The organism is Aerococcus sp. NPDC058936 (assembly GCF_042741995.1).
GTDB lineage: Bacteria > Bacillota > Bacilli > Lactobacillales > Aerococcaceae > Aerococcus.
Genome location: NZ_JBHYKZ010000001.1, coordinates 217255 through 317588 on the forward strand (window position 1 = coordinate 217255; position 100334 = coordinate 317588).

90 protein-coding genes, 2 tRNA genes, 2 pseudogenes and 1 riboswitch (1 of these 95 running past the window's edge) are annotated in these 100334 nt (G+C 38.6%); of the genes and pseudogenes, 68 read left to right on the forward strand and 26 right to left on the reverse strand.

What is annotated here, in order from left to right; all coding sequences use genetic code 11:
- Positions 1–66: the final stretch of an exonuclease domain-containing protein gene (locus ACFW0C_RS01020; protein WP_378104582.1), read on the forward strand. The gene continues 879 nt to the left of window position 1, outside the view; the window shows 66 of its 945 coding nt (coding positions 880–945); its start codon lies off the left edge, out of view; the stop codon is at positions 64–66.
- Positions 67–130: 64 nt separating this feature from the next.
- On the opposite strand, the gene ACFW0C_RS01025 is transcribed toward ACFW0C_RS01020, so the two are convergent.
- The gene (locus ACFW0C_RS01025; RefSeq protein ID WP_378104584.1) at positions 131–682 is read right to left on the reverse strand and encodes a hypothetical protein; all 552 of its coding nucleotides are present in this window, start codon (positions 680–682) and stop codon (positions 131–133) included.
- Positions 683–823: 141 nt separating this feature from the next.
- Here ACFW0C_RS01025 and tsaA point away from each other — a divergent pair, with 141 nt between their 5' ends.
- The 7 genes and pseudogenes from tsaA (at position 824) to ACFW0C_RS01060 (ending at position 8245) form a co-directional block, all read left to right on the forward strand.
- On the forward strand, positions 824–1507 hold the full coding sequence (tsaA, locus tag ACFW0C_RS01030; RefSeq protein WP_378104586.1) for a tRNA (N6-threonylcarbamoyladenosine(37)-N6)-methyltransferase TrmO: 684 nt from the start codon (positions 824–826) through the stop codon (positions 1505–1507).
- A 10-nt stretch (positions 1508–1517) separates the two neighbouring features.
- Positions 1518–2411: a fumarylacetoacetate hydrolase family protein gene (locus ACFW0C_RS01035; RefSeq protein ID WP_378104588.1), complete on the forward strand. Its 894-nt coding sequence runs from the start codon at positions 1518–1520 to the stop codon at positions 2409–2411.
- 146 nt (positions 2412–2557) lie between these two features.
- Complete coding sequence (locus ACFW0C_RS01040) at positions 2558–3100, forward strand: LemA family protein (protein WP_378104591.1); 543 nt, start codon at positions 2558–2560, stop codon at positions 3098–3100.
- Entirely contained in the window at positions 3094–4911 is a 1818-nt protein-coding gene (locus tag ACFW0C_RS01045; protein WP_378104592.1) for a DUF2207 family protein, read from the forward strand. Before ACFW0C_RS01040 ends, ACFW0C_RS01045 begins: the two co-directional genes overlap by 7 nt.
- Before the next feature lie 665 nt (positions 4912–5576).
- A pseudogene (locus ACFW0C_RS01050) lies at positions 5577–6320 on the forward strand (GGDEF domain-containing protein).
- 150 nt (positions 6321–6470) lie between these two features.
- Entirely contained in the window at positions 6471–7352 is an 882-nt protein-coding gene (locus ACFW0C_RS01055; protein WP_378104594.1) for a DUF368 domain-containing protein, read from the forward strand.
- Between the two features lie 119 nt (positions 7353–7471).
- Positions 7472–8245 (forward strand): CHAD domain-containing protein, encoded by a 774-nt coding sequence (locus tag ACFW0C_RS01060; RefSeq protein WP_378104595.1) that lies wholly within the window; start codon positions 7472–7474, stop codon positions 8243–8245.
- 248 nt (positions 8246–8493) lie between these two features.
- Here the strand turns inward: ACFW0C_RS01060 and ACFW0C_RS01065 are convergent, their stop codons facing one another.
- Together ACFW0C_RS01065 and ACFW0C_RS01070 are read right to left on the reverse strand one after the other, a co-directional pair.
- Positions 8494–9252: an amino acid ABC transporter ATP-binding protein gene (locus ACFW0C_RS01065; protein ID WP_378104596.1), complete on the reverse strand. Its 759-nt coding sequence runs from the start codon at positions 9250–9252 to the stop codon at positions 8494–8496.
- A 12-nt stretch (positions 9253–9264) separates the two neighbouring features.
- Positions 9265–10932, reverse strand: a complete 1668-nt coding sequence (locus tag ACFW0C_RS01070) for an ABC transporter permease subunit (protein WP_378104598.1) — start codon at positions 10930–10932, stop codon at positions 9265–9267.
- Positions 10933–11035: 103 nt separating this feature from the next.
- A riboswitch (Lysine riboswitch) is annotated at positions 11036–11199 on the reverse strand.
- Positions 11200–11461: 262 nt separating this feature from the next.
- Between ACFW0C_RS01070 and ACFW0C_RS01075 the strand changes: the two genes are divergently transcribed.
- From ACFW0C_RS01075 to trxA, 4 genes are all read left to right on the forward strand, one after another.
- Positions 11462–12025: a cell division protein ZapA gene (locus ACFW0C_RS01075; protein ID WP_271735261.1), complete on the forward strand. Its 564-nt coding sequence runs from the start codon at positions 11462–11464 to the stop codon at positions 12023–12025.
- Between the two features lie 39 nt (positions 12026–12064).
- Positions 12065–12622, forward strand: coding sequence for a CvpA family protein (locus ACFW0C_RS01080; protein WP_378104600.1), 558 nt, complete (start codon positions 12065–12067; stop codon positions 12620–12622).
- A gap of 134 nt (positions 12623–12756) precedes the next feature.
- Complete coding sequence (locus tag ACFW0C_RS01085; protein WP_378104602.1) at positions 12757–15141, forward strand: endonuclease MutS2; 2385 nt, start codon at positions 12757–12759, stop codon at positions 15139–15141.
- Positions 15142–15222: 81 nt separating this feature from the next.
- The gene (gene trxA / locus ACFW0C_RS01090) at positions 15223–15534 is read left to right on the forward strand and encodes a thioredoxin (RefSeq protein ID WP_326132925.1); all 312 of its coding nucleotides are present in this window, start codon (positions 15223–15225) and stop codon (positions 15532–15534) included.
- Positions 15535–15656: 122 nt separating this feature from the next.
- Here trxA and mgsA read toward each other — a convergent pair whose 3' ends face one another.
- A complete protein-coding gene (gene mgsA / locus ACFW0C_RS01095; RefSeq protein ID WP_378104604.1) occupies positions 15657–16121 on the reverse strand; it encodes a methylglyoxal synthase in 465 nt (154 codons plus the stop codon).
- Positions 16122–16306: 185 nt separating this feature from the next.
- Between mgsA and racE the strand changes: the two genes are divergently transcribed.
- Genes racE through ACFW0C_RS01110 form a run of 3 tightly spaced genes read left to right on the forward strand, consistent with a single transcriptional unit; the run spans position 16307 to position 18249 of the window.
- Positions 16307–17143 (forward strand): glutamate racemase, encoded by an 837-nt coding sequence (gene racE, locus ACFW0C_RS01100; RefSeq protein WP_378104605.1) that lies wholly within the window; start codon positions 16307–16309, stop codon positions 17141–17143.
- A 7-nt stretch (positions 17144–17150) separates the two neighbouring features.
- Entirely contained in the window at positions 17151–17777 is a 627-nt protein-coding gene (locus tag ACFW0C_RS01105; RefSeq protein WP_378104607.1) for an XTP/dITP diphosphatase, read from the forward strand.
- Positions 17755–18249: a YfcE family phosphodiesterase gene (locus tag ACFW0C_RS01110; RefSeq protein ID WP_378104608.1), complete on the forward strand. Its 495-nt coding sequence runs from the start codon at positions 17755–17757 to the stop codon at positions 18247–18249. The genes ACFW0C_RS01105 and ACFW0C_RS01110 overlap by 23 nt, the downstream gene beginning before the upstream one ends.
- Before the next feature lie 74 nt (positions 18250–18323).
- Here ACFW0C_RS01110 and ACFW0C_RS01115 read toward each other — a convergent pair whose 3' ends face one another.
- Positions 18324–19217, reverse strand: coding sequence for a mechanosensitive ion channel family protein (locus ACFW0C_RS01115; protein ID WP_378104610.1), 894 nt, complete (start codon positions 19215–19217; stop codon positions 18324–18326).
- A gap of 196 nt (positions 19218–19413) precedes the next feature.
- Between ACFW0C_RS01115 and ACFW0C_RS01120 the strand changes: the two genes are divergently transcribed.
- From ACFW0C_RS01120 to ACFW0C_RS01150, 7 genes are all read left to right on the forward strand, one after another.
- The gene (locus tag ACFW0C_RS01120) at positions 19414–19956 is read left to right on the forward strand and encodes a DUF948 domain-containing protein (protein WP_378104612.1); all 543 of its coding nucleotides are present in this window, start codon (positions 19414–19416) and stop codon (positions 19954–19956) included.
- Between the two features lie 36 nt (positions 19957–19992).
- On the forward strand, positions 19993–20490 hold the full coding sequence (locus tag ACFW0C_RS01125; protein WP_378104613.1) for a YtxH domain-containing protein: 498 nt from the start codon (positions 19993–19995) through the stop codon (positions 20488–20490).
- Between the two features lie 282 nt (positions 20491–20772).
- A complete protein-coding gene (gene ccpA, locus ACFW0C_RS01130) occupies positions 20773–21774 on the forward strand; it encodes a catabolite control protein A (protein ID WP_326132928.1) in 1002 nt (333 codons plus the stop codon).
- A gap of 221 nt (positions 21775–21995) precedes the next feature.
- Positions 21996–23360 carry a CapA family protein gene (locus ACFW0C_RS01135; protein ID WP_378104615.1) on the forward strand — a complete coding sequence of 455 codons (1365 nt, stop codon included), beginning with the start codon at positions 21996–21998 and terminating at the stop codon, positions 23358–23360.
- Between the two features lie 300 nt (positions 23361–23660).
- Positions 23661–23924, forward strand: a complete 264-nt coding sequence (locus ACFW0C_RS01140; RefSeq protein ID WP_016896993.1) for an ACT domain-containing protein — start codon at positions 23661–23663, stop codon at positions 23922–23924.
- A gap of 21 nt (positions 23925–23945) precedes the next feature.
- Complete coding sequence (locus tag ACFW0C_RS01145) at positions 23946–25304, forward strand: PFL family protein (protein ID WP_003142421.1); 1359 nt, start codon at positions 23946–23948, stop codon at positions 25302–25304.
- Between the two features lie 123 nt (positions 25305–25427).
- Positions 25428–26258, forward strand: a complete 831-nt coding sequence (locus ACFW0C_RS01150; RefSeq protein WP_378104617.1) for an aldo/keto reductase — start codon at positions 25428–25430, stop codon at positions 26256–26258.
- Between the two features lie 350 nt (positions 26259–26608).
- On the opposite strand, the gene ACFW0C_RS01155 is transcribed toward ACFW0C_RS01150, so the two are convergent.
- Positions 26609–27430 (reverse strand): aminotransferase class IV, encoded by an 822-nt coding sequence (locus tag ACFW0C_RS01155; RefSeq protein ID WP_378104619.1) that lies wholly within the window; start codon positions 27428–27430, stop codon positions 26609–26611.
- Positions 27431–27812: 382 nt separating this feature from the next.
- Between ACFW0C_RS01155 and ACFW0C_RS01160 the strand changes: the two are divergent.
- Positions 27813–28094, forward strand: a pseudogene (locus tag ACFW0C_RS01160) (alcohol dehydrogenase catalytic domain-containing protein); the annotation flags it as partial.
- 150 nt (positions 28095–28244) lie between these two features.
- Here the strand turns inward: ACFW0C_RS01160 and ACFW0C_RS01165 are convergent.
- Complete coding sequence (locus ACFW0C_RS01165) at positions 28245–30776, reverse strand: transglycosylase domain-containing protein (protein ID WP_378104622.1); 2532 nt, start codon at positions 30774–30776, stop codon at positions 28245–28247.
- Positions 30777–31005: 229 nt separating this feature from the next.
- On the opposite strand from ACFW0C_RS01165, the gene ACFW0C_RS01170 reads away from it, so the two are divergent.
- Complete coding sequence (locus ACFW0C_RS01170; RefSeq protein ID WP_378104624.1) at positions 31006–31911, forward strand: diacylglycerol/lipid kinase family protein; 906 nt, start codon at positions 31006–31008, stop codon at positions 31909–31911.
- 72 nt (positions 31912–31983) lie between these two features.
- Positions 31984–32715 carry a YebC/PmpR family DNA-binding transcriptional regulator gene (locus ACFW0C_RS01175; protein WP_059134071.1) on the forward strand — a complete coding sequence of 244 codons (732 nt, stop codon included), beginning with the start codon at positions 31984–31986 and terminating at the stop codon, positions 32713–32715.
- Positions 32716–32843: 128 nt separating this feature from the next.
- Here the strand turns inward: ACFW0C_RS01175 and ACFW0C_RS01180 are convergent, their stop codons facing one another.
- Genes ACFW0C_RS01180 through ACFW0C_RS01220 form a run of 9 tightly spaced genes read right to left on the reverse strand, consistent with a single transcriptional unit; the run spans position 32844 to position 41360 of the window.
- Positions 32844–33464 carry a V-type ATP synthase subunit D gene (locus tag ACFW0C_RS01180; protein WP_290490965.1) on the reverse strand — a complete coding sequence of 207 codons (621 nt, stop codon included), beginning with the start codon at positions 33462–33464 and terminating at the stop codon, positions 32844–32846.
- Between the two features lie 14 nt (positions 33465–33478).
- On the reverse strand, positions 33479–34900 hold the full coding sequence (locus ACFW0C_RS01185; RefSeq protein WP_378104627.1) for a V-type ATP synthase subunit B: 1422 nt from the start codon (positions 34898–34900) through the stop codon (positions 33479–33481).
- 12 nt (positions 34901–34912) lie between these two features.
- Entirely contained in the window at positions 34913–36679 is a 1767-nt protein-coding gene (locus ACFW0C_RS01190; protein WP_378104629.1) for a V-type ATP synthase subunit A, read from the reverse strand.
- A 1-nt stretch (position 36680) separates the two neighbouring features.
- On the reverse strand, positions 36681–37268 hold the full coding sequence (locus ACFW0C_RS01195; protein WP_378104630.1) for a V-type ATP synthase subunit E: 588 nt from the start codon (positions 37266–37268) through the stop codon (positions 36681–36683).
- A gap of 17 nt (positions 37269–37285) precedes the next feature.
- Positions 37286–37591, reverse strand: a complete 306-nt coding sequence (locus ACFW0C_RS01200; protein ID WP_016897006.1) for a V-type ATP synthase subunit F — start codon at positions 37589–37591, stop codon at positions 37286–37288.
- Positions 37591–38046 (reverse strand): ATP synthase subunit C, encoded by a 456-nt coding sequence (locus tag ACFW0C_RS01205; protein WP_378104632.1) that lies wholly within the window; start codon positions 38044–38046, stop codon positions 37591–37593. The genes ACFW0C_RS01200 and ACFW0C_RS01205 overlap by 1 nt, the downstream gene beginning before the upstream one ends.
- Positions 38047–38060: 14 nt before the next feature.
- On the reverse strand, positions 38061–40004 hold the full coding sequence (locus ACFW0C_RS01210; RefSeq protein ID WP_378104633.1) for a V-type ATP synthase subunit I: 1944 nt from the start codon (positions 40002–40004) through the stop codon (positions 38061–38063).
- Positions 40001–41044: a V0D/AC39 family V-type ATPase subunit gene (locus tag ACFW0C_RS01215; RefSeq protein ID WP_378104634.1), complete on the reverse strand. Its 1044-nt coding sequence runs from the start codon at positions 41042–41044 to the stop codon at positions 40001–40003. Before ACFW0C_RS01215 ends, ACFW0C_RS01210 begins: the two co-directional genes overlap by 4 nt.
- A complete protein-coding gene (locus tag ACFW0C_RS01220; RefSeq protein WP_378104637.1) occupies positions 41031–41360 on the reverse strand; it encodes a hypothetical protein in 330 nt (109 codons plus the stop codon). The genes ACFW0C_RS01215 and ACFW0C_RS01220 overlap by 14 nt, the downstream gene beginning before the upstream one ends.
- Positions 41361–41584: 224 nt before the next feature.
- Between ACFW0C_RS01220 and comGA the strand changes: the two genes are divergently transcribed.
- From comGA to ACFW0C_RS01340, 24 genes are all read left to right on the forward strand, one after another.
- On the forward strand, positions 41585–42604 hold the full coding sequence (gene comGA / locus ACFW0C_RS01225) for a competence type IV pilus ATPase ComGA (RefSeq protein WP_378104731.1): 1020 nt from the start codon (positions 41585–41587) through the stop codon (positions 42602–42604).
- Positions 42543–43622: a competence type IV pilus assembly protein ComGB gene (comGB, locus tag ACFW0C_RS01230; RefSeq protein ID WP_378104639.1), complete on the forward strand. Its 1080-nt coding sequence runs from the start codon at positions 42543–42545 to the stop codon at positions 43620–43622. Before comGA ends, comGB begins: the two co-directional genes overlap by 62 nt.
- Positions 43623–43634: 12 nt before the next feature.
- On the forward strand, positions 43635–43952 hold the full coding sequence (comGC, locus tag ACFW0C_RS01235) for a competence type IV pilus major pilin ComGC (protein WP_378104641.1): 318 nt from the start codon (positions 43635–43637) through the stop codon (positions 43950–43952).
- A 39-nt stretch (positions 43953–43991) separates the two neighbouring features.
- Complete coding sequence (locus ACFW0C_RS01240) at positions 43992–44441, forward strand: prepilin-type cleavage/methylation domain-containing protein (RefSeq protein ID WP_378104642.1); 450 nt, start codon at positions 43992–43994, stop codon at positions 44439–44441.
- Positions 44407–44727 (forward strand): type II secretion system protein, encoded by a 321-nt coding sequence (locus tag ACFW0C_RS01245; RefSeq protein WP_378104644.1) that lies wholly within the window; start codon positions 44407–44409, stop codon positions 44725–44727. The genes ACFW0C_RS01240 and ACFW0C_RS01245 overlap by 35 nt, the downstream gene beginning before the upstream one ends.
- Before the next feature lie 52 nt (positions 44728–44779).
- On the forward strand, positions 44780–45220 hold the full coding sequence (locus ACFW0C_RS01250) for a hypothetical protein (RefSeq protein WP_378104645.1): 441 nt from the start codon (positions 44780–44782) through the stop codon (positions 45218–45220).
- Positions 45221–45222: 2 nt separating this feature from the next.
- Positions 45223–45846: a hypothetical protein gene (locus tag ACFW0C_RS01255; protein WP_378104647.1), complete on the forward strand. Its 624-nt coding sequence runs from the start codon at positions 45223–45225 to the stop codon at positions 45844–45846.
- A gap of 157 nt (positions 45847–46003) precedes the next feature.
- Complete coding sequence (locus ACFW0C_RS01260) at positions 46004–47083, forward strand: M24 family metallopeptidase (RefSeq protein ID WP_378104649.1); 1080 nt, start codon at positions 46004–46006, stop codon at positions 47081–47083.
- A gap of 98 nt (positions 47084–47181) precedes the next feature.
- On the forward strand, positions 47182–47742 hold the full coding sequence (efp, locus tag ACFW0C_RS01265; protein ID WP_290490981.1) for an elongation factor P: 561 nt from the start codon (positions 47182–47184) through the stop codon (positions 47740–47742).
- A gap of 23 nt (positions 47743–47765) precedes the next feature.
- Positions 47766–48140, forward strand: a complete 375-nt coding sequence (locus ACFW0C_RS01270; protein ID WP_290490982.1) for an Asp23/Gls24 family envelope stress response protein — start codon at positions 47766–47768, stop codon at positions 48138–48140.
- 21 nt (positions 48141–48161) lie between these two features.
- The gene (gene nusB / locus ACFW0C_RS01275) at positions 48162–48803 is read left to right on the forward strand and encodes a transcription antitermination factor NusB (RefSeq protein ID WP_378104651.1); all 642 of its coding nucleotides are present in this window, start codon (positions 48162–48164) and stop codon (positions 48801–48803) included.
- A gap of 161 nt (positions 48804–48964) precedes the next feature.
- Entirely contained in the window at positions 48965–49816 is an 852-nt protein-coding gene (locus ACFW0C_RS01280) for a bifunctional 5,10-methylenetetrahydrofolate dehydrogenase/5,10-methenyltetrahydrofolate cyclohydrolase (RefSeq protein WP_378104652.1), read from the forward strand.
- Positions 49809–51170 (forward strand): exodeoxyribonuclease VII large subunit, encoded by a 1362-nt coding sequence (xseA, locus tag ACFW0C_RS01285; protein WP_378104655.1) that lies wholly within the window; start codon positions 49809–49811, stop codon positions 51168–51170. Before ACFW0C_RS01280 ends, xseA begins: the two co-directional genes overlap by 8 nt.
- Positions 51171–51416 carry an exodeoxyribonuclease VII small subunit gene (locus ACFW0C_RS01290; protein WP_378104657.1) on the forward strand — a complete coding sequence of 82 codons (246 nt, stop codon included), beginning with the start codon at positions 51171–51173 and terminating at the stop codon, positions 51414–51416.
- On the forward strand, positions 51416–52309 hold the full coding sequence (locus tag ACFW0C_RS01295) for a polyprenyl synthetase family protein (RefSeq protein WP_378104659.1): 894 nt from the start codon (positions 51416–51418) through the stop codon (positions 52307–52309). The genes ACFW0C_RS01290 and ACFW0C_RS01295 overlap by 1 nt, the downstream gene beginning before the upstream one ends.
- Positions 52310–52329: 20 nt before the next feature.
- Positions 52330–53145, forward strand: a complete 816-nt coding sequence (locus ACFW0C_RS01300; protein ID WP_378104660.1) for a TlyA family RNA methyltransferase — start codon at positions 52330–52332, stop codon at positions 53143–53145.
- 39 nt (positions 53146–53184) lie between these two features.
- Positions 53185–54879, forward strand: a complete 1695-nt coding sequence (gene recN, locus ACFW0C_RS01305; RefSeq protein ID WP_378104663.1) for a DNA repair protein RecN — start codon at positions 53185–53187, stop codon at positions 54877–54879.
- Between the two features lie 19 nt (positions 54880–54898).
- Positions 54899–55849 carry a tRNA (adenosine(37)-N6)-dimethylallyltransferase MiaA gene (miaA, locus tag ACFW0C_RS01310; protein WP_378104664.1) on the forward strand — a complete coding sequence of 317 codons (951 nt, stop codon included), beginning with the start codon at positions 54899–54901 and terminating at the stop codon, positions 55847–55849.
- A gap of 39 nt (positions 55850–55888) precedes the next feature.
- On the forward strand, positions 55889–57121 hold the full coding sequence (hflX, locus tag ACFW0C_RS01315; RefSeq protein ID WP_378104665.1) for a GTPase HflX: 1233 nt from the start codon (positions 55889–55891) through the stop codon (positions 57119–57121).
- 69 nt (positions 57122–57190) lie between these two features.
- Positions 57191–57264 (forward strand) — tRNA-Arg (locus ACFW0C_RS01320).
- Positions 57265–58303: 1039 nt separating this feature from the next.
- Positions 58304–59032: a hypothetical protein gene (locus tag ACFW0C_RS01325; protein ID WP_378104667.1), complete on the forward strand. Its 729-nt coding sequence runs from the start codon at positions 58304–58306 to the stop codon at positions 59030–59032.
- Positions 59033–59203: 171 nt separating this feature from the next.
- Positions 59204–60184, forward strand: coding sequence for a YihY/virulence factor BrkB family protein (locus ACFW0C_RS01330; protein ID WP_378104668.1), 981 nt, complete (start codon positions 59204–59206; stop codon positions 60182–60184).
- Positions 60185–60198: 14 nt separating this feature from the next.
- Positions 60199–61488 carry an FtsW/RodA/SpoVE family cell cycle protein gene (locus tag ACFW0C_RS01335; protein WP_378104669.1) on the forward strand — a complete coding sequence of 430 codons (1290 nt, stop codon included), beginning with the start codon at positions 60199–60201 and terminating at the stop codon, positions 61486–61488.
- A 28-nt stretch (positions 61489–61516) separates the two neighbouring features.
- Positions 61517–61876: a glycine cleavage system protein H gene (locus tag ACFW0C_RS01340; RefSeq protein ID WP_378104672.1), complete on the forward strand. Its 360-nt coding sequence runs from the start codon at positions 61517–61519 to the stop codon at positions 61874–61876.
- Positions 61877–61957: 81 nt separating this feature from the next.
- Here ACFW0C_RS01340 and ACFW0C_RS01345 read toward each other — a convergent pair whose 3' ends face one another.
- A complete protein-coding gene (locus tag ACFW0C_RS01345) occupies positions 61958–62494 on the reverse strand; it encodes a TetR/AcrR family transcriptional regulator (protein ID WP_378104674.1) in 537 nt (178 codons plus the stop codon).
- A 162-nt stretch (positions 62495–62656) separates the two neighbouring features.
- Here ACFW0C_RS01345 and ACFW0C_RS01350 point away from each other — a divergent pair, with 162 nt between their 5' ends.
- Both ACFW0C_RS01350 and ACFW0C_RS01355 read left to right on the forward strand, forming a co-directional pair.
- Positions 62657–64993: an ATP-binding cassette domain-containing protein gene (locus ACFW0C_RS01350; protein WP_378104675.1), complete on the forward strand. Its 2337-nt coding sequence runs from the start codon at positions 62657–62659 to the stop codon at positions 64991–64993.
- Positions 64994–65380: 387 nt separating this feature from the next.
- The gene (locus tag ACFW0C_RS01355; protein WP_378104677.1) at positions 65381–68056 is read left to right on the forward strand and encodes an HAD-IC family P-type ATPase; all 2676 of its coding nucleotides are present in this window, start codon (positions 65381–65383) and stop codon (positions 68054–68056) included.
- Positions 68057–68200: 144 nt separating this feature from the next.
- Here ACFW0C_RS01355 and ACFW0C_RS01360 read toward each other — a convergent pair whose 3' ends face one another.
- Together ACFW0C_RS01360 and ACFW0C_RS01365 are read right to left on the reverse strand one after the other, a co-directional pair.
- Positions 68201–68386, reverse strand: a complete 186-nt coding sequence (locus tag ACFW0C_RS01360; RefSeq protein WP_378104680.1) for a hypothetical protein — start codon at positions 68384–68386, stop codon at positions 68201–68203.
- A gap of 210 nt (positions 68387–68596) precedes the next feature.
- A complete protein-coding gene (locus ACFW0C_RS01365) occupies positions 68597–69358 on the reverse strand; it encodes a gamma-glutamyl-gamma-aminobutyrate hydrolase family protein (protein WP_378104682.1) in 762 nt (253 codons plus the stop codon).
- A gap of 200 nt (positions 69359–69558) precedes the next feature.
- Here ACFW0C_RS01365 and ACFW0C_RS01370 point away from each other — a divergent pair, with 200 nt between their 5' ends.
- The 3 genes from ACFW0C_RS01370 to ACFW0C_RS01380 all read left to right on the forward strand — a co-directional run bounded on the left by ACFW0C_RS01370 (position 69559) and on the right by ACFW0C_RS01380 (position 74370).
- On the forward strand, positions 69559–70635 hold the full coding sequence (locus ACFW0C_RS01370) for an iron-containing alcohol dehydrogenase family protein (protein ID WP_378104683.1): 1077 nt from the start codon (positions 69559–69561) through the stop codon (positions 70633–70635).
- A gap of 407 nt (positions 70636–71042) precedes the next feature.
- Positions 71043–72743, forward strand: a complete 1701-nt coding sequence (argS, locus tag ACFW0C_RS01375; protein ID WP_378104685.1) for an arginine--tRNA ligase — start codon at positions 71043–71045, stop codon at positions 72741–72743.
- A 328-nt stretch (positions 72744–73071) separates the two neighbouring features.
- Positions 73072–74370, forward strand: a complete 1299-nt coding sequence (locus ACFW0C_RS01380) for a uracil-xanthine permease family protein (protein ID WP_378104686.1) — start codon at positions 73072–73074, stop codon at positions 74368–74370.
- 87 nt (positions 74371–74457) lie between these two features.
- Here ACFW0C_RS01380 and ACFW0C_RS01385 read toward each other — a convergent pair whose 3' ends face one another.
- On the reverse strand, positions 74458–75462 hold the full coding sequence (locus tag ACFW0C_RS01385; protein WP_378104687.1) for an O-antigen ligase family protein: 1005 nt from the start codon (positions 75460–75462) through the stop codon (positions 74458–74460).
- Positions 75463–75874: 412 nt separating this feature from the next.
- Here ACFW0C_RS01385 and ACFW0C_RS01390 point away from each other — a divergent pair, with 412 nt between their 5' ends.
- Both ACFW0C_RS01390 and gorA read left to right on the forward strand, forming a co-directional pair.
- Positions 75875–76582 carry a dihydrolipoamide dehydrogenase gene (locus ACFW0C_RS01390; RefSeq protein ID WP_378104689.1) on the forward strand — a complete coding sequence of 236 codons (708 nt, stop codon included), beginning with the start codon at positions 75875–75877 and terminating at the stop codon, positions 76580–76582.
- Positions 76561–77913 (forward strand): glutathione-disulfide reductase, encoded by a 1353-nt coding sequence (gene gorA / locus ACFW0C_RS01395; protein WP_378104692.1) that lies wholly within the window; start codon positions 76561–76563, stop codon positions 77911–77913. Before ACFW0C_RS01390 ends, gorA begins: the two co-directional genes overlap by 22 nt.
- A gap of 94 nt (positions 77914–78007) precedes the next feature.
- On the opposite strand, the gene ACFW0C_RS01400 is transcribed toward gorA, so the two are convergent.
- The 3 genes from ACFW0C_RS01400 to ACFW0C_RS01410 all read right to left on the reverse strand — a co-directional run bounded on the left by ACFW0C_RS01400 (position 78008) and on the right by ACFW0C_RS01410 (position 82556).
- Positions 78008–78355, reverse strand: coding sequence for a hypothetical protein (locus tag ACFW0C_RS01400; RefSeq protein ID WP_338191591.1), 348 nt, complete (start codon positions 78353–78355; stop codon positions 78008–78010).
- The gene (locus ACFW0C_RS01405) at positions 78333–79646 is read right to left on the reverse strand and encodes a DUF1576 domain-containing protein (RefSeq protein ID WP_378104694.1); all 1314 of its coding nucleotides are present in this window, start codon (positions 79644–79646) and stop codon (positions 78333–78335) included. Before ACFW0C_RS01405 ends, ACFW0C_RS01400 begins: the two co-directional genes overlap by 23 nt.
- A gap of 204 nt (positions 79647–79850) precedes the next feature.
- Positions 79851–82556 (reverse strand): cation-translocating P-type ATPase, encoded by a 2706-nt coding sequence (locus ACFW0C_RS01410; protein WP_378104696.1) that lies wholly within the window; start codon positions 82554–82556, stop codon positions 79851–79853.
- Positions 82557–82906: 350 nt separating this feature from the next.
- On the opposite strand from ACFW0C_RS01410, the gene ACFW0C_RS01415 reads away from it, so the two are divergent.
- The 3 genes from ACFW0C_RS01415 (at position 82907) to ACFW0C_RS01425 (ending at position 87337) form a co-directional block, all read left to right on the forward strand.
- Entirely contained in the window at positions 82907–85054 is a 2148-nt protein-coding gene (locus ACFW0C_RS01415) for a Tex family protein (RefSeq protein WP_338191559.1), read from the forward strand.
- Between the two features lie 351 nt (positions 85055–85405).
- Positions 85406–86617 carry an ABC transporter substrate-binding protein gene (locus tag ACFW0C_RS01420; RefSeq protein WP_378104697.1) on the forward strand — a complete coding sequence of 404 codons (1212 nt, stop codon included), beginning with the start codon at positions 85406–85408 and terminating at the stop codon, positions 86615–86617.
- Between the two features lie 84 nt (positions 86618–86701).
- Positions 86702–87337 carry a CBS domain-containing protein gene (locus tag ACFW0C_RS01425; RefSeq protein ID WP_338191557.1) on the forward strand — a complete coding sequence of 212 codons (636 nt, stop codon included), beginning with the start codon at positions 86702–86704 and terminating at the stop codon, positions 87335–87337.
- Between the two features lie 176 nt (positions 87338–87513).
- Here the strand turns inward: ACFW0C_RS01425 and ACFW0C_RS01430 are convergent.
- Together ACFW0C_RS01430 and ACFW0C_RS01435 are read right to left on the reverse strand one after the other, a co-directional pair.
- Positions 87514–87596: transfer RNA gene (locus ACFW0C_RS01430), tRNA-Leu, on the reverse strand.
- A gap of 32 nt (positions 87597–87628) precedes the next feature.
- Positions 87629–88612 (reverse strand): hypothetical protein, encoded by a 984-nt coding sequence (locus ACFW0C_RS01435; RefSeq protein ID WP_378104698.1) that lies wholly within the window; start codon positions 88610–88612, stop codon positions 87629–87631.
- A gap of 145 nt (positions 88613–88757) precedes the next feature.
- Here ACFW0C_RS01435 and ACFW0C_RS01440 point away from each other — a divergent pair, with 145 nt between their 5' ends.
- The 8 genes from ACFW0C_RS01440 (at position 88758) to ACFW0C_RS01475 (ending at position 98591) form a co-directional block, all read left to right on the forward strand.
- Positions 88758–89045: a hypothetical protein gene (locus tag ACFW0C_RS01440; RefSeq protein ID WP_378104700.1), complete on the forward strand. Its 288-nt coding sequence runs from the start codon at positions 88758–88760 to the stop codon at positions 89043–89045.
- A 107-nt stretch (positions 89046–89152) separates the two neighbouring features.
- Positions 89153–89527 (forward strand): VOC family protein, encoded by a 375-nt coding sequence (locus ACFW0C_RS01445; protein ID WP_378104734.1) that lies wholly within the window; start codon positions 89153–89155, stop codon positions 89525–89527.
- A 341-nt stretch (positions 89528–89868) separates the two neighbouring features.
- Positions 89869–91155 (forward strand): alkaline phosphatase family protein, encoded by a 1287-nt coding sequence (locus ACFW0C_RS01450; protein WP_378104702.1) that lies wholly within the window; start codon positions 89869–89871, stop codon positions 91153–91155.
- A gap of 97 nt (positions 91156–91252) precedes the next feature.
- Entirely contained in the window at positions 91253–93148 is a 1896-nt protein-coding gene (glgB, locus tag ACFW0C_RS01455) for a 1,4-alpha-glucan branching protein GlgB (RefSeq protein WP_378104736.1), read from the forward strand.
- A 104-nt stretch (positions 93149–93252) separates the two neighbouring features.
- Entirely contained in the window at positions 93253–94380 is a 1128-nt protein-coding gene (locus tag ACFW0C_RS01460; RefSeq protein WP_378104705.1) for a glucose-1-phosphate adenylyltransferase, read from the forward strand.
- 1 nt (position 94381) lies between these two features.
- Entirely contained in the window at positions 94382–95581 is a 1200-nt protein-coding gene (gene glgD, locus ACFW0C_RS01465; RefSeq protein WP_378104707.1) for a glucose-1-phosphate adenylyltransferase subunit GlgD, read from the forward strand.
- Between the two features lie 34 nt (positions 95582–95615).
- A complete protein-coding gene (gene glgA / locus ACFW0C_RS01470) occupies positions 95616–97052 on the forward strand; it encodes a glycogen synthase GlgA (RefSeq protein ID WP_378104709.1) in 1437 nt (478 codons plus the stop codon).
- A 183-nt stretch (positions 97053–97235) separates the two neighbouring features.
- Positions 97236–98591, forward strand: coding sequence for an aspartate kinase (locus ACFW0C_RS01475; protein WP_378104711.1), 1356 nt, complete (start codon positions 97236–97238; stop codon positions 98589–98591).
- 65 nt (positions 98592–98656) lie between these two features.
- Here ACFW0C_RS01475 and ACFW0C_RS01480 read toward each other — a convergent pair whose 3' ends face one another.
- Positions 98657–99487, reverse strand: a complete 831-nt coding sequence (locus tag ACFW0C_RS01480; protein ID WP_378104714.1) for an undecaprenyl-diphosphate phosphatase — start codon at positions 99485–99487, stop codon at positions 98657–98659.
- A 205-nt stretch (positions 99488–99692) separates the two neighbouring features.
- On the opposite strand from ACFW0C_RS01480, the gene ACFW0C_RS01485 reads away from it, so the two are divergent.
- On the forward strand, positions 99693–100217 hold the full coding sequence (locus tag ACFW0C_RS01485; RefSeq protein ID WP_378104716.1) for a PTS glucose transporter subunit IIA: 525 nt from the start codon (positions 99693–99695) through the stop codon (positions 100215–100217).
- Positions 100218–100334 lie beyond the last annotated feature (117 nt).

Genomic DNA, 100334 nt, shown 5'->3' on the forward strand with positions numbered 1-100334 from the left:
AACCGTGGTGAAAAAATTAAAATTATTTCAGAGAAAATCTTCAAACAACTCTTAGAAATGGAGTAGGGCTAACGAAATGAGGATGCAAAAAGAGCTGTGACATCATGGTCACAGCTCTTGATATACAAGCTTAGCCTTTAGGTCCATGACGCTGAATAATATCATCGTATTTTTCAACCAGTTCGTGACCTCGTTCAGTTGTTTGATAAGCAATCATTGGCATTTGCGGCGCTAAATCTTCTTCACTGATTTGATCTTGCACATATTTTACCAATTCATCTTTTTTCATGGAAGAATAGCCTGATTGACCAGCCTTTTTAAGGATCTTTTTCAAAGTCCCTGCGTTCACCAAGTATAGAGTTTCCTTGGCTGACATTTGGTAAGCTAGACCTTCTTCAATAAAACGGTCTAAGTCCTTTAAGGCATGAATCCCGTAAATATACTCAAAATAACGTGGAATAGCTGATTCAGTTGAAAAAGTTCCTAAGTCAAGACGCCATAATAAAATGATGTGTCCCGGCAACAAACCTTCTTCTGTGCGTGCCATATTTCGTTTAGGAACCAAGTGTTCTTTTTGAACATCTAATTTATCCATAAAAGTATCGAAATCACGGTCTGGATTGATATAGGGCATTTCAGCGTAATCTTGATAAAGTTTTTTTATCGTATCTAAGTTTGCCATAAAATCTCCTCTTGTCATGTATGTCTTTTCTCTTAGTATAATTTGTGGCGGAAATTTGCACAAGAGTATTGAGGAAAGTGCCATCTGGTATTGTAATCAGTTAAAATAAAGTAGAAATAAGAAAGCGCAAGGAGGTTGCAAATGGAAGTAGCACCTATAGGTTGGATAGAAACGGCTTTTGTTGAAAAATTCGGTATTCCTAGACAAAGTATGGTTGTGCCACAAGTAAAGGGCATGATTCAATTTTATCCGCCCTACAATCAAATTGAATATTTTAAAGGGATTGAATCCTTTGATTACTTGTGGTTAGTCTGGTATTTTTCAGCACAGAAGGGTAGAGCCAATAAAGCAACTGTCAGACCGCCTCGTTTGGGAGGGAATGAACGGGTAGGTGTCTTTGCTTCCAGGTCGCCGTACCGACCAAATCCTATCGGCCTGTCTTCAGTGAAATTAGAAAAAGTCCATATAGATGGGGCTGGAAAAGTGTCTTTAGAAGTAGCTGGTGTTGATTTAATGCATAAAACCCCCATATTAGATATCAAACCCTATGTCAAAACAGACATCCATGAAGAAGCTAGGGCTGGTTTTACAGATGAAGTAGCTTGGCGCCCATTGACAGTAGATATGCCTGAAGCGATGACTGCGGGATTACCAGAATATTTACTAACCCAATTGCAAGCCGTTTTAGCCCAAGACCCGAGACCTAGAACCCAAGACAATCCTGATAAAATTTACGGCATGCGTTTTGATGCTTATGATGTACATTTTACAGTAAAGAGTGGTATTTTAAGGGTAGTAAAAATCACTGAACAGCCAAAATCATAGGAGGTTGACCATGAAATTTATTCAATATTTCCAGAGAAATTCAAATGATATTCAAGTCGGTATCCTGAGTGACTTAGGGATTATCGACATCGCAGAAGCAAGTGAAACATTAGGTATTCAAGTCCCAAACCAGCTTAAGGCCATTATTGAAGGGGCCTACAAGGACCGTATTCAACAAATTCTAGACTACTATATCCACCATGCCCATGAAGTGACCTTTGTGGATGCGGACACCATTGTCTATGCGCCTGTTATCCATAATCCTGAGAAGATAATTTGTGTGGGCTTAAATTATCATGACCATGTGAGTGAATCGAAAATCTCCGATGATCCAGAAGAACCCGTGTTATTTTCAAAATTTAATAACGCTTTAGCTAGCCATCATCAGGTCATCCCATTGAATAAATACGGCGAGAAATTCGATTATGAAGGGGAATTAGTGGTCATAATTGGCAAAACAGCTAAAAATATTTCCCAATCTGAGGCCCTAGATGCCGTATTTGGCTATTCTATCGCCGATGATGTATCCGTCCGTGACTTACAGTTTAAATCAGGTCAATGGTTACTTGGTAAAACCAATGATTTCTCTGCACCCGTTGGTCCCTATTTAACGACGAAAGATGAAGTGGACATCAACAATTTAGCCATTAAAACATATCGTAATGGTGCAGAAGTTCAATCGGCTAATACCAAGCAGATGATTTTCAAGGTAGCTGAGATTGTGTCTTATATCTCTGAATACATGACCTTACAGGCAGGGGATATTATCCTAACAGGTACGCCTTCAGGGGTAGTATTAGGTTATCCAGAAGGTCAACAAGACTGGCTTAAAACAGGCGATGAAATTTCGATTGAAATTGAAGGCTTAGGTCGTTTAACCAATAGATTTGAAGTAGAAGAATAAGAGAAATATATAGAAAATTTTGGAGATGTAAGTAAGTTAATATAGTACTTTACGTCTCTTTTTTATACAATACCTGATGATATCGCTTTATTGACCATGACATTTAAAGTATAATTGAAATATAAAAAGAAAAGGAGTTGGATATTATGATGGGGATTATTGTCATTGCTATAATCGTTGTATTAGTTGTGTGGGGGATCGGTGCCTACAATAAATTCGTTGGTTCCAAAGAAATGGTCTCAAATGCCATGGCACAAATTGCGGCGCAAGTAGAGTCTCGTTGGGATGCTTTAACCAATTTAATTTCAGCAACCAAACAATATCAAACACATGAACACGATACCTTAACTAAAATCGTTGAATCACGTTCGAATGTATCACGTAACTCATCTGTAAGTGATGTGGAAAAAGATGATGCAGCCTTCAATCGTGCTTTACGGTCAATTGATGTAGTAGTGGAACAATATCCGAATTTAAAAGCTTCGGACGTTTACCAATCAACAATGAATTCTGTAAATACTTATGAAAACAATGTACGTCAAGCACGTATGGTCTTTAATGACACTGTAACTAAATACAATCGTTTAATTAAGACCTTCCCGAATTCTGTTATTGCTGGATTTACAGGATTTACACCAGAAGAATACTTTGAAAATACAGCAGAAAAAGCGGAGATGCCACAATGGTAAAAACACATCAAAAAGCTATTGAGATAATCATAGCCTTTGGTGCGTTGGTTTTATTTTGGGTAGCACCCCAATCAGTATTGGCTAATGAAATTAATTCGATCGATGTAGATGTAACTTTGCAATCTGATGGATCAGCCTTAATTCGTGAGACTTGGGACATGTATACTGATGAGGGAACTGAGATTTATAAAGGTTTGAATCTTGAAGACGTTCAGGACATCTCTAACTTTACAGTTTCAATGGATGGACAGCCTATGGAAGAGCAGTCATCATGGGATATTGATGATAGTTTTGACCAAAAAGCCGGTACCTATGGGCAAAACACGAATGAACTGAATTGGGGGATTACTGAATACGGCCAACATACCTACGAGTTGTCATATGAGATTTCAAATTTTGTTACACAAACATCAACGGATCAAATGGTCTATTGGCAGTTTATTAACTCAGACTTGTCACCATCTCCCAAAGCTGTGTCTGTGGAAATTTCCTCAGATGTACAAACGATGAATTATGATGATAACCGTATTTGGGGATTTGGTTTCAACGGTAATATTGATATCACAAGCGATGGTGTCGTTCAGACGGCATCTACAGAGCCATTAGGATCCAACAACTATGTAACGATCCTATTGCGTATTCCAGATGGGACCTATCCAACTGACTTCGTGATTGAAGACAGAACCTTTGATTCATTTGTAGAGCAAGCATTCGAAGGGTCATCGTATAACTATGAAGACTATAATCCTGATGCCACTTATGAAGATATTCAAGAAATGGATGGGGCAAATGAAGCCGATACCTCAACCTCAACATCTACTAAGGTCATCCTTGGTTTAGCAGCAGCTGCTGGTATTGGTGGACTGGGTGCAGGTATTTGGGGGATCTCTCAATATGCTTCTAACCAACGGAAATACCGAGAGTATTATCCAACTATGAAAACTATGGAAAAACGTACGCAAGGAGAATACTACCGGCAAGCGCCAGCTGAAGATGTATTCCAACTTTATGTGATCTTAGCGCAATTAATCGATAACGAGAGTGAATTGCGGCAAAACTATATGACGGCGGGAATTTTATACCTGGTGAAAAACGGTTTTATCACAGTGCGTGAAGAAGAAATTGATGGCTTCTTAAGATCGAAAGATCAAGCCGTTATCTATATTCAATCAGACAAAGCACCAAGCGGACCATCCGCAAGATTGTTTAAATTAATGCAACGCGTTGCTCAAAAAGACGGCCGTGTTGAACAAAAAGCCTTCTCTAAATATATAGAAAAGAATTACAAGAAAATTGAGGCCTATGAACGAGCCTTAGATGCTTATTCATCAGATTATTTGGAAGAAAATGGCTACACTTTTGTCGGTCTAACAGCTAAGTCTCGTCGCGAGAAAACTGATTTGGATATTGCCCATGAAGTGGCAGGCGTCGCTTATACAGATAAAGGCTTTGAGTTACGTGATAATATCGTGAAATTCAAAAACTATCTGTTAGACTTCTCATTGCTAAATGAGCGTCAGACCAATGAAGTTGCCTTATGGGATGAATTAATGATTTATGCGGGTGCCTTTGGTATTGCTGATGAAGTGGAAGAAGAATTCCGTAAGATTTATCCTGAATATGCTGAAATATCAACATACTCAGATGCACCATTCTTCTACTACGCATACTATGGTTCAATGCTCAATAGATCTTATTCAGACGGTCATAGCGCTGCAACAGCTTCTTCATCATCTGGTGGAGGGGGCGGTACCAGCTTTGGTGGTGGTGGCGGTTCCTTCGGTGGTGGCGGAGGCGGCGGTGTTCGTTAGCCGGTCACAATATAAATGAAAACAATGATTGTGTTAGCCAACTAGACTCGTCTTAGTTGGCTTTTTTATTTACGAATGATTTCAAATATTCATAACAGAATTTTCAATATTGAAAACTTAGTATCATTAATGATGTGTAAATTTTTAGCCAAAGTAAAAAAATGAAAGGCCTTATAAATAAGTAATCTATAAAGTTCCGAAATTTCCCTCTCTTCAAAGTTAATTTAGTTCTTTCTGGCCGATCAATCGTGGTATATTTAAAAGGATGAGTTTTCGTATCAAGACAGGAGTAATTAAATATTTTTAATTGGGCTTATTATATAGGTTAAGGATTATAGGAGGATAGCATGATTGTAAATGTCTTAGCAAATATGGCAATTATTTTTATGGATATTTATTTAGTTTGGCGCTGGCGATATAGTATTGAGGAAAGACGAAATCCCATCAACAACCGTAACCTCTTTATCGGCTTACAAACGGCAGCGGGTGTTTGTTTGATGATGTCATCCTTTATCGTTGAAGGTGTGCGTTTTGACTTTAGGTCAGTACTATTCGCCTATACCATGGTGTATTTGGATAAGGAAATTGCCCGTCCGACAATGGTATTTGTTGCGATTTGTCGATTTTTCTTTGGCGACTTAACCTTGTCCGGATTATACTTCTTGATGGTCTTAGCCTATATTGTGCTGAGTTTAGGTGTCTTTGACCGTATTAAAGTCAAACATTCAGAGTTCTTCCAACTGTGGTTGTTAGCGATGATGGGTATTGTTATTACTGTGCCAATATCCTTTATTCGATTAGAAGATCCCTACCACGTATTTTCAGCTTACTTATTGCTGGCTTTTTTGTCATCAGTATTTATATACATTTCTTACCAGTTCACCAACGATCTAAATAAACTTTACCAATCCTCAGTGCACGACAGCCTAACGACCCTCTATAACGCCCGGAAATTAGAAGAAGACCTTGGGAAAATTTCAGAAAATAATCATTCCTATTCGCTATTAATTCTTGATATTGATAATTTCAAAAAGTTGAATGATACCTATGGTCATCTTGTGGGCGATAAGGCACTTCAAGAAATAGGTATCGTCTTGAATGATTTAAAAGCTGATTTATTCGATTATTACCGGTACGGTGGGGAAGAATTCGTGAGCTTAGTCTTTGACTGTACTGGACAAAAAACGCTGGATTTAGCTGAAACTATCCATTAAAGAATTGCTGAAATGCCACTATTTAGTGAAGAAGGCGAGCCTTTAAGGGTTACAGTGTCAATTGGTGTGGCCCTTAGAAAACCGCAAGAAGACATGAAAATTACCTTGTTGCGGGCTGACCAAGCTTTATATCAAGCGAAACACCATGGGAAAAACCAAACGGTGAGCGCTATAGGCGAGTTGAATTTCGATTAATTGATTATTTTCAACTGAATCTTTCATAATTTTTTAGCATTCAACGATGATTCTCAGCCCAAAGATTGATACAATAAGATTTATATAGGAGTATACTGGACTGGTCTTATTGAACTGTTTAGTAAAAAAGGAATTGAAAGAGGAGAATAAATGAATAATAAGAAAGATGTCGTCTTTTCGGCAGATTGGTTTATCCGTGTTCTGAAGGGTGCAGCTGTTGGGATAGGAGGCATTCTACCAGGTCTTTCAGGTGGTGTCCTAGCTGTCATTTTCGGCTTGTACGATCAAATTATTAACTTTTTAGCGAATATTACTGAAAACTTCTGGAAACATGTCCGTTACTTTATTCCGGTTGGGATTGGTTTCTTATTAGGAATCTTGGTATTTTCAATTTTCGTTGAAAAGGCCTTTGGACTTTACGCAGCTATTTTTATTACCTTATTTATCGGTTTCGTAGTGGGGACTTTACCATCACTATTTAAGTCTGCAGGAAAAGAAGGGCGCAGTACATCTGACTTAACCTTGCTAGCTGTGACTGCAGTCATCATCTTCTTGATCATGTACTTTGGAGGTCAAGGGATTACACAAGTACAACCATCATTTATCGCTTGGGTATTATCAGGTGCTTTGATTGGTTTAGGGGTTATTGTACCAGGGATGAGCCCATCAAACTTCTTAATCTACTTTGGTTTGTATGACAAAATGGCCGCTGGTATTGCAGCCCTTGATTTTTCAGTCATTATTCCATTAGGATTAGGTGGCTTACTGTGTGTCATTGGTTTAGCTAAGGTTGCTGAATGGGCCTTTAAACATTACTATTCTAAAATGTACCACTTTATTTTAGGGACTGTAATTGGTTCATCGATTGCTTTATTCCCAACACAAGTATTCCCTGGATTCTCAGCTGAAGGTTTAGCAAATTCTGGTTTATCATTCATGAGCACTTTGATTTGGAGTGTGATTGCCTTTGTATTAGGAACAATCTTCTCATTATGGTTCTCAAAAATTGAAGAAAAATATTCAAATGACTAAATCGTTTAAAAACAGGCACTTCCTTTTGTGGGGAGTGCCTGTTTCGTTTTGCAGATAATCATTTATTTTGTATAATTAACATATATGAAAACTAATTGATAGGGAAGGGAGCGATTTGAATGAATAAACGGCAAGCAGTATTTGAACAGCAGATAAATAAGGTGTCGGCCTTATACCTAGATTATCAGAACAACCCATTTTCCGGTGAACTAGTCCATGATTTGCGGGTTTCGATTCGAGAATTACGTAGTCTACTCAACTTTATAAAAAAACGGTTGGATAAAGACCATTATAACAAGTTAAACCAGCAATTGGGTGCAGCAGCACGCGTATTTGGGCCCCTTCGTGAATTGGATGTGCTCTATGATTATTGCGAAAATTATGCAGTAGGTCATCCTGAAACCAGTGAGGCTTATTATCAGCTGTTTAACACCTTCGTGAAAGACCGTCGGATAGAAATGAACCGGACTTTTAATAAGGGCAATAGCGCTACCATTCAGCAAGCTATTGAAGATGCGAAAGAAATCCTTGAACTTTCCTTATTTGAAGATAAGAAAGATTGGAAAAAGTATACCCTTAAGCGACTGAAGAAGATTGATAAAAAATTGCGGTATGCCTATAAGACAGTGGATATTTCTGACTACGAGGCAGTCCATGAAATTAGAAAGAGTGCAAAGAAGGTGCGGTATGCGGCCACTTACTTCGACGAGACGGTTTCTAAAGACTTAAACCAATACAGAAAACACGCCAAGGCCATTCAATCTGAATTCGGTGAAATTACAGATGCGCATGTCAATTATGAGTTACTGACAGAATACGCAGATAAAGTGACAGATGAAAATGTGCGTGACTTATTAATTCAAATTCGCGATGATATCGAATTCGGGGAATAAATTTAAGAATAAAAGCATACACAAAAAGCAGCTGGCTGTTCCAACTGCTTTTTATCATCTTTTGCTATTTGAAAGTAGGTAGCACCTTGCACGCTCATTTAAAACCGGACGCGAGCGAGGCCCAGCTTACACAGTCGCGTTCAAAATGTCATACTTCGCCGATACTTCATAAATCCTCCAATATCTTTTAGATATTGTTGAGCTTTTGTTCCAGTGCGACTAGTCTTAGATAAATTCTCTGATCCTATTTAAAATCTTTCGTTTGCGTATCTTGTCAAGAAGGCTTTCGTTCTTTCTTGTTTCGGTGTATCGATGACTTCTTTGGCTGGACCTTGTTCGACAATGACCCCTTTGTCCATGAAGACGATATTAGTTGATACGTCACGAGCGAAGGCCATTTCGTGGGTTACAACGATCATAGTTAGTCCTTCTTTGGCTAATTGAGTCATTGTTTCTAATACTTCCCCAACCATTTCTGGGTCAAGGGCTGATGTAGGCTCATCGAATAGTAAGACTTCTGGGTCCATTGAAAGGGCACGGGCAATCGCGACACGCTGTTGTTGTCCACCAGATAGTTGGTCAGGACGGGCGTCACGGTAAGGTGCCATACCGACTTTTTCAAGGTTCTTAAGCGCAACAGCTTCAGCTTCTGCTTGGCTACGACCTAAGATTTTACGTTGGCCAACTGTACAGTTTTCAAGTGCTGTAAAGTTTTTAAATAGGTTGAATGATTGGAATACCATACCAACTTGGGTACGGAATTTATTGATGTTCATTTTCTTGCCGTTTAAAATTGATTGACCGTGGTATAAAATGTCGCCGCCAGTTGGTTCTTCAAGTAGGTTTAAGCAACGTAGTAAGGTAGATTTACCTGATCCAGATGAACCAATAATAGAGGTTACTTGCCCTGGGCGCACTTGGAAGTCGATATCACGTAGGACCAAGTTTTCCCCAAAACGTTTTTCTAAATGTTGTACATTTAAGATTAATTGATCTTGGTTTTGCATGTCTTTTTCCTCCTATTGTTCTCTTTGTCCGTTGACTACTGTATTCGTGCTAGATTCATATACATGGTAAGTCTTTTTGCCCGCCATACGATTTTCGATGAAATTCAAGACACGAGTTGTTGTAAAAGTTAAGACGAAGTAGATGATTGCTGTAATTAGGAAAGTTTGGAAGGTTAGGTAAGTTGAACCTGCAGCTGATTTCGTTACAAAGAATAACTCAGTTACTGCGATAACATTCAATACAGACGTATCTTTAATATTGATCACAAATTCGTTACCTAAAGCTGGTAAGATTGACCGAATAGCTTGTGGCAAAACGATTGTCGTCATTGTTTGGTAGTGGTTCATACCGATGGCACGAGCGGCCTCAGTTTGGCCTTTATCCACTGAGGTAATCCCACCACGGATCACTTCAGCTAGGTAAGCACCAGTATTAATCGATACAATTAGTAAGGCTGCAAACATAGTAGACATTTGGAAATTAAAGAATAGTCTTGAACCATAGAAAATCATCATAGCTTGTACCATCATTGGGGTACCACGGAAGATTTCAATGTAGGCAGCAATCACAAAGTCGAATAATTTATAGAAGAAGTAGGCAACCGGTTTTTGATCGCGACGGACGATTAATGAACGGTAGATGGCAATCATTAAACCAATGACAAATCCAATAATTGTTGAGCTTAATGCGATAAACATAGTGTTACCAGCACCAACTAGGAATTGGGAACCGTAAGTATCCCAGATGCCCGCAACTTCAGACCAGAACCCAGCACTTTCACCGCGCTCGTTTAAGTTCACCATATCTTCCATTAACTGGTCACGGTCAGCGGTTGGAATAGTTGCTAAAGCTTGGTTCATAATGTTGGTTAATGTAGAATCTTTTCTGGTTGCAACAGCAATATCAGAAGTGACTTCACCTAAGTCAAAGCCTTGACCCTCAGCGAACTCCACGTATGTTAAGTCAGGGTTGGCAGCTACAGCAGCCATGGCACCTGGTTTTTCAGATACATAGGCGTCAACTGAACCAGCAGTTAAAGCAGTGATCATCGTTGGGAATGAATCTAGGGCAGTGGCTTGGTTTACGTCAGGGATTTGCGGAATTAAATCATAATGGAATGTGTTTAATTGACCAGTAACAGTTGTGCCAGCGAAATCTTCTAGCGATGTGGCATCTGCGTATTCACCGTCAGCCATTGTCACTAGAACGATATCTGAAGAATAGTAAGAATCTGAGAAGTCCATTTGTTGTAGACGTTCTGGTGTTGGTGACATACCGGCGATAATCACGTCAATCATGCCAGATTCAAGTGCAGGTGGTAGACCGTCCCACTCTAACTTAACAATTTCGAGTTCTAAACCTAGTGAATCAGCTAGACGTTTAGCGATTTGCACGTCATAACCGTTTGCAAATTCACCGTCAGAATTTGAAATACGGACCGCTCCGTCTGCGTCAGATGTTTGCGACCAGTTGAAGGGTGCATAGTTGGCTTCCATCCCGACGCGTAGGACGCCTTCTGTGTCTAAACCTTCAGCTAATGCTTTTTGGTCCACCTCAATTGTTGTGCCAATCTCACTCGCTTCAACAAAAGCGGATGTTGGGCCAACGATGGCAAATACGATGGTCAAAATAGCAATCAAAGCTTTTTGCCAAGTGTTTCTTATTTGATGATTTTTCATAATAATACCTCCCGAAAATAATAAAAAGCCTCTACAGCAATAAATTGCAATAGAGGCTTCCCTTTGTACGCAGTAAGACTATGACTAGTCTTTCAGTCGTCACTCGTAGGATAGCGCATCACTTGGTGAAGTGACAGTCATAAACATTTTTTGTTTATGCCCAATACTTTAACTTGGGGTTAAAATATTTCGGCGAATATTCCTTTCCATACTTTCAACGCTCCCGCTCGGGTATGTACTGATAAGCTCCGCACCTCTATCTCAATATATCGTATCTCATCATACACGAACAACAGTGACTTGTCATGAAAATCTGATTAAATCTTTCATATCAGCCTAAAATCATTGCGATTTTTCTAACTTTTTGGGTCATTGGAAGCAGATAATGGCTAGGTCTAGCCATTATACGGGATAAATGGTAAAATATCTAAGATTATGAAAGATAGGTGAAACAAAAGCCGTTAAGACGGACCTTTCTATTGCATCTATAAACATTTAACGCACATTATAAAAAGTTGGAGTGACAAATATGTCGAATGAAGAAAAAAACAGAGTAATAGCGAAATTGGGCTATCACAAATTCACCATCAAGAGTCATAAAACAAGTGAACATATTCAACAAGTGAGCCGTGATATCAACCAATTACTAGCTGATATCAGTAAAAAGAATCCTAATATGTCAATGGAAGAGATGGCTTTATTAGTAGCGTTAAACATCCAATCTGATAATGTGGATTTACAAGCACAAATGGCTGTAAAATCTAAAGAAAATGCCGATTTAATGGTCCGTGTAAAATCAATGGAGCAAACCATGGGCACGTTGGTGAAAGAAATCGCTGAAATAGAAAAAGAAAAGATGCGTGAAGCACAAGAAAAAACTCAACCACAAACACCATCAAAAGCCAAGACGACCCAGGGACATGCTAAAGCGTCAGCTAAAAGACCAGCGCAAACAAAAGCAAGTGGAAAACAAACACTAACACAGGCTGACTTAGATAAAGAAATTCCTGAAATTAGCCAACCAAGTTTGAAGTCTAGTGTGAACACAGCCTCAAAACAATTGGGTCGTTTGCGTCAAACACCAAGATCATAGGCTATTGATAGAAAATATGGGTACCAACGGGAGGAAAGCATGACAAGTTTTTTGATTTTATTATTTTTTATACTTAGTATAGGCGTTGGTGTCTATCGAGGGGCTATACTGCAAGGCATTCATTCACTAGGTCTGTTGGTCGCGTATTTGTTTGCTGTTTTGTTCTATCAAAACCTAATTGACCTTGTGTCTTTATGGGTACCTTATGTAGGTTTAGATATTGAAAATACCTTTGCCTATTATCCTGTGGCTTTATTACAAAATATGGATGTCATTTACTTTAGACTAGTTTCCATGTTAGCCATCATCTTGCTTGTTTGGATTGTTACTAAATTTATTGCTTTTGGCTTAAGAGACTTGAAATTTAAAGAAATGGATATTCAATGGAATGGTATTTTGGGTGGCCTATTTGGTTTCTTCTCAGCTTGGTTCTGGTCATTCTTTATTTTAATGTTTATGTCAGTATTAACCTTTGAAGGTGTGCAAACAACCCTAGCCAATTCATCAGTCTCCGACTTTATTATCTTGAATACCCCAATCTTATCTGGCCAGGTATTTAACATCCTATTACAAGGATTAGGCAACTTACCATTTTAACAACTTGAAAATATATGCCTTTGCGTACTGCGCACCGTGGCAATTGATATGGCTGTGATAATTGATCACGGCCTATTTCCTACTTAAGACGACTTTTATATTCGTTCCTGATAACAATCGAAGGAGGACACATTTTGAACCCTAAAATATTTCAAACCTTAGAATTTGAGAAAATACAACAACAAGTAGCAAAAGAAACCCGAACTGAAATAGGAAAAATCCAAGCATTAAATTTAAAACCCAGTGCAGAAGCAGAAGAAATTGAGCAAGCCTTACAAAGTGTTGACGATGTCAAACGCTTGTTTGAATTAGACAAACGAATCCCAGTCAGTCAATTAATCAATGTAAAACCATTCTTAAAACGATTGGATATTGGTGCTGACTTAAATGGGAAAGAATTAGCTGCAGTAGGCCGAGTCTTACGTGCATCTGGCGAGGTTTCTACCTTCTTTAGTAAACTAAAAGAAGCGCAAGTTGAATTAATGCAATTATATTCAATAGCGGATGACTTTATTGATATGCGGGACTTGATGCGTAAAATGCAAAATGCCATTGCAGATGATGGGTCAGTCTATGACAATGCCTCGTCAACTTTACATGGCTTAAGACAAGGAATCAAACGTGAAGAAGCGGGTATCCGTGTCAAACTAGACCAAATCATCCGTTCTAATAAAGCCTCCTATTTAAGTGAGGCCATCATTACTATCCGTAACAACCGCTTTGTTATTCCGGTTAAACAAGAATATCGCAATGCCTTTGGTGGGGTAGTTCATGACCAATCGTCATCAGGACAAACACTCTATATTGAACCGCAAACAGTTTTAGATGCGAATAACCACTTACGGTCCCTGCAAGTCCAAGAAGACGAGGAAATTAAACGTATTTTTCAAGAGCTATCTGCAGAATTAGCCCCTTACACTAGTGAAATTGCTGAAAACAATCAACGTCTTGGAGATTTGGACTTGATTCAAGCTAAATTCTTCTTTGCCCGTGAAATTGGGGCCAACCGACCTATATTAGCAAATGAATCTGAACGTATTGACTTGAAAGAAGCTAGACATCCCTTATTAGATCGCAAATCAGTAGTCGCAAATGACATTCATTTTAGTCATGAATACAATATGATTGTTATTACAGGGCCAAATACTGGTGGTAAAACCATTACCTTGAAAACAGTCGGTCTACTGCAATTAATGGCACAATCAGGCTTGTATATCACAGCCAAGGCAGATTCACGAGTAGAAATCTTCAATGAGATTTTTGCGGATATTGGTGACGAACAGTCCATTGAACAAAGTTTATCAACATTCTCGGGCCATATGACCAATATTATCCGTATAGTGGAAGCTGCAGATGACCATTCACTTGTCTTGATCGATGAGTTGGGATCAGGTACCGACCCTCAAGAAGGGGCAGCCATCGCCATCGCGGTATTGAACCGTTTTGCCTTCCTAAATGCAAAAGTAATGGCCACTACCCATTATCCTGAACTGAAAACTTACGCCTACGAACATCCTGGGGCCATCAATGCTTCGATGGAATTTAATGAAATTACCTTGGAACCGACTTATCAATTGCTGATTGGGGTGCCGGGGCGCTCTAACGCCTTTGATATCTCCCAACGACTAGGTTTACCAGTTGAAATGGTGGATGAGGCGCGTTCTTATATCCAAGAAGACAGCCAAAATCTGAACGAAATGTTGCTTGATCTTGAAACCCAACGCCATGAATACGAAGACTTAACAGCCGAAGCAGCCAAAGACTTAGCTGATGCTGAAAATCTTTTAAATGATTTGAAAAAGGCACAAGCCAGACTAGAAGCTGACAAACAAACTTACATGAACCGGGCCCGTAAAGAAGCCAATCAATTGGTAGAAGACACCAAGGCACAAGCCGATGACATTCTGGCGGAGATTCGGGAGTGGCAAATCAACCATCCAACCATTGGTAACATCAAGGAACACGAGATGATTGACCGTCAAAGTGCCTTATCTAACTTAACGCAAGAAGAAGAACAGCTGAAGAAAAACAAAGTCCTTCAAAAAGCCAAGAAAAATAAAGAGCGAAAAGCCGGCTTTGAAGCGGGCGATGAAGTGAATGTGCTAAGCTACGGGCAACGTGGTACCTTGGTTGAGAAACGCGACAAGGACTGGGTAGTTCAGATGGGGATGCTGAAGATGGAAGTGGCTGAAAAAGACTTAACTTTAGTTGATGAGAAACCGAAGAAAGAAAAAAATCATCGGGCTGGCCTTAAAGCAAGTAAGGCTAAATCAGTCAATACTAGCCTAGATTTACGTGGTGAACGGTACGAGGAAGCCATGATTCGACTGAGCAACTTTATCGATTCAGCCTTATTAGCTGGACATGGTCAGGTAACCATTATTCATGGTCACGGGACGGGCGCCTTAAGACAGGGTGTTCAAAAGGCCTTGAAGAACCATCCACGGGTTGAATCCTTTGAATTTGCACCTTATAACATGGGTGGTAATGGGGCGACAATCGCTAAATTTAAAGGCTAAATTGCTAAAAAGCAGATAAATGTTCAAATTGGTCAGACAATGCTATAATGATGAAGAATAAAAATGAGAGGGGTAATACAAATGGTTAAAGCTATTACAGATGCAGAATTTAAAAATGAAACTGAAGAAGGCGTTGTATTAATCGACTTCTGGGCAACTTGGTGTGGTCCTTGTCGTATGCAATCACCAATCGTTGAAACTTTAGATGATGAAATGGGTGACCAAGTTAAATTCACTAAAATGGATGTAGATGATAATCCAGAAACTGCACGTGAATTTGGTATCATGTCCATCCCAACATTAATGATCAAAAAAGATGGTCAAGTTGTGGAACAATTAATTGGTTACACACCTAAAGACAACTTAGAACAAGTATTAAACAAATACTTATAATCTAAAATAAAGAAAGCGGTCGGGAAATTCCCCGACCGTTTTTTTTTATTGGCTTAAATCTATTTGTTACAGGGCAAACATGACCCATCAGTCCTATTTGACGATGAGCCCTTTTTTCAAATTTACTCGACCAATTTACGGCCTTCGTTGCCTTTTTCGATATTTTCTAAGATGTCGTGGTTGAAGAAACCATCTTCATATTGTTTACGCCAGTCCATAAAGCCTTCGTCTAACCCGCGAATAAGGACTTCTGCGGTACCAATATTGGTTGCTAGTGGAATGTTATACACATCACATAAACGAATTAGGGCAGTCACATCTGGTTCGTGGGGCATAGCTGCTAATGGATCACGCATAAAGATGACTAAGTCCATTTCGTTTTGTGAGATAGCCGCGCCGACTTGTTGGTCACCCCCAAGTGGGCCTGATTTAAAGCGGTGAACGTCTAAACCAGTAGCTTCGATTATACGTAAACCGGTTGTCCCTGTAGCAAATAATTCATGTTTTTCAAGTATGAATTTATAGGCAGTTGTAAAGGACACCATCATATCTTTTTTTGAATCATGGGCAATAAGTGCAATTTTCATATAGCATATCCTCCAGTTCCTATCGGCAATCTGATTTTCATTCGAGACATTCACCTTTTTCCTTAAATTACGTTTAATAATTGCGAATTGGTGAAGTGAATCGTCTTCTTCTGTTATAATTGTATCATAGATGATAAATTGTTCATTGCGTTTTTTGAACGATTTGTTTGACGGAGGAGGTTAACATGAACAGACCTATCGGATTCTTAGATTCTGGTGTAGGTGGCTTGACGGTAGTGAAAGAAGCTATGCGACAATTGCCCAATGAATCGATTATCTATATTGGCGACAATGCACGTTGTCCTTATGGGCCAAGAAGTGTAGAAGAAATAGCGACTTTTACCAATCAAATGGTCGATTTTCTTTTAACCAAAGATATTAAATTATTGGTCATTGCCTGTAATACAGCGACTGCGGTTGCCTTAGATGAAATTAAACAGCGGGTGTCTATTCCAGTTATTGGGGTGATTCAGCCGGGTGCAAGAGCAGCCAATAAATACACAAAAAATGGCAAAATTGGTGTTTTAGGTACAGAAGGGACCATTAAAAGTGGCATGTATCTTGAAAACTTACTACAAAAAAATAAAGACTTGAACACGACTTCATTAGCTTGTCCAGCCTTTGTCCCATTAGTAGAAAGCCAACAATATGCTACACCTTTAGCCAAAAAGGTGATTGCGGAAACTTTAGCACCCATAAAAAATAAAGGGTTGGATACAGTCATTCTAGGTTGTACCCACTATCCTTTACTAAGAGATACCATACAAAAAACCTTGGGACATACGGTCAAACTGATTGATTCTGGCCAAGAAACCATTTCAGATGTATCCATCCTTTTGGATTACAACGACATTGCCAAATTGTCGAATGATCCATCACCAAGAATGACTGAATTTTACACCACCGGATCACCAGAACTATTTAAGGAGATTGCGGACGACTGGTTGGATAAACCAATTGAAGTGGACCGTGTCACTATCGAAACACTTGAAGCAATTCAAAAACAGATGAAAGAAGGCTAACATTTATATGAAGCAAGTAATGATCGCTACTGCCAACCCAGGTAAAGCCAAGGAATTCAAGCAATTATTCGACCCATACGGGATTGAAGTTAAAACCTTGCTAGATTTTCCAGACTATCCAGATATTCCAGAAACTGGAACTACTTTCATTGAAAATGCGACGATTAAAGCCACAACAGCCGCTAAAGACTTGCACATGCCAGTTATTGCGGATGATTCTGGTCTAGCCATTGACGCACTCAACGGGGCACCAGGCGTTTATTCAGCTCGTTACGCAGGTCCTGAAAAGTCAGATGCTAACAACCGGAAAAAGGCCTTAACCGAGCTTGCTGACGTCCCTGATGCAGATAGAGGCGCGACTTTCCATACCTATCTAGTCGTTTCTGACGCACAAGGTAAAGTCATCAATCATTACCACGGTACTTTATCTGGTGTCATCCTACGTGAAGAGCGCGGGGAAAATGGTTTCGGCTATGACCCAATTTTTTACGTACCAAGTGAAGGTTTAACCACAGCTGAAATGTCAGCAGAGAAAAAAGATTCTTTAAGTCACAGAGGAAATGCCTTACGTTTACTAGCCAAAGATTTAGAAAATGGGGAGTTGAATTTATATGAAGATTCTAATCACGAGTGATAACCACGGCGACCACGAGGCGCTTGTCAACCTAGTCTTAAAAGCAGGAGATGACATTGATTTATTTATCCACTGTGGTGACTCTGAGTTATCAGAAGATGATACCATTTGGGGGATTTTCCATACCGTAAGAGGAAACACTGACTATGGCAACTACAAGGATGTCATCAGCTTAAATACCCCTGAAGGGAAGATTGTCGTTACCCACGGCCATTTATATGGAGTAAAACAGAACTTGAAGAAATTGGTTGCCTTAGCGAAAGACAATCAAGCGGATGTTATTATGTACGGCCATACCCATGTCATGGATGACCAAGAAATTGACGGGATAAAAATTATTAACCCAGGTTCAATCCGCATTCCAAAAGGTAAATACCCATATCCATCATTTGCCATCTTAGACTGGCAAGAGGACAAGAAAGAAGTTACTTTCTTCAATACAGACTGGGAAGTCATTACAGAAGTAGGTTAAAAATATAAAAACCGCACGATCTATGTCCAAATTAGGACTTGATCGCGCGGTTTTTGTATATGTGTTTGTAAGGGCTATAGTTCTGCCCCTGAGTCATAAACTGGTTGTTTGTAGCCCTTACGTACAAGCAAGTCTGTAAGTTGTTCATAGTAGTGTGAACGAACTGCAAACTTATCGCCATCTCTAGTACTGAATACTACGCGGTAGAATAAGCGGCCGACAGCGTCACGTTGGTAACCCCAAACTTCCGGTTCACCTAAAACCCGGTCATCAGAAGAAGCTAATGATAAGCCATCTTTGATGACAGTTTCGATTGAGGCTAAATCATCGTTTGGATCAATGTATAAGTCTACGTACATACGGCGAGTGGTATTTGAAGAATTGGTTACATTTTCGATGTTACGGTTAGGGATAAAGTGTCTTGAACCGTCGTCACCAGAAAGAATAGTTGTCCGGATACCAGTTGAAATAATGGTACCTGATAAACCAGCGATTGTAACGTAGTCTCCGACAGCAAATTGGTGTTCTAAAAGAATGAAGAAACCATTGACCACATCAGTGATAAAACCTTGTGCACCAAGACCTAAGGCTAGGGAAGCAACCCCGGCACCGGCTACTAGTGTAGCCACTGGTAAACCTAGAATGGCTAGAATAGAGTAACCTAATAGGAAATAGTAAGTATATTGAACAACGTTTTCCACTAATTTATGGATGGTTTTGTTCCGTTGAATAGACCCGACATTGCGGTTTTCAATCCGTTTAGCGTCTCGCTCAAAGTATACATCAACAATTCGGTCGATAATCTTTTTGACAATCCAAAAGATTAAAGTAGTAATCACCAATTCAAAAACGGTAGAAATTAAGCTTGAGAGTAGGCTAGCATAATCAATAGATTCGATATAAGTGCGCCACCATTGTCTAAATTGATCCAAATAAATCATCCTTTCAATATTTCCCTTTTTCTTCATGGTATCGAATGATGAAATTATTGTAAAGCCATTTGCAAGAGGATTAACCAATATTTAAGTTGTAGGATTTTTTAGCTTAAAATAAGTGCGTTATTTTTTGTAAAGCCCTCTCATGGTATGGTAAAATATTCTTATAGTTATATATTAAATATCTTATATTTAATGATATGAGAGATGGAGAAGGAGTGATTTTTACATGACCGGAGGCCAAATTGCGGGCTTAATCGCAGCAATAGCATTTGCGGCATTAGTGATCTACATTATTCTATTCTTACGTGAACTAACAAAAACCATGAAGGAAGTTACAGGTGTTGTTAATGAAGCGAATGAAACAGTTAAAGTAGTCACCAAGGATGTGGATGCATTATCAATTGAGGTGCAAGGATTACTCAATAAGTCTAATGTTTTATTAGATGATGTGAATGGAAAAGTAGCTCAAGTGGACCCACTGTTCAAAGCAATCGGGGACATTGGGGTAACCGTTTCAGACGTGAATGATTCTACACGTAACTTAGTCCTAAATATTACCAATACTGCCCAAACAAAGGTAGATGATATTAAGGATAAAACAACAGGTGCTACTGAAACTGGTTCAACTACCGTAACCGCTGAGCAAGCTGTAAAACCTGGACAACCAACTGTGACTGGTATTCAAAAAGTGGGCCAATCAGCTAAAGCTTTATATCAAAAACGCCAAGTGCGCAAGGCACAAGAAAATTCACAATCTAAGCCATACTAATCAATATTATTAATTGAAAGAAAGAGGGAAATATATATGTCTAGAAATACAGGTTCATTCTTATTAGGTGCAATCATCGGTGGTACTGCAGGTGCTGTAGCAGCATTATTATTCGCACCAAAATCAGGTCGCGAGTTCCGTGATGACTTAAATCAACAAGCAAACGTTCTTCGTGATACAGCTTTAGACTACGCTGATATCGTCACTGAAAAAGGTAACGTAATGTATCAAACTGCTAGCGACGCTGCACAAGATATCCGCGTGAACTTATCAGAATCTGCTGAAGTTTTAAAAGCACAATTAAACGAAGCAACCACTGAAGCAACTAAACAATACCAAGTAGCGCGTGATGAAGTAGCAAGTGCTTATGCAGACGCCAAAAATACGACTGCCCAAGCAACAGATGATGCAAAAGCTGAAGTTGCGGAAGGTACTGAAGAAGTGAAAGCCGCTACTGATAAAGCAGCAGCTAAAGAACAACCAGTTAAAGAAGACGCTGAAAAAGTGAAACAACAAGTAGAAGAAGTTAAATAAAAATAATTGCTGACTTAAGCGAATAAAACAGAATTGCCTACAAGTATTTGAGTTGTTGAAATACCTGTAGGCAATTTTTGTGGTGTTTTGTAATAATCATGCAAATTTTTCACGTTTTTATGAAAATGACTTGTTAAACAAGTCAAATACTGATAGAATATGAAAATGTGAATGAAAGCAGTCACTGTCACAAAGAAAACGCTTGCAAATATAACTTTTTAGTGCTATATTTGGCGTTGTAATCATGAAAATAAATTTAAAAATTTTAAAGGAGCGATGAAGATGGAAAAACAAACTGTTACGATCTATGATGTTGCGCGTGAAGCACAAGTATCTATGGCTACAGTTTCTCGTGTCGTAAATGGTAACACGAATGTTAAACCTTCAACGCGTGCAAAAGTATTAGATGTAATTAAACGACTAGACTACCGTCCAAATGCGGTCGCACGTGGATTAGCAAGTAAAAAAACGACAACAGTTGGGGTATTATTACCAGATATCACAAACAATTTCTTTAGTGCTTTAGCTTTAGGGATTGATGATATTGCCTCAATGTATAAATACAACATTATCCTAGACAATGCAGATAATAAAAAAGAATCACAAGTTCTTTCTAATATCTTAGCAAAACAAGTAGATGGTGTTATCTACATGGGCCACCAATTATCTGACTCTGTTCGTGAAGAAATCAATCGTACAAACACACCTTTTGTATTAGCTGGTTTAAACGATCATAAAGGTGAAATTCCTTCTGTAAATATCGACTACACACAAGCTTTCTATGAAGCCGTTTCAGGTTTATTTGCACAAGGATATAAAAATATTGGTTTCCTAGCGGCTAAACCATACTTTACAAATAACCTAGACCGTTACAATGGGTACTTAAAAGCTTTAGAAGAAGCTGGTAAAGAATTGGACGAATCATTATTATTTGAAGTGCAAGACTCTCGTTTCAAAAACGGCGAAGACATTGCCCAACAAATCCTTGACTCAAAAGCTGACGGTATCGTTGTCGTCGGTGATGAGTTAGCTGTTAAAGTAACCAACCATATGGTGGATAATGGTGTGAAGGTACCAGAAGAATTTGCTATTGTGACATCAAACAACACGGCTTTAACTGAAGTTGTTCGTCCAACTTTAACGTCAATTGAACCACCTTTATATGATATTGGTGCCGTTTCAATGCGTATCTTAACAAAATTGATGAACAAAGAAGAAGAAATCGAAAACCATGTAACCTTACCACATAAATTTATTTTACGTGATTCAACTAAGGATGCATAAATCGATAAGGACCTCCAAAGCGAAATGCTTTGAAGGTCCTTTTTAAATGCTCATTTTATAATAGTAGATATCGCTATTCAGGCGAGCTCGAAAGACCAGCTCAAGACCTGGACGCCTTAGTCGTTGAGCTAAGGTGCTTTTCTGAAAGCCATTTTTACCTTGTTGTTTAAAAACTCTTCCATTATCATTAATATAATGAATTGGGAAGGTGTTGGATTTAGATGAAGAATAAATTGAGCCAGGGTAACCGAATATTACTGATGATGATAGCTATTGGACTAACCTGTCTAGTGGGCATTGCACTTGCATACAATGGGATTGTTTCACCAAATAATGCCAATGAAAATGAGGATGAACAAGCGGGTAAGGATACGCCAGCCATACAAGTGCCGTCCTTTTTGTCAAATCTGCCAGCTAAGGAAACTGAGGACCAGTGGCAGGGTGAGGATGGAACGTTTGTCTTGCGGTCGGTTGGTGATGTTTTGATTCATTCGGAGGTGACAGCAACTTCGGATACGGCAGCGGAGGTGTTTGCGGATCAAACGGCTTCACTACAGGAGGTGGGTGCTCTAACTGGAGACAATTTGATTGCCTATGGTTCGAATAGTGGGGAAACGGCAGTTGATCTGGGAGTTTCGGACTATAATTTTGACCCTATGATTGCTAAAATTGCGCCATTTACATCTTATGCAGATTTTACAGTGGCCAACCTGGAGATTCCTGCGGCCTATCCTGAATTGCCGGTGGCGACTTATCCGAATTTTAATATGCCATCGTCCATTCTGGGGTCTTTGAAGCGGGCTGGTATTGACGGTGTATCAACTGCGACCAACCATACGTTGGACCAGTTTGCGGACGGAGCCTACATCACTATGGATTATTTGGATGAGGCTGGGCTCATGTATTACGGGGCTTTTAGTAGTCAAGAAGACCATGACACGGCAAGGATTGTCGAGAAAAATGGGATTAAGTTGGGCTTTCTGGCTTATACTTATGGGACCAACGGCATGGTTCCGCCTGAAGATGAGCCGTGGGTGGTTAACTATGCGGATTTACCAGTGATGCTTGAAGACGTAGCGGCATTGAATGACCAAGTGGATGCGGTTGTTGTATCCTTACATTTGGGGACTGAATACGGGACTTTGCCGGATGGTGAACAAATCGCTGTGACTCAGGCCTTGGCCGATGCTGGGGTAAAATTGGTGATTGGTGGGCACCCGCATGATTTACAGCCCGTGAATTGGTTGAATGACAAGGATACCTATGTGATTTATTCGCAAGCGTCATTTATGACTGGTCAAGTTGCGGATGATAATAAACTTGGGGGCATTCATGAGGTGACTTTTGAGCGTGATGAGAACGGTGAAGTTCAAGTGAGCGCCGGGAAGTTCATGCCGACTTATTTCTCAGGGACAGCTAATGAGACTTCATATGAAAGTGTCCCACTAGCAGTGTATAAGGGACAAGATAATGATCAAGCGGCTTGGGTTGAGACCATCCATGACCGGATGATGACTTATACAGAAGATTTTATCTATGAGGATTATTTGGAGACTGCCTGGACAGAGGGCGTTGACTACGAATAATAGCAGTAGGTAGAGGATTGCTAACAAGCGTGGGCCTGACAGTACCTTTGCTAGAATGAATTTAGTAAAATGCAATAAGGGATTGATTTTGTATCGAATTCCCTTTAAATTGTCAGCTTTTTTGTGAGAACATCATCTTTTCATTTTGTTTTCAAATGGCATAGATTATAATAGGATGAGATTTTGTTTATTTTGTTCAAGAGACAACTGTACTTGGCAAAAGATAAAACAAGGAACTTATTTAATTTGTCAGTGGGATTTGCATTAAATAAGGATAAATAAATTGAAGGACGGGATAATATGCAAGCAGTAATTACAGTAATTGGTAAGGATAAGGTTGGTATTTTAGCGAAAGCAGCCACTAAATGTGCTGAATTAAACGCAAATATTGTAGATGTTGAGCAATCAATCATGCAAGACCTTTTTACCATGGTGATGATCGTCAATATTGATGGTTTAAACGTTGAATTTGAGGACTTTAAAAAAGAAATTAAAGATGCATTAACTGCGATGGAAGTTTATGTAATGCACGAAGATATTTTTAATGCCATGCATAAAATTTAAGTCAGTTAAGGAGAAACAAACATGCTAGAAATGAATAATATCATTGAAACAGTTTCAATGATTAAAGACAACAATTTAGATATTCGAACAATTACAATGGGCATTTCGTTGATTGACTGTGCAGATCCAGATATCGACCGTGCCTGCCAAAAGGTATACGATAAAATCACTACAGTTGCCAAAGACTTGGTTAAAACTGGTGAAGAAATTGAAGAAAAATACGGGATACCAATCGTTAATAAGCGTATTGCTGTAACGCCAATTTCGCAATTATTAGCGGCTTCAGGTGGCGACCCATTAAAATATGCCCACATTTTAGACAAAGCAGCCAATGCGGTTGGCGTTAACTATATCGGTGGATATACGGCATTAGTTCATAAAGGATTTTCTGCTGGAGACCGAGCTTTAATCGAATCGATTCCACAAGCCATGGCTGAAACAGACCACGTTTGTTCATCAGTTAATATTGGATCAACTCGTGCAGGTATCAACATGGATGCTGTTAAAATCATGGGTGAAGTTGTCCGTAAAGCAGCTGAATTAACCCAAGAAAACGAAAGCATGGGGGCCTCTAAGATTGTCGTCTTTTGTAATGCAGTGGAAGACAATCCATTTATGGCCGGTGCCTTCCACGGTCAAGGGGAGCCGGATGTTGTGATCAACGTTGGGGTTTCTGGACCAGGTGTTGTCCGCAATGCACTTGCAGAATTGCCAAAAGATGCATCTCTTGAAACAGTGGCAGATACGATTAAACAAACAGCTTTCAAAGTCACTCGTATGGGCCAATTAGTAGGTACAGAAGCCTCTAACATGCTTGGTGTACCCTTTGGTATCGTAGACTTGTCATTAGCGCCTACGCCAGCTGTTGGTGATTCTGTAGCTCATATCCTAGAAGAAATTGGTTTAGATCAAGTAGGTGCCCATGGATCAGTAGCGACTCTAGCTATGCTTAATGATGCAGTTAAAAAAGGTGGTATCATGGCATCATCAAATGTTGGTGGTTTATCAGGTGCCTTCATTCCAGTTAGTGAGGATGCAGGGATGATTGCTGCTGCTGCTAACGGTACTTTAAATCTTGAAACTTTAATGTCTATGACGGCAGTATGTTCAGTTGGTTTAGATATGATCGTCATACCTGGTGATACAACGCCTGAAATTATTTCAGCGATTATTGCTGATGAAGCAGCCATTGGGATGATCAATTCTAAAACAACAGCTGTTCGAGTAATTCCAGCTATCGGTCGTCGTGATGATGAAGTCTTGAACTTTGGTGGTTTGTTTGGTGAAGCTTCTGTTATGCAAGTCAATAGAACTTCTCCAAATACCTTTATCAACCGTGGTGGTCGTATTCCAGCGCCAATTCAATCCCTTAAAAACTAAAATAATTTTTAAAGCTAAAGCTCTTATCTTATCACGAGGTAAGAGCTTTTATTTGGTGGCCTGAAATTTTCCAATTATAATGTAGGTACAGTGTAAACTGAATACGTATTAAGGGGAAATTACATGAATTTATTAAATCAAACATTAACCTTAAATAATGGGGTAGAAGTCCCACAAATCGCATTAGGGACTTGGCAAACACCGACCGCTGAGGCAGTGAGCTCAGTTCGTTTTGCTCTAGACAATGGCTACAAACACATTGACGGTGCCCATGCTTACGGAAACGCTAAAGGGATTGGTGAAGGGATTAAATCTTCTGGTGTTAACCGTGAAGATATCTTCATCACAACTAAGGTTCGCGGGGAATCGAAAACTTATGAAGCGGCTATGGACAACTTCTACCAAGAATTAAAAGATTTAGACACTGATTATATTGATTTATTGTTAGTACACTGTCCGACGCCATGGCGCTTTTTCTCAAGAACTGATGACAAACGTCCAAGCTTCTATGAAGAAAATATCCAAGTATGGCGCGCTTTAGAGGAATTGTATGATAAAGGCTTAGTCCGTGCAATCGGGGTTTCAAACTTTAACGCAGACGACTTACAACACTTAATTGAAAACACAAATATTAAACCTGTTGTAAACCAAATCAAGTACCACATCGGCTATACGCAAGACGATATTGTATCTTATTGTGAAGCTAATGACATCATCGTTGAAGCTTATTCATCATTAGGTACAGGTCGCTTATTAGGCAACGAAGATATTAAGGCAATTGCAGATAAATACGGTGTATCCGTACCGCAATTATGCTACCGTTATCCTTTGCAAAAAGGCCACATCATTCTACCAAAATCAGTTCACGAAGAATACATTCTTGCCAATGCTGAATTAGATTTTGAAATTTCTGAAGCTGATATGGCAACTTTAGATGAAATCATTATTGAATAACCTGATTGTCATCCTTCATAAAAAAATGAAGCCATGGAATACCTAGCGCTAAAAATAAAAATCGTGATGAAATAATGATAAATATTATTTTTCGTCGCGTTTTTTATTTTGATTGATTTCGAACAAAAATAATTTCTACGTTAATTTCACGTGTAGCGTAAATAACTATTCTATTTTGTCATAATTCTGATAGATGGTGGGTCACTCGTTAAATTTTTGTGTTTCACTTACCTTTTAAGGTATTTGACTCATTAGACTTTTTTAAAGAATAAAAACCCTCCAACTCTCTAGTTTAGGATGAGTTGAAGGGTTTCTTTGTTGGGAGACTATCTTGTTTTGCATATCTTATTTTAAATGTCTTTTTTAGAGGCAATGTACTCCTTCACTAAACGATCGTATTCGTGCATAATTGATGAAATGACCGGACTTTTTACCGACGCTAATTTGAAGGAATCGATGGAAGCTATAGGCAATACATCATTACCCGTTCCTGATATAAAAGCACCATCGATAGTATTTAATTCAGTTACTGGAATATTTTGTTCAATGATATCAATTTGCTGCTGTTGGCAAATAGCTACTACTTTAGAACGTACAATACCTAAAAGAACATTTTTTGCTGGGGAAGTATAGAGCTTCTCCCCTTTAACAATAAATAAATTTGAACGACTGCCTTCTGTGACGTTACCTTCTTGGTCGACTAACAGCACTTCATATGAACCTGTTTTTTCTCGTTCCGCTAGTACAGTTTTTTGATATGCTTCACGTTGGATCTTGATATTCGGATCTTCTCTTTCCAAATCCAACAAAGTTGTTTTAATGCCAGTTTGATAATAACGCGCAGGCGGATAAGGACTTTTAGTGAAGAAAGCTAGTAAACCCATATCTTTATTCCATATCAATTTGATATTTTGATCAAAGGCACCATTTTTATCAACAAGCTGGTATAAACGATTGATTAAAATATCATCTGAATCTGTTAAAGGAAGACCGACAAATCCAGCAAAAGCTCTGAATCGGCGCAAATGATCTTCTAAAAACAGCGGTATGCCCTCTCTAACGCGAATCACTTCATACACATTTTTTCCTGTTAATTTTTCAAACGGATGTAGGTTGTCGGTAGAATGTATTTTATCATTATGATAGTAAAAATTTTGTTCAACATATTCCATATTTTTCATCCCCTTTTATCTGATCATGGTGTTTAATTTATTCAGGAGCGTGTTGATGGTTTATTTTAGATAAGTTTATCACTTTTTCTAAATGAAGACAGCATTGTTTTTTAATAGTTGAATAGATAGACTTTATCCAATAGGGTGGTTGGGATATTCTATACAAAATACGTTCTGGGAGAAGGTTTTTTATGATAGTTCTAGTAGTAGAAACCATTTGTTGTTTATGAGAAAAGGTATATGACAAAGCTTAAAGTGGTACGACAATAAAGAAGTTTTCAAACGTAAACGATTACATAACTTTTGACTTATATAAAACAAGATGAAAAACTCACACCATAGCTGAAACGAAACTATCACTTTTGTAAGAAGGAGAGATTCTATGCGCGCAGTAACATGGCAAGGAAACGAAAAAATGGAAGTCAAAACAGTTCCGGATCCAACCATTGAAGAACCCACTGATATGATCATTCGCATTACAGCAACAGCTATTTGCGGTTCTGACTTGCATTTATATCATAACGGGAAACCGGTTATGGAAGAAGACTATGTAGTAGGGCATGAACCTATGGGCATTGTAGAAGAAGTTGGTTCTGCAGTGACGAAAGTGAAAAAAGGCGACCGAGTAGTTATCCCTTTCAACATTGGTTGTGGAGAGTGTCATTCTGGTGTTTCTAAAAACTTATTCAGATACAGCCATATTAACGTTTTTTAGAAGGATAAAAACCCTTCAACTCTTTCTAACTAAGAATGAATTGAAGGGTTCCTTTGTTAGGAGACAGAGTTGTTTCCTAGCGCCATCTTATTTATTTTTCTAACCATCTTGTTCAATATTATCTTCTTCAAGTTCTTGACGACGTTGTTCATTTTCTGCACTACGTAATTTAAAGGATTCTAATACTTCTTGAACCTTACTATTTACAGTAGCATTCGTCTTAGACCGGAAGCTTTCAAGTTTGTTCATGTAGTCATCCATCGAACCACCGATACCAAAGGTAAAGCTTGGTTCTTCAGGATCCATGGCAGCGGTAAACAATTCAGTGTTGGTTGCTGCTGATGAAGGAATTGTATAACTTGTATCATATGGTCCTTCAAAGCTACCAGATTTCGTACCAGTTTCCGTCACTACTGTTTCCTCGTGGACACCTTCAGGTTCTTCTAAGACTTCACCAGACCCCATTGTATTCGGGTAGTAGTAGTTTAGTCGGTTACCCAAGGTTGTCCAGTAGCGTAATGACCGTTGAGCTGGCGTACCGTATACGGCATTTTCAGCTTGGCTATATAGATCACGAGTTTGCGTGATATTATCATAACCAATCCAAGAAGTAAGGGTAACGTTTGGAGTTGAACCGTTGGCCCACAAATCCTTAAATCGTTCTGAAGTACCAGTCTTCATAAACCAGTCTAAATCACTATCCATTTGCGCTTTATAAGAAGCCATAGCACCTGTACTTGTCGCATCTTTTAAGATATCAGCAATTACATAGGCTACATCTTCATCAAAGACGCGTTCTTTTTGCGTTTGATGTTGGTAAACCACGTTACCATTGGAATCAGTAATAGTTTCGATTAGGTAAGGTTCAACGTAAACACCACCATTTGCAAAAGTCGCAAAGGCTGCCGCGTTTTCTAATACAGTTGGACCATTAGTTGTCCCACCAAGTGATAGGGATAAATTACTGAACTCATCAGTTGAAATCGCATTCTGTAACCCCATCTTATAGGCATAAGATTGAATGTCGACGCCTTGGTTTAATAACTCATTATATAAGGCCAGTGTCGGGTTATTCATAGAAGTTGAAAGAGCGTAGCGAGCAGTAACAAAGTCATTTGAAATAGTAGTCCCAAAGTTGGTTGGTTCATAAATTTTCCCATTTGGTTCAACGATACGAGTATAAGTATCAGCCAGCATGGTATTTGCGCCAGCAATTTGTTCTTGCAGGGCTGGACCGTAAGTCAAGAGCGGTTTGAATGATGAACCAGGTTGACGACGAGATCTAAAGGCATGGTCAACTTGACTCGTATCAAAGTCTATCCCACCAACAAATCCAAGGACTTGGCCCGTGTCGTTATCTAGTAAAACCGTTCCATTTTGAACAGGTTCTACAACTTCAATCGGGTCACCATTCTCATCTGTTGATTCTGAATAATAGGTAGTACCAAATGAAGCTGAAAATTCTTGAACGGTTGAATTCATTGTTTCGTAAATATCGGGATCTACTGTTGCTTTAATGGTTAAACCACCGTTACGCATTTGATTTTCCGCCTCAGCATAATATTGGTTGTATAACTGATCATTGGCATTAACATCAGCCATAGTCAGTCCATCAGCCGCTACTTTTTGTTCCATCAAGATATCAATAGTTTCAAGTTCAACCGCTTGATAGATGTAGGAATTACGTTCATCTGGTACTTCTTCGCTGGTTCCAGTACTTAGGAAGTCTTGGGTAATATCATAATTAATCGCTGCTTGATATTCTTCTTCAGTAATATAGTTGGTTAACCGCATCCGTTGTAAGACTTCATGCGAACGGATAATGCCATCTTCTAAATATTCAGCATCTTTTAATTCACCGGATTGCAAGAAGGGGGTATAAGTATATGGGTTTTGCGGAATACCCACTAAAAAGGCTGCTTGTGCTAAAGTAACTTCACTCGCTGATACACCGAAAATCCCTTGGGCTGCAGTTTCAATCCCTGCAATATTTTCCCCTTTATGATTACGGCCGTATGGCGATTCATTCAAGTAACCTTGCAGAATCTGCTCTTTTGAATAGTGGTTTTCTAACCGCATCGCTAGCAAAATTTCCTTTGCCTTACGTTCAAAAGACACTTCATTGGTTAATAATTTTTGCTTGATCAACTGTTGGGTAATGGTTGAACCACCGGAAGTCCCTCCCACACCAAGGAAGGTTGAAGCACCTGCACGGATAATGGCTGACGGTACCACACCATCATGTTCGAAGAAGTTCTCATCTTCTGTAGCTACTAAACCATTAATAATATATGGACTAACATTTTCTAGTTCAGTATTTTCACGAACCAAGTCAGCGCGAATACTAGAAATTTCAGTATCATCACTATAAGTCATGGTCGAAATCTCACCGGCATTCTCCACCGCATTAGAAAGTTCCTCTTCAGTAGGGATTGGCATATCTTCCACTAAACCAATGAAATAGCCTGATCCTAAACCAAGCCCAAATGTCCCACCAAGAAAGAGCATAAGTAATAAGACTAGGAATATTTTAGCCAAGGATTTAAAAGCCACATTCACATAGAACATCACTTTTTCAGTCCCAGACAGCCCATTCCTCATTTTTTTCTTTTCTTCATTGTTTTTCTTCACTATACACACACTTTTCTATAACATATTTTATTGTAAAAATAGCTTGATTTGCTATTAATTATATCAAAACAATTGTATACATGCTATGTGAATTCCCCTCTGTAAAATGAATGTAAAATTGACCTAGCTCGCTTTCATTCGTATTCAAAATAATCTAGGGCTAAACATAGCTAATTCGCCAACGGTCTAGTAAAATGAAGGTAACACAAAGTACATGGAGGTAGCGAATATGTCTAAAGTAAGGTTGATTATTAACCCATCATCAGGTAGGGGGACGGGGAAAGAAATTCAAAGTGATTTAGAAAAAGCGCTGTCTGCTTCCTTCGACGATGTCGAAACAAAGTTCACTGAAGGAGAGGGCGACGCCAAAAAATGGGCTCGTGAAGCAAGCGACGAAGGGTATGAAGCTGTCGTCGTCGTTGGTGGTGATGGAACTGTTAACGAAGGAATTTCAGGAATCGCTGAAACAGATTCAATCATTAAATTTGGCTTTATTCCACTTGGGACAGCCAACGATCTAGCCCGATCTTTAGGAATTAGCCTAAAACCTCAAGAAGCAGCTAAAGACTTAGCTAATTTCAAAACACGAAAAATTGATATCGCTAAAATAAACGACCAATACTTCTGCAACGTGGCCGCTATTGGATCAATTCCAACAGCCGTAATGGAAACATCAAGTGAAGAGAAATCAAAATTTGGTTTCTTTGCCTATGTGCGTGATTCAATGCGTGCTGTATTAAAAGATGACCAATACACCTATAAATTAGTCTTGGACGACGATGAAGAGATTGAAATTTCAACCAAAGTACTAGTGCTTGCCTTAACAAACAGTGTAGGATCATTTGAAAATATGATTGCTGGCGCAACGCCAGATGATGGCTTATTACATATCATGACCTTAAAGGATGGAAATCTATTAGCTGAATTACCGAGTATGTTACAAGAATTAAACGGTGGGTATATCTCTGAAGCCAAAAATATGATTACGTATAACGTCAAAAAAGTGGCTATCTCTGTTGTAAATGAAGACGCGGACGAAGTGAAAGTGAATATTGACGGTGAGGTTGGTCCAGCGCTACCAATTGATATCGAAGTCTTACCATCACATGTGGCTGTAATGGTGCCTAATAAATAGGCTTCATTGCTATGATGTTAATACTTTGATATAATAACCTAGTGAAAAATTACAGGAAAGAGGGTATATGTCGTGTCTGGACATAATAAATGGAGTAAAATAAAAAACAAAAAAGGTGCAACCGACGCTAAACGCGCGAAAGTATTCCAAAAACTTTCTCGTGAAATTTATGTAGCAACGAAAGCGGGTGGACCTGATCCAGAATCAAACCCATCTTTACGTTTGGTTATGGATAAAGCAAAAGCAGCGAACATGCCTAACGACAATGTAAACCGTGCGATTGAAAAAGGTTCAAGTAACAACGCTGGTGAAGACTACGATGAAATCACTTACGAAGGTTATGGACCAGGCGGTATTGCTATTTTAGTTGAAACCTTAACTGATAATACCAACCGTACGTTAACCAATATACGTACTATTTTTAACAAAAACGGTGGTTCATTAGGTGAATCAGGTTCAGTTGCTTACATGTTTGACCGTCAAGGTTACATCGTGATTGAACGTGAAGGTTTAGACCTTGACGAAGATGAAATGTTAATGAACGTAATTGAAGCTGGTGGGGAAGACATGACAACTTCAGACGAAGTATTTGAAATTTCTACAGAAGCTTCTGACTTCACTGATGTTCGTGACGCCTTGGAAGCGCAAGGATTCAAATTAGCACAGGCTGAAATCACAATGGTAGCTAAAACAATGTTAGAACTGCCTGAAGATAAAGCCAGCCAACTTGAAAACTTGATTGACTTATTAGAAGACGACGATGATGTACAAAACGTACATTACAATACAGAATTAGCTGAATAAAGTTATTCAATACAAAAAGTGTTGGTAGTGGTTCGAAAGAAACTTCCGCCAACACTTTTTATATAATCAAAAAGACGACCTAAGTATACTGGCGCGAAACCAGCTTACAAAGGTCGTCTTTATCTTTACTACTTGCTATTTAAGATACGTTTAACCACTTTAAGACGGGTAAATTCTTCACGTTCTTTCTCTTCAAGCGCTGAAGAAATAGATTTTTGTGCACCTTCCAATTGAGGAATGGTCACGTTTTGAAGGGCATTTACACGTTTTTGCGTTTTCTGCATGTTGTTCGCTAAACGATAAGCCGCATTCTCAACTTCAGCGATTTGAATCAGCAATTCTTTTACCCGACGAAAGGCAATCCTTGCTTCATCAATAGCCACTGTATTGTCATAGAATGAGTAGGCGGGCTTCATAGGTCGAGGTTTATAGTTAATTTCTGGCACCTCTGAACCCATGACACTACGTACTTTTAATTGGATATCGTCTTCAACACTCACGTTAGTTGATGCATCATGTACACTTAAAATACCATTTTCATAAGCAGCAATTGACAATTTATGATAAGCCAACTCATAAGCCTTTTTAAGGTCATCCTGTAAGCCGGATGCCTTATTTAACAAATCAATCAACTCATTCATCAAGATAATCCGTTTACGGTCCATCAATAGATAACCGTTACGCGAAAGATCTAATGTCTTTTGAATCTGCATTAAGTTCCCCTTGGTAGGGGTGTTATTAATATCCATTAATTTTCACCACCTTATACTAGGGGCTTGTCAGTTGTTTGTTGGTTTAATACCTCATCAGCTGTATTTTTGTAGTATTTATCAAGGACTTCAGTATCCATACGTGTCAATTCTTCACGTGGGAAAATACCTAATAATTGCCAACCTAAGTCCAATGTCTCTTGGATGGTTCTTGTTTCATCTTGGCCTTGACCAACAAATTTTTGTTCGAATAACTCACCAAATTTAAGGTAAAGTTTATCAACATCCGATAACTCTTCTTCCCCGATAACAGAGGCCAAAGATTTAGCCTCGTTAGCACCAGAATATGAAGCGAACAATTGGTTAGCTACATCAGAGTGGTCTTCACGGGTAAATCCTTCACCAATACCATCTTTCATCAAACGAGATAGGGATGGTAGAATCCCAACTGGTGGATAAACGTTTTTACCTTCAATTACACGGTCTAATACGATTTGTCCCTCAGTAATATAACCAGTAAGGTCAGGGATAGGATGCGTGATATCATCGTTAGGCATGGTCAAAATAGGAATTTGCGTTACTGAACCTGGTTTACCTTTAACGATACCCGCACGTTCATAAATAGTTGCCAATTCAGAGTAAAGGTAACCTGGGTAACCTTTACGAGAAGGAATTTCTTGTTTTGCTGATGACACTTCACGTAAGGCCTCAGCAAAAGAAGTCATATCTGTTAAGATAACTAACACATGTTTACCTAAATCATAAGCCAAGTATTCAGCCGTTGTTAAGGCCACACGAGGGGTTATTAGACGTTCCATAACGGGATCATCCGCGGTGTTCACGAACATGGTTACGTGGTCCATTGCACCAGATTCTTCAAATGAACGGCGGAAGTAGTCAGCAATATCATGTTTTACACCCATTGCAGCGAATACAACCGCGAATTCTTCATCAGAATCTTCACCTAATTTGGCTTGTTTAACAATTTGGGCAGCTACTTGATTATGGCTCATACCATCACCAGAGAATATTGGTAATTTTTGACCACGAATCAAAGTCATTAACCCGTCAATTGCAGAGAAACCAGTTTCAATATAGTCACGTGGGTAAACACGAGATACTGGGTTAAGTGGGGCACCGTTGACATCACGTTTAATGTCAGAGTGGACAGGTCCTAAATTGTCGATTGGACGACCGATACCATCAAAGACACGTCCTTGAATTTCTGGGGCCAATTCAATTTCTAATCCGTGACCAGTAAATTGAGTATGTGTATTATCTAAAGACATTGAAGTAGTTGAGTCAAATACTTGGATGATGGCTTTCTCGCCTTCCATTGTAATAATTTGACCTAATTTTTCTTCGTTGCCATTCACGCGAAAGCGTACGATATCGTTATATGCAGCACCTCTAACACCGTCTACAACTACTAGAGGGCCATTAATGGAATTTAATCCTAGATATTCTATTGCCATTATTATTCCCCCTTAACCGTTCTCTTGCATTGCTTTTTCATAGAAGGCATCAATATCTTCAAAGTAGTGATCAAAATCAGCTAAATGATCGTTTGAAGTAGTGTATTTCATATTGATGACGTCGGTGAAAATACTTGATTTGTTTAGATAAGACATTGGCATACCCCATTGAATCAATGATTTAGCCCGGTGATGTAAGTATAAAATAACTTCCATCATTTTTTCTTGTTTAGCCATAGGAACTGCAGAGTCGACTTTATGGAAGGTATTTTGTTGTAAGAAACCTTCACGGAAGACACGCGCAGTTTGTAAGACTAATTTTTGATGGTCAGGTAAGACGTCAGAACCAATTAGTTTTACAACTTCCATTAATTGATCTTCTTCGTGTAAAAGGGCCATCATTTCAGCACGGTTAGCTAGGAATTTTTCAGAAACATTGGCAGTATACCAAGCACCTAAATCATCCACGTACTGACTATAAGAATTCATCCAGTTGATGGCAGGGTAGTGTCGTTTATGGGCAAGTTCTGAATCTAGCCCCCAGAAACAACGTACGAAACGTTTTGTATTTTGGGTAACTGGCTCAGAGAAGTCCCCACCTTGAGGAGACACAGCACCAATAATCGAAACTGAACCTTCTGATTGGTTTAAGTTACGCATGAAACCTGCACGCTCATAGAAAGTAGCAATACGACTAGCTAAGTATGCAGGGAAACCTTCTTCTGCGGGCATTTCTTCAAGACGACCAGATAACTCACGTAAAGCCTCAGCCCAACGAGAAGTTGAATCGGCCATGATCGCTACGTCATAACCCATATCACGGTAGTATTCAGCGATTGTTAAACCTGTATAAATAGAGGCTTCACGGGCTGCTACCGGCATGTTGGAAGTATTGGCGATTAAAACTGTACGTTCCATCAAAGGCGCATTTGAACGAGGGTCAATCAATTTTGAGAAGTCTTCAAGTACTTCGGTCATTTCGTTACCACGTTCACCACAACCAATGTAGACAATCACATCTGCATCAGCATATTTCGCAATCTGATGTTGCATAGTCGTTTTCCCAGTACCAAAACCACCAGGAATCGCAGCAGTACCACCTTTAGCGATAGGGAAGACTGAGTCGATAATCCGTTGACCAGTTACAAGTGGTGTAGTTGATTCGAAACGAGAAGCGACAGGACGTGCTTGACGGATTGGCCATTCTTGATAAGCTTTGATTTCATCAATGTCACCATTGAATCGGCGTACTTTAACCAAGATATCCTCGATTGTATAGTCACCTTCAGCAACGACTTCTACAACTTCACCAACAGTTGTAGGTGGTACCAATACTTTATGGGTAACGGCATTAGATTCTGGGATTTCGGCAATAATTGCACCACCAGAAACTTGGTCACCAACTTTAACAACTGGTTTCACATGCCATAAGGTTGATTTATCAAGCGAATCTACTTGTACACCACGTTTGATCATGTATCCAGATTGTTTTTCAATTTCAACTAAAGGACGTTCAATACCATCATAAATATTATTGATTAGACCAGGGCCTAACTGTACTTTAATCGGCATTGTTGTACCGTAAACGCGTTCTCCAGGACGGATACCCGCGGTTTCTTCGTACACTTGGATAGTGGTTTCTTTTTCATTGATGGAAATAACTTCCCCAACTAATTTGTCTTCCCCAACGTGGACCATTTCTTGCATGGATAAGTCGGTTGGACCAGCTATTTTAACGATTGGACCCGAAATTGAATAAATTAAATTTTCGTTTGCCATTCTAGTCATCAACCTCCTTGATAGTAAAGCTATCTTCGACGTTTGCTAATAGGGTAGAGAAAGAGTAGTCAATTAATACTTGACGGTCTTTCAAGACGCCACGGACGCCACCTAAAAACTCACGGTCTGAAATTTGAATATTTGCATTTGTTTGTTCTAATAAAGTTTCATGCAAACCTTGATCTGAATGGTTGATATAAACGACCAACTCTTCACGATTTTTTTCTGCATAGTCTTTTAAGTTATTAATCATCACAACTAATTGGTTGCGGTATTCATCTGTTTGCATGTAATTTTGAATCGCATCGTTGAATTCAGCGAACAGAGATTTTTTTAACTTTTCTTCTTGTAAGTACAAGTCACGTTGTAAGTGAATTTGACTTTGAGAAATGTTTTTATTCAACTCTTTACGCATATCTTTTTGGGCATTTACAAATTTTGCATCAAACTCTTGATTTGTATTTTTCACAAATTCATCATAGTCTTTTTGCAAAGTTTCTTTGTATTGATTGACTTGTTCGTCAATAATATCTTGCGCTTGTTTTTTGACTTGCGTTTCAAAATAAGCAAATTTATCTTCTAAATCCATTGCTTAAAACTCCCATTCTATAATTGGATACCGATTGCATGTTGAATTGTTTCTGCAATGGTATTGGTCGCATTTTGATATTCATTTGCACCTAAGACTGAAGTGATAAGTGGTGTTGCTTGATTAAAGCGAACATCATTTACAAGGTCTTGATTGCTTTCAATTAGAGAAGGCGAAAGATAAAGAATGCCAATACCTTTATTTGCTACTGCACGTTTAAAGGCAGGTTCAAATTCCGCAGGCTTTACAATTTCGCCTTCAATACCTACTAAGCGCAATCCAGTCAAAGTGTCTAAGTTATCGCAGATTACGTAAGCTTTCATTATAGTTGACCTAAAATCATGAATGAGATGATCAAACCGTAAAGGGCAACCCCTTCAGCAAGACCAACGAAGATTAATGAACGACCGAAGATTGAACCATCTTCTGAAATAGCACCTAGGGCAGCTGAAGCAGCAGAGGCAACGGCGATACCACCACCAACACATGATAAACCAGTTGATAAGGCAGCAGCGATGTAACCAAGTCCTGTTGCTAAACCAGCAGCTTCACCAACAGTTTCTGCAGCAGCACCAGTTGATGCTAAAGCGACTTCTGGATTGTATGCTAATACGATAGCAATTAGGATTCCAGCTACTACGAACACTACGTTAGTAGTTAATGATTTTTTGTAACGTTTTTTTGTTTTTTTGCCTGTGTAGAAGTAACCAAATGGTAAAACGAAACCTAATACGAAAGTTGCAACCATTGTCAGTTTGATTAATAATTCTGTTGTCATGTTTATTTTCTCCTTTAATCTTTAATCCAAATATTTTTAAATTCTATACCATCGCCACGATAGAAGTGACTGAAAATTTCATAAAATTCAAGACGTAAAACTTGAATTGCCACGACTAATCCTTCAAAACCAGTTACAAATAAGTTACCTAAGATAATGACCAACCAGTTAATGTTGCCACTATTTTCAGCACCTGCAAACATTAATACCACACTCATCATTGCACCATGGGAAATTGCGAACGCACCCACACGTACGAATGAAATTGAGTTAGAGAAGTAAGTTAATAGGGTTTCAAATGTTTCAAAGAAGATTGTTAATGCTTTGATCACGATGTTGTCGCCATTTTCCTCTTTATGGTTTTCCAACTTGTGAATGATTTCTTCCTTAAAAGCAATTGTGATTAATGTTAAAGCTAGGATAGCGATTAAGATGCCCATTGCTGGAATTGTGTGTCCAGACATGTAAAGGATTAACATCGCTACTAATACAAAGTAGAAAATGAATCCGGCAATACCGTTCTTATCAAGAATGGCTTCCCATTTTTCTCCGGCATTAAAGCGTTGCACAATGTTGACGATCATTGTTGCGAGGATCATGAACATACCAAAGGCAACAGCAACGATAAATACTGTATTTAAGCTTCCGAAGAAGGGGATGTCTGTCATGTGTGTCATTGGATGTAGCCATATTGCATGGATAACATCTTCAAATCCAAAGATTGATCCGTAAAGGAAACCAAAGATAGTTGAACTTAATCCAATTGGCGCTAACATACCGATAGGGCGTAATTTCTTGTTGAAGAATCCGACAAGACCTACTAGAAATAGAATGAGTCCCTGACCTACGTCTCCGAACATGGCACCAAAAAGAAGGGAGTACGAAATACCTACGATCGCTGTTGGATCAATTTCACGGTAGTTTGGAACGCCGTACATTTTGGTTAGTAACTCAAAAGGGCGGATTAGGAAATTGTTCTTCATTTTTGTAGGTGGATTCAAATGACTGTTATCATCGTCATCTTCGATATACATCGTCACATTTGGATCGTTTTTCACTTCGTCGCTGAATTTCTGCGCATCAGATTGAGCCATCCAACCGATTAATAAGTAACGTGTTTCTTTTTGTGCGAATTCCTCACGGGTAATGGCGGCAAATTTACGAACACCAAAGGCTTGAGATAAATCCATTAAACGACTTTTAGCAGCTAATAAATTAGGTGCAACTGGCGTTACCAAAGCACGCATTTTCCGTTTCAATTGGATTAACTGGCTTTCAGTATCTTCCACTAAATTTTGATATTTGTGGGTAATTTCACGGAAGCTACCACTTTCTTCAGGTAGGTAAATCCGTTCCCAAGCCAGTGAGAATAGGAGGGCATCAACACGTTGGCGCGCTTCATCAGGTGTGAAGTAGACACCGTAAACGTAATTTTCAGTTTCTTCACTCTTCACGAAGATAGCCGGCACCATTGTGTCCACATATTTTTCGAACTTACGGTAGTTTTCACGAGTGAAACGACCGAAACGGAATTTAATGTGGTTCATTTCGTAAATTTTATCTAATTTGAAGTCAATTGATTGGAAGGGTCTAAACATTAACAAGTTTTCATTTGCTTCATCATGTGCTGCTTGCATTTTAGCAATGGCTTCTCGTTCATGTTGCAAGCTTTCTTCGACTTCGTTTACTAAAGCTTTTGCTTCATCAAAGGTCATGGGTTTGTCCAAGTGAATGTCTTTACCATGCTCAACGTTTGTGTAGTCTAATAAGTTATCAATTCGTTCTTCCCAAGGTTCATAAGGGTTTGGACTTGTATAGGGACGAAGTGTTCGAATCTCTGACAACTCCTTCAACGCATTTTCTAAATGGATAGGGTAGTGGGTCAAGTAACGATCCGCCATCCGGTCAATATCGTCACGAGGACCGGTAATATTGACTAAGCGCATTTCGGTTATCATTGATTTAAACTCCTTTCTATAGGTGAGATGTTTTTATATGTAATTCGTTCGGTTAATTCTTCTAATATTAGTAGTGCACGACGACTATCTTCTAAATAATTAATAATTGCAAACATAGATTTTGGTGCTCTAATTGCTAGATGTCTTTGTAAGGATCTTAAGAATTCTTCCTCATATTTTTGAAGGGATTCCTCAGTTGATAAATGTTCAAAAATGTCACCATAACCAAGTTCAGCAACCGTAATTTCGAAGTTTCGAATATCAGGTGCTTGCAATAAACGATCGATATACTCGTCATTTAAACGATACTTGCTGTCTACTAAAGCAGATGCGACTTCGTTATCGCTTAATTGGTAGAGGAATTTCAAACGATAAATTGTAAAAATATTTAAGATATCAAAGCGGGCACCGAATAGTTTTTTAAAACCTGTTAGCGACTCACCGGTTAGATACTTTTTGCCCCCTTGCCAAATTTGTTGAATGACAAATTGGTCAAAGGCAATTTCGAATTCGTAGCGCTCATAGTCATTTTGACTAAATAAGTTACTATATTGTTGAAAAAAAGGTCCGTAAATGGTGTCAGCAAGTGCATCCACAACTGCTTTTACATCAGTTGCCATGATCAAATCTGTCGTTTTGAATCCGCGATTGTCATCAAGATAATGGGTGACTGGACTCATGATGACGGTTGTTTCACCACGATTTACGACGGATCTTAATGTATGTTTGATAAACCAAGCCTCAAAAAACATTGCATATCGCTTTAGGAAAGCACGTTGTTGTAAAGAGGCAAATCGATATATCTTTAAAAATTCAAAGAAATTGCCGTAATTAAGCATCAACTCAATATCTTCTCGCGAAGAGACATCAGTCTTTAGGACTTCTGCAGCCTTTCTATAAGAAGGATTTTCAGTGATCAATGCGTACAATTCATTTAATGTACGAATATCCCCATGAGCTTCAATTTTCTCACTAGTTAGTAAATGCTTCCGCATACCATGAATTTTTGTGTCTATAGCAGTATAGTTATCCAATTTCATCGACTCCAAGCTTTTTAACTTTTTCCATGAACTCGTCTACATAAAGACCGTGTTCATTGTCAAGAATATCTTGAATGCGTTGCATTTTGCGGGAAAATTTGGCAGTAAGATTACGAGAAGTCTCATAGTCCTCAGAACTAAACGATTCTTTTGTTGTTTCGATTTTTTTAGCATAAGCATCATTAGCCGCTTGTAAAAAATCACGTTTCTTGTCATCAAAAGATCTTTTAATTTTCATTTTTTGATCTTGAACCGTATTCTCCGCATCTTTAGCCGCATTTTCAATTTGATATAAACGATTTACGATGTCATCCATTGCAGTTCCCTCCCTTTTTGTAGTGCCAATTTAACGGCCTAATTTAAAGTATATCATTTCAGAAAATTTTCAAAATTAAAACGGGGACCTATCATGCAAAAGTGCGCAAAATTTTGAGACGCGCTTATTTTTGCATATTATTTTTATTTCGCAAGCGACTTTTTAAGAATTCTTCGTATAAATTATATGACCTGAAAATAAATGGAGGTGGTAGGTTGAAAGAAATGATAGACAAGATGATTTCGATGGCATTATTAAAACGGTCCGATGATATCCACATTCTCCCAGAAGGACAGCAGTATCATATTTTTTTAAGAGACGGTCATCAATTGATATTGCAGGAAACTCTTGAATTTGAAACGGGGAGTCAGTTTATTCGATTGTTAAAGTACATGGCAAATATGGATGTAGGTGAGAAACGTATGCCCCAAGATGGTGCTATTGTTTATGACCTGGCAGACGACAAAATTGAATTGCGATTATCGTCAATATCTAATTATCTCATGCATGAATCTTTAGTCATCCGCGTTTTCCATGATAAGGTGACCACTGATTTTAAATCCAATCACTTGAATCAAGCAGCTTATGACACCATGAACAAATATATGAAACGCAAAAGTGGTTTGATTATATTTTCGGGCCCAGTTTCTTCAGGGAAAACAACGACCATTTACCAACTGCTCAGGAATGCCTATCAAGAAAAAGCTAGTCAAATTATTACCATCGAAGAGCCCATTGAAATTAAAGAACCCACTTTTTTGCAAACAGAAGTAAATGAAAAGGCGGATATTACTTATGACCGTTTGCTGACGGCTAGTTTGCGTCACCATCCAGATATCATTCTAATTGGTGAAATCAGAAGTGAAGAAACAGCGAAAATGGTGATCCGCGCTTCACTGACTGGTCATCTGGTTTTAGCTACTATTCATGCTAAAAATACTTTTGGTGTTATCGGACGATTGAAAGAATTAGGAATCACTAACGAACAATTGGTTCAGACCTTACTATTAGTTGTTGCTCAAAGGTTGGTCCCTCTTGTTCTTGATCCAGAAATTATTGCAATTGAGAAATTAGCCTTATTTGAGTTACTACACGGTGACCAGCTGAGTGATTTCATTTTAAAACAAAACTATCCAAATGATTTTAAATCACTAAATATACAATTAAAGGAGGCTTATGATCATGGCTACATTACCCAGTCCAGCATGGAAGAATATCAATTGGAAACAATTAGCGAACACTGAAATTACCAACACTTGGCAACCGCAGTTACAGGCGACTGTACTTTTATATATCGCAGAAATGCTTCAAGAAGGCTTTCCCATGCTTGAAATATTTGCTTTCTTAAAGACTATTTTTCCTAAGCAAGAAGTGACTTTTGGCAAAATGGCTGCCGGTTTCTCCTCTGGCCAGTATTTTCACCAAGTTATACATGAAATGAAAATTAAGGGTAACGTAGCTTATCAAATTCAAGTCGCAGAAGCTTACGGAAATTTTGGTTTAGGGCTAGAAACGATTGCTAAGTACATTGAAGAACGTGATCAACAGATGCAAAAGCTAAAAGGGGTGATGCTTTATCCAATTGCTTTAATAGTGTTAATGATTGGCATGTTATTTGGCTTACGTATATTTCTTTTGCCACAATTGGCTTCTATGTCAGTGGGTGAGGGACAGGGGTTACTGAGTTTTTTATTGATTTTCTTACAAGAGCTGCATTGGATAATGATAGGGTTTTTAATTATGCTTTTAGTCATACTCATCGCCTATCTTATATGGAAGAAGCGGACCAGCCCATTAGTAAGGGCAAGGATATATGTCAAATTACCAATGGTTGGGAAATTATTTAGGCTCTATTATACCCAGTTTTTTGCCTATGAATTTAGTCAACTTTTTAAAATAGGCTATTCAGTGCGACAAATCACTGAGTCGTTAATTAAACAAAATGATGTTGCATTCTTACGAGCTTTTGGTGAGTACTTAGACGAAAGATATTATCAAGGTGTGTCATTTGCGGATAGTTTAACAGCTGCCGATGTGTTCACCCGGGAATTTCCAGCAATAGTTATTCAGGGAGAATTATTAAATCAATTGGCGATTAAGACAAGGTTATATAGTCAGAGGGTTTTAAGACTGTTATATCAAACCATTGATCAACGCATAAAGATAGCACAATCCATTTTGTTTTTGAGTGTTGCAATCTGTGTGGTCATGGTCTACTTAATTTTAATGTTACCAATGTTAACGATGTTAGAAACAATTTAAGGAGGAATTATTATGAAAAAAGTATTGGTTAAGTTTATTCAAAAGGGTCGTAGAAAAGAAGGTTTTACGCTTATAGAAATGGTTCTGGTCTTATTTATTGTGGCAGCCTTGTTGCTTTTAATTATACCAAACATGTCCAAACAAACAAAAAATGTAGAGTCTAAAACTAACGCAGCTTTAGTCGAAACGGTTGAAACGCAGAAGGAATTATATTTACTAGACCACGATGGAGCAAGTGTCACGGCGGAAGTACTAGCAAACGAAGGTTATATCACCCCTGATCAATTAGAAAAATATAATGCTATTCCAGCAGAAACTGTTACCCCTTAGGAATTATTAACGTCATCATTTTAAGAGGAGTAGATTTTGATGAAAAAACATACTAAGAAGTTGGGATTTACTCTTCTGGAAATGATACTTGTTTTATTTGCGCTGTCATTATCATTAATACTTGCGGTCCCATATGCAAAAGACGCTATTGTCCGTTATGAATCAAAAGTAATGATGCGTAATGTCATGCAACACTTTGAATACGTGCATAAAATGACGATAGTTAGGAAAGGGATTCATTTTGTGACTTTTTCAGGTAATACAGTGGAATTTCGAGCTGATCTATTACGGCCTTCGCCAGGAGATGCGACGTTTGTTTTTCCAAAAGAATCTAAGTTTGTACATTATAAAAGATTTGAATTTTCAACGTCAGGAACTGTTGGACCACAAACGATAATCTTAAGAACACCAACGAAGTATTATGCAATAGTTTATCAATTCTCTGGAGGCCGTTATGTTATTGAAGAAAAAGAGCCAATTGATTCATAATGTTAAGAATAAAAAGTGGAAACATGGGTTCATGCTCATCGAATCTATTATTGGACTGTCTTTAATGGGGGCTATGGTCCTACTCCTTGTCATAAATCAGCAGATGCAACTTGAAAACCTAAGACGAAGTGAAAGGGCCTTAAGTCAAAGTCGGGAACAGTTTCATCAATTAAACGCTGTTCAATTTGGGACAAGCATACATGAAGGGATAGAAATCAATCTGGAAGAAGGTAAATTGGAGGATCAGCGGGATGGTCATTTCACAGAATTTAAGATCCAAGGATAAATTAAATAAGCGGAAGTTAAAGCTGACTAAGTTAAATCTAACTAAGTCAAATATGATGAACAAAAGATCCGGATTTACTTTATTGGAAATGATTTACGGGCTATTTTTCTATGCGCTTGTTCAATTTACCTTTCTGGCTGTTATAGGGACAGAGATGAATATATATAGCCGATATGAAGTGATGGCCTACGATGACTTTGATGTTTTCTCCAACCAATTTTTGACAGACCATACGCAAACGGAACTGGTTAAATATACTGCAAATACCATTTCTCTCAAAGAAAATAACAAGGTTGGTACTTACCGGTTTTATAAAGATAGCAAAGGGAACTTCTGGATTAGATATTCTTTAAATGGTGGATACGAGCCACAAATTCCAAACGCAACTGGTCTCACAATCCAAGAATTAGGCAATGGGAACTTCCTGTTTAAAGTGAAGCTATTCGATGGTAAGGATTATAAAATCCTTTTACCTTTAGTAAAGAAGGGTTGATAATGAAGAAAAGTGGTTTTGTCTTATTTACCGCATTAATGTATATGTCGATCTTAACCTTCATCTATTTAGTTAACTTAAATATGTACAGTAGCCAAGTTAAAATGAATGAAGAGATTAACATATCCTATAAAGCACAAATTATGTCTCGTCTGGCGGTGGAGAAAGTGATCGCTCAGAAAGATAAAGTAGTGAATAGCCAATTAATTTCAAAGAATCAGCCGTATAAGCCGTCAGATAGTAAAGAAGCGGATACGTCCTCCTCATTAGTAGAAAGTGATGCAAAACTTTTGCCGGATGAGAACAATGAAATCATAAATAATCCTGATCAAGCTAGTGTTTCAGAACATGAACCGGATAGTGACGCTGAATCGGGCAATCATGTGGATATAGAAAATACCGAACCAGATGTTAATTTAGCAACACCAGATCAAGTAAAAGAAGTAGAGAACGCTACTCAATCTTCAATATCATGGACCGACGGCAAGTGGGCTATGACCTTTGACCAAGGACATGTGTCAGTTGAATTAAAAAACAAGGTTTTTAACACAACTGTATTTATTGTAGAAAACGGACGGCAATATAAATATAATAATGTCCCTCATGACCAAAGAAATCAGGAGTAAATAGCTGGGGTACTGGGTATAAAGTGAGCAAGAATATTGATAGATACCACGTTGAATAAAGCTCAGTTTCATTAAAGACTGATATATGCTATACTTATTGAGCTATAAAAAGTGATTCTATTTAGAGAGATAGATTAGTCAATATGAGGTGAAAAGTTTGGAAAAGAGAATAAGTGCTTTGCAAGAAAGCATGGCAGCTGAAGGTATTAATGCTTACTATGTCACTGACCCATTTAATTTAAGATATATTTCTGGTTTTACTGGCACAAGTGGTACAGCATTAATTACAGCAAATAATGCTTACTTCATCACAGATTTTAGATACCGGGAACAAGCGAAAGCACAGTGTGCTGGCTATGAAATTATCATTGCTGGTGGATCTGCAGCACATACTAGTCCATTAAGATTCGTTCAATCAGTAGTGGCCAATGAAAATCTAGGCCAACTTGGTTATGAAGAAGAATTTATGACAGTGGCCAAATTTGATGAGTTAGAAGATATCGTTTCTGCTCGCTTAATCCCAGCATCCGGAATGATTGAGGCTTTACGTCAAACCAAAGACCAAGAAGAAATTGCGATTATTCAACGGGCATGTGAAATTGCTGATGCAGCTTTCGACCATATCTTAGGCTTTATTCAAGTTGGAATGACTGAAATCCAAGTTGCAAATGAATTAGATTTTTTTATGAGAAGCCAAGGGGCGAGCGGTGTTTCTTTTGAGACAATTGTGGCATCAGGATACCGCTCTGCAATGCCACATGGTGTGGCCTCTGATAAAGTGATTGAAGCAGGCGATATCGTGACTATGGACTATGGTTGCTACTATAAGGGATATGTTTCTGACATCACGAGAACCATTGCAGTTGGTGAACCATCAAGCAAGATGAAAGAAATCTATGATATTGTTTTCCAAGCGAACCAACTAGTCAATGAGCAAGCAAAAGCTGGTATGACTGGTGAAGAAATGGATGCTATCGCACGTGACTTTATAGCTAGCCATGGTTACGGTGATGACTTTGGCCACTCACTTGGACACTCTATTGGTTTAGATATTCATGAGTCACCAAATGCAAGTATGCATAATAAACAACCACTAAAAGAGTACACGGTTATTACAAATGAGCCAGGCATCTACCTAGAAGGTGTTGGTGGGGTTCGTATTGAAGATGACCTCATTTTGACAGAAGATGGGAATGAAATTCTTACACATTCTCCTCGTCACTTGATCATCGTGTAATTTTACGTAGATGAGAGAATGCATCCGACTTTTTGAGCCAGGATGCATTTTAATGTGTTATAATTTTAGTGAGATTAAATTTTTTAGGAGATGTAAATATGATTACAACAAACGATTTTAAAACAGGCTTAACTATTCAAGATAATGGTAATTTATTCCGTGTTGTAGAATTCCAACACGTTAAACCAGGTAAAGGGTCTGCTTTCGTGCGTTCAAAATTAAAAAACTTACGTACAGGTGCATTATTAGATAAGACTTGGCGTGCAGGTGAAAAAGTAGAAACTGCTCATATCGAAAATCGTGACATGCAATACTTATACGCTGATGGCGATACTCACGTATTCATGGATAATGAAACATATGAACAAACTGAAATTCCAGCAAACCAAATTCAAGACGAATTAAAATTCATGTTAGAAAACATGGAAGTTAAAATCATCACTTTTGGCACAGAAGTATTAGGTGTTGAATTACCTAAAACAGTTGAATTAGTTGTTAAAGAAACAGAACCTGGTATCAAAGGCGATACTGCTTCAGGTGGGTCTAAACCTGCTACTATGGAAACGGGTGTAGTTGTTAACGTACCATTCTTTGTTAACGCTGGTGACAAATTAGTAATCAATACTTCTAACGGTGGAGAGTACATTTCACGCGCGTAATTTGAGATAAGGAGTGAACGACAATGGCTGATAAAATTGAAGCATATAAGCATAATCAAGTGCAAGCTACCGGTGCAATTGAAATTGCTCCTCAAGTAATCGAAAATATTGCAGCAGCGACTGCCTTACAAAGTAAAGGTGTTCGAGCAATAAAACGTGCTAACAAGACAATTCAAGATGTTTTCCAACGCGATGCCGGAGTAATTCTTTATCAAAATGATCGAAATGAAATGGTATTAGATATGTCGGTAGAATTATATTTTGGAACTGCTGTTATTGCAGTTGCCCAAAATATCCAATCACAGATAATTGACCAAGTGAAGTACATGACAGATATCACGATTGATGTGGTAAACGTTCATGTGACAAACTTGTATATGGAAAAAGCAAGTAAATAAATCGTATTAAGGGGAACAAGTATGAAATTAGGGTTATCACAAATTAGAGAACTCGCTGTATTAATATCTTATGAGCAAGAGTTCAATCCACAACTTTCTTTGGAAAGTGCCTTCAATCATATCTTACAAAACCACAAGAAATTGGGTCAAAAGGTAAATTTTGAGGAATTAACTGAAGAAGAATTTATTGAGTATGAAAATCATGCAATCAAGTTGAAAGATAGTATTGAGAATTTTTCAGCTAAAAATCATTTTGATAAATTTCCGGATGTTACTGAAGATGTGACTGTTCCCGCTTATTTACGTACATTAGTAGAAGGTGTTAAAGCGAATCGCTTTGAGATTGACCAAATGATTGATAAACATATCCATGGAAATTGGTCAGTGCAACGACTAGAATTAGTGAATCTACAAATTCTACGAGTGGCTGTGTTCGAATTACTATTTACCGATGAAAAGACGGTTCCTCGTGTAGTAGCGGTTAATGAAGCGATCGAATTAGCCAAATTATATTCGGACGACCGTGCGCGTAAATTTATTAATGGAATCTTATCAAATGTCTTAGCTGAACTAAAGGCCAATGCCAATGGCGATGTTAAACCAGTAGAGACTGTTGATATTGATTCCATTGAAGAAAGCGAAACAGACTTGGGCAGTGAATAGTCAGTTGAATAATCGTGTTGAGTGCAAGAGACCGGGACCAGAGTCCCGGTTTTTTTAAATGTATATAGGTATAATTTAATTATATTGCCACTACAAGACTGTTATTATGGCTCAACTTTCGATATACTTGTTACATTACATTATGGATAAGGTGGGCAATTATGATAGAAATTCGTTCGAAAGAATATGTTAAAGTTCAAACTGAGTTATTGAAACAAAGAGTAAGTGAATTGAAAGATAGCGGCATTCACCCTAAAATAGTCATTATTCTTTGTGGTGATGATGAAGCAAGTGCATCATATGCACGAACCAAGATGAGATTCGCTGACAAAATTGGTGTGGCAAACGAATTGATTTCTTGCCCAAGCAATACGACAACAGAAGAATTGTTGGCTGTAATTCAACAGTATAATGAAGATAAAACAGTACAAGGTATCATGATTGAAATGCCTTTACCAAAACAAATTGACGTACAAAAAATCAATATTGCGATTGATCCGGATAAAGATTTAGATGCCATTCACCCTGTACATTTAGGAAACCTATTAGCTGGTAATCAAAGCCGGGTACCGAATACACCACTTTCAGCAATCACCTTGATGGACGAAGTCAATACGACTTTTAGAGGTAAACGTGCTGTGATGATTGGTCGGTCTACAATCGTTGGAAAACCACTAGCAGAATTGATGTTACAACGTGGGGCTACTGTAACGATTGCCCACAGTCAAACGGAAAATATGGCAGAATTAACGCGGTCTGCTGATATTATTTGTGTTGCCGTCGGTATTCCGAACTTCTTAACAGAAGATATGGTTTCACCAGGCACGACAGTGATTGATATTGGGACTACATATGATGAAAATGGTAAAGTTACTGGTGACGTAGACTTTGAAAATGTCGCAGAGAAAACCCATGCCATTACACCAGTACCAGGTGGTGTTGGGCCAGTCACCAAATTAATGGTATTTAAACAGATGATTGATAGATTAGAGGAAGTGACAGGTATTGTCTGATAAGAATTATTTAACTGTTAGCCAGTTGACGCAATATATTGCCACCAAATTTGAAAAGGACCCTTATTTACACCAGGTCTATGTAACGGGTGAAGTATCAAATTATAGAAAACGCGCTAAACATCAATACTTTTCGTTGAAGGATGACCATGCGGTATTATCTGGGGTCATGTTTGCCAATGCTTTTAACCAGCTGAAATTTGATTTAGAAGATGGGATGAAAGTCTTAGCAATTGGCCGTATCGGTGTTTTTAATGCGACTGGTCGTTATCAGTTGTATATTGACCACCTTGAGCCAGATGGTGTAGGTGCTCTTTACCAGCGCTATGAGCAATTAAAGAAACAGTTAACTGAAGAAGGCCTTTTTGATTTTGATCCGAAGCCGGTTCCAAGATTTCCCAAAAATATTGCAGTCATTACCTCTCCATCAGGCGCTGTAATTAGAGATATCATTACAACTGTTAAGCGTCGGTACCCAATTGTGCAATTGACCTTGTACCCAACCGCAGTACAAGGCAAGTACGCTGCCGACGAATTGGTGAAGAATTTAGAACGAGTGTCCGCACACGGTGATTATGATACAGTGATTATCGGCCGCGGTGGTGGATCGATTGAAGACTTGTGGCCATTCAACGAGGAGAAGGTCGTTCGTGCCGTCCGGAAAATAGACATCCCTATTATTTCCTCAGTCGGTCATGAAACAGATACAACCCTCGTTGACTTTGCCAGCGATCAAAGAGCAGCGACGCCAACAGCTGCTGCAGAAATTGCTACACCAGTCTTGTCAGAAGAGTTGATTCGCATTCAAGAATTGCAGGCGCGATTATATCGAGCGCAGGTTAATCGTATACAATATTTAAAACAGCGATTATTAGAATATCAAAACGCCTATATTTTCCGCCAACCGTTGCGACTATATGAAGGGCACCAATTAAAATTAAAAAACTTACAGGCACAATTGGTTCAGTCGCAAGAAAGCTACTTGAAAGCACAAAAAGTTGGTGCACAGCACTTAGACCAAAGGCTAAACCAAGCATCACCTGCAATTACATTAGGCAATTACCGGACAAAATTACAGTATATGCAACACCAATTAATTAATAGCCAGAGCCAACAGGTAAGGTCTAAGGAATATCAACTGCAAAAAGCGATGTCTCGACTGGATCTTTTATCACCACTAAAACGGATGAGTAAAGGTTTTGCTTATGTGACAAGTAAACAAGAACCGATAGATTCCATCACAAAAGTGGATATTGGTGATCCATTAGCCATTCAATTAGCGGATGGCCGCATTACTGCACAAATTACTGGAACAGACAAGAAACAATTTTCTAAAATAAAAGGAGAATCATAAATGGCTATCGATACCTCAAAACTATCGTTTGAAGAGGCGTTAGAAAAACTAGAAGCAATTGTTAATCGACTACAATCTGGCGATATCAAATTAGAAGAATCAATGGACGCTTTTCAAGACGGCATGATTTTAAGCAAATATTGCAGCCAAACTTTAGAAAACGCTGAAGAAACAATGACAAAATTGATAACAGAAAATGGTCAATTAGAAGTATTTGAAGAACCATCGAGTCAAGGTGACCAGTAATGGATGCAACTATTTTTATGGAAAACCAATTACCAGTCTTAGACGAAGCTATTCTGAAGTCTCTTGACCAATTTGGTCACGCCCAACCTGGGCAATTGAAGGAATCAATGGTTTATTCTTTAAATACGGGTGGCAAACGCATCCGACCAATGTTATTGTTGGCTACTTTAAAAGCGCTAAACGTTGACATTCAAATTGGCTTGAATACTGCTATTGCCTTAGAGTATATCCATACATATTCTTTAATTCACGATGACCTACCAGCCATGGACAATGATGATTACCGCCGTGGTAAACTGACTAACCATAAAGCCTTTGATGAAGCGACAGCTATCCTTGCTGGCGACTCTTTGCTAACGGATTCATTTGCTTTAATTGCAAATGACTCAAAAATCGAAAATGCGAAAACGAAAGTAAATTTAATTGCGGAATTGTCAAAGGCAGCCGGATCTACCGGTATGATTGCTGGGCAAATCATGGATGTTGATTCAGAAGGCAAACAAATAAATTTGCAATCGCTACAAAATATCCATAAGCGCAAAACTGGTGAATTGATTCGCTATGCTATTTTTGCAGGAGGACAAATTGCTCAAGTTTCTAGTGAAGTTGTTGCCTTATTAGATGACTTCGCTTGGACATACGGGATCGCTTACCAAATCCAAAATGACTTACAAGAAGTGATGTGGACGGACGAAGCGCGCGGTAAATTGAACCATTCAGATGCAGAGCTTGATAAAAATACTTACCCGTCAATAATGGGTACTAATGGTGCCTTAAGCGCTTTGTCTGATAAAATAGATTCATGTAAAAGTTTATTAGATCAAATTCAAACAATTCAACCAGCATTTGACGTGGAATTATTAGCTGGCTTCTTGAAATACTTAAAAATTTAATTGAAAAAAGGGGTGAATTAATGGAGAAAGAAAGAGCGGATATTTTAGTCGTTCGCCAGGGATTAGCGGATTCGCGTGAAAAGGCCAAACGTTTTATTATGGCTGGACAAATTTATACCGAAAAAGCCTTACGGGTAGATAAACCAGGTGAAAAGTTACCGGTAACGACGCAATTGACTTTAAAAGGGGAAGATGTGCCTTTTGTATCTCGTGGTGGTTTCAAATTAGTTAAAGCCATGGAGTCTTTTGACATCGACTTTACCGGGAAGAAAGTGCTAGACATTGGCTCTTCAACTGGTGGATTTACAGATGTTGCCTTGCAAAATGGTGCTAGTATGTCCTACGCACTGGATGTGGGGACCAATCAGCTAGACTGGAAATTACGTTCTGATGACAGGGTTGTGGTGATGGAGCAAACAAATTTCCGCTATTCGAAGCCTGAAGACTTTGTAGCCGGTCAACCAGATATCGCAACAATTGACGTATCCTTCATCTCTTTAGATTTGATTTTACCACCTTTACGCCCAATTCTTAAAATCGGTGGACAAGTGGCTGCTTTAGTGAAACCACAGTTTGAAGCCGGTAAAGATAAAGTTGGTAAAAAAGGAATCGTTCGGGATAAGAAAGTCCATAGAGAAGTGATTGAACATACCATGCAAACAGCAATTGGACTTGGTTACGATGTTTCAGGTTTAACCTATTCGCCAATTACTGGTGGTACTGGGAATATTGAGTTTTTAATGCTATTAACGAATACAGAAGGTGAACCTGGCCAAATTGATTCCGCAATAAATATTGATGCGGTCATCGAAGAGGCACATTCAGTGTTTCATTAACGAGGGTATCTATAGGGTTACATAAGGGGAGAGATGTAAATGCTTCAGCATCTTACAATTAAAAATTTTGCAATTATAGAAGATTTAACAATTGATTTTGATTCAGGCATGACTGTCCTAACTGGTGAAACAGGGGCCGGGAAGTCCATTATTATTGATGCTGTTGGCTTGTTAGTCGGTGGTCGTGGATCAATAGATTTCATTCGCTATGGTAGCGAGAAATTTGACCTACGAGGGATCTTTTACATGCCTGATTTATCTGAAGAAGGCCGCAATATGTTGGCTGATAATGATATTCCTTTTGATGATGCCCAATTAATGATTGTCCGTCAGCTAGATACCAATGGGAAAAATACAATCAAAGTTAATGGTGTATCCATGACCGTTAGCATGCTCAAAGCTTTAGGTACACACATTGTAGATATCCATGGGCAAAATGAGCACCAGTCTTTAATGAACACGAGCAATCATATTCATTTGCTAGACCATTTTGCTAAGCATGAAATTGCTGATAAACTAGTTAGCTACCAAGAAGCTTATGCAACCTATCAAACTGCGAAAAAGCAATTAGATAGTCAAAATCTAAACGAGCAAGAAGCTGCCCAACGCGTTGATTTACTAAAATTCCAAATCAATGAAATTGAATCGGCGAATTTACAAGTGGGTGAAGATCAGGCTTTAATTAGTGAACGTGATCAATTGCAAAACTTTCAAAAAATTGCTGATGCTTTAGGTGCAAGCAATAATTTGCTGTCTAATGCTGATTTGAATATTATCGATCTAGTCGGTCAAGTGATTGGCGAACTTGAAACCATCCGTGACTTTGACACGACCTATAGTGATTTTTATGAACAAACAACGGGGACTTATTACGCCTTACAGGATTTAGCCTCAAGTATTTCAGACCAGGTAGATCAACTGCACTATGACCCTAATCGTTTAGATGACATCATCGAACGATTAGCGGTATATAAAAATCTGACTCGTAAATATGGTGAGGACACTGAATCCGTGTTAAATTATTTGGATACAGCAAAAGAAGAGTTGAAACAAATTGAAAACCGCGAGTCGAATCAACAAAAATTAAAGGATACAGTAAAAAAAGCGCAAACAAATGCACTAGCTTTTGCAGAAGAATTATCTAAGAGTAGAAAATCTGCGACAGCAGGTTTAGTGAAGGCCATTGAAGGACAAATGCAGGCCCTTTACATGGAAAAGGCTAAATTCCGGGTTGATATGTTAGCGCTAGATGAATTAGGACCTTATGGGATGGATGACGTGGCCTTTATGATTGCCACTAACCTTGGTGAGCCATTTAAGCCGCTTGTTAAGGTCGCATCAGGTGGGGAGTTATCTCGGTTGATGTTAGCAATGAAAACTATTTTCCAAAATGCATCGGGGGTAACAGCAATTATCTTTGATGAGGTGGATACGGGAGTATCTGGGCGTGTGGCTCAAGCTATCGCTACCAAAATGTTTGAAATTGCCCTTAAGGCTCAGGTATTATGTATTACGCATTTACCGCAAGTGGCATCGATGGCAGACCACCAATTATTCATCTCTAAAGAGGAAAACAGCAACCGCACATATACAAATGTAAGATTGCTAACAAATGAAGAACGGATAGACGAAGTCGCAAGAATGCTAACGGGTTCTAATATTACAGCAGTTGCCAAGCAAGCAGCGGCTGAACAAATTGAAGAAGACCGACAATTTAAAGCGAACCTTCGCTAATGCTAGGAGGAGTGGGTGGATGAAGCCTAAGATGATAGTGATTGCTGGGCCTACGGGTGTAGGGAAGACCAGTTTATCTTTAAAATTAGCCAAAGCATTTAATGGCGAAATTATTAACGGTGATTCCATGCAAATCTACCAAAATCTAGATATTGGGACAGCAACACCGACTGAAAGTGAGCAAGCGCAAGCTGTCCATCATTTAGTTTCCTATGTTAAAGTGGACGAGGAATACTCAGCATCTCGCTTTAAAGAAGATGCTAAGTCGGCTATGGAAGCTATTTTGGCAAAAGGAAAAGTCCCTATATTAGTTGGGGGAACTGGCTTATATCTGGAATCCTTTATATATGACTTATCCTTAGGTGGTAAAAATTTGGAACATCCTGAATTCCGTGCGCAAATGGAAATGTTAGCGCAAATGGAAGGGAATGAAGCAGTCTACCAGAAATTGGTTGACTTAGACCCTAAAGCAGCAGACCAAATTCATCCCAATAATTTACGTAGAGTCATTCGGGCTTTAGAAGTCGGGACTTTTTCGAACCGGCTATTTTCAGACCAATCGGAAACGCATGAAAATCACGTGTCACCTTTTGACTTGTTGGTTATCGCTTTAAATACGGATCGGCAAGTATTATATGAGAGAATCAATATGCGGGTCGATGATATGGTCAACCAAGGACTTATTGAAGAAACGAAATGGTTGTTGGCGCAAAACTTAGATGAGGATCAACAATCAATGAAAGCTATCGGGTATAAGGAATTATTCCCTTATATTCGAGGTGAAATGCCACTTGAATTAGCGCTTGAAGATTTAAAGCAAAATTCAAGACGTTATGCCAAACGACAAATAACATGGATCAGAAATCGATTAACAGATGCGCATTGGCTAGATTTAGTAACGCATCCTGAAAATTTGCAACAGGCTATAAAACTAGTAGAAGATTTTTTGAATGCGGCTAGTTTGCCTTAATTTGAATTTATTTAGATTTTCGGTTCAGAAGGAGGAAGTATGCAACAAGTTTTATTAGCAGCAGTTCAGACACCTGACATTAGTGACCGTCAATTTGATATGCAAATGGAAGAGTTAGAGGAGTTAGTGAATACGGCAGGGGGAGAAGTGGTTGGACTCGTTTCACAAAAACGGGAAAGGTTTGACGCTAGAACCCTAATTGGTAAGGGGAAAGTGGAAGAATTGGCTATGCATGCAGATGCAAATGAAGCTGATTTAATCATTTTCTACCAACAATTAACGCCGTCACAAAATAACAACCTACAACTGGCAGTAGATTTCCCAGTGATTGACCGGATTCAATTAATTTTGGATATTTTCGCTATGCGGGCAACTTCAAAAGAAGGTAAGCTACAGGTTGCTTTAGCGCAAAACGAATACCTATTACCGCGTTTAGCAGGGAATTATAATGCCCTATCTAGACTTGGTGGGGGGATTGGGACGAGAGGTCCTGGTGAAACGAAAATTGAGCAAGATCGTCGGGTGCTTCGTAACGAGATTCAACGCATTAAGGGTGAGTTGAAAGAAGTTGAGAAACACCGTAGTCGGACTCGTGAGAACCGGGAAAAGGGCGCCATTTTCCAATTGGGCTTAATTGGGTATACTAATGCAGGCAAGTCAACAATTACAAACGCCTTGACCCAAGCGGATACCTTGGAAGAAAACCAATTATTCGCCACCTTAACACCCCTAACACGGGTATTTTCACTCAACAATCATTTCCAAATGTCCATTACGGATACGGTAGGATTCATACAAGATTTACCACCACAAATTATCGATTCATTCCATTCAACCTTGGAAGAAAGTCGTCAGGTGGACTTGATGTTGATCGTGATTGATGCGTCATCGCCGTATGCAAGCGAACAGGAAGCGGTCGTCCTAGATACTTTGAAGCAATTAGATATGTTGGATATTCCGCATTTATTCGTTTATAACAAAATGGATAAAGTGGCGCATACAAACCAAGCGATCTTGGCCTTTAATCAGCCAAACGTGCAGATTAGTGCCAAGTCTGTAGAAAGCATTGAAGATCTGTTAGCAGCCATCGTCAATGAATTGAAAGACCAATATGATGAAGTTGAAATTGCTGTTTCACCGAGTCAAATCGGTAATTGGATGGGACTGCAAGACCATATTTATTTTGAAAAGATGGAATTTGACGAAGTGTCTCAGCAATACGAATTGCATTTATTTAAACCCAAATATTTACAATTGCCTAAGTCTGAGTAAAATGCACTTGACAGACATTGCTATCTTGGTATAAAATTTAATAGTTGTCATCTAAACATGACGGCTTTTGTTAGGATAGCTCAGCTGGATAGAGCAACGGTCTTCTAAACCGTAGGTCGTGGGTTCGAATCCCACTCTTAACATTAAGTGAAAACCGCTATATATCAACATTTAAGTGTTGGTGTATAGCGGTTTTTTGTTGAAAACTTTTTTTACCAACTAGTGGGGCTAAAAATGCATGAATTGAATTTTTTAGAGGTGTATTTATGTTCATTTTTAGTTACATGAGCATAAATATTTAATATAGCTTGGAAAATGGCATCCTCTATTTTTTGATATTTGACGTTGTTAGTCTTTTTGCCTTTTTTCTCTTTGATACCCTTATTATTTCTGCTAATCACAGTGTCCATAATGGTAAATAATCTCATTATGATATCAATAACACATTACTATCAAGTTCGTAGCAATCAAATTCTCAATTATTTATTAGTCAACTGGTAATAGGTATGTAGAAAATTCATTCAATTAAAGTTCATTCTTCTAACAAGCGTTCTGCCTCTAGATTAGAACGAAGAATAATTTCTGTCGAATGGAATTGATAAAGAATTTGATAGCTAATTAAAACGATAATCTTTTTTTGATTCGTGACCCTCGTGGGCATGACTACTTATGTGATGTCTAAGAAATAAAAGTACAGAAGCGCACAACTTACAAAAAGCGACTGTCATACCCACAACCCATATAAAGAAAAAGACAATTAAAGAGTGGTGAGTGATTCGATGCACTGTATTTTACAAAAAATGGAAGACTTGCCTAATTAGAAACTATATTTTTTATTCTTTATTTTAGAATAAAACATGAAAATATATTTTATCTATTTTATCTTCAAATATACAGAGATGAATCCCATACTTAAATTCATAATAGAATAATTTAAAAGGAATTGATTAGAATCAACGTGTATTTCTCATAGATTGTATTATTTTGTTCATTTTCATAGTCACATCAATATGGTTATGCTGGGTGTTTTGCTATAATGAAAGTGTGAAGGTAGGCCAAATTTTACTAGAGCGTAATCTTGTATTCATGAAATAGTTAACCTTTTGTAAAGATACGACATTTATGGCTTGCGATTTGATTTGTTATGATAAAATAGTTATAAGATAAATGGGAGGTAGGACCATGAAAAAAGTATATTCATTATTAGGTATTTCTTTATTAGCTTTATCATTGGCGGCTTGTGAAAATGTTGATTCTGCTTTGGGTATGTATTCAGATGAATCCTCATCAAGTGAAGAAAGTGCTTCTTCTTCAACATCGTCTGAGAGTGCTTCTTTAAATGTTGTAGAAGCTGATAGCTCTTCTTCAAGTGAGGCATCTGCTGATGCTGATTCAGAAGCTTCAAGCGACGATACTTTAGCGTCAAGTGATGAAACAATACAAACTTCTGAAGAAGTTGTGGCGGATTCATCGGTGGCGAGTGAAGCTGCAACTGCACAAGCCATGACAACTGACGAGATTGAATCTTCTATCATTGCAGCAGAACCTGAAATAACTTCACCATCTTCAGAAGCGGTACCATCTAGCGAAGTGGAAGATCAAGGGACTCACGCAAGTTCTAGTCAAGCAAAAGGTAACCAAGGGGCTTTCGACAATACACGTGCGCGTGACTTGTTGGCTGAAGCAGCGCCTTTAATTTCTGCTGATTCGCAAGGTGCATACCAATCTGACGAATATTTCTTCTTACCAACATTGGTGAATGAAGATTTAGCACAAGTAGATGTTTATCGTCAATCTCCTGATGGACAAGGACATACAAACCTGATTGCAACTTACCGTTATGATGCTTATTCAGGCACTTTGATGGTGATGGATGTTGTGAGTGGTACTTGGCAAAATACGGGACAATAGAATCGCTTAGTGCATACAAATAAATTTAAGGCTGGTGATTTATAATTGGTGCTAACGGGTATATAGCATGCGATTTAACCACCAGTTTTTATTTGCTTTAAATCAGGAAGAAAACTTGTTAAATAGCCCTAAATTAAGTAGTATTAAGAGTAAAGAATTGAGGTGGCAAGTGTGAAAGACAAATTGAAAGATCGAATTATTCCAATGACCTTAGCCTCGGTTAATCAGGCAAATATTGCTGGTAGTGCTGCAGAAATGTCCTATTACTTTCTACTATCTCTGTTCCCGCTATTGATGATGATTGCCAACATTATACCGATGTTACCGTTTGATCCAGATTCAGTTGTTGGATTACTTGAAACATTATTACCTGACCAAGTGGAGCCTATTATTGTGCCTACGTTGGAGTCTTACTTATCATCAGACACAACTGGTGCGCTTTCTGTTTCCTTCATATTGATTCTATGGTCTGGCTCTACTGCTTTTGGAACCGTACAAAATATTTTAAACCGAACCTATGGCATTACAGATAAACCGAATTTTATTATTTCGCGCTTATTTTCCTTTGCCATTGCCTTCGTTTTAGTCATATTTTCTGTGGCATTAAGTACCCTGTTCGTATTTGGACAAACACTTCTAGAAGCAGTAAACCAATTCATAGACGTGCCAATGCAGTTGTTTGATATTTTTACCAGTGTAAAATGGCCAATTCTATTGCTTGTTTTGATTCTGGTATTTACTTTTATTTACCAATTCATTCCACATCACAAGTATCCGCTTAAGTTCGCGGTACCAGGAGCGGTTGTAGCGACACTGCTTTCTGCTGTTCTGTCGGGTGGATTTTCATTCTATGTGAATAATTTTGGTGGTTCATCAGTGTCAAACGGGACTATCGGAGTATTCATTGTATTAATGATCTACCTTTGGTTAACATCAATCGTGTTGATTGCAGGTGCCATGATTAACCATATTATTTACCGTTTAAACAATGTGGAAGAATTCATCGATTCAAGTCCAAACTACCATACAACAACATCTGCGAGTTTCCCTTTTATGGATAAAAAGACAATCGCAATAGGTACATTAAAGCGTCAACCAGGAGATATCGTTATTTTGGATAACCCTGCACGACCACAAAGAAATAGAGATTAAAGGGGCGCATTATTTTGGAAAAACGTTCGTCAAATCGGCGATTAAAGAAGAAACCAACGAGTAGAGTCGATATCACTATCGTCATATGCGTCACGTTGTTAGCTTTGGTGAGTATCGTGACTATTTTTTCAACGACATATTTACAATATGATTCAGGGTCCTATTCCCAAACTATTATGCAAATAGCTTGGTTTGCGGTAGGGGCTGTAGCGGCAGCTGTTGTGATGCAGCTTGACCGGAAAACCTTATATCACTTTGCACCGGTAGCTTACGGGTTCGGGCTAGTTTTACTAGTATTAGTATTGATATTCTATGACCGTGAATTAGCCGTGACCAATGGGGCGCATTCATGGATTACCATTGGACCGTTATCTCTTCAACCTTCAGAGTTAATGAAGGTTGCTTATATCATCATGATGGCTTATTTAGTTCAAGGCTACAATGATGAAGGCCGTCGTCTTGGTATTGAAGACATGGTCATGATGGAACGAGTTAAATTTGATGCGCGATTCTTATTAAAAATTACTTTATGGACTATCCCACCGGTTGCTTTAATCATTGCACAGAATGACTTGGGGACAACCTTGGTATTCTTAATGATGTTTATCGGTGTCATATTCGTGTCAGGAATTACCTGGTATATTATTTTGCCGGCATTCCTATCATTTGCGGTTATCGGCTTAATATTGATTATCTTGGTAGTCTATCAACGGGATTTACTATATGCATTAGGCTTCCAAGACTACCAATTCGCCCGTATCGATTCATGGTTAAATCCATTCGGTAATTCGGCCAATGAATCTTACCAGTTGGCGCAAAGTTTGAAGGCAATAGGTTCGGGGGGCATCCTTGGAAAAGGGCTTGGTCAATTTCAAGTTCACGTCCCAGTTCGAGAATCGGATATGATTTTCTCTACTATCGGTGAAAACTTTGGTTTCCTTGGGTCAAGCTTTGTCGTCTTATTATACTTCATCTTAATATTCCAAATGATTTCAGTGGCCTTTAGAGCCCACGACGCCTTCTATGCGTCAATGGTTTCAGGTGTAGTCATGATGTTCACCTTCCATATTGTTGAAAATATTGGGATGTCTATCGGGCTTTTACCGCTGACAGGTATTCCATTACCACTAATTTCAGCCGGTGGTACGGCCTTAATCACGAGTATGCTGAGTATTGGTTTAATACTGTCAATCAAATATAATGAGGGCTTGGACGATGAACACTTAAGCAAGAATCCGGTTGTGAGAGCCGTTCGCTGGGGCAACCGTTTAATCCCACAAAAATTGATTGATAAACTAACCTAGTTTTTGAATTATCTTAGAGGTGAAACACATGCATAAAGTTTATAGTAAAGAGGGCTTGTATCTTGAAGAGCAAGCTGACGGCACAGTTCGTATCGGCCTTTCTGCTTATGGGTCAGATGCAGTTGGTGAGGTTTCTTACTTCGCTTTCTTCAATGATCATGAGTTGGTTGTGGGTGAGCCATTTTTCTCAGTTGAAGGGTCTAAAGCTGTCACAGACATGCTGGCACCAATTTCAGCAGACATTATTTCGAAAAATGAATCATTAGCGGACCAACCTGAGTTGCTGAACGAAGATGATGAAAACCTTAAATGGTTGGTTGTCACAAAAAGCAATCACGCAATCAAGTGGTCGGATTTCTTATCTGAAGATCCACCGATTGAAAACTAAATAAGCAAAAAACTGGACCTCTTAGCCAAACATGCGGCTTTAAAAGGTCCATTTTTTTAATAAGCAATAGTTGCTACATTGCTAGATCAATGAAAAGAAGTAGGCAATTTCTTCGATGGTATATTTCTTATTGTACGCTTCAAATTTAGCCAGGAAATTGATGACGGCAGAGGCCTTCAAATCATTGGCTAATTCATCAAATTTACTAGGAATTTCCATTTGTCTCACATCGGCTGGGAAATTTTCTTTAACAGACTTGGTCATTTTATGGACGAAGGAGGGGTCGCCATTTTCGCCTAAAAGGATGCTTGATCGGGTAGTATCTTTGGAAAATTTGTTCAGAATATAAAAAAGCACCTCGTATTTACTTGTTTGAGCGAACAACTCTTCAACTTGACCAATAGCCTCGTTTTTTAAATTATCGATAATTTCATTTTCGATTTCTTCAACCACGGCGTATTTATCATCAAAATAACGGTAGAAAGACGACCGGTTTAGATCAGCTTCTTTGACGATATCTTGAATGGTGATAGTGGTGAAGGGTTGGTCGACCATCAAATTTAAGAGGGCTGACTTGATGGATTCTCTTGTTTGTAATGCTTTATTACTTGTCGTCATTTGTTCGTCCTTTTTCAATCTTTAGGGTAAAATAAGCTTGTACTCTTTAAAATCTTATCATAACTGCACAAAATAAGACACTTTGTCCTAGTTTGTGCTAGCCTTGAAAATTGATATATAATAAGCTATGAAAGCAGTAAAAATAAAAGGAGTCTTATGTAAATGCTTGAATTAAAAAACCTCAAGAAAACTTATGAAGTGGGCGATACGGTAACGCATGCTTTAAATGATGTATCGTTAGCTTTTAGAAAACAAGAATTCGTTGCTATCTTAGGGCCTTCAGGTTCAGGGAAAACAACACTTTTAAATGTGATTGGTGGTTTAGACCAGTATGACTCTGGTGATATGGTCATCAACGGCCAGTCAACAAAAAACTTCAAAGACATTGATTGGGACGCTTACCGGAATAATTCAATCGGATTTGTTTTCCAGTCATATAATATCATCAGTCATTTAGATGTCCTATCTAACGTTGAATTAGGGATGACTTTGTCTGGTGTGGCGAAAGAAGAGAAACGGGAAAAAGCGAAAAATGCTTTGATTCGTGTGGGCTTAAAGGACCATATGCACAAGCAACCCAACCAATTATCTGGTGGTCAAATGCAACGTGTGGCGATTGCACGTGCTTTAGCCAATGATCCGGATGTATTATTATGTGATGAGCCAACAGGCGCTTTGGATTCTGAAACAGGCCAACAAATTATGGGCTTGATCCAGGAATTAGCGACTGAAAAATTGGTGATCATGGTTACGCATGATGGGGAATTAGCCCACCAATATGCCAACCGTATCATTAATTTTAAAGACGGTGAAGTGCTAAATGACTCAAATCCATACGATAACAAGGATGCGGATGCAATCTTAGATATGCGTCGCACGGGTATGTCTTACCTAACCGCTTTAAACCTATCCTTCAAAAATATCATGACTAAAAAAGGGCGGACCTTTATCACGTCTTTCGCTTCAAGTATTGGGATTATTTCAATTGCGGTTGTCCTATCTCTATCAAATGGTTTCCAAAAGCAGATTGATTCAACCCAGGCGGAAACGAGTGCTCAATTCCCGGTAACCATATCACGAGTTGCACGAGATGCCTCTAATTTCACGCTATCAACTGAAGAAGAAACAGAATACCCAGATGGTAATACAGTGATTGCCAACGAAGACCCAGCTTCAGCTAGTCAACATGAGAATGATATTACCACTGATTTAGTTGAGTACGTGAAAGACATCGACCCAGCCTTGACTGAGGCTTTAAACTATACTTATTCCGCCCAGTTGAACCTTTTACGCGATGTAGATGGGGAAGTTGAGCAAGTTGCCTTTTCTAATTACGCTCAAGATTCAGCTACCGCCGACATCCAAAGTTTCTATGCGACATCGTCAGGTATGGGCGCTTCCACTTTCCCAGAAGCAACTTCTGGAGATGAGAATGACTTCTTATCGGAAAACTACGACGTGCTTGAAGGGGACTTACCTACTGAAGAAACGGATATTGTCTTAGTGGTTGACGAATACAACAAGGTCAACTTAAATGCATTGAATAATCTAGGATTTGACTATGAGAACGGCGACGAAATTGCCTTTGAAGACATCGTTGGTACCGAAATAGTGGCCGCTTCAAACGACGCTTACTATCAAGAATTACCAACTGGAACATACATGCCAAACCAAGATTTAAATGCTGTTTACGATAACGAAAATAATCAAACTTTACGCGTATCAGCAGTTATTCGTCCAAAAGAAGACGCCACTATGGCAATCTTAACTGAAGGGATTAACTATTCAAACGGCTTGACTGAAACAGTGATTGAAAATAATCAAAATTCAGCCATCGTTCAAGCACAAAATGATAGTGACAGTTCAGTTCTTACAGGCGAAAGCTTAGATGAAGCGGGTAAAGAACAAGTTTTAACTGCACTTGGCGCTAACCCAATCCCGTCATCTATCATGATTTACCCTAAAGACTTTGAAACGAAAGACGACGTTCTTGCCTATTTAGATGCATACAACGAAGGCAAATCTGAAGACGAGAAGATCCTTTATACAGATTTAGCGGGTACCATGACTGAATTAACTGGCGGTATTATGGACGCGACAACTTACGTGCTAGTTGCCTTTGCCGGTATTTCATTAATTACTTCAATGATCATGATTGGGATTATCACCTATACTTCAGTTCTTGAACGTACCAAGGAAATCGGTGTTCTTAAAGCCTTAGGTGCCCGGAAAAAAGACATCACCCGTGTATTTGACTCTGAGACTTTAATCCTAGGTGTGCTATCAGGTTTAATTGGTGTTGGGACTGCTTACTTATTAACATTCCCAATCAATATGCTGATTGAATCCCTAACGGACCTTAAAAATGTAGCCATCTTAGATCCTGTACATGCAGTCGTCTTATTGATTATTTCAACTGTATTAACGGTACTTGGTGGTCATATTCCAGCTCGAATGGCAGCCAAGAAAGATGCTGCTGAAGCCTTGCGGGCTGATTAATGCTATTTGATTATTGCTAGTGTTTAATCTTAATTTATTGCTAGCAAAACTTCAGTCGCCATTTTGCAAAAAAAAAATCACCCGAATCACCTAAAGTAGGAACGCAAAATCCGTCAACTTTAGGTGGTTTTTTCTTCTTAAGGGATGCTTAAAGTACAATCTCTTGACTAGCTAAAATACATTTGCTAGAATGCTAATTAATCTAATTGGAGGTGGTAAACGAATGTCTAGTGACTCTACAGACGGTGAGCAGAGGTACTTTTTTAAATGGCTTTACTTTTTAATTGAATAAAACATATTTCAGTGCGTTGTTTAGAAGAGCTTTCTAAATAAGGGGCTTTTTTGTGTTTTCAAATAGATTAAAAAGAAAAAGGATGAATAAATTTCATGAATAAAAAAGATTATCAATTATCAGTGTCAGAAATACGACAGAAGTATCAGGTTAACTCAATCGATGATGGGTTGGACGAAGAGCAAGTAAGGAAATTGTTGGAAAAATATGGTTACAACCAACTAACCGCCAACAAAACATCGAAGTGGCGAATTTTACTGCGTCAATTCCATAACACCATCATCTATATTTTGATGTTCTCGGCCTTTTTGACCTTATTAATGGGCCATTATTCAGATGCCATCATCATCGGTATCGTAGTGGTTGTCAACGCCTTAATCGGTTACTTCCAGGAGGCCAATGCCTCGGATGCCTTAGAACGGATCAAGGAAATGTTATCGGCAGAAGCGACGGTTTACCGAAATGGTGTACGTCAAGATATCCCAGCCGAAAACCTAGTCCCAGGGGATGTTGTCTTCCTAGAAGCTGGGGATAATGTACCTGCCGACATACGGATTATTGAAGCAGATAACTTGCGGATTCAAGAATCGGCTTTAACAGGGGAAACAGACTCCGTTGAAAAAGCTGTTGACCTTGTAGCAGATGAATCGACACCTTTGGCAGAAAGAGTGAACATGTCTTTTGCTTCAACTTCTGTAACCTCCGGGTCTGGTAAGGGGATCGTTGTGGCCACAGGCAAATATACTGAAATCGGTAAAATTTCGGATGTGGTAAACGCAACAGAAGACCGTCAAACACCTTTGATGAAGGAGATTGATGGCCTAGGGAAAGGAATTACCTATGTCATCATGGGTGTTGCCATTGCCTTATTTATTCTGAGTCTCATCCAACAGACCTATGCCATTTCTGTATTGACGCTTGCAGTCGTGACCATGATTGTAGGGTCTATTCCAGAAGGATTACCTGCAACAACGTCAGTGGTCTTGGCAATGGGTGTCAGCGATATGGCCAAGAATAAAAATACCATCATCAAAACTTTGCCAGCTGTCGAAACGCTGGGTTCAGTTGATGTAATTTCTACTGACAAAACGGGTACCCTCACAAAGAATGAGATGACAGTCAAGGATATTATCCTGGCTGATCAAGTGTATGAAGTAACAGGAGATGGGTATGCCCCGAAAGGTGAGATCCGACCGGTAAGTGGTAGTGGTATACATGCATCAGAAAATTCAATCCTGCAATTATTCTTAGAGGCAGGTTATGAGGCCAATGATACGGTCTTAGTGAATGATGAAGATGCAGCAAACCCTTGGACCATTAACGGGGAACCAACAGACGGGTCATTTTTGACGCTTTACCATAAGGTATTTGCCTACCCTGAGCAAACTGATTACACGGAACTAGACATGTTACCATTCGATTCGGACAACCGCTATATGGCGAAATTAGTGACGAATCATGCACAAGAACGGATCCTATTTATAAAAGGGTCACCAGATAAATTATTTGACATGGTGAAGAAACAAGACCCCCATTTTGACCAAAGTTTCTGGTCAGACCATGTCCGTCGTTTATCTAAAGAAGGGAAACGGGTAGTTGCTGTTGGTTATCAACTGATTAACCAAGAAACGACGACTATTCACGATCAGATTTTAGATCAAGGAATTCAATTGCTTGGGATCGCAGGGATTATTGACCCACCAAGAGAAGAAGTGATTGCTTCTCTTAAAGAAATGAATCAAGCAGGTGTCCATGTCAAAATGATTACCGGTGACCACCCCCTAACAGCCAAAGCGATTGGGGCGAAGCTGGGCTTAGCTGAGGAAATTAATGCTGTAACAGGTGCTGAACTGGATCAAATGGATACAGCTAGCTTCCAGGAAGCTGTCTTAGACAATCAAATTTTTGCCCGAACCACACCACAAAACAAGCTAGATATTATCAAAGCGCTGCAAGCCAAAGGCAAGGTTACAGCTATGATAGGGGACGGGGTCAATGATGCGCCTGCCCTCAAACGCGCGGATATCGGTGTAGCAATGGGTGTTTCTGGTACGGATGTGGCCAAGGATTCAGCGGATATGGTTTTAACCGATGACAATTTTGGTACCATGTCTCAAGCAATACGCGAAGGCCGCCGGATCTACGATAACATCAAGAAGAGTATCCTTTTCCTATTACCAACATCATTTGCTGAAGGGTTAATTATTGCCTTTACAATCATGATGCAAAAGGAATTACCGCTACAAGCGACCCAATTACTATGGATTAACATGGTATCTGCCATAACCATCCAATTTGCCTTTATTTTCGAACCAGCTGAACCTGGTATCATGAACCGGAAACCGCGTAAAACCGGCAACAAATTGATGAGTCGACATGACGTTTGGCAGATGGCTTATGTATCCGTCCTAATGGCTGTGATTTCTTTGATTGCCCATGACTGGTTACTAGCTCAAGGGGTTAGTGAAGCTGTTGCCTCTACCGTTATAGTGAATACGGTTGTCATGAGTAAAATATTTTATCTCTTTAACATCCGTACTAGCGAGTCAGCTTTCTCTAAGGCGTCATTTACCAATCCTATGGCCTTCTTGATTATCGGTGTGATGATCATTCTACAATTATTACTGACCTATGTGCCATTCATGCAAGGTGCCTTCTCGACTGAAAACATTTCTATGGTCGGATGGTTGATTGCCATAGGTGCAGGAATCATTGTCTTATTGGTGACAGAATTAGATAAATATATCCGGACAAAGAATTCGACACGCTAAGTTGTTATCACAATATAGAAAAGTCCTGCAGACTTGCCCTAAATTTGGGTTTGTCTGCAGTCCTTTTTTTGGTTAACTTATATTGTTATCGTCCTAAATTTTTCTGAAAGCAAATTTATTGATTTTCTTGTTCAGCCGCGTAGTCTAAGTAGACTTGATTAGCGTCGACACCTTGTTGCCAACTGGGGTGTAGATTGGGTTAATAGAAACCTTGTATTCATCGGTTTCTGGCGTCATATAAGCGTCCACAACAGTCTGTATGTTCGGATCATCTAACTCATATGTTCTCACGGCAATTGATAGGAAGTATTCCGGGGGTATTTGTTCCAAATCTTCTTAAATGATGGCGTCCTCTACGGTCATAAAGGCATCTCAAGGGTCACCTGTTAACCCACAATCTACAAGGAAAGGTAGGATAAACAACCACAATAGTTTTCTAAACTTCATCAAGAAAAAACGCCTTCTAATTTCTGTTATAGTTTGAACATAAAGCTATTACATTCAAACCAACTTACTAGAAAAAGAAAGCGTTTAATTTTATTAGAAATTGTGGAACCACTCAAATATTGGTAGCATATTGTCCTCAAGGTTATTTGTCATCATTTCAGGATGCCACTGTACCCCTAAAATATTATAGGTTGATTTGGACTTGTCCACTTCATAAGATTCTATGACACCATCATTGGCCCAGGCTGTTGCCTTAAGTAGAGGTGATAAGTCTTCAATCACTTGGTGGTGGTAGGTATTGATTAGCAGTGTTTTTGGATTATCAAACAGATTGCTTATGATAGACCCTTTTTCCAATTGGATTGAGTGGTGCGGGAAGTGCATGCGACTCCAATTCTGAATGTGTTGAACGGCATTGGCCTGACCGATTGGGTATTCGCTTAAATCTTGATAAACTGTCCCATTGAGTAGGATATTAATCAGTTGGAAACCGCGACAGATACCTAATATCGGAATATTCTTCTTGGTGGCAGCTTCAAATAAAGCCCGCTCCCAACGATCGCGTGGGGGATAGACACTTTGTAATTTAGGCGAAGGCTCACGGCCGTAAAGTAGTGGTGAAACGTCTTGGCCACCAGTAAATACAATCCCGTCCAATTTGGCAACATACTGCTCTGCCAAGGCTAAGTCTTCTTGTAAAGGGATAATAATCGGAATATGTCCGGCTTTGGTTAAAGAGTTGCTATAACCATGGGGACTATAATCACGCATAAATTCATCCCAGTCATGATCTAGTGCGTTATGGTTTCCGGTAACACCGATGACCTGTTTATATGTGGATACTTCATTATTCATACTGTCACTCCAAACTTTGATTTCCTATCCATTATACCAACAAACACTGGGGTGGGGTCAACTTAGACTACTTTTTTTAAGCTGATAGCAAATAAGGATAACAATTGATAGCTAATCGATACCTGAAAAAGGAGCTTGATCCTTCGGATTTTGCAGGATTGAATGGTATATTAATTGCAATGAATTTAAGGAAGAAGGAAATGAAGATGAGTATATCGGTAAATTTACCAAGTTTTACAATCGGGCCGGATGCCTATGACGATATTAAAAAATACGCAGGTTTTGCAGGAGAGAAAGTAGCCATCATAGGTGGAGAAACTGCTTTGGAGAAGGCTTTACCAAGATTGAAACCAGCGATTGAAGCAGCCGGATTAACCATTACCACTATCGAATGGTATGGGGGCGAAGCTTCTTATTCAAACATTGACCGCCTTGTCGCTTTAGACCAGGTTCAAGCAGCAGATATGATTTTTGCGGTCGGTGGCGGACGTGCCATTGATACTGGTAAAACAGTTTCTGCTAAACTTGAAAAGCCAATTTTCACTTTCCCAACAATTGCCTCAAATTGTGCGCCAACTTCAGCCGTTTGCGTCTTATATAATGACGACCATGAATCAGCGGGTTCATACCGGTTACATGCACCAGCCGTCCACTCATTTGCCGACTCAACTATTATTGCTGAAGCACCGGAGCAATACATTTGGGCCGGAATAGGTGACGCAATTTCTAAAGAAGTGGAAGTATCTTTTTCAGCTGAAGGACGAGAATTAGCCTACAATAATACCATTGGTGTCCATATTGTCCAGGGTGCTAACCAACGTGTCTTAAAAAATGGCTTAGCGGCACTTGAAGCTGCCAAAGCCCACCAGGAATCACCTGCTATCGACAATATTTTATTTGAGATTCTTGGGACAACTTCTTATACGTCAGTATTAGTAGACCACGACTATAACGGTCACTTTGCCCACTCATTCTACTACGGCGTAACTGTCTTACCTCAAGGGGAAAGACACTTGCACGGTGAAATCGTATCTTACGGGGTATTAATTGTCCTACAATTGGCTAAAAAATATGACGAATTAAAAGAAATTCGTGACTTCATGATTTCAGTGGGATTACCAACGTCATTAAAAGCCTTAGAAATTGAAAGTGACGAAGATTTGAAAACGGTATTAGATAAGGCCTTTACCTTAGATCATATTCAAACATCACCATTTGAAATTAACCGTCAAATGGTTGAAGATGCTATTCAAGAAGTTGAAAAATTAAACCAATAATTTGATCCATCATCGTTTATATCATCGCGTGCGGGCTGTGGCGAAATGCTGCAGTCCTTTTTTTGGGGATTTTTTCAGTCGGGGAAGGCTACCAAAATAACTTTTGCTGTGGGTCCATTAAACATGATAGAATGATAGCGACGAAGAAGCTTTATGCGTGTAGAGTCTTTTATATTTGGGGGAAAAGTGATATAATTGACTAATTGTAAAACAGTTTTTTTACAAAGTGTCCGGTTCTTACTAGTAGGAATTTAATGTGTTTGATTGGTGGTTTAGATTAACCAAGTAAACTAGCAAGGGACGTATAAATTCATGAATCGGCCTTCCATATACAAATCAAAATAAGAGGCAAGTTGGCATCTGACTAAGTTGATGCTTTGTCTTATTTTTCGAGAGGAGAACACTTAATGGACTTAAAAAATCAAGTTGCCCAGGTCATTAAATCGAGCATTGAAACTGAATTGACTTTGGAACAAATTCAAAATCTATTAGAAGTACCAAAACATGAGGGACACGGGGATATCGCCTTCCCATGTTTTATTTTTGCTAAGGAATTGCGTAAAGCGCCTCAAGCCATTGCACAGGAAATCGCACCACAAATTGAGGGTGAAATTGTAGACCGTGTGGAAGCAGTTGGCCCGTACATCAACTTCTTCTTAAATCAAACATTGGTGACACAAGCGATCCTAACTGAGATTTATGAAGCAGGTAACCGCTTTGGTGAATTAGCCATTGGACATGGTGAAAATATCACCATCGATATGTCTAGTCCAAACATCGCGAAACCAATGTCAATGGGACACTTACGTTCAACTGTTATCGGGAATGCCATTGCTAACATCACAACAAAAGTTGGGTTCAATCCAGTACGTATCAACCATTTGGGTGACTGGGGAACGCAATTTGGAAAGTTGATTGTTGGTTACAAAAAATGGGGATCTGAAGAAGCTGTTCGTGAAAACCCAATTCAAGAATTGTTGAAATACTACGTACAATTCCATGAAGAAGCAGAAGATGATGAAAGTCTTGAAGTTGAAGGACGTCTATGGTTTAAGAAACTAGAAGATGGTGATCCAGAAGCTTATGAATTATGGAAATGGTTTAAAGACGAATCATTAAAAGAATTCCAACGCATTTATGATATCCTTGGCGTCGAATTTGATTCTTATAACGGGGAAGCATTCTACTCAGACAAAATGCCAGCTGTTATTGATGAATTAGAAGACAAAGGCTTATTAAAAGTGGACCGCGGTGCAACAATCGTTGATTTAGAGGCTTATAATTTAAATCCAGCTTTAATTAAAAAATCTGACGGGGCGACCTTATATATCACACGTGATTTAGCAACAGCTATATACCGTAAAAATACTTATAACTTCGACCAATCACTTTATGTGGTAGGTAACGAACAAAGTAACCACTTCAAGCAATTAAAAGCTGTATTAGAGTTAATGGGTTATGACTGGGCTGCAGACATTAACCACATTCCATTTGGTTTAATTACCCAAGACGGGAAGAAATTATCTACTCGTAAAGGGAATGTTGTATTATTAGAAGACGTATTAAACGATGCCATTGACTTGGCTTTCAAACAAATTAACGAGAAAAACCCTGACTTAGAAAATAAAGAAGAAGTTGCCCACCAAGTTGGTGTTGGTGCTGTTATTTTCCATGACTTGAAAAATGACCGCTTAAATAGCTTCGATTTCAACTTAGAAGAAGTTGTGCAATTTGAAGGGGAGACTGGCCCATATGTTCAATATGCCAATGCGCGTGCCCACTCAATCTTGCGCAAAGGAAACTTTGACCCAGCTAAAATTAGCGAAATGACAAACTTCAACCTAGATAGCGATGAAGCTTTCCAAGTATTGAAAGAATTGAATCGTTACCCAGATATCGTCGCTAGTGCGTATGAAAAATACGAACCATCTGTTGTGGCTAAATACTTATTAGCCTTATCTCAACAATTCAACAAATACTATGCACATACACGTATCCTAACTGAAGATGATCAATTACAATCACGTTTAGCATTAGTTTATGCCTTAACACAAGTGTTAGAATCTGGTTTAGCTATCCTTGGCGTACAAGCACCAAGCCAAATGTAATTTTTTTTGGGCGACAGGTTGTTAAAACCGATTTAAAACAAAATATGTTTTCAAAGGAGAAAGGTAGTCACTGCCTTTCTCCTTTTTCATCGATTTTTAATGCATATTTTCCTTAAAATGCTCATCCATCTTTAAAAAATCTTTACAAGTGTCTTGACTTTAAATGTCAAACCCTTATAATAATGAAAGCATAAAATCCTGTGAAGCATTGAGGGCGGAACCCGAGGTGTGACCACATAATGTCAATTGTGTTCTTAGGTCAATTTGCGAATGACCTTATTTTTTTGAAGAAAAATAAGGTAAAACAAATTTGAGGGAGATGTGAGTTATGGCAATTAAAGCGAAACCACTTTTATTAGATGTAGAGGAAAAACCGTCGTTCGCGAAAGGTTTATTATTGAGTTTTCAACATGTATTTGCAATGTTTGGAGCAACAGTATTGGTGCCTATTCTTTTAGGGATGCCTGTATCTGTTGCTCTTTTTGCGAGTGGGATTGGGACCTTAATTTATCAAGTTGCAACTAAAGCGAAGGTCCCCGTATACTTAGGGTCATCTTTTGCTTATATTACAGCGATGCAAATTGCAATTCAACAAATGGGCGGAGATGTTTCAGCGGCGCAAACTGGTGTCCTCATTTCTGGTATAGTCTACGTTCTTGTAGCGATTGCGATTCGTTTCGCAGGTACTAACTGGATTGATAAATTATTACCGCCAATCGTTATTGGACCTATGATCGTGGTAATTGGTTTAGGTTTATCATCAAGTGCGGTAGCCAATGCAGGTTTTGTAGCAGAGGGGGATGTACGTAACATTGTTGTAGCCGTTGCTACCTTCTTGATCACAGCCCTAGTTCAAACTAGAGCAAAAGGCTTTTTCAAAATTATTCCGTTCTTAGTAGGGATTGTCGGTGGTTATATTGTAGCGGTCCTATTGGGGATTGTAGATTTTACACCAGTTATAGAAGCGCAATGGTTTGAGTTACCTGCTTTATACCTACCATTTGAGACATCTGTGTTTGAATCATATAATTTATACTTTGGTCCTGAAACATGGGCGATTGTACCTATTGTCTTGGTAACTATTTCAGAACATATTGGTGACCATACAGTATTAGGTAAAGTTGTTGGCCGAAACTTCTTAAAAGATCCAGGTCTAAACAGAACCTTAATTGGTGACGGGGTAGCCACTGCAGTGTCAGCCTTCATCGGTGGACCAGCGAATACAACATATGGTGAAAACACTGGGGTGATTGGTTTAACACGTGTGGCTTCAGTATCGGTTATCCGAAACGCCGCTATTATCGCCATTATATTAGCCTTCCTTGGTAAATTTACTGCCTTGATTTCAACAATTCCAAACGCTGTAATCGGTGGGATGTCTATCTTACTTTACGGGATTATCGCAAGTAACGGTTTGAAAGTCATGATTGAAGAGCAAATCGACTTCAACCAAGTACGCAACTTAATTATTGCGTCAGCAATGTTGGTTATTGGATTAGGTGGCGCGGTCTTAGACCTTGGTTACTTAACCTTCTCAGGAACTTCCTTATCAGCCATCGTTGGTATTATATTAAACTTAATCTTACCTACAGAGGTGACTTTCCAAGCCGATAGAGATGTTAAATAATTAAATAAAAATTGTTAGCAAAACGGCGGTTGAGACTAAGCTATCTCAACCGCCGTTTTAGCGTTTATTGTTTTTCAAATGTGTTAATTAGTCTCTGGAATAGTCTTTATCTTCGCCTTGTAATTCTGGGTTGGTATCAACTTCGTGATACATGTTATGGATAGACAGTACAACGAACAAGAATAGGAAGGCTGTTTGTAACCAGAATATAGTAAGGTCAAACATGCCGTGCAGGATAACGATACTGCAAAAACTACAAATCAAGGCTAAGCGACGTCGTAAAATCGGATATTGCCGCATTTGATGAATTTTCTTACCTAATGAAATCAGTGAAGGTAGCAATATACCTGTCCCAATGGCACCATAAGAAAGAAGCGTGTCTAAGACAATATTATGCGCATGTTGGGTGTATTTGTCCCCATAGTCATGCCAGACATTGAGATAAGTCAAAGGACCTTGTCCAAACCAGAAGTTATCTCTTAAGCCTTTCAAGCCGATTTCCCAGATGACAAACCGGTCTTCAAAAGCAAACCCTAAGTCCTCAAATCTCGGAAGGAATCCTAATTTGATGGCAATCAGTGTCCCAATCGTAGCAGTTATAAATGTCCCGACTGCTATTTTTTTATAACCCAATACGAAATAGAATATGAAGAGTGTCCCAATCACCACGAGTAGTGAGGTACGGGTTCCAGTATAGGTGATGGCGAATAGGTTGCATAAGGATATAAATAGAAAAACGCATTTCTTCCGGTATTTTGTCGTCCGCATCATTTTGTAGAGTCCAATAAAGAAGAAGAATTCTAACATCATGGCATAGTAGTTGGGGTTGGCAAATGTTGCTTCCGCCCGACCGTTATGGATACGGTTAATTTCTGGGGATATAAAACTGTAATCCCATTCTGGTACCCAATTTAAATATTCAAAGGTTGCGAATATAAAGATGATAAATGAGCCTATTAAGGCAATGTTCAACAATTCTTCAACGTAATAGGGTCGAATGACTTGCTGGTAATAGTTGAAATAGATGGCGATTGGTATAAAGGCAATCGAAATCCCTAATCCTGCCCAGTTTTGAAAAATAAATGAAATCACGGCTGAATATGCAATAAATATCCATATTGAGGTAGGAACTTCTCGCTTAATGTAGCGCGGACCAAGTAGGCCTAACATAAATAAGAATATGAATATGACAGCAAAAGTGACTAAGGTCATATAAAATGGAAATAGGTTACTGATAAATAATATAGAGATCAGTAATGATTGAACTGGCCAGGTTAGTTGAGCTTCTGGTTTACTCACCAAAAGTGCACCTCCCTAATGTAATCATAATTATTATTATAGCAACAATTCACGAAAAAAACACGGACAGGGTGCAATATTATTAGATTTTTAAAACCTTTAATTTGTGATGTGGGCAAAGAGTGAATCCCTACTCTATAAGCACGATAATTAAAAGATAGGTGGAATAATGATATAATGAGGTATATTGATTGGAGGGACGGATATGGAAAAACTCATTTGGACGGGACTTGATGAAAAGACCTTTAGACCTTATAAGTCTTGGATCAACAAAGGTCTTCCAGGTATCTGTGGAACCTATTGTGCGGCGGTATTAACCCATTTTATTGTGCTTCGGGACACCAACCACCGGATGGCTAAGCAGGACTTGATTGATGCCTTTAAAAAGGTTGTCGACGACTACCACATACATAGTGGGACTTTTTATTGGAATGTTGCAACAGGCTTAAATTCGGTCTTTAATTTTGAAAATTACCGTGCGAAATCAGGATTGCTACCAGATATTGAAGTGCCTAAGTTAATTGATCAATACCAAGCACCAGTCATTGTAGGAACCCTAAAGTATTTAGGTTCCGCCTACAAAAACCATTGGCTTCTAGTCTATGCTTACGCATATGATGAGCAAAATGATTTATATTTTAAAGCTTATGACAATCACGGCAAATACAATGCGGTCATTCCAGCTAAACAAACGAATGCCTATGTATATTTAGAGCCAATCCAAGTAGCAACAAGAGAGCCATCTACTGAGGAAACAACAAACGAAGTGGACGATTTTACGCTAGATATTGAGATTGAAACTAATCAAGCAAGAAATATATTTTTGCAACGACAAGCTAAAGAAGCTGAAGAACGTAAGAAAAAACAAATTTTTGGAAAAGAGTGGAATGAATGGAAAGATATGATTATATAAGTATCGGTGGCGGGAGTGCCGGTATCGCATCAGCAAACCGTGCCGCTGAATATGGCGCTAAAGCTTTAATTATTGAGAAAAGAGACGTTGGGGGTACTTGCGTAAATAGAGGTTGTGTACCCAAGAAAATTTCTTGGCATGGGACTATGCTGAGAGACCAAATCAACGAATATGGGACTGCTTACGGGCTAAACTTCACTGAAGAAGGACCGGTTGACTATGCAACTTTAAAAGCCAATAGAGACGCCTATATTGACCGTGTCCATGGTGGCTATGCCTCAGGTTTTAAATCTCGTGGCACTCATTATTTGGCGGGTGAAGCCAAATTCATCGACAACCATACTGTAGAAGTTGACGGGGTCCAATACACAGCACCACATATCGCTATTGTGCCAGGTGGTCGTCCGCGTTTAATCGACCTACCAGGAATCGATTTGGTGGACACTTCTGATGACTTCTTTGAATGGGAAACATTACCTGAGAGCGTTTTAATCATTGGTGCAGGTTATGTGGCTACCGAATTTGCGGGTGTTCTAAATGGCCTTGGTGTCAAAACAACTCAAGCTGTTCGACATGATCGTCCTTTAAGAGGATACGACCAAGCAATTATCGAAGTCTTAGTTGATGAAATGAAGAAAACAGGCATTGAATTGCTCACAGAAAGCGACCCAGAATCCATTGAAAAATTAACTGATGGTTCACTTCGCGTAAACTTTAAAAATGGCCAACATGCTGACGCTGAAAAAGTAATTTATGCTATCGGTCGTACACCAAATACCCATAATATCGGTTTAGAAAATACCGATGTTGAACTAACAAAATCTGGCCACATCAAAGTGGATGACTACCATAACACGAATGTAGAAGGTTTATATGCCTTTGGTGACGTCATTGGTAAAGTTGAATTAACACCAGTAGCCATTATGGCTGGTAGAACCTTGTCAGATACAATTTTTAATGGTGCTGACCCGTACTTATTAGACTATGACACAGTACCAACTGTCATCTTTACCCACCCAGCAATCGGGGCGATTGGCTATTCAGAAGAGGCAGCTAAAGAAAAATTTGGCGCGGACAAGGTAAAAGTGTATAATTCAAACTTTACCCCAATGTATTCAGCTGTTTCAGAAAATCGTCAACCAGCGCGGTTTAAATTGATTACCCAAGGCGACGATGAAGTGGTTGTTGGTGTTCATGGGATTGGCTATGCTGTAGAAGAAATGATGCAAGGTTTTGCGGTTGGTGTTCGTTTAGGATTAACCAAGAAACAATTCGACCAAACAATTGCCATCCATCCTACAGGCGCAGAAGAATTCGTAACAATGCGCTAGAGTTAATAGAAAAAAAGCGTCCATTGGAGTTTTAAAACCTAATGGGCGCTTTTTTGCATAAAAGCAATTGTATTCATTTTCTTTTATTTAAATTTTAGTGATAAACGCGCTCTATATAGATTTGGAAGCCGGTCTCAGTTACATCAAAGGTAACATGGTCAATGGCTGCCGCCAAGATTTCTGTGTTAAAGGTATCGCTTCGAATACCTAGCAAGTCTTCGTAATAATATTCAATTTCAGGCTGTCTTCTAGCATTCAAATCATCAAGTTGGTCAATGAAAGATTGGGGTAGGTCGGCCTTTTTGCCGTCGAACTTAATCACTGAAGTGGATTGTTTATCTGTCGCGATACATAGATCCATCTGGTATTCGTTAATTTTATATTCCTCGAATAGGTTCATGAATTCTGACACTATCCGGTTAACTTTTGCGTATTCTCTCATGTTCTTCAATTCTCTCCTTAATGACATCTAGAATAGGGACTATAAATGCAGCGACAAAACCGCCAGAAAAGCCATTATTGTATAGGTTCAATCCGGCATGGGCAGTGCCAGTGTTATGCACAACTGCTGCATGCATAGCGCCGGCAATAATACCTGCCTTCCATCCATAATGCCCAGCAATTGGTGCTAGGGTAGTACCGAATAGAGCTGCAAGTAATGCGCTCGTAGAATTCGGATTGTCGATATGCATAGCAATCTGCATCAGGTAAACCCCCGTCATAATCGGTATTACATTGAAAGGGTGTTTACCAAAGGCCGCAAAGCCCGCAACAGTCAACACGCCACCAACAACAGCACCTTCCAACTGACCACCAACAACATAGACATAAGCAATGGCAATCCCGCCAAGAATCCCCATATTCATCAGGGTAAGCGGGGTACCAAATTCAATTACAAAATCCGAAATTAATTGCCCAGAAGACTGTCTTATTTTCGTAAATCCTTTAAATGAATAATCATTCAGAATGAATCCCGCTAAAAAAAGGGCCAGTGAGAAAATGATGAAGAACCATGTAACAATTGGACTGGAAAGTTGTTTGGGTTGGATATCATAAGTTACAGGTAGCTCAAACACCCGCATGATGGACGTAATAACCAGTCCGATAACCCCGGCGGTAAAGCCGGTATTGTACAAGTTGAACCCTTGGTGGAACCGTAAGAAAGATGCTGAAACAGGATGGATGACAAATCCAATCGCCACTCCAGCTAAGATCCCAATCGGCATTCCCATATAAATAGGCAAGTCTTGACCGAAAGTGATTAATGAAACCACTGGGCTTAAGGCAGATGAAAAAAGGGCACCCAAAATTAAGTTGGCAATCGGTGTGTCTGAAAATTTACTGTAAAAGTAGGTACCGATTAGGAAGGGAATTGAATTGTAGAGGTTCTTCCCGAAAAATGAAAAACCCATAACCGTTAATACCGCTGCTAAGATTGGCCCAGTAATTTTAGGCGCAGTCCGGTGAATAAAAAAAGTATTGGCCAAAGTTAAGGTCCCTACATTAACAAAAGTTGCGCCAATACCGCCGACTTCAAAGTAGTCTGTAATAAGATTACTTGGCGACAGAAGGATGGTCCAATAGCCCTTAATCAGGGAATTTGGGGCTTGAACACTTAGCCCAAAAAGGATAAACACTGTGGCAACTGTATAGAAAAACAAAGGTTTGATCTCTGTTTTCCCGAAGAATAGCTCTAAAAAACGATGTACTTGTCTATTAATTATTATACCCATTAAAAACCGCCTCAATTTATAGAATAGAAAAGATTTATCTGTATTTTAATAGTAGCAAGAAGTAGTGGGGGTGACAAGCAAAAAATGCAAGGAGAGGAAAACCTAATAAAAACATCTAGGTATAAAAAAAGAGCTGTGAAGAAGGTTCACAGCTCTTTTGTATTTAACACTAGTTGTAATATCTGGCTATAATTAACTATTTGTTTAATTCAGACCAGCATCAAATTTTTCGTCCCAACCAGTAGCACGGATGATGAATTTACCGATTTCTACGTAAAGCACTACAGAAGCAGCGCCTAATAGAACTACAGTCCACATTTCCATGGCCATAGGGTCACCTAACAAGTGAACAGTACCGAAGGCGTCGTTAAGACCTGGTACGAATACTGTAATTAACATCAACACTGTTGAAGCTAATACTGCGATGTTTAACCACTTGTTGTCGAATGGATTTGAGGCGAATAGTGACTTGAATACTGACTTAGAGTTGTAAGCGTGGAACAATTGGATAAATGCTAATGTTAAGAAAGCCATAGCTTCTGCATCTTCCAAAGGCACACCCATTTGGTAACGACCATACCAGAATACAAATAATGTTATAGCACCTTCATAGATACCTTGGTAAATAATTGATGGTAATACACCATTTGATAATAAGTTACCAGAACGTCCACGAGGTTTATGTTCCATTACATCAGATTCCGCTGCTTCAAGACCTAAAGCAATTGCAGGGAATGTATCAGTTACTAAGTTGATCCATAAGATATGGATAGGTTCTAAGATTGTCCAACCAAGCATTGTTGCAACAAATAAAGTCATCACCTCACCCAAGTTAGCAGATAGTAAGAATTGAACTGCTTTTTGGATATTTGAGAATACTTTACGTCCTTCTTCGATTGCAGTGATGATTGTCGCAAAGTTGTCATCAGCAAGCACCATGTCAGAAGCACCTTTAGAAACTTCCGTACCAGTGATACCCATACCAATACCGATATCAGCTTGTTTCAATGAAGGTGCGTCATTAACACCGTCACCAGTCATTGCAACAACTTTATCGTGTGATTGCCATGCAGATACGATACGAACTTTATGTTCTGGAGATACACGAGCGTAAACTGAGTATTGTTCAACATTTGCAGCTAATTCTTCATCAGTCATTTCGTTTAAGTGTGCACCAGTTGTAACTGCTTCCTCTTGACCTTCCTCAATAATACCTAAACGAGCTGCGATCGCTGCGGCAGTATCTTTGTGGTCACCAGTAATCATAACAGTACGGATACCCGCTTGTTTTGCAGTAGCGATAGAGTCTTTTGCTTCTGGACGCTCAGGGTCAATTTCCCCAACCATACCAGCGAAGATTAAATCATGCTCTAAAGTTTCTGTGTTGAATTCACTAGGTAATTCATCAATGTAACGGTAAGACATACCTAATACCCGTAATGCTTGGATTGCCATACCGTGGTTAGCATCTAACAATTCCTTACGAGCAGCTTCATCTAATGGTAAGATTTCGCCGTTGTTAACGTAGTGTGTAGATTTTTCAATAATAACGTCAGGCGCACCTTTAGTCATTGAAACGTATTTACCATGTGACTGCTCTTCGCCTAAAGTTTCGTGAACGGTAGTAGACATTTTACGATCTGAATCGAATGGTACTTCACCAACACGAGGTTGAACTTTGATTGTTTCACGAACATCGTAGCCTTTGTCGAAACCGAATTGAATCATTGCAGTTTCAGTAGGGTCACCAGCTAATGAACCATCTTTAGCGATTGTAGAGTCATTGGCCATATTCATAACTCGGAAAACAGGTTCATTATGGTCAATGTCTTCAGATGCATCGTGTAATTCACCATTGTAGTAAACTTTTTCGATAGTCATCTTGTTTTGAGTTAGGGTACCAGTTTTATCTGAACAGATAACTTCAGTACCACCAAGTGTCTCAACGGCTGGCAACTTACGTACCAAGGCACGACGGTCAGCCATTTTTTGAGTACCTAATGCAAGGATAATAGTTGAGATAGCAGGTAGACCTTCTGGAAGGGCGGCAACGGCAATTGAGATTGCTGTTAATAGCATTGTGATCCAGTCAAATCCACGTAATAAACCTAGGAAGAAAATAACAACGGCAATAATAACAATTGCGTAAGTTAGGAAACGAGTTAAACCGTTCATGTTTTCTTGTAATGGTGTTGTTTTACCTTCAGCGTTTTCTAACATCTCAGCGATGTTACCAACTTCAGTATCCATAGCTGTTGCTGTTACAACACCTTCACCACGTCCGTAAGTTACGTTAGTAGAAGAGAACCCCATGTTTAAACGATCACCGATACCAGCGTCGCTTTCAACAATTGCAGTATCTTTAGTAACGGGCACAGATTCACCAGTTAAAGCAGCTTCTTCAATTTGTAATGAACTGGCTTTGAATAGACGTAAGTCGGCAGGAACAACGTCACCAGCTTCAAGAATTACAATATCACCAACAACGATATCTTTAGAATCGATTGCTTTAACTTCGCCATCACGACGAACGTTTGCTTTAGGTGAAGACATTTTTCTAAGAGAGTCAATAGCATCCTCAGCTTTATTTTCTTGAACAACACCCATGATTGCATTAATTAATACAACCGCGAGAATAATAATCGCATCTACTAAACCGTGAGAACCTTCTAAAACTAATGAAAGTGCTGCAGCGATTAATAAGATAATAATCATTAAATCTTTAAATTGATCCAAGAACTTTTGTAAGGTTGACTTGCGTTCACCTTCTTTAATTTCGTTCGGTCCGTTCTTCTCTAAGCGACTGGCTGCTTCAGCATCAGATAAACCTTCAGTAGAAGAATTTAATGATGTGAAGACTTGATCAGCATCTTGAGTGAAGAAAGACTGATTGTTCTTTTCTTCTGACATTTATCATCTCTCCATCCTTTAAATTATTATCCCTAAAGCAAGATCCTGAGGTTGTCTTTCAAAAAAAGACTTATGACTACCCCTCCAAATAGAGAAGTAGCCATAAGTCTCATCTTTTAAGACGGCACCAGCAGATATCTGCCGTATATGTCGGCACCGCCACGATACAATAATCGGTGATTACTCCCTCATGGAACTGTTTAAGTTAAGATAATTATATTTTATTTAAGATAGAATTGCAATAATTAACTGAAATTAAAATGAGCAAAAAATGTCTAAATTTGTTGAATGGCAAAAGTACCATTTTTGGGGTATAATGATTTTTCGTGAAAAAAAGAAAGGTGTTGAATATGGAGTCATCTTACATTCAAATTATTAATCAAAGCTTACCATTTAATAAAAAACAAATTGAAAATGTATTGGGATTGCTAGAAGAGGGCAATACCGTACCTTTTATCGCTCGTTATCGTAAGGAAGTCACGCAGTCATTAGACGAGGTCCAAATTAGAGAAATTGAACATGCTTACCAATATACGAAACAATTAGAGGAAAGAAAGTCGTCAGTTCTTGCAAATATTGAAGAACAAGGAAAATTAACAGATGATCTAGCTAAAAAAATTAAACAAGCGACGGTTTTGCAAACGGTTGAAGACCTTTATGCGCCTTATAAACAAAAACGGCGAACAAAGGCAACTGTTGCCAAAGAGAATGGTTTAGAAGATCTTGCCAAATGGTTATTTTCATCACCGGCCACAGGTAATGTTCAAGCGGAAGCTAAAAAATTCTTAAATGACGAAATTCAAAACACTAAAATGGCCTTGGATGGGGCACACGAAATAATGGCTGAATGGATTGCAGAAGATGCAGATATTCGTCTATGGTTACGTAAATATACATTAAAAGAAGGAAAATTAACCAGTCTAAAACGTAAAAATGCGGAAGATGAAAAAGCTATCTTCGAAATATATTATGATTTTAGCCAAAATATCCAAAACGTGAAGCCTTATCAGGTATTAGCGATTAACCGGGCTGAAAAGTTGAAAATTCTAAATGTTTCTATTGAAGCAGACGAGTTTCCAATTATTGAACATCTAGTTCATCGCTTCATTAAAGGTCACCCAGTGTCAACTCGCGAAATCCAAGCGGCTATACAAGATTCATTAGATCGTTTCTTAAAACCTTCTATTGAAAGAGAATTGCGTTCTAAATTAACCGAAACAGCTGAGCAACACGCTATTGCTACTTTTTCAACGAACTTGGGTAACTTGTTAATGCAACCGCCATTGAAGGGACGGGTTGTTTTAGGTTTAGACCCAGCCTTTAGAACAGGTTGTAAGTTAGCTGTAGTTGATGCCACAGGTAAAGTTTTGGCTAAAGATGTCATATATCCGCATGCACCAGTCAATAAAAAAACTGAAGCGAGCAAAAAATTCAATGAATTAGTCAAAACTTACCAGGTGGAAATGGTTGCGATTGGTAACGGAACAGCAAGTCGAGAGTCTGAACAATTCGTTGCTGAACAAATTCAAGATAATGACTTAGACTTGGTTTATAGCATTGTCAATGAAGCAGGTGCTTCAGTTTATTCAGCTAGTGAAATTGCCCGCGAAGAATTCCCTGAGTATAATGTTGAAGAACGTTCAGCCGTTTCTATCGCGCGTCGCTTACAAGACCCATTAGCTGAATTAGTAAAAATTGAACCTAAAGCCATCGGAGTAGGTCAATACCAACATGATGTGTCTCAAAAAGAACTTGCTGAAAGTTTAGACTTCACTGTTGAAACTGTAGTTAACCGGGTTGGCGTCAACTTAAACACAGCTTCTGCTTCATTATTGAGTCATGTTGCCGGCTTATCGATGGCAGTTGCTAAAAATGTTGTTGCGTACCGAAACGAAAATGGTGTTTTTACAGACCGCAAGCAATTAGGTAAGGTAAAGCGTTTAGGACCTAAAACCTATGAACAAGCGGTTGGTTTCATCCGTATAACAGGGGGAGACAACATTTTAGATAATACAGGTATTCATCCTGAAAATTACAAGGAAGTTAAGGCAATTCTGAAAGAATTAGGTATTTCTTTAGAAGAACTTCAAAGTGAAGAAGCCAGAAAAACAATTGCCAATTTCGATCTAAATGTCTTATCTGAAACATACGGTATTGGTAAAGAGACCTTAGTAGATATTCAGAAATCACTACTGACACCAGGGCGTGACCCACGTGAAGACGTTGCTGCGCCAATTTTAAGATCTGATGTTCTTTCATTGAAAGACTTGAAAATAGGGATGAAATTACAAGGTACAGTGCGTAATGTTGTTGATTTTGGTGCCTTTGTCGATGTTGGTGTCAAACAAGATGGTTTAGTCCATATTTCGAGAATGTCTACAAAATTCGTTAGTAATCCAAGTGATATTGTTTCTGTAGGTGATATTGTAGAAGTCTGGGTTTCAGAAGTAGACGAGAAAAAAGGCCGAATCGGCTTAAGCATGCTTGAAATTAAATAATTTTCCATATTATTAAAATATAATTAAAAAACACTTGATTATTCTATTTTATTTGTTATATTTAAATTAACCTAAAGAGAGGAAGGTAGAAACGATGATGACTGTACATTCAAATACGCAAGCGGAATTTGTTTCTGCTTTTCCACATCAAAATTTATTATTATCATTAGCTAACTGAGGATTCTACCAGATATTGTAGAGTCCTATTTCTCGTGAAATACGGGCTCTTAGCTAAAACGCCGGCCCGTTTGAACGGGTCGGCGTTTTTTATTTGGCTGTGTTGTTGGATGTGGCTTTCAGGTTAGGCTTGGGTTGGAGACAATATTTACAAATAGATGGGAGAAATCTTTTATGAAAAATATGAAATTTACTAAAATGCTAACGACTATCTTTGCGACTTCTATTATAGTAGCAGGTTGCTCGCAAGCAACTATTGCCACTTCTAATCATTCAAATTCGTCATCCTCTTCAGAGGTGTCAACTAGCAATTCAGATACGGTAAATATTGGTGGACTTTGGGAACTGACTGGTGCTACTGCGGCATATGGTGTGGTCCAAGATAATGCTGTCCAATTGGCGGTTGAACAACGGAATGAAGAGGGCGGTATTGACGGAAAAGAAGTGAGTTATCAATCATATGACAATCAAGGTACACCAGAAGAAGCCGCTACAGGTATGACTTATTTAATTGAGCAAGGAAATTCAGTCGTCCTTGGACCCGCTACAGCGGCCTTAACTTTTGCTACGCAACCAGTTGCTGAAAATGCGCAAGTGCCATTTGTATCCGCAACGACTACAGTAGATAATGCAACCATTAACTCTGAAACGGGTGAAGTATGGGAATACTTCTACCGGACAAGTTTTGAAATTTCTTTCCAAGGTGCTGCTATCGCTGAGTTTGCCAACCAAAATGGCTATGAAACTGCCGCTGTATTGAAAGACAACTCGACTGATTATGGCCAAAACTTAACAGATATCTTTGTTGAAAACTTTGACGGAGACGTGATCATTGATGAATCATATATTTCTGGTGATACAGACTTCAGCTCAGTCCTAACAAATGTTAAATCTCAAAGTCCTGATGTAATCTTTATTGCAGGTTACTACCAAGAAGCAGGTCCAATCATTAAACAAGCCAGAGAAATGGGTATCGATATTGCGATTGTTGGTCCTAATGGTTTGGGTAACCAAAATATTGTCGAACTAGCAGGTGCTGAAAATATGACCAATGTCTATTACGTAGCCCATTTCGTATATACAGAAGATGCTGACCAGGATGTACAAGACTTCTATAACGCTTATGTTGAAAAATTTGGTACTGAACCAGATATGTTCTCTGCAGTAGCATATGACGCAGCAAATATGGTAATGGACGCGATTGATGCAGCCGATTCTACAGATCCAACAGCCATCAAAGACGCTATTGGCGCAACGGAAGGATTTGAAGGTATCGCTTATGATATTACTTTCGATGAAGAACATAACGTATCTGCTCCGGCTTATATTCAAGAAGTAGTTAACGGCGAACCAACCGAAAATGTTACAGTAATTCAACCAGATTAAGTTGAAAAATCTGTACTTTACTCAAGTAAATGATAAAATGTATGTAAACACTTAAAAACTATTGATAAATAGGGAGGGTTCTTCATGAAAATTAAACAATATATGAGTAAAGATGTTGTCACTGTTTCACCGGAGACTTCTGTAACAGAAGCTGTGGCTAAAATGGAAAGTCACCAGATACATAATCTGCCGGTTACTAAGAATGGTCAATTTGTTGGGTTAATTACACAAGACATTATTGATGCAAAATCTGCTTCAGATGCGACAAGTCTAAGTATATACGAATTAAACTATATTCTTTCTCAAGCAGATGTTGAAAAATTCATGGACAAGAAAGCAGCTACTGCCACTACTGAGTGGATGGTAGAAGAGGCAGCGGAATATATGCGTGCGAATAACCTTCGCGTATTACCAATTGTTGATGAAAATAAAGCAGTACAAGGGATTGTCACGTATAAAGATATATTCAAAGCCTTAATAGATTTATCTGGTTATACACCAGGAGATGAAGGTAGCCGAATCGTCGTAAAAGTTGTCGAAGATAGAGTTGGGGTCCTTTCAGAAATTACGAAAGTTCTTGCTGATGCGAGTGTAAGTGTATCGCATATCTTTGTGAATGATGAAGATGATATTGAAATTACAATCCAAGTTCATGCTGGTCAAGGTGACAATGCTAAAGCAGCTATTGAAACTGCTGGTTATGAAGTTGTCACACTATAATATTATATAGCAGAAAAGTGGTTCAGATTCCAAAATCTGGACCGCTTTTTGTATTGCTTAAGTCAGTATTTACGACAAAATTTCTGTTATTTAGTAGATTTTTTTATATCAAAAAACCAGTCAAACCCTTATGAAATAGTAGTTTTGACTGGTTTTAAATGTGTTAAAAGTACTTATGCGGCTAACAAGATTTGAACTTGCACGAGAATACTCTCACTGCCCCCTCAAGGCAGCGCGTCTGCCGTTCCGCCATAGCCGCGAATCTAGACTTCTAATGAAGCCTAGTGAAAATTAATAGATTAAACCAACTAAGAAAATGACTGCAAAGAAGAATAGTAATAAAACACCCAAAATACTATAGAAGGCTTTTGATTTATTGATATTACCTGATTGCAAGAAATGTATCGTCATGGTAATGATCAGTATGGCAATTTGCATTAAAGTCAATAATAGCACAATAATCATAAAAATCAATGGTGCTAGTAATGAGCTTAAAAAACAAACGATAGCGACAATTACTGAGATACTATTCATACCGAAGAAATGAGTCAGCCATACATTATTACTCATTTTTTCGGATTCATTATTTCGATTGAATAGGTGAATAATTGCTGGTAACAACCACAGGCTAATAATGAGAAAGACGAATGTTTTCAAACCAAAGCGCCAAGGAACAAATTCAAAATTCAAGTTTGGTAAGATAGATAAATCAGCAAACCATTCATAATGAGAAACGAGGTAATTTGCAAGGGAGGTAATAGATACAGTATTTAAAACTGCAAGTAGCAATAAGCTTGTAATACCATGGTTTGGATTCTTATTTAATTCGTTAGTAGTTGGTGATTGTATTGGTTTTTTGATGTAGGACAAGAGATAAGCTATATAAGAAGTGAGACGGTTACCATCTTGTTTGTTTTCACGGCGACTAGGGCCATCATTATCGGCAGATTTTGTTTTTTTATTGTTTTTGCCGAAAGAAAATAAGGATTGCTTAGCTTTCTTCTCGCCTTTATTGTCATCATTGCTATCAGAAGAATCGGTATTACCACCCGCATAAGTTGCATTTTGAATTGGAGAGGTTTGGTCATCTTCATAAGCCACAAAGTGGTCGTCTTCATCATATGTTGTATCCGCAAATGAAGCTGCGGGAATTTCAATCGTATCATGTAAGTTGTCATCCGAGTCACGATGGGTAAAAATATAGTCACAGTTTGGACAAATTTTTGTACCTACTGGAATAGTCGACTGACAGTTTGGACATATCATAGTTATCATTGCTCCTCATCTTTTCATCACAATTCCTTTTCAATACGTATGAGTTTAAAAGAAAGTGTGATTTACTTCAATCCATGATAGCATAGTTTTATAGAGGACAGTACAATTAACAAGAATTTTAGTGTTTTTTTTAAGGAGTAAAAATATGACCTATCAACAAAAGACTTTACCAACAAAAGTTGATCCCAAAGAACATATAGCAGCATTAGATGTGTCGAAAACAAAAGCAGAAGATGGGTTAAAGCTATTGAAGATTTTCACTGCAGAAACAGGGGTAGAACCGATTATGTGGGGGCCATCGATCATAGGCTATGGTATTTCTTATGTTTACGTGAATAAATTAGCGGATGTTGATAAGGGTGTGCTGAGTGAATTTATTGGCGAAGGATATCAATATATGCAAAGTCACTTCAATACAATCGGTAGATTATAAAAGTATTTGCGTTTTTTTATCTTAAATAAGAGATTTCGTTTAACCTTTTAAACTATCTTTGATAAAATATAACTATACCTGAAATAATTGAAATGGACATGTTACCAATGAAAATGGCGCATACTTGTTATCGTGTGAAAGATTTAGCAGCTTCAAAAGCATTCTATAAAGAAGCATTTGGTTTTGAAATTGCAGAGGAAAAAGATTTTCCAGAACACGAATTTACATTGACTTATTTATCATTACCAGGTGATGATTATGAATTAGAGTTAACTTATAACTACGGTTCAGAGGCTTATGATTTAGGAAATGGCTATGGTCACATTGCGATTGCTGTAGAAGATCTAGAAGCGCTTCATGCAGCGCAAAGCGAAAAAGGTTTGGATGTTACTGAACTTAAACAATTACCAGGGGATACCAAACCAAGATACTTCTTTGTGACTGATCCAGATGGCTACAAAATTGAAGTAATTCGGTTATAATAAATAAATTCAAGATCTTTAACGATTAAAGCTTTATCCGACAAAATAGGATTGTTTTCTAAGTGATTTCGTGTTAGAATATCAATATGCGATGAGGCGACACGCACAGCATATTGTAAGACTGTGCATGTAGTTAAAGAAAGTACACGATGAAAATCACCACGGGAAGTGGGTACTTGGTCAAAAGCTGATGTGAACGGCTTAGACCCTAGTCTTGGAAAGCGAGGATATTTTTGTCCTCGCTTTTTTATTTACCTAAAAATGAAAGCTTTTTCATAATGCTAAAATTATTTTTTTAGTTATAATAAAGAACATAGTAACAATACCGGGGGGGTTAATTAATGCCTAGTGAGAAGTTAGTCATAGTCAGTTTAGATGCTTTTGGAACGGAGGATTTAGCATATGCCTTGACGTTGCCAAACTTTAAGAAATTTCGTCAAGAAGCAGCTTTAGTGGAGGCAGTTGAATCTGTTTACCCATCACTAACCTATATATGTCATACTTCAATTATGACTGGTCAATACCCCAAAGATCACGGCATTATAAACAACACACTCTTACAACCCAACCGAATTTCTCCTGATTGGTACTGGTATACTAAATATATTAAAACACCAACCTTATTCGATATCGCGAGTGAAAATGGGTTGAGTGTTTCAACAATCCTTTGGCCTGTTACCGGTAAAAGTAGATCCATCGATTATAATATTGCAGAAATTTTCGCAAACCGAAAATGGCACTCTCAGGTTGCGGTATCCCTATTAGCGTCATCACCTAAATACCTCATTGAAAAGAATCATAAATTTGGTCATTTACGGTCAGGGATTAGACAACCAGAATTAGACGACTTTGTAACGGCAGTAGCAGCATATACTATTGAAAATGAACAACCAGATGTGATGGCAATCCACCTTGTTGACCTTGATTCTACTCGACATGGTTTCGGCGTGAAATCACCTGAAGCTAAAGCGGCCATTGAGCGAATGGACGTACATCTAGGCCAATTGTTCCAAGCGATTGAAACAACGCCAGCCTATAAAGAAGCCCATATTGTCTTATTGGGTGATCACTATCAAATTGATACCCAAATTGTTATTCGACCGAATCATCTATTTAAAGAAGCTGGATTAATAGAAACGAAGGCACAAAATGAAATCCAAGATTATAAAGTTTACGCAAAAGGGGCGGACGGCTCTTGCTATATCTATGTGAAAGATCATACTGCTTTTACAATGGCACAACTTAAAGAAATTCTAGCACCTTTAAAACCATACATCGAAACCATTTATAATCAGGATGAGGCGGTCACTTTAGGTGCAGACCCTGAATGTTTTGCCTTAATCGAAGCAAACGAAGGTTATTACTTTGAAAGTGACATTGAAAGACCAATCATGGAAGATACCAATAAACATATTCCAGGCGTAAAGCTATTAAAAGCGAGTCACGGCTATAGTCCCAAAAAAGAAAATTATACGACAATGTTTATGGCTAAAGGACCTAAGATTAAAGCTGGTGAAACTTTAGCCAGTGGCCGATTGGTAGATGAAGGCCCAACAATGCTAGCAATGTTAGATTTAGCATTTAAAACGCCAGTGGAAGGAAAAGTTTTAGGGGAAATTTTTAAATAGCAAATAATATTATTTGCTTAAAAGTAGGGAGGAAATCATTTTGTCTAAAGGAAAAGAAGCAATCCCATCAATCCAAGGTAGAAGCTTGGTCGATGAAATGTATTATTTTAATATTGGTAATCATTATGAAGCTTACAAATTCCTAGGAGCTAAGAAACAAGTTAATAATGACCAAGAAGGCTACCAGTTTACTGTATGGGCACCGAATGCCAAGTGGGTTTACTTGGAAGGTGATTTTTCCGATTGGGCAGAAATACAAATGGAGAAGGTTGCGGATACTGGTGCATGGACTATTTTTATGCAAGATGCAAAAGAATGGGACCTTTATAAATTTGTCATTGAAGATCAAGATGGCGTTAAAAGAGAAAAGCAAGATCCCTTTGCCTTTGCTGGGGAAGTGCCACCAAAGAACGCCTCTGTGATACAAGATATCCCAACTTACGAGTGGCACGATCAGGAATGGATCAAACAAAGACAGCAATCAAATATGTTTGCGAGCCCAATAAACATTTATGAAGTACATATGTCATCTTGGAATAGACAAGAGGATGGTTCGGCCTATACTTTTGCTGACCTAGAAGCAGAATTGATTCCTTACGTTAAAAAAATGGGCTATACCCATATTGAATTTATGCCTTTAATGGAACACCCATTAGAAGCCTCATGGGGTTATCAAATTTCAGGTTATTTCTCTATTGCTGGTCGTTTTGGTCATGATTTTGGTCCGTTAATGTCCTTCGTAGATGCCTGTCACCAGGCAGGTATCGGGGTCATCGTTGACTGGGTACCAGGTCACTTTGTGGTGAACGATGATGCCTTGGCTAATTATGATGGGACAGCAACTTTTGAATACCAAGATCCTAATCGTGCTGAAAATGTCAGATGGGGGACTAAAAACTTCGATTTGGGGCGTAATCAAGTCCAGTCATTCTTGATTTCCAGTGCTGTATTTTGGCTCGAAACTTTCCATTTTGATGGTATCCGAGTTGATGCAGTTTCAAATATGTTGTATTTGGATTATGACATTGGCCCTTGGATGCCGAATAAATACGGGCATAACGTTAATCTGGAAGGGCTTGAATTTTTACGAAAACTCAATACAGAAATTCTTCTCAGAGACCCATCTTACTTAATGATTGCTGAAGAATCTACCGCTTGGAGTGGGGTAACGAAACCGACGAGCCTAGGTGGTCTAGGATTTAACTTTAAATGGAATATGGGTTGGATGAATGACACCTTGAAATTCTTCGGGATTGATGCCTTAGCTAGAAGTTATAACTACAAGTTAATCAATTTCACTTTCATGTACATGCATGATGAGAATTTTGTTCTACCCTTCTCACACGATGAAGTTGTACACGGTAAGCACTCATTACTAGGCAAGATGCCGAATCATAACCGCTATGAGATGTTTGCGAACTTGCGTGTCCTCGAAGGATACCGACTATTATATCCCGGCAAAAAATTATCCTTCATGGGTAATGAAATTGGTCAATTCTTAGAATGGCGTTTCTATGAAGGGTTGGAATGGTCATCTCTAGATCGAGAGTATAATACTGAATTCCAATCTTACGTTGCAGAATTGAACAAGCTGTATAAAGAGACGCCTGCACTTCACGAGCAAGATAACCAAAAAGCTGGTATTACAATTATCGAAGCAGATGATGATAAAGAAACCACCTTATCATTTATCCGTCATGGTAAATCAGCTGATGCCTTTTTAGTATGTGCCTTTAATTTTACACCCGTTGAACGTAGTCACTATCGAATTGGTGTCCCGTATGCGGGCACTTATCAAGTGGTCTTAAATAGCGAGATGAAGGTGTTTGGTGGTAACTGGGTGAGTCAAACCACAAGCTTTGAAACAGTGACGGTACCACATAAAGGGCAACCTTATTCACTAGAAATCCACTTACCATCTCTAGCAGCAATATGCTTCGAACCAGTAAATATCAAACTAACGCCTGAAATAACAAATAAGAAAAACCATTAAAGAGGTTAATCTGTTACTACATTTTTCGTCGACATGTCGTAATCCCATCATATTTGGGTGGGTGCCTTATGTAAAAAGGGGGAAAGGAGTTTAACTCCGCTACTATGTTAAATAATGAAATGATTGCTATGATTCTTGCTGGTGGTAAAGGTACTCGTTTAGGAAAATTAACAAAAAGTATTGCTAAGCCAGCTGTTCCTTTTGGTGGTAAATATCGAATTATTGATTTTACCTTGAGTAATTGTATGAATTCAGGAATTACAACTGTTGGTGTCATGACACAATATGAACCGATGATTTTGAATGACCATATTGGGAATGGTGATTCTTGGGATTTAGATACTCGCGACGGTGGTGCCTTCGTATTACAACCTTATTCTTCTAATGATGGAGAAAAATGGTTTAATGGTACTGCGAATGCCATTTATCAAAATGTATCTTTTATTGATAGTAAAAATCCTGAATATGTATTAATCCTTTCAGGAGACCATATTTATAAAATGGACTATGCACCGATGTTAGCAGCGCATAAGGCAAATGGCGCCGATTGTACTGTTGCCGTTAAACCAGTACCCATGAATGAGGCTTCTCGCTTTGGTATCATGAATACCAATAGCGAAGGAGAAATCGTTGAGTTTGAAGAAAAACCAGAAAATCCAAAGAGTAATTTAGCTTCAATGGGGATTTACATTTTTACATGGGACAAATTACGTGAATACTTAACGCAAGACCCCGAAGGCATGGAAGACTTTGGTCAGAATGTAATTCCTGCTTATTTAAACAATGATGAAAAATTGTATGCTTATTCATTTGATGGTTACTGGAAAGACGTAGGTACAATCGACTCATTGTGGGAAGCAAATATGGAAGTACTTGATCAAGAACATCCATTACAAATCCGCGACAAGGGTTGGCCTATTTTCTCAAGAAATACCATGACTACACCACAATTCTTATCGACAGAATCTGTAGTTGAAAATGCCATGATTTGTGATGGTTGTATTATTCGAGGCAGTATTAAAGACTCAATCCTTTCTCCAAATGTATTAGTTGGGAAAGATTCGACAATTGCCAACTCAATCATTATGAAGGGATCAAGTATTGGTGAAAATGTCAAAATTGAATACGCGATTTTAGGTGAGGAAGCCGTTGTTTCTGATGGGTCAGAAGTCATCGGAACCCCTGATAATATAGCCGTTATTGGATATGAAGAAGTAGTTGGAGGTAATTAATATGGTTAAAAATAGAGTTACAGCTATCTTAAATTTGAATGAATCGACAACTGATTTAATGCCTTTAACAGACAACAGACCAATTGCCAACCTACCATTCGCTTGTCGTTACCGTATCTTAGACTTCTATTTATCAAGTTTATCGCACGCTGGTGTGCGTTCTGTCGCTTTATTTATGGCTGAAACTGGTCGTTCTGTATACGACCATATCCGTTCAGGTAAAACCTGGAACTTTGATAATTACACAGGAGGGGTTTTCACCTTCTCACAAATGAACCATAAACGCGCTTTATATGAAGCGGCGAGTCGCAAAGGTCCATTCTATGATGACCATCACTTATTTATTGAAAGTTCAAATGCAGAGTATGTATTTGTTTCAGGTGCCAAAATAGTAGCCAATGTCCATCTAGATGAAGTCATTGAAAAATTTGATGGTTGCGATGCTGATATCGTTCGTGTTTACGCTGAAGTACCGCGTGAATTGATTGAATACCATCCAAACGAATACATTATTCATTTAGATGACGACCAAAATGTCGAGTGCCTTTCTAAAGAAGGGATTACACCAATTTCTCAAGCAACTATTAATTATGATATGAACATGGCACTGGTTCGAACAGACAAATTGCTTGAAATGATTAACCGCGCTGAAGAAAATAACTACTACAAAGAGTTAGATGACGTCATCATTGAATATATGGATGACTATAAAACAGTTGGTTATCTTTATGAAGGATACGTCGGTAACGTAGATTCTATAAAATCTTACTATGATGTCAGCATGCATATGCTAAACGGTGAATACTTTACCCAATTATTCCAAGGTGATCAACCTATCATTACAAAAGCACATAATGGTTCGCCAACTTATTATGGTAGCCATGCAGATGTCATTAATGCACAAATTGGTACAGGTTGTCAAATTTATGGTGAAGTGGAACATTCTCACATCTTCCGTAACGTTAAAGTGGCACCAAATGCTAAGGTAGAAGATTCTATCATTTTCCAAAGTGCGAAAGTTGGTAAGGGTGCAAGCGTAAAATATGCTATTTTAGACAAAAAAGTTGAGGTAGCGCCAGGCGCAGTCATCATTGGCACACCTGAAGAACCTATTGTGATTCCAAAAGGGACCTATGTCGCTGCATCAGACGAGTCATTCCAACACCCAGCTTATAAGTTTAAAAAAGCCAAAGGATATTAAGTAGTAGATTAAGAGATGAGAGAAGGGTAATCATATGAAAGTTTTATTTGTCGCCGCTGAGGGTGCGCCATTCTTCAAAACGGGTGGACTTGGAGATGTTGCCTATGCATTGCCAAAAGAATTGCGCAAACAAGGTGTTGATATCAGAGTAGTATTGCCGTATTATACGCAAATGCCTGAAAGATTCAAGGAGGAACTGACTGAAATCACCCAATTTAGAGTTGAATTAGGTTATAAATCAGCCTATGTTGGGGTAAAGACGCTAACACTTGATGGCGTGCAGTATTACTTCATTGATAATTTAGCGTATTTTGATCGAGACCAATTGTACGGACAAAATGACGATGGTGAACGGTTTGGCTTTTTTGACATCGCAGTGATTGAAATGATGGAAAAAGTGGACTTTATACCAGATATCATTCATGTAAATGACTGGCAAACAGCCATGATTCCTGCCTTATTAGTGGATCGGTACCATTGGGTAGATAGCTACCGAAATATCCGCAAGGTACTAACTATCCATAACATTCGTTTCCAAGGTTGGCAAAATGAATCTGTCTTAAAAGAAATTTTTAACACTACCTATGCTTTATTTCATGAAAACGGGGTTAAAAAGGAAGGTCAAGTGAACTATCTTAAGGGCGGTATTAATTTCTCTGACAAGGTAACAACAGTTAGTCCGAATTACGCCCGTGAAATTCAAACACCTGAGTTTGGTGAAAAACTAGACGGTGAATTACGCTATAATGCTTGGAAGTTATCAGGTATTATTAATGGGATAGATTATGAACAAAACAATCCCGAAACGGATCCTAATTTAGTTGAAAATTATGATGCATCAACAGTTCAAACGGGTAAAGCAGCCAATAAACGTGCCTTACAGGAACGAGTTGGCCTAAGTTTAGACCCGGATGTTGCTTTACTTGGGGTAGTTACCAGATTGACTGATCAAAAGGGTATGCAGTTGCTACAAGAAAAAGCTGAATATCTGCTCACAAATTTCAATATTCAAATTGTTGTGTTGGGTACCGGTGATGAAGCGTTTGAGCACTCATTCCGTTATTTTGAATGGAAGTATCCTGGAGAATTTTGTGCGTATATCGATTTTGATGTCGAATTAGCCCAACAAATTTATGCCGGTTCTGATATGTTCTTGATGCCTAGTGCATTTGAACCGTGTGGCTTATCACAAATGATTGCTATGCGTTACGGTACTTTACCAATTGTCCATGAAACAGGTGGCTTATCAGATACCGTTCAACCATACAACCAATATACTGGTGAAGGTAACGGCTTCTCATTTAACATCTTTACTGGGGATGTTTTCGCTCATGTTATCCAGAATGCCTTGGATATTTACGAAAACCAACCGGATGTATGGTTCCAATTGATACACCAAGCCATGGCGACAGACTTTAGATGGACTGAGCCGGCTAAGGAGTATATCCGTTTATATGAAGACTTGCTATAATTTAGGGAAATGCTTTAAGCTTGCTAACCAATTAGTTTGCTAAATTGAATTCCTTCATTACATAGGATGGTGACTGAGGTTGAGGCACATAGGCTTCAACCTCTTTTCCTATTGTATAGGGCCTCATTTTTATGATAAGATAGCTCATAATACATTAAAATTGGATTGGAATGAAATGAAAAGATGAAAGTAGTAAAATTTGGAGGTTCATCAGTTGCATCAGCAGAACAACTGATGAAAGTGAAAGATATTGTAATTGGTGACGCTGATCGTAAAGTGGTGATTGTTTCCGCGCCTGGTAAACGGGATAAGGAAGATATCAAGGTGACCGATTTGTTAATCGACTTGGCTGCTGAAATTTTACACGATAGTGAAAATGCACCAGCTACTTTTAATAAAATCGTAGACCGCTTTAGAGATACAGCTGAAGGGTTAGAAATGGATCTAGCCATTGTGGATGATATTTCCAACCAGTTAAATGAATTAATTAGTTCGGATATCACAGACCAACCAGCTTATTTTGTGGATGCGATTAAAGCCTTTGGTGAAGATGCGAATGCGCAATTAATTGCCGCGTATTTCTCTGGATTAGGTTATGGGGCCTCTTACTTAAATCCTCAAGATGCTGGCTTGTTCTTATCAGATAATCCTGGTCAAGCGCGGGTCCTACCAGAATCTTACCAAAACTTATACAAATTACGGGAACGAGATGGTATCATTGTCATCCCTGGTTTCTTTGGTTACACAAAAGATGGGAAATTAGTGACATTTTCTCGTGGGGGTTCTGATATTACCGGTGCGATTGTCGCAAACGGTGTCAAAGCGTCAATGTATGAAAACTTTACTGATGTTTCGTCTATTTATGCTGCAAATCCTGGAGTAGTTCATAATCCTGTCGCGATTGAGCGACTGACGTATTCAGAAATGCGTGAATTATCTTACGCTGGTTTCTCCGTTTTCCACGATGAAGCTCTGCAACCAGCATTCATCGCTGATATTCCTGTAGCGGTAAAAAATACGAATGAACCACAGGCACCGGGTACTTTGATTACGAGAACACGTCCAAAAAATAACCTAGCGATTTCTGGTATTGCATCAACAAGCGGATTTGCCTCTGTTTATATTAAAAAATATATGATGAATAGAGAGGTTGGTTTCGTTCGTCGCGTCTTATCTGTCCTTGAAAAATATGACGTTTCGTTCGAACATATCGTATCTGGTATCGACGATATCGATGTTATTTTTAAAGAAGATGCCTTATCGAAAAAAGAATTCGAAGAAATGGTTGCTGAAATCAAAGCTGAAACCGCAGCGGATTCTATTGAAAAACGCGACAACCTAAGCTTGGTTATGTTAGTAGGGGAAGGTATGATTGAAAATATCGGGAATACTGCCCGTGCAACAAAGGCCTTGTCAGAAGCCGGGATCAACTTGGAAATGATCAACCAAGGTTCATCTGAGATTTCTATTATGTTTGGCATTATTGAAGAAAGAGAAGATGATGCTGTTTGCGCCATCTACAATGAATTTTTCAACTAAAATTCAATACATACGAAAAAGGAGTGGCGAGGCCACTCCTTTTCATTTGGATAAAAATCCGAATATTACGAATTAAATAGTAAGAAGTACAAGATAACCACAATACCAAGGACAATACGGTACCAACCGAATACCTTGAAGTCATTAGTTTTAATGTATTTCAAGAATAGTTTAATAGTTAGGATTGAAATGACAAATGCTACAACCATACCAACTATTAATAGCCAGATTTCAGTACCGGTGAATACGAAACCGTTTAAGAAAGCTTTGACTAATTTTAGCGCTGAAGCACCGAACATAATTGGAATACTCATAAAGAACGAAAAGTTGGCTGCTAATGGTCTAGACGTACCAACGATTGTTGCTCCCAAGATGGTTGAACCTGAACGAGATGTACCAGGAACTAGTGACAATACTTGGAACAAACCAATCTTGAAGGCGTTACTATATGTCATTTCTGCCATAGAATTGATTTTTGCTTGTCTGTTTTTGTTGCGGTTTTCAATCCAGATAAACCAAATACCATAAACAATTAACGTAACAGCAACAACAAACCAATTCATTAAGTTTGCTTCCATCCAAGAGTCTAATAGTAGACCGGCTATAGCAGCTGGAAGACACCCAACGGCTACTTTAAACCAAGTCGTCCAAGTTTCCTCTTTTTCTGTTTTGGATTTGTTTGGTGCGAATGGATTTAATTGGTTAAAGTTAATCCATACTACGGCTAAAATTGCGCCTAGTTGGATGACAACCAAGAAGATATCCCAAAATTCTCGACGTACATTTAATGTAATAAATTCTTCAAGAAGAATCATGTGTCCAGTTGATGAGATCGGTAACCATTCGGTAATCCCCTCAACAATACCCAGTAAAATGACCTTTAATGTATCTAACATTTATCAATTTCCCTTCATTCAAAATAAAATAATTTCTCATTTCAGTATAAATGAAAACAAGAAAGAAAACAAAAAATCATCAAAACTTTAAAAAGTCTTTATGTTTGAAATCGGTGAAATCGCTTCAGGGATATATTGTCATTATTTTTACGAATATGATATGATTAAAGTAGTGAATTAAATGAATACTTAAGGAGCGAGCGATATGTTTGATTTTTTTAAAAAAAATAAGAAGAAGGATACTACAAAACAACCGAGTAGTTCTAAAGTAGCGGAAACTTTATTTGCTCCTGCAACGGGCGAATTTAGCTCTATCGATCAAGTAGATGATCCTGTATTTTCACAAAAAATGATGGGTGACGGTTATGCCGTAGAACCTGAAGCAGGTGACGTTTATGCACCAGTTGCAGGTACTGTAATGAGTATCTTTCCAACTAAACATGCTATCTATATCAAAACAGATGATGATGTAGAAGTTTTAGTGCATATGGGTATTGATACTGTTGAATTAGATGGTGCACCATTCAATGTCACGGTAGCTGAGGGAGACCAAGTTAGTGCAGGTACCCAAATTGCTACAGTAGATTTAGACCAATTAACATCTGCAGGTAAAGGAAAATCAATCGTTGTCGTATTCACGAATTTAGAAGACTTTTCTAGCTTACAATTAACTGCATCTGGTCAAGTTAAACATAGTGCAGAAGTAGGTTCAGTAACAACAAACAGCTAAGATTAATACGCATATATATATTGGCTCTACAATATATAGGACTGATGACTTGAAAAAGTCATTGGTTCTATATTTTTTTACAAAAAAAGAGGAATCTCCATTATCATAAAGTTAACC

Bases quoted from the DNA above. Each gene is read 5' to 3' on its own strand.
- ACFW0C_RS01025 (WP_378104584.1), bottom strand. From the start codon at position 682: ATGGCAAACTTAGATACGATAAAAAAACTTTATCAAGATTACGCTGAA.
- tsaA (WP_378104586.1), top strand. From the start codon at position 824: ATGGAAGTAGCACCTATAGGTTGGATAGAAACGGCTTTTGTTGAAAAA.
- ACFW0C_RS01035 (WP_378104588.1), top strand. From the start codon at position 1,518: ATGAAATTTATTCAATATTTCCAGAGAAATTCAAATGATATTCAAGTC.
- ACFW0C_RS01040 (WP_378104591.1), top strand. From the start codon at position 2,558: ATGATGGGGATTATTGTCATTGCTATAATCGTTGTATTAGTTGTGTGG.
- ACFW0C_RS01045 (WP_378104592.1), top strand. From the start codon at position 3,094: ATGGTAAAAACACATCAAAAAGCTATTGAGATAATCATAGCCTTTGGT.
- ACFW0C_RS01055 (WP_378104594.1), top strand. From the start codon at position 6,471: ATGAATAATAAGAAAGATGTCGTCTTTTCGGCAGATTGGTTTATCCGT.
- ACFW0C_RS01060 (WP_378104595.1), top strand. From the start codon at position 7,472: ATGAATAAACGGCAAGCAGTATTTGAACAGCAGATAAATAAGGTGTCG.
- ACFW0C_RS01065 (WP_378104596.1), bottom strand. From the start codon at position 9,252: ATGCAAAACCAAGATCAATTAATCTTAAATGTACAACATTTAGAAAAA.
- ACFW0C_RS01070 (WP_378104598.1), bottom strand. From the start codon at position 10,932: ATGAAAAATCATCAAATAAGAAACACTTGGCAAAAAGCTTTGATTGCT.
- ACFW0C_RS01075 (WP_271735261.1), top strand. From the start codon at position 11,462: ATGTCGAATGAAGAAAAAAACAGAGTAATAGCGAAATTGGGCTATCAC.
- ACFW0C_RS01080 (WP_378104600.1), top strand. From the start codon at position 12,065: ATGACAAGTTTTTTGATTTTATTATTTTTTATACTTAGTATAGGCGTT.
- trxA (WP_326132925.1), top strand. From the start codon at position 15,223: ATGGTTAAAGCTATTACAGATGCAGAATTTAAAAATGAAACTGAAGAA.
- mgsA (WP_378104604.1), bottom strand. From the start codon at position 16,121: ATGAAAATTGCACTTATTGCCCATGATTCAAAAAAAGATATGATGGTG.
- racE (WP_378104605.1), top strand. From the start codon at position 16,307: ATGAACAGACCTATCGGATTCTTAGATTCTGGTGTAGGTGGCTTGACG.
- ACFW0C_RS01105 (WP_378104607.1), top strand. From the start codon at position 17,151: ATGAAGCAAGTAATGATCGCTACTGCCAACCCAGGTAAAGCCAAGGAA.
- ACFW0C_RS01110 (WP_378104608.1), top strand. From the start codon at position 17,755: ATGAAGATTCTAATCACGAGTGATAACCACGGCGACCACGAGGCGCTT.
- ACFW0C_RS01115 (WP_378104610.1), bottom strand. From the start codon at position 19,217: ATGAAGAAAAAGGGAAATATTGAAAGGATGATTTATTTGGATCAATTT.
- ACFW0C_RS01120 (WP_378104612.1), top strand. From the start codon at position 19,414: ATGACCGGAGGCCAAATTGCGGGCTTAATCGCAGCAATAGCATTTGCG.
- ACFW0C_RS01125 (WP_378104613.1), top strand. From the start codon at position 19,993: ATGTCTAGAAATACAGGTTCATTCTTATTAGGTGCAATCATCGGTGGT.
- ccpA (WP_326132928.1), top strand. From the start codon at position 20,773: ATGGAAAAACAAACTGTTACGATCTATGATGTTGCGCGTGAAGCACAA.
- ACFW0C_RS01135 (WP_378104615.1), top strand. From the start codon at position 21,996: ATGAAGAATAAATTGAGCCAGGGTAACCGAATATTACTGATGATGATA.
- ACFW0C_RS01140 (WP_016896993.1), top strand. From the start codon at position 23,661: ATGCAAGCAGTAATTACAGTAATTGGTAAGGATAAGGTTGGTATTTTA.
- ACFW0C_RS01145 (WP_003142421.1), top strand. From the start codon at position 23,946: ATGCTAGAAATGAATAATATCATTGAAACAGTTTCAATGATTAAAGAC.
- ACFW0C_RS01150 (WP_378104617.1), top strand. From the start codon at position 25,428: ATGAATTTATTAAATCAAACATTAACCTTAAATAATGGGGTAGAAGTC.
- ACFW0C_RS01155 (WP_378104619.1), bottom strand. From the start codon at position 27,430: ATGGAATATGTTGAACAAAATTTTTACTATCATAATGATAAAATACAT.
- ACFW0C_RS01170 (WP_378104624.1), top strand. From the start codon at position 31,006: ATGTCTAAAGTAAGGTTGATTATTAACCCATCATCAGGTAGGGGGACG.
- ACFW0C_RS01180 (WP_290490965.1), bottom strand. From the start codon at position 33,464: ATGGATATTAATAACACCCCTACCAAGGGGAACTTAATGCAGATTCAA.
- ACFW0C_RS01185 (WP_378104627.1), bottom strand. From the start codon at position 34,900: ATGGCAATAGAATATCTAGGATTAAATTCCATTAATGGCCCTCTAGTA.
- ACFW0C_RS01190 (WP_378104629.1), bottom strand. From the start codon at position 36,679: ATGGCAAACGAAAATTTAATTTATTCAATTTCGGGTCCAATCGTTAAA.
- ACFW0C_RS01195 (WP_378104630.1), bottom strand. From the start codon at position 37,268: ATGGATTTAGAAGATAAATTTGCTTATTTTGAAACGCAAGTCAAAAAA.
- ACFW0C_RS01200 (WP_016897006.1), bottom strand. From the start codon at position 37,591: ATGAAAGCTTACGTAATCTGCGATAACTTAGACACTTTGACTGGATTG.
- ACFW0C_RS01205 (WP_378104632.1), bottom strand. From the start codon at position 38,046: ATGACAACAGAATTATTAATCAAACTGACAATGGTTGCAACTTTCGTA.
- ACFW0C_RS01210 (WP_378104633.1), bottom strand. From the start codon at position 40,004: ATGATAACCGAAATGCGCTTAGTCAATATTACCGGTCCTCGTGACGAT.
- ACFW0C_RS01215 (WP_378104634.1), bottom strand. From the start codon at position 41,044: ATGAAATTGGATAACTATACTGCTATAGACACAAAAATTCATGGTATG.
- ACFW0C_RS01220 (WP_378104637.1), bottom strand. From the start codon at position 41,360: ATGGATGACATCGTAAATCGTTTATATCAAATTGAAAATGCGGCTAAA.
- comGA (WP_378104731.1), top strand. From the start codon at position 41,585: ATGATAGACAAGATGATTTCGATGGCATTATTAAAACGGTCCGATGAT.
- comGB (WP_378104639.1), top strand. From the start codon at position 42,543: ATGGCTACATTACCCAGTCCAGCATGGAAGAATATCAATTGGAAACAA.
- comGC (WP_378104641.1), top strand. From the start codon at position 43,635: ATGAAAAAAGTATTGGTTAAGTTTATTCAAAAGGGTCGTAGAAAAGAA.
- ACFW0C_RS01240 (WP_378104642.1), top strand. From the start codon at position 43,992: ATGAAAAAACATACTAAGAAGTTGGGATTTACTCTTCTGGAAATGATA.
- ACFW0C_RS01245 (WP_378104644.1), top strand. From the start codon at position 44,407: ATGTTATTGAAGAAAAAGAGCCAATTGATTCATAATGTTAAGAATAAA.
- ACFW0C_RS01250 (WP_378104645.1), top strand. From the start codon at position 44,780: ATGATGAACAAAAGATCCGGATTTACTTTATTGGAAATGATTTACGGG.
- ACFW0C_RS01255 (WP_378104647.1), top strand. From the start codon at position 45,223: ATGAAGAAAAGTGGTTTTGTCTTATTTACCGCATTAATGTATATGTCG.
- efp (WP_290490981.1), top strand. From the start codon at position 47,182: ATGATTACAACAAACGATTTTAAAACAGGCTTAACTATTCAAGATAAT.
- ACFW0C_RS01270 (WP_290490982.1), top strand. From the start codon at position 47,766: ATGGCTGATAAAATTGAAGCATATAAGCATAATCAAGTGCAAGCTACC.
- nusB (WP_378104651.1), top strand. From the start codon at position 48,162: ATGAAATTAGGGTTATCACAAATTAGAGAACTCGCTGTATTAATATCT.
- ACFW0C_RS01280 (WP_378104652.1), top strand. From the start codon at position 48,965: ATGATAGAAATTCGTTCGAAAGAATATGTTAAAGTTCAAACTGAGTTA.
- ACFW0C_RS01290 (WP_378104657.1), top strand. From the start codon at position 51,171: ATGGCTATCGATACCTCAAAACTATCGTTTGAAGAGGCGTTAGAAAAA.
- ACFW0C_RS01295 (WP_378104659.1), top strand. From the start codon at position 51,416: ATGGATGCAACTATTTTTATGGAAAACCAATTACCAGTCTTAGACGAA.
- ACFW0C_RS01300 (WP_378104660.1), top strand. From the start codon at position 52,330: ATGGAGAAAGAAAGAGCGGATATTTTAGTCGTTCGCCAGGGATTAGCG.
- recN (WP_378104663.1), top strand. From the start codon at position 53,185: ATGCTTCAGCATCTTACAATTAAAAATTTTGCAATTATAGAAGATTTA.
- miaA (WP_378104664.1), top strand. From the start codon at position 54,899: ATGAAGCCTAAGATGATAGTGATTGCTGGGCCTACGGGTGTAGGGAAG.
- hflX (WP_378104665.1), top strand. From the start codon at position 55,889: ATGCAACAAGTTTTATTAGCAGCAGTTCAGACACCTGACATTAGTGAC.
- ACFW0C_RS01325 (WP_378104667.1), top strand. From the start codon at position 58,304: ATGAAAAAAGTATATTCATTATTAGGTATTTCTTTATTAGCTTTATCA.
- ACFW0C_RS01340 (WP_378104672.1), top strand. From the start codon at position 61,517: ATGCATAAAGTTTATAGTAAAGAGGGCTTGTATCTTGAAGAGCAAGCT.
- ACFW0C_RS01345 (WP_378104674.1), bottom strand. From the start codon at position 62,494: ATGACGACAAGTAATAAAGCATTACAAACAAGAGAATCCATCAAGTCA.
- ACFW0C_RS01350 (WP_378104675.1), top strand. From the start codon at position 62,657: ATGCTTGAATTAAAAAACCTCAAGAAAACTTATGAAGTGGGCGATACG.
- ACFW0C_RS01355 (WP_378104677.1), top strand. From the start codon at position 65,381: ATGAATAAAAAAGATTATCAATTATCAGTGTCAGAAATACGACAGAAG.
- ACFW0C_RS01365 (WP_378104682.1), bottom strand. From the start codon at position 69,358: ATGAATAATGAAGTATCCACATATAAACAGGTCATCGGTGTTACCGGA.
- ACFW0C_RS01370 (WP_378104683.1), top strand. From the start codon at position 69,559: ATGAAGATGAGTATATCGGTAAATTTACCAAGTTTTACAATCGGGCCG.
- argS (WP_378104685.1), top strand. From the start codon at position 71,043: ATGGACTTAAAAAATCAAGTTGCCCAGGTCATTAAATCGAGCATTGAA.
- ACFW0C_RS01380 (WP_378104686.1), top strand. From the start codon at position 73,072: ATGGCAATTAAAGCGAAACCACTTTTATTAGATGTAGAGGAAAAACCG.
- ACFW0C_RS01390 (WP_378104689.1), top strand. From the start codon at position 75,875: ATGGAAAAACTCATTTGGACGGGACTTGATGAAAAGACCTTTAGACCT.
- gorA (WP_378104692.1), top strand. From the start codon at position 76,561: ATGGAAAGATATGATTATATAAGTATCGGTGGCGGGAGTGCCGGTATC.
- ACFW0C_RS01400 (WP_338191591.1), bottom strand. From the start codon at position 78,355: ATGAGAGAATACGCAAAAGTTAACCGGATAGTGTCAGAATTCATGAAC.
- ACFW0C_RS01405 (WP_378104694.1), bottom strand. From the start codon at position 79,646: ATGGGTATAATAATTAATAGACAAGTACATCGTTTTTTAGAGCTATTC.
- ACFW0C_RS01410 (WP_378104696.1), bottom strand. From the start codon at position 82,556: ATGTCAGAAGAAAAGAACAATCAGTCTTTCTTCACTCAAGATGCTGAT.
- ACFW0C_RS01415 (WP_338191559.1), top strand. From the start codon at position 82,907: ATGGAGTCATCTTACATTCAAATTATTAATCAAAGCTTACCATTTAAT.
- ACFW0C_RS01420 (WP_378104697.1), top strand. From the start codon at position 85,406: ATGAAAAATATGAAATTTACTAAAATGCTAACGACTATCTTTGCGACT.
- ACFW0C_RS01425 (WP_338191557.1), top strand. From the start codon at position 86,702: ATGAAAATTAAACAATATATGAGTAAAGATGTTGTCACTGTTTCACCG.
- ACFW0C_RS01435 (WP_378104698.1), bottom strand. From the start codon at position 88,612: ATGATAACTATGATATGTCCAAACTGTCAGTCGACTATTCCAGTAGGT.
- ACFW0C_RS01440 (WP_378104700.1), top strand. From the start codon at position 88,758: ATGACCTATCAACAAAAGACTTTACCAACAAAAGTTGATCCCAAAGAA.
- ACFW0C_RS01445 (WP_378104734.1), top strand. From the start codon at position 89,153: ATGAAAATGGCGCATACTTGTTATCGTGTGAAAGATTTAGCAGCTTCA.
- ACFW0C_RS01450 (WP_378104702.1), top strand. From the start codon at position 89,869: ATGCCTAGTGAGAAGTTAGTCATAGTCAGTTTAGATGCTTTTGGAACG.
- glgB (WP_378104736.1), top strand. From the start codon at position 91,253: ATGTATTATTTTAATATTGGTAATCATTATGAAGCTTACAAATTCCTA.
- ACFW0C_RS01460 (WP_378104705.1), top strand. From the start codon at position 93,253: ATGTTAAATAATGAAATGATTGCTATGATTCTTGCTGGTGGTAAAGGT.
- glgD (WP_378104707.1), top strand. From the start codon at position 94,382: ATGGTTAAAAATAGAGTTACAGCTATCTTAAATTTGAATGAATCGACA.
- glgA (WP_378104709.1), top strand. From the start codon at position 95,616: ATGAAAGTTTTATTTGTCGCCGCTGAGGGTGCGCCATTCTTCAAAACG.
- ACFW0C_RS01475 (WP_378104711.1), top strand. From the start codon at position 97,236: ATGAAAGTAGTAAAATTTGGAGGTTCATCAGTTGCATCAGCAGAACAA.
- ACFW0C_RS01480 (WP_378104714.1), bottom strand. From the start codon at position 99,487: ATGTTAGATACATTAAAGGTCATTTTACTGGGTATTGTTGAGGGGATT.
- ACFW0C_RS01485 (WP_378104716.1), top strand. From the start codon at position 99,693: ATGTTTGATTTTTTTAAAAAAAATAAGAAGAAGGATACTACAAAACAA.